The 114,207-nt window shown below is 64.2% G+C and carries 102 protein-coding genes, 6 tRNA genes and 1 riboswitch (1 of these 109 running past the window's edge); of the genes, 37 read left to right on the plus strand and 71 right to left on the minus strand.

What is annotated here, in order from left to right:
* The first annotated feature begins 58 nt into the window (after positions 1-58).
* On the plus strand, positions 59-1,126 hold the full coding sequence (locus tag LFT47_RS13300) for a D-2-hydroxyacid dehydrogenase (protein ID WP_236811483.1): 1,068 nt from the start codon (positions 59-61) through the stop codon (positions 1,124-1,126).
* A gap of 167 nt (positions 1,127-1,293) precedes the next feature.
* Here the strand turns inward: LFT47_RS13300 and LFT47_RS13305 are convergent, their stop codons facing one another.
* The 4 genes from LFT47_RS13305 to LFT47_RS13320 all read right to left on the minus strand — a co-directional run bounded on the left by LFT47_RS13305 (position 1,294) and on the right by LFT47_RS13320 (position 5,378).
* Positions 1,294-2,649, minus strand: coding sequence for an MFS transporter (locus LFT47_RS13305; protein ID WP_236811485.1), 1,356 nt, complete (start codon positions 2,647-2,649; stop codon positions 1,294-1,296).
* A 153-nt stretch (positions 2,650-2,802) separates the two neighbouring features.
* The gene (locus tag LFT47_RS13310; protein ID WP_236811486.1) at positions 2,803-3,600 is read right to left on the minus strand and encodes an IclR family transcriptional regulator; all 798 of its coding nucleotides are present in this window, start codon (positions 3,598-3,600) and stop codon (positions 2,803-2,805) included.
* 288 nt (positions 3,601-3,888) lie between these two features.
* Positions 3,889-4,416, minus strand: coding sequence for a methyltransferase family protein (locus tag LFT47_RS13315; protein ID WP_236811487.1), 528 nt, complete (start codon positions 4,414-4,416; stop codon positions 3,889-3,891).
* Between the two features lie 176 nt (positions 4,417-4,592).
* A complete protein-coding gene (locus tag LFT47_RS13320; RefSeq protein ID WP_236811488.1) occupies positions 4,593-5,378 on the minus strand; it encodes a GntR family transcriptional regulator in 786 nt (261 codons plus the stop codon).
* A 165-nt stretch (positions 5,379-5,543) separates the two neighbouring features.
* On the opposite strand from LFT47_RS13320, the gene LFT47_RS13325 reads away from it, so the two are divergent.
* From LFT47_RS13325 to LFT47_RS13350, 6 genes are read left to right on the plus strand one after another with little or no spacing between them, the layout of a single operon-like run.
* The gene (locus tag LFT47_RS13325) at positions 5,544-6,701 is read left to right on the plus strand and encodes an ABC transporter substrate-binding protein (RefSeq protein WP_236811489.1); all 1,158 of its coding nucleotides are present in this window, start codon (positions 5,544-5,546) and stop codon (positions 6,699-6,701) included.
* Positions 6,701-7,645, plus strand: coding sequence for an ABC transporter permease (locus tag LFT47_RS13330; protein WP_236811490.1), 945 nt, complete (start codon positions 6,701-6,703; stop codon positions 7,643-7,645). Before LFT47_RS13325 ends, LFT47_RS13330 begins: the two co-directional genes overlap by 1 nt.
* Positions 7,633-8,496 carry an ABC transporter permease subunit gene (locus tag LFT47_RS13335; protein ID WP_236811491.1) on the plus strand — a complete coding sequence of 288 codons (864 nt, stop codon included), beginning with the start codon at positions 7,633-7,635 and terminating at the stop codon, positions 8,494-8,496. The genes LFT47_RS13330 and LFT47_RS13335 overlap by 13 nt, the downstream gene beginning before the upstream one ends.
* Entirely contained in the window at positions 8,493-9,608 is a 1,116-nt protein-coding gene (locus LFT47_RS13340) for an ABC transporter ATP-binding protein (RefSeq protein WP_236811492.1), read from the plus strand. The genes LFT47_RS13335 and LFT47_RS13340 overlap by 4 nt, the downstream gene beginning before the upstream one ends.
* Positions 9,605-10,267 (plus strand): HAD family hydrolase, encoded by a 663-nt coding sequence (locus tag LFT47_RS13345; protein ID WP_236811494.1) that lies wholly within the window; start codon positions 9,605-9,607, stop codon positions 10,265-10,267. The genes LFT47_RS13340 and LFT47_RS13345 overlap by 4 nt, the downstream gene beginning before the upstream one ends.
* The gene (locus LFT47_RS13350) at positions 10,264-11,094 is read left to right on the plus strand and encodes an alkaline phosphatase family protein (RefSeq protein ID WP_236811497.1); all 831 of its coding nucleotides are present in this window, start codon (positions 10,264-10,266) and stop codon (positions 11,092-11,094) included. Before LFT47_RS13345 ends, LFT47_RS13350 begins: the two co-directional genes overlap by 4 nt.
* Positions 11,095-11,480: 386 nt before the next feature.
* Here the strand turns inward: LFT47_RS13350 and LFT47_RS13355 are convergent.
* The 4 genes from LFT47_RS13355 to LFT47_RS13370 form a co-directional block, all read right to left on the minus strand.
* Positions 11,481-11,553, minus strand: a tRNA-Val gene (locus tag LFT47_RS13355).
* 56 nt (positions 11,554-11,609) lie between these two features.
* Positions 11,610-12,566 (minus strand): NAD-dependent protein deacetylase, encoded by a 957-nt coding sequence (locus LFT47_RS13360; RefSeq protein ID WP_236811499.1) that lies wholly within the window; start codon positions 12,564-12,566, stop codon positions 11,610-11,612.
* Positions 12,567-12,571: 5 nt separating this feature from the next.
* Positions 12,572-13,075, minus strand: coding sequence for a peroxiredoxin (locus LFT47_RS13365; RefSeq protein ID WP_442863394.1), 504 nt, complete (start codon positions 13,073-13,075; stop codon positions 12,572-12,574).
* Positions 13,072-13,494, minus strand: a complete 423-nt coding sequence (locus tag LFT47_RS13370) for a DUF3052 domain-containing protein (protein ID WP_059387755.1) — start codon at positions 13,492-13,494, stop codon at positions 13,072-13,074. Before LFT47_RS13370 ends, LFT47_RS13365 begins: the two co-directional genes overlap by 4 nt.
* A 399-nt stretch (positions 13,495-13,893) precedes the next feature.
* Between LFT47_RS13370 and aceE the strand changes: the two genes are divergently transcribed.
* The 6 genes from aceE to fabF all read left to right on the plus strand — a co-directional run bounded on the left by aceE (position 13,894) and on the right by fabF (position 21,920).
* Positions 13,894-16,662: a pyruvate dehydrogenase (acetyl-transferring), homodimeric type gene (aceE, locus tag LFT47_RS13375; protein WP_236811501.1), complete on the plus strand. Its 2,769-nt coding sequence runs from the start codon at positions 13,894-13,896 to the stop codon at positions 16,660-16,662.
* A gap of 205 nt (positions 16,663-16,867) precedes the next feature.
* On the plus strand, positions 16,868-18,112 hold the full coding sequence (locus LFT47_RS13380) for a PucR family transcriptional regulator (protein ID WP_236811503.1): 1,245 nt from the start codon (positions 16,868-16,870) through the stop codon (positions 18,110-18,112).
* A gap of 88 nt (positions 18,113-18,200) precedes the next feature.
* Complete coding sequence (locus LFT47_RS13385; protein ID WP_236811505.1) at positions 18,201-19,130, plus strand: ACP S-malonyltransferase; 930 nt, start codon at positions 18,201-18,203, stop codon at positions 19,128-19,130.
* The gene (locus LFT47_RS13390; protein ID WP_236811507.1) at positions 19,127-20,188 is read left to right on the plus strand and encodes a beta-ketoacyl-ACP synthase III; all 1,062 of its coding nucleotides are present in this window, start codon (positions 19,127-19,129) and stop codon (positions 20,186-20,188) included. The genes LFT47_RS13385 and LFT47_RS13390 overlap by 4 nt, the downstream gene beginning before the upstream one ends.
* A gap of 110 nt (positions 20,189-20,298) precedes the next feature.
* Positions 20,299-20,544, plus strand: coding sequence for an acyl carrier protein (locus LFT47_RS13395; RefSeq protein WP_028267518.1), 246 nt, complete (start codon positions 20,299-20,301; stop codon positions 20,542-20,544).
* Positions 20,545-20,684: 140 nt separating this feature from the next.
* Positions 20,685-21,920 (plus strand): beta-ketoacyl-ACP synthase II, encoded by a 1,236-nt coding sequence (gene fabF / locus LFT47_RS13400; RefSeq protein WP_236811509.1) that lies wholly within the window; start codon positions 20,685-20,687, stop codon positions 21,918-21,920.
* A gap of 129 nt (positions 21,921-22,049) precedes the next feature.
* Here the strand turns inward: fabF and LFT47_RS13405 are convergent, their stop codons facing one another.
* From LFT47_RS13405 to LFT47_RS13485, 17 genes are all read right to left on the minus strand, one after another.
* On the minus strand, positions 22,050-22,553 hold the full coding sequence (locus tag LFT47_RS13405; RefSeq protein WP_078108617.1) for a DUF3145 domain-containing protein: 504 nt from the start codon (positions 22,551-22,553) through the stop codon (positions 22,050-22,052).
* Between the two features lie 261 nt (positions 22,554-22,814).
* Positions 22,815-23,780, minus strand: coding sequence for a tyrosine recombinase XerC (locus LFT47_RS13410; RefSeq protein ID WP_442863470.1), 966 nt, complete (start codon positions 23,778-23,780; stop codon positions 22,815-22,817).
* A 274-nt stretch (positions 23,781-24,054) separates the two neighbouring features.
* Positions 24,055-25,281: a DNA-processing protein DprA gene (gene dprA, locus LFT47_RS13415; protein WP_236811512.1), complete on the minus strand. Its 1,227-nt coding sequence runs from the start codon at positions 25,279-25,281 to the stop codon at positions 24,055-24,057.
* A gap of 11 nt (positions 25,282-25,292) precedes the next feature.
* The gene (locus tag LFT47_RS13420) at positions 25,293-26,834 is read right to left on the minus strand and encodes a YifB family Mg chelatase-like AAA ATPase (protein ID WP_236811514.1); all 1,542 of its coding nucleotides are present in this window, start codon (positions 26,832-26,834) and stop codon (positions 25,293-25,295) included.
* Positions 26,835-27,191, minus strand: a complete 357-nt coding sequence (locus tag LFT47_RS13425) for a YraN family protein (protein ID WP_236811520.1) — start codon at positions 27,189-27,191, stop codon at positions 26,835-26,837.
* Between the two features lie 130 nt (positions 27,192-27,321).
* Positions 27,322-27,666 carry a DUF2469 domain-containing protein gene (locus LFT47_RS13430; protein ID WP_059387678.1) on the minus strand — a complete coding sequence of 115 codons (345 nt, stop codon included), beginning with the start codon at positions 27,664-27,666 and terminating at the stop codon, positions 27,322-27,324.
* Between the two features lie 78 nt (positions 27,667-27,744).
* Positions 27,745-28,482: a ribonuclease HII gene (locus LFT47_RS13435; protein WP_236818569.1), complete on the minus strand. Its 738-nt coding sequence runs from the start codon at positions 28,480-28,482 to the stop codon at positions 27,745-27,747.
* The gene (gene lepB / locus LFT47_RS13440; RefSeq protein ID WP_236811521.1) at positions 28,482-29,429 is read right to left on the minus strand and encodes a signal peptidase I; all 948 of its coding nucleotides are present in this window, start codon (positions 29,427-29,429) and stop codon (positions 28,482-28,484) included. Before lepB (LFT47_RS13440) ends, LFT47_RS13435 begins: the two co-directional genes overlap by 1 nt.
* A complete protein-coding gene (gene lepB, locus LFT47_RS13445) occupies positions 29,430-30,107 on the minus strand; it encodes a signal peptidase I (RefSeq protein ID WP_236811522.1) in 678 nt (225 codons plus the stop codon).
* 78 nt (positions 30,108-30,185) lie between these two features.
* Positions 30,186-30,545 (minus strand): 50S ribosomal protein L19, encoded by a 360-nt coding sequence (rplS, locus tag LFT47_RS13450; protein ID WP_234752061.1) that lies wholly within the window; start codon positions 30,543-30,545, stop codon positions 30,186-30,188.
* Positions 30,546-30,832: 287 nt separating this feature from the next.
* Positions 30,833-31,663, minus strand: a complete 831-nt coding sequence (gene trmD / locus LFT47_RS13455) for a tRNA (guanosine(37)-N1)-methyltransferase TrmD (protein WP_236811523.1) — start codon at positions 31,661-31,663, stop codon at positions 30,833-30,835.
* Complete coding sequence (rimM, locus tag LFT47_RS13460) at positions 31,664-32,227, minus strand: ribosome maturation factor RimM (protein WP_236811524.1); 564 nt, start codon at positions 32,225-32,227, stop codon at positions 31,664-31,666.
* Positions 32,228-32,357: 130 nt separating this feature from the next.
* Positions 32,358-32,600 (minus strand): RNA-binding protein, encoded by a 243-nt coding sequence (locus LFT47_RS13465; protein ID WP_028267532.1) that lies wholly within the window; start codon positions 32,598-32,600, stop codon positions 32,358-32,360.
* 1 nt (position 32,601) lies between these two features.
* Positions 32,602-33,024, minus strand: a complete 423-nt coding sequence (gene rpsP / locus LFT47_RS13470) for a 30S ribosomal protein S16 (protein ID WP_059387673.1) — start codon at positions 33,022-33,024, stop codon at positions 32,602-32,604.
* Between the two features lie 195 nt (positions 33,025-33,219).
* Positions 33,220-33,663, minus strand: a complete 444-nt coding sequence (locus tag LFT47_RS13475) for a hypothetical protein (RefSeq protein WP_236811526.1) — start codon at positions 33,661-33,663, stop codon at positions 33,220-33,222.
* Positions 33,664-33,739: 76 nt separating this feature from the next.
* Complete coding sequence (locus LFT47_RS13480; RefSeq protein WP_236811528.1) at positions 33,740-34,612, minus strand: VOC family protein; 873 nt, start codon at positions 34,610-34,612, stop codon at positions 33,740-33,742.
* A 78-nt stretch (positions 34,613-34,690) separates the two neighbouring features.
* Positions 34,691-35,785 (minus strand): amidohydrolase family protein, encoded by a 1,095-nt coding sequence (locus tag LFT47_RS13485; RefSeq protein ID WP_236811530.1) that lies wholly within the window; start codon positions 35,783-35,785, stop codon positions 34,691-34,693.
* A 109-nt stretch (positions 35,786-35,894) separates the two neighbouring features.
* A riboswitch (TPP riboswitch) is annotated at positions 35,895-36,002 on the plus strand.
* On the opposite strand from LFT47_RS13485, the gene thiC reads away from it, so the two are divergent.
* Positions 35,971-37,803 (plus strand): phosphomethylpyrimidine synthase ThiC, encoded by a 1,833-nt coding sequence (gene thiC / locus LFT47_RS13490; protein WP_236811532.1) that lies wholly within the window; start codon positions 35,971-35,973, stop codon positions 37,801-37,803. Its footprint overlaps the riboswitch before it by 32 nt.
* 24 nt (positions 37,804-37,827) lie before the next feature.
* Here thiC and LFT47_RS13495 read toward each other — a convergent pair whose 3' ends face one another.
* Together LFT47_RS13495 and ffh are read right to left on the minus strand one after the other, a co-directional pair.
* The gene (locus tag LFT47_RS13495; RefSeq protein WP_236811534.1) at positions 37,828-38,577 is read right to left on the minus strand and encodes an alpha/beta fold hydrolase; all 750 of its coding nucleotides are present in this window, start codon (positions 38,575-38,577) and stop codon (positions 37,828-37,830) included.
* Between the two features lie 103 nt (positions 38,578-38,680).
* Positions 38,681-40,252: a signal recognition particle protein gene (gene ffh, locus LFT47_RS13500; protein ID WP_236811536.1), complete on the minus strand. Its 1,572-nt coding sequence runs from the start codon at positions 40,250-40,252 to the stop codon at positions 38,681-38,683.
* A 151-nt stretch (positions 40,253-40,403) separates the two neighbouring features.
* On the opposite strand from ffh, the gene LFT47_RS13505 reads away from it, so the two are divergent.
* Positions 40,404-41,804 (plus strand): glucose-6-phosphate dehydrogenase, encoded by a 1,401-nt coding sequence (locus tag LFT47_RS13505; RefSeq protein ID WP_236811538.1) that lies wholly within the window; start codon positions 40,404-40,406, stop codon positions 41,802-41,804.
* Positions 41,805-41,890: 86 nt separating this feature from the next.
* On the opposite strand, the gene LFT47_RS13510 is transcribed toward LFT47_RS13505, so the two are convergent.
* Together LFT47_RS13510 and LFT47_RS13515 are read right to left on the minus strand one after the other, a co-directional pair.
* Positions 41,891-42,229 carry a P-II family nitrogen regulator gene (locus LFT47_RS13510; RefSeq protein WP_028264639.1) on the minus strand — a complete coding sequence of 113 codons (339 nt, stop codon included), beginning with the start codon at positions 42,227-42,229 and terminating at the stop codon, positions 41,891-41,893.
* On the minus strand, positions 42,226-43,560 hold the full coding sequence (locus LFT47_RS13515) for an ammonium transporter (protein WP_236811540.1): 1,335 nt from the start codon (positions 43,558-43,560) through the stop codon (positions 42,226-42,228). Before LFT47_RS13515 ends, LFT47_RS13510 begins: the two co-directional genes overlap by 4 nt.
* Before the next feature lie 225 nt (positions 43,561-43,785).
* On the opposite strand from LFT47_RS13515, the gene LFT47_RS13520 reads away from it, so the two are divergent.
* The gene (locus LFT47_RS13520) at positions 43,786-45,030 is read left to right on the plus strand and encodes an MFS transporter (protein WP_236811543.1); all 1,245 of its coding nucleotides are present in this window, start codon (positions 43,786-43,788) and stop codon (positions 45,028-45,030) included.
* 67 nt (positions 45,031-45,097) lie between these two features.
* Here LFT47_RS13520 and ftsY read toward each other — a convergent pair whose 3' ends face one another.
* The 7 genes from ftsY to coaD form a co-directional block, all read right to left on the minus strand.
* Positions 45,098-46,321, minus strand: a complete 1,224-nt coding sequence (gene ftsY / locus LFT47_RS13525; RefSeq protein WP_236811544.1) for a signal recognition particle-docking protein FtsY — start codon at positions 46,319-46,321, stop codon at positions 45,098-45,100.
* A gap of 20 nt (positions 46,322-46,341) precedes the next feature.
* Positions 46,342-49,935, minus strand: a complete 3,594-nt coding sequence (gene smc, locus LFT47_RS13530) for a chromosome segregation protein SMC (protein ID WP_236811546.1) — start codon at positions 49,933-49,935, stop codon at positions 46,342-46,344.
* 107 nt (positions 49,936-50,042) lie between these two features.
* On the minus strand, positions 50,043-51,008 hold the full coding sequence (gene mutM / locus LFT47_RS13535; protein WP_236811548.1) for a bifunctional DNA-formamidopyrimidine glycosylase/DNA-(apurinic or apyrimidinic site) lyase: 966 nt from the start codon (positions 51,006-51,008) through the stop codon (positions 50,043-50,045).
* Positions 51,009-51,014: 6 nt separating this feature from the next.
* On the minus strand, positions 51,015-51,746 hold the full coding sequence (gene rnc, locus LFT47_RS13540) for a ribonuclease III (protein WP_236811550.1): 732 nt from the start codon (positions 51,744-51,746) through the stop codon (positions 51,015-51,017).
* A 22-nt stretch (positions 51,747-51,768) separates the two neighbouring features.
* Positions 51,769-51,972, minus strand: a complete 204-nt coding sequence (gene rpmF / locus LFT47_RS13545; protein ID WP_028264646.1) for a 50S ribosomal protein L32 — start codon at positions 51,970-51,972, stop codon at positions 51,769-51,771.
* A 32-nt stretch (positions 51,973-52,004) separates the two neighbouring features.
* Positions 52,005-52,532 (minus strand): YceD family protein, encoded by a 528-nt coding sequence (locus LFT47_RS13550; protein WP_059387665.1) that lies wholly within the window; start codon positions 52,530-52,532, stop codon positions 52,005-52,007.
* 146 nt (positions 52,533-52,678) lie between these two features.
* Positions 52,679-53,164 carry a pantetheine-phosphate adenylyltransferase gene (coaD, locus tag LFT47_RS13555; RefSeq protein WP_236811552.1) on the minus strand — a complete coding sequence of 162 codons (486 nt, stop codon included), beginning with the start codon at positions 53,162-53,164 and terminating at the stop codon, positions 52,679-52,681.
* Positions 53,165-53,269: 105 nt separating this feature from the next.
* Here coaD and LFT47_RS13560 point away from each other — a divergent pair, with 105 nt between their 5' ends.
* Together LFT47_RS13560 and LFT47_RS13565 are read left to right on the plus strand one after the other, a co-directional pair.
* Positions 53,270-54,499, plus strand: a complete 1,230-nt coding sequence (locus LFT47_RS13560) for an aminotransferase class I/II-fold pyridoxal phosphate-dependent enzyme (protein ID WP_236811556.1) — start codon at positions 53,270-53,272, stop codon at positions 54,497-54,499.
* Positions 54,500-54,501: 2 nt separating this feature from the next.
* Positions 54,502-55,290, plus strand: a complete 789-nt coding sequence (locus LFT47_RS13565; RefSeq protein ID WP_236811557.1) for a spermidine synthase — start codon at positions 54,502-54,504, stop codon at positions 55,288-55,290.
* A 25-nt stretch (positions 55,291-55,315) separates the two neighbouring features.
* Here LFT47_RS13565 and rsmD read toward each other — a convergent pair whose 3' ends face one another.
* The 4 genes from rsmD to thiL are packed head-to-tail and all read right to left on the minus strand — an operon-like array spanning position 55,316 to position 60,285.
* Positions 55,316-55,882: a 16S rRNA (guanine(966)-N(2))-methyltransferase RsmD gene (gene rsmD, locus LFT47_RS13570; protein WP_078108596.1), complete on the minus strand. Its 567-nt coding sequence runs from the start codon at positions 55,880-55,882 to the stop codon at positions 55,316-55,318.
* 51 nt (positions 55,883-55,933) lie between these two features.
* Positions 55,934-58,213 carry an ATP-dependent DNA helicase RecG gene (locus LFT47_RS13575; protein ID WP_236811558.1) on the minus strand — a complete coding sequence of 760 codons (2,280 nt, stop codon included), beginning with the start codon at positions 58,211-58,213 and terminating at the stop codon, positions 55,934-55,936.
* Positions 58,203-59,249, minus strand: coding sequence for a DAK2 domain-containing protein (locus LFT47_RS13580; protein ID WP_236818571.1), 1,047 nt, complete (start codon positions 59,247-59,249; stop codon positions 58,203-58,205). Before LFT47_RS13580 ends, LFT47_RS13575 begins: the two co-directional genes overlap by 11 nt.
* A gap of 22 nt (positions 59,250-59,271) precedes the next feature.
* The gene (thiL, locus tag LFT47_RS13585) at positions 59,272-60,285 is read right to left on the minus strand and encodes a thiamine-phosphate kinase (RefSeq protein ID WP_236811559.1); all 1,014 of its coding nucleotides are present in this window, start codon (positions 60,283-60,285) and stop codon (positions 59,272-59,274) included.
* Positions 60,286-60,382: 97 nt separating this feature from the next.
* On the opposite strand from thiL, the gene LFT47_RS13590 reads away from it, so the two are divergent.
* Complete coding sequence (locus LFT47_RS13590) at positions 60,383-60,898, plus strand: DUF3515 family protein (RefSeq protein ID WP_236811561.1); 516 nt, start codon at positions 60,383-60,385, stop codon at positions 60,896-60,898.
* Between the two features lie 18 nt (positions 60,899-60,916).
* Here LFT47_RS13590 and LFT47_RS13595 read toward each other — a convergent pair whose 3' ends face one another.
* The 6 genes from LFT47_RS13595 to leuC form a co-directional block, all read right to left on the minus strand.
* Entirely contained in the window at positions 60,917-62,083 is a 1,167-nt protein-coding gene (locus LFT47_RS13595) for a D-alanine--D-alanine ligase family protein (RefSeq protein ID WP_236818573.1), read from the minus strand.
* Between the two features lie 17 nt (positions 62,084-62,100).
* Positions 62,101-63,153 (minus strand): NAD(P)H-dependent glycerol-3-phosphate dehydrogenase, encoded by a 1,053-nt coding sequence (locus LFT47_RS13600; protein WP_236811563.1) that lies wholly within the window; start codon positions 63,151-63,153, stop codon positions 62,101-62,103.
* Positions 63,150-63,926, minus strand: coding sequence for a lysophospholipid acyltransferase family protein (locus tag LFT47_RS13605; protein WP_236811565.1), 777 nt, complete (start codon positions 63,924-63,926; stop codon positions 63,150-63,152). Before LFT47_RS13605 ends, LFT47_RS13600 begins: the two co-directional genes overlap by 4 nt.
* 11 nt (positions 63,927-63,937) lie before the next feature.
* Complete coding sequence (gene murA / locus LFT47_RS13610; protein ID WP_059387657.1) at positions 63,938-65,263, minus strand: UDP-N-acetylglucosamine 1-carboxyvinyltransferase; 1,326 nt, start codon at positions 65,261-65,263, stop codon at positions 63,938-63,940.
* Positions 65,264-65,515: 252 nt separating this feature from the next.
* Positions 65,516-66,118 (minus strand): 3-isopropylmalate dehydratase small subunit, encoded by a 603-nt coding sequence (gene leuD, locus LFT47_RS13615; RefSeq protein WP_078108589.1) that lies wholly within the window; start codon positions 66,116-66,118, stop codon positions 65,516-65,518.
* 9 nt (positions 66,119-66,127) lie between these two features.
* Positions 66,128-67,582: a 3-isopropylmalate dehydratase large subunit gene (gene leuC, locus LFT47_RS13620; RefSeq protein ID WP_236811567.1), complete on the minus strand. Its 1,455-nt coding sequence runs from the start codon at positions 67,580-67,582 to the stop codon at positions 66,128-66,130.
* Between the two features lie 112 nt (positions 67,583-67,694).
* Between leuC and LFT47_RS13625 the strand changes: the two genes are divergently transcribed.
* Both LFT47_RS13625 and LFT47_RS13630 read left to right on the plus strand, forming a co-directional pair.
* Positions 67,695-68,414, plus strand: a complete 720-nt coding sequence (locus tag LFT47_RS13625) for an IclR family transcriptional regulator (protein WP_028264661.1) — start codon at positions 67,695-67,697, stop codon at positions 68,412-68,414.
* Positions 68,415-68,480: 66 nt separating this feature from the next.
* The gene (locus tag LFT47_RS13630; RefSeq protein WP_236811569.1) at positions 68,481-69,038 is read left to right on the plus strand and encodes a DUF1697 domain-containing protein; all 558 of its coding nucleotides are present in this window, start codon (positions 68,481-68,483) and stop codon (positions 69,036-69,038) included.
* A gap of 194 nt (positions 69,039-69,232) precedes the next feature.
* Here LFT47_RS13630 and LFT47_RS13635 read toward each other — a convergent pair.
* Positions 69,233-69,305: transfer RNA gene (locus tag LFT47_RS13635), tRNA-Glu, on the minus strand.
* A gap of 139 nt (positions 69,306-69,444) precedes the next feature.
* Positions 69,445-69,516 (minus strand) — tRNA-Gln (locus tag LFT47_RS13640).
* Between the two features lie 341 nt (positions 69,517-69,857).
* On the opposite strand from LFT47_RS13640, the gene LFT47_RS13645 reads away from it, so the two are divergent.
* A complete protein-coding gene (locus LFT47_RS13645) occupies positions 69,858-71,321 on the plus strand; it encodes a hypothetical protein (protein WP_236811571.1) in 1,464 nt (487 codons plus the stop codon).
* 11 nt (positions 71,322-71,332) lie between these two features.
* Here the strand turns inward: LFT47_RS13645 and LFT47_RS13650 are convergent, their stop codons facing one another.
* The 4 genes from LFT47_RS13650 to LFT47_RS13665 all read right to left on the minus strand — a co-directional run bounded on the left by LFT47_RS13650 (position 71,333) and on the right by LFT47_RS13665 (position 75,316).
* Positions 71,333-72,046, minus strand: coding sequence for an HAD family hydrolase (locus tag LFT47_RS13650; protein WP_236811573.1), 714 nt, complete (start codon positions 72,044-72,046; stop codon positions 71,333-71,335).
* Between the two features lie 12 nt (positions 72,047-72,058).
* On the minus strand, positions 72,059-73,573 hold the full coding sequence (gene gltX / locus LFT47_RS13655) for a glutamate--tRNA ligase (RefSeq protein WP_236811579.1): 1,515 nt from the start codon (positions 73,571-73,573) through the stop codon (positions 72,059-72,061).
* 111 nt (positions 73,574-73,684) lie between these two features.
* Entirely contained in the window at positions 73,685-74,461 is a 777-nt protein-coding gene (locus tag LFT47_RS13660) for a fumarylacetoacetate hydrolase family protein (RefSeq protein WP_236811581.1), read from the minus strand.
* 72 nt (positions 74,462-74,533) lie between these two features.
* Positions 74,534-75,316 (minus strand): MBL fold metallo-hydrolase, encoded by a 783-nt coding sequence (locus LFT47_RS13665; RefSeq protein ID WP_236811583.1) that lies wholly within the window; start codon positions 75,314-75,316, stop codon positions 74,534-74,536.
* A gap of 139 nt (positions 75,317-75,455) precedes the next feature.
* Between LFT47_RS13665 and LFT47_RS13670 the strand changes: the two genes are divergently transcribed.
* On the plus strand, positions 75,456-76,187 hold the full coding sequence (locus tag LFT47_RS13670; protein WP_236811592.1) for an SGNH/GDSL hydrolase family protein: 732 nt from the start codon (positions 75,456-75,458) through the stop codon (positions 76,185-76,187).
* 59 nt (positions 76,188-76,246) lie between these two features.
* Here the strand turns inward: LFT47_RS13670 and LFT47_RS13675 are convergent, their stop codons facing one another.
* The 13 genes from LFT47_RS13675 to ilvD all read right to left on the minus strand — a co-directional run bounded on the left by LFT47_RS13675 (position 76,247) and on the right by ilvD (position 94,039).
* Positions 76,247-77,359, minus strand: coding sequence for a branched-chain amino acid aminotransferase (locus LFT47_RS13675; protein ID WP_236811593.1), 1,113 nt, complete (start codon positions 77,357-77,359; stop codon positions 76,247-76,249).
* Positions 77,360-77,495: 136 nt separating this feature from the next.
* Positions 77,496-78,560 (minus strand): 3-isopropylmalate dehydrogenase, encoded by a 1,065-nt coding sequence (locus tag LFT47_RS13680; RefSeq protein ID WP_442863395.1) that lies wholly within the window; start codon positions 78,558-78,560, stop codon positions 77,496-77,498.
* Positions 78,561-78,667: 107 nt separating this feature from the next.
* The gene (locus LFT47_RS13685; protein ID WP_236811594.1) at positions 78,668-79,372 is read right to left on the minus strand and encodes a class F sortase; all 705 of its coding nucleotides are present in this window, start codon (positions 79,370-79,372) and stop codon (positions 78,668-78,670) included.
* Positions 79,373-79,443: 71 nt separating this feature from the next.
* Complete coding sequence (locus tag LFT47_RS13690) at positions 79,444-80,280, minus strand: hypothetical protein (RefSeq protein WP_236811596.1); 837 nt, start codon at positions 80,278-80,280, stop codon at positions 79,444-79,446.
* A 373-nt stretch (positions 80,281-80,653) separates the two neighbouring features.
* Complete coding sequence (locus tag LFT47_RS21525; protein WP_442863396.1) at positions 80,654-81,070, minus strand: hypothetical protein; 417 nt, start codon at positions 81,068-81,070, stop codon at positions 80,654-80,656.
* A 130-nt stretch (positions 81,071-81,200) separates the two neighbouring features.
* A complete protein-coding gene (metG, locus tag LFT47_RS13695) occupies positions 81,201-82,760 on the minus strand; it encodes a methionine--tRNA ligase (protein ID WP_236811598.1) in 1,560 nt (519 codons plus the stop codon).
* A 77-nt stretch (positions 82,761-82,837) separates the two neighbouring features.
* Entirely contained in the window at positions 82,838-83,593 is a 756-nt protein-coding gene (locus tag LFT47_RS13700; RefSeq protein WP_078108578.1) for an ABC transporter ATP-binding protein, read from the minus strand.
* Positions 83,590-86,394: an ABC transporter permease gene (locus LFT47_RS13705; RefSeq protein ID WP_236811600.1), complete on the minus strand. Its 2,805-nt coding sequence runs from the start codon at positions 86,392-86,394 to the stop codon at positions 83,590-83,592. Before LFT47_RS13705 ends, LFT47_RS13700 begins: the two co-directional genes overlap by 4 nt.
* A 210-nt stretch (positions 86,395-86,604) precedes the next feature.
* The gene (gene serA, locus LFT47_RS13710; RefSeq protein ID WP_236811602.1) at positions 86,605-88,200 is read right to left on the minus strand and encodes a phosphoglycerate dehydrogenase; all 1,596 of its coding nucleotides are present in this window, start codon (positions 88,198-88,200) and stop codon (positions 86,605-86,607) included.
* A gap of 184 nt (positions 88,201-88,384) precedes the next feature.
* Positions 88,385-89,410: a ketol-acid reductoisomerase gene (ilvC, locus tag LFT47_RS13715; RefSeq protein ID WP_078108575.1), complete on the minus strand. Its 1,026-nt coding sequence runs from the start codon at positions 89,408-89,410 to the stop codon at positions 88,385-88,387.
* An 81-nt stretch (positions 89,411-89,491) separates the two neighbouring features.
* Positions 89,492-90,004 carry an acetolactate synthase small subunit gene (ilvN, locus tag LFT47_RS13720; RefSeq protein ID WP_236811607.1) on the minus strand — a complete coding sequence of 171 codons (513 nt, stop codon included), beginning with the start codon at positions 90,002-90,004 and terminating at the stop codon, positions 89,492-89,494.
* A gap of 2 nt (positions 90,005-90,006) precedes the next feature.
* Positions 90,007-91,908, minus strand: coding sequence for an acetolactate synthase large subunit (locus LFT47_RS13725; protein ID WP_236811608.1), 1,902 nt, complete (start codon positions 91,906-91,908; stop codon positions 90,007-90,009).
* Positions 91,909-92,317: 409 nt separating this feature from the next.
* Complete coding sequence (gene ilvD, locus LFT47_RS13730) at positions 92,318-94,039, minus strand: dihydroxy-acid dehydratase (protein ID WP_236811614.1); 1,722 nt, start codon at positions 94,037-94,039, stop codon at positions 92,318-92,320.
* Between the two features lie 295 nt (positions 94,040-94,334).
* Here ilvD and LFT47_RS13735 point away from each other — a divergent pair, with 295 nt between their 5' ends.
* The 4 genes from LFT47_RS13735 (at position 94,335) to LFT47_RS13750 (ending at position 96,922) form a co-directional block, all read left to right on the plus strand.
* Complete coding sequence (locus LFT47_RS13735; protein ID WP_236811617.1) at positions 94,335-95,423, plus strand: sunset domain-containing protein; 1,089 nt, start codon at positions 94,335-94,337, stop codon at positions 95,421-95,423.
* Between the two features lie 57 nt (positions 95,424-95,480).
* The gene (locus LFT47_RS13740; RefSeq protein WP_236811619.1) at positions 95,481-96,584 is read left to right on the plus strand and encodes a PQQ-dependent sugar dehydrogenase; all 1,104 of its coding nucleotides are present in this window, start codon (positions 95,481-95,483) and stop codon (positions 96,582-96,584) included.
* Between the two features lie 116 nt (positions 96,585-96,700).
* A tRNA-Lys gene (locus tag LFT47_RS13745) sits at positions 96,701-96,776 on the plus strand.
* A 70-nt stretch (positions 96,777-96,846) separates the two neighbouring features.
* Positions 96,847-96,922: transfer RNA gene (locus LFT47_RS13750), tRNA-Lys, on the plus strand.
* A gap of 114 nt (positions 96,923-97,036) precedes the next feature.
* Here LFT47_RS13750 and LFT47_RS13755 read toward each other — a convergent pair.
* The gene (locus tag LFT47_RS13755) at positions 97,037-97,525 is read right to left on the minus strand and encodes a MarR family winged helix-turn-helix transcriptional regulator (RefSeq protein WP_236811621.1); all 489 of its coding nucleotides are present in this window, start codon (positions 97,523-97,525) and stop codon (positions 97,037-97,039) included.
* 109 nt (positions 97,526-97,634) lie between these two features.
* On the opposite strand from LFT47_RS13755, the gene bcp reads away from it, so the two are divergent.
* From bcp to LFT47_RS13790, 7 genes are all read left to right on the plus strand, one after another.
* Positions 97,635-98,108, plus strand: a complete 474-nt coding sequence (gene bcp / locus LFT47_RS13760; RefSeq protein WP_236811623.1) for a thioredoxin-dependent thiol peroxidase — start codon at positions 97,635-97,637, stop codon at positions 98,106-98,108.
* Between the two features lie 133 nt (positions 98,109-98,241).
* A tRNA-Leu gene (locus LFT47_RS13765) sits at positions 98,242-98,323 on the plus strand.
* A 133-nt stretch (positions 98,324-98,456) separates the two neighbouring features.
* Positions 98,457-100,124: an ABC transporter substrate-binding protein gene (locus LFT47_RS13770; protein ID WP_236811625.1), complete on the plus strand. Its 1,668-nt coding sequence runs from the start codon at positions 98,457-98,459 to the stop codon at positions 100,122-100,124.
* Positions 100,125-100,203: 79 nt separating this feature from the next.
* Entirely contained in the window at positions 100,204-101,709 is a 1,506-nt protein-coding gene (locus LFT47_RS13775; protein WP_236811627.1) for a malate:quinone oxidoreductase, read from the plus strand.
* Positions 101,710-101,773: 64 nt separating this feature from the next.
* The gene (locus LFT47_RS13780) at positions 101,774-104,989 is read left to right on the plus strand and encodes an efflux RND transporter permease subunit (protein WP_236811629.1); all 3,216 of its coding nucleotides are present in this window, start codon (positions 101,774-101,776) and stop codon (positions 104,987-104,989) included.
* A 126-nt stretch (positions 104,990-105,115) separates the two neighbouring features.
* On the plus strand, positions 105,116-106,249 hold the full coding sequence (locus LFT47_RS13785; protein ID WP_236811631.1) for an LLM class flavin-dependent oxidoreductase: 1,134 nt from the start codon (positions 105,116-105,118) through the stop codon (positions 106,247-106,249).
* Entirely contained in the window at positions 106,246-106,725 is a 480-nt protein-coding gene (locus LFT47_RS13790; RefSeq protein WP_236811633.1) for a MarR family winged helix-turn-helix transcriptional regulator, read from the plus strand. The genes LFT47_RS13785 and LFT47_RS13790 overlap by 4 nt, the downstream gene beginning before the upstream one ends.
* On the opposite strand, the gene LFT47_RS13795 is transcribed toward LFT47_RS13790, so the two are convergent.
* Both LFT47_RS13795 and LFT47_RS13800 read right to left on the minus strand, forming a co-directional pair.
* Positions 106,722-107,528, minus strand: coding sequence for a transglutaminase-like domain-containing protein (locus LFT47_RS13795; protein WP_236811635.1), 807 nt, complete (start codon positions 107,526-107,528; stop codon positions 106,722-106,724). The genes LFT47_RS13790 and LFT47_RS13795 overlap by 4 nt on opposite strands.
* A gap of 80 nt (positions 107,529-107,608) precedes the next feature.
* Positions 107,609-108,418 carry a hypothetical protein gene (locus tag LFT47_RS13800; protein ID WP_236811636.1) on the minus strand — a complete coding sequence of 270 codons (810 nt, stop codon included), beginning with the start codon at positions 108,416-108,418 and terminating at the stop codon, positions 107,609-107,611.
* Between the two features lie 123 nt (positions 108,419-108,541).
* Between LFT47_RS13800 and LFT47_RS13805 the strand changes: the two genes are divergently transcribed.
* The 3 genes from LFT47_RS13805 to LFT47_RS13815 are packed head-to-tail and all read left to right on the plus strand — an operon-like array spanning position 108,542 to position 110,610.
* Complete coding sequence (locus LFT47_RS13805) at positions 108,542-109,210, plus strand: DUF1684 domain-containing protein (protein ID WP_236811637.1); 669 nt, start codon at positions 108,542-108,544, stop codon at positions 109,208-109,210.
* A gap of 41 nt (positions 109,211-109,251) precedes the next feature.
* Positions 109,252-110,100 carry a fumarylacetoacetate hydrolase family protein gene (locus tag LFT47_RS13810; RefSeq protein WP_236811638.1) on the plus strand — a complete coding sequence of 283 codons (849 nt, stop codon included), beginning with the start codon at positions 109,252-109,254 and terminating at the stop codon, positions 110,098-110,100.
* Positions 110,101-110,118: 18 nt separating this feature from the next.
* The gene (locus LFT47_RS13815) at positions 110,119-110,610 is read left to right on the plus strand and encodes a GtrA family protein (RefSeq protein WP_236811639.1); all 492 of its coding nucleotides are present in this window, start codon (positions 110,119-110,121) and stop codon (positions 110,608-110,610) included.
* 78 nt (positions 110,611-110,688) lie between these two features.
* Here the strand turns inward: LFT47_RS13815 and LFT47_RS13820 are convergent, their stop codons facing one another.
* The 3 genes in view from LFT47_RS13820 to nadB are tightly spaced (at most 4 nt apart) and all read right to left on the minus strand, a layout consistent with a single transcriptional unit that may run on beyond the window.
* On the minus strand, positions 110,689-111,846 hold the full coding sequence (locus LFT47_RS13820; RefSeq protein WP_236811640.1) for a cysteine desulfurase family protein: 1,158 nt from the start codon (positions 111,844-111,846) through the stop codon (positions 110,689-110,691).
* Positions 111,847-111,850: 4 nt separating this feature from the next.
* Entirely contained in the window at positions 111,851-112,747 is an 897-nt protein-coding gene (gene nadC / locus LFT47_RS13825) for a carboxylating nicotinate-nucleotide diphosphorylase (RefSeq protein ID WP_236811642.1), read from the minus strand.
* Positions 112,740-114,207: the 3' portion of an L-aspartate oxidase gene (nadB, locus tag LFT47_RS13830; RefSeq protein ID WP_236811644.1), read on the minus strand. The gene runs 299 nt beyond the window's last position; only the last 1,468 of its 1,767 coding nucleotides appear in the window; its start codon lies beyond the right edge, outside the window — the gene reads right to left on this strand; it ends in the stop codon at positions 112,740-112,742. Before nadB ends, nadC begins: the two co-directional genes overlap by 8 nt.

Raw genomic sequence — 114,207 nt, forward strand, 5'->3', positions numbered from 1 at the left:
CTCACTTCTTTGTGGTTCATCTTTCAAAAACTGTTCAATATCCTAGCCTCAATTCAGTATGATGAACACCATGACGACTGATGAACTCACCATCGCGATCGCAGTCCCGCTCGAAGTCGAGCATGTGGAGCGTATCCGCGCCGTAGATCCGAGCATTACGGTGCTCTACGAACCCGAGCTGCTTCCTCCGGAACGTTTCCCGGCCGACCACTCCGGCGATCCCGACTTCAAGCGGACTCCCGAACAAGAGGAACGCTACTGGTCGATGTTGAACAAGGCCCAGATCCTCTACGGTTTTCCCAACGAGAATCCGGCCGGCCTGGCCCGCATTGCCCAGAGCAACCCGCACCTGCAGTGGATCCACGCCATGGCCGCAGGTGCCGGTGGCGCCGTGAAGGCCTCCGGCCTCGACAGCGAGACGTTGCAGAAGTTCAAGGTCACCACCTCCGCGGGCGTGCACGCCCTTCCGCTGGCCGAGTTCGCGGCCCTGGGGATCCTCAACGGCTTCAAGCGCAGCGCGGAACTTGCACAGGACCAGGCCGCCAAGGTCTGGCCTGAGCTGCGGACCCCTACCAAGCTTGTGAACGGCTCCAAGCTAGTCGTCACGGGTCTCGGCGAAATTGGCCTTGAGACGGCCCGCATCGCCCGCGCACTCGGGATGAAGGTGAGCGGAACCAAGCGGAACGTCGAAGCGATCGAAGGGATCGACCAGGTCGCGGACAACGATGGCCTGGCCGGACTCCTGGCGACGGCCGACGCCGTCGTCAACACCCTCCCCGGCACGCCGTACACGGAGAGACTCTTCAGCCGTGAAGTCTTCTCGGCAATGAAGCCCGGCACGGTTTTTGTCAACGTTGGCCGCGGAACCGTGGTTGATGAAGAGGCCCTTCTGGAAGCCCTGGACAACGGCCAGGTGTCCTACGCCTGCCTGGACGTCTTCGCCGTCGAGCCGCTCCCCCAGGACAGCCCACTGTGGAACCATCCCAAGGTCATGGTCTCTCCGCACACCTCGGCACTCAGCGCGGCCGAGAACCGCCTCATTGCCGAGCGCTTCGCCAGCAACCTGCGCACCTTCCTCGACGGCGGGGAACTCCCCCACCTCGTGGACACGGTGCACTTCTACTAAACCGCCGACAACCCAGCGCCATCCAAGCGGCCCCTCCGGTTTCCGGAGGGGCCGCTTTGCTGTGTGTGGCGGGTGTGTTGCGCCAGTGCGGGCTTACGAAAAAGCGGCGGCCCCTCCGAATTTCGGAAGGGGCCGCCGCTGCTTGCGTACGTCGTGGTACGGGGAGACTACTTCGCGTCCTCCAGGGAAAGGAGGTCGCGGCCGGCTGTTTCCGGAGTGAAGAAGGTGGTGACGTATGAAATCAGCGCGAGGACCAGCGAGTAGACCGCCAGGACCACCCAGGAGTTGCCCGTCGCGGCAAGGAGTGCGACGCCGACCAGGGGCACGAGTCCGCCGGCCAGGACAGCAGAGAGTTCGCGGCTCAAGGCCACACCGGTGAACCGGTACTGCGAGCCGAAGAGCTCGGGCAGCAGCGGGCACTGCGGGCCAAGCATGGACTGCACGCCAAGGGCGATGCCGACAACCATGACGGCCCACACAAGGGTCACGTTGCCGAGGGTCACCAGGTAGAAGGCGGGAATCGCGAAGATTGCCTGGAACAGGGCCCCATAGCGGTAAACCTTCACTCGACCAATACGGTCAGACAAGGCACCGAAGGTGACCACCATGACGGCGGCAAATCCGGCGGCGATCAGCAGGCCGACCGGTCCGATGAACTTGTCGCCCGGGAAGACGCCTTCCTTGACGGACATAAAGGAGATGAGCAATGCCGAGTAGATCGAAGAGTTGCCGTTTTCGCCCATGCGGAGACCGATGCCCACCAGCACATTCTTTTTGGAGTGCTTCCAAAGCTCGCCAACAGGGTTCTTCACCACGTTCTTGTGCTTCTCAAGCTCCTGGAACACCGGAGTTTCCTTCAGCTTGAGACGGATGAAGACTGCGACGACGATCAGAACGATGCTGGCGAGGAAAGGCACACGCCACAGCCAGCCTTCGAGCACGCTTTTGTTGGCCATGCCAATGAGCGCAAAGGTGCCGGCGCCGAGGAGGGTTCCAAGCTGGATGCCTACGAACGGCAGCGAAGCGAAGTAGCCGCGGCGCTTGGGCGGAGCGACTTCGGAGATCAGCGTGGTTGCGCCCGCTTGTTCGGCTCCAGCGCCCAGGCCCTGGACAATGCGGAGCGTCACCAGCAGGACAGCCCCGAGCATGCCCGCCTGGTCGAAAGTAGGCAGCAAGCCGATCGCGAAGCTGGCAAGGCCCATCATGCCGATGGTCATGAGAAGAACCATCTTGCGGCCGAAGCGGTCTCCGATGAATCCGAAGAAGATCCCACCGAAGGGCCGCGCCGCGAATCCAACGCCATAGGTGGCGAACGACGCGATCAATGCGCCGCTTTCACCCAAAGGCTTGAAGAACAGCGGTCCGAAGATCAGGGCCGAAGCCAGGCCATAAATGTAGAAGTCGTAGTACTCCAGGGCGGATCCTACGGAACTGGCAAGCGTTGCCCTTCGCAGCTGTTCCGGCTCAACGACCGCGCCGTCCATCTCAGCAAGCTTTGTCTTAGTACGAGTTGTCACAAGCACTCCCTCAAGAACACTCCAGACCCCCGTTGGCCTGGCGAGATAGTGTCAGCCGCCATGGCGTGAATCACTATAGTGAACAGAGTACAGCACGTTGTACGAGTTTCAAGTGGTGTAATCAGATTTAATTATGACCCTGCCGGGCGGCGAGATCAGCTACCCCATCGGGTTGCCCAGCGAGTGGGCGAGCTCCTTGAGTTCCTTCACCATGAGGGCAGCCTGTTCCTCGGAAAAAGTGGCCTTCAGGGCTGTCACCGACAGACCGAGACTGGGGCCGTGTGCCCCGTGGGTCGGCACAGGCACGGCAAGGCAGACTACGCCAAGCGTGGATTCCTCGTCCTCCAAGGCATAGCCCTGCCTGCGGATCGCGGCCACCTGGGCCTTGAGCTCAGCGGCACTCCGGAGGGACTTCGGGGTCATGACAGGGAGCTCCACGTCGTCCGGGAACATTGCCTCGATGTCATGGTCGTGAAGCTGGGCCAGGAGAACCTTCCCGACGGCGCTCAGGGAAAGCGGCATTTTGTCGCCGATGTTCGACGTAAGCCGGACAGCCGGGTGCCCTTCGTAGCGCGCCAGGTAAATGATGTGATCGCCGTCGATCATCGCAATCCGCACTGTTTCGCCGGAGAGCGTTGGTGCCTGCTCGCAGAACTTGTAGAACTCCTGGACTTCATCGAGGCGGCTGAGATAGGCGGCGCCAAGTTCAACCAGCTTCCTGCCAAGTGAGAAGTCGGCACCTTCGCGCGTAATGAGCCGGGCTTCCTCAAGAGCCATCAACAGGTTTGACGTGGAAGACTTCGGAATCCCGAGCTCCCTCGCAAGATCGCTGAGCGTCAGGCGACCCGAAGGTGCCTCGGCCAAGGCATCCAGGACCGCGGCCGCGCGGGTCACCGCAGGCGCCGGCGAGGAGCTCCCCAGTCCTTCGGCGGAACGGGGGGTGCGGGAATCGGCCATGATTCTCCTTCGCAATCGTGCGTCTGGCGCAGAGTGGGCGCGTGCCGGGCAGAAACGCTACCCTGGGGCAGCGGAACTCCGATCCAAGGCAATCACGCTTGTTCAATCCACTGAACAACCACCATCATAGTGGCTTGGTTCTGGGATGCGACGCGCCGGACGGAGAACTGCTTCCTTTCCATATCCAAATATTCTCTGTATATTCATCTATGAGCTCTCCACCGCGGCATCCCCCAATAGTCGCGGTGGAGAGCTTTTCCAATTTCCGCGAGCGGATCAGGCTCGACGCTAGCCCTGCTGCTGCCAAGGAGTGAGCCGAGGCAGCCAGGGCGGGACGTTGGCACGGTAGTCCTCATACTCGGCGCCGAACTTGCGTGCCAGCGTAGGCTCCTCATGCAACCTGACGAAGGCCACCACGGGAACTGCGCCCAAAGCCGCCAGGCCGAACAGCTTCGGCTGTCCCAGCAGGAGGCCCTGTCCGGTGATCGCGGCGCCAATGCCCACGTAGATGGGGTTCCTGACGAACCTGTAGAAACCGCTGACCACGAGGTTCTGAGGTGGCGCAAAGGGTGCCGGCGTTCCCAGTCCCTCAAGAGCGAACCGTGCAAACGAGTTGGTGATCACCGCCGCCCCGACGCCGATCAGGAGAACACCTGCGCTCTGGGCCGCCAGTCCGCCTGGCACGGGCTGTTTCACTTTCCAGCGGGTCACCACCCACGGCAACAGACCGGCGACGGTCGCCGGGGCGGCTGCGAACAGCGCCGTTCCGATTTTCGCCAGCCTCTTGTCACGTGCCGCATCTCCGGATGCCGTCATGCTGCCATTCTGAACCGCAGAACGATTGGCGGCAACCAGTCCGAACACATCCTGGAGCGACGTTTGCGGCCCTCAAACCCGGTTGAGCGCCTCGAATCCACCTGACGGTCAATCCGATCGCTGTTTTCAATTCCGTTCTTCGAACGTCCCACGCAGGAACTATTGGAACTCCTGATTCAGCGGATTCCGCGTCGGCGGGCAAGCGAACTGACCGCCGCAGAATTGTGCACCGCGAAGGACACCGTTCCCGGTAGGAATCTGTCCTCTGACCACAGCAGGGGCACGCCCGCAGGATCGGTGGCCCGGCGGATCTCCCGAAGCAGGCCCGTACCTTCGACGCAGCCCAGGGCCTCGACGTCGGTCTGATCGGCGGCCACGACGTCGATGGTGTGCTCACTGTCTGCGAACACGACGCCGGAGGCGTCGAAGACCTCGGTATGAGAGAGGGAGTCCGCGGCTAGCCGCTCGATCACCGCGCCGACCCTGGACGGATAGACAGTGCGCTCCAGCATCACGGGGACCCGGCCGAGGAGCCTCAGCCGGAGGACCTCGGTGACCTCATCCCCGGCGTCGAGCTGGAGGACCTCCCTTTCGGCGACGGTTGCTGGGCGGACGCGGCTGTGCATGGTGCGGGCGCCGGGCTCCTCCCCCTGCGCCCGGGCCCAGGCCGTGAAACTCAGGAGCTCCTGGAAGCTCTGGGTCCGCGCCGTTCCCAGGACCACGCGCCGGGTCCCGCGCCGGGAGGTCACTAGGCCGTTGGCCCGCAGCAGGGCAAGAGCGTTGCGCACGGTACCCCGGGACACCCCGTACTGCTGAGCCAGGCTCTCCTCGCTGGGGAGCCGTCCGTTGGTCCCAAACTCGCCCGCCTCGATCTCGCGGCGCATATTGGCTGCCAACTTCCTGTACTGAGCGTCCTCGGTCTTCATCCGCCCGCCACCCCATTCCGATGCCTCGTCACCCATCCCTCCACAGTACGGCGTGACCTCAAAATCACCGGCAGGACAGAGGTTCAATTCTCAAAATGCTCCGGCAGTTCGCTCACCCACTCCCCCTTGTTCACCCGATGTACACCTGCCGCCCTAACAGTGGTTCAGGCAAGTTGTATAGCCAACTTCTTAGGAGACTTCATGAACACCACCCTTCGCCGTGCTGGCGCCGCCGCCGGTGCCGCCGCCTTACTGCTGGCAGGACTGGCCGCCTGCTCATCCGGGACCACCAGCACCTCCATGTCCAGGGACGGCGCCACCGACTGGAAGATCGCCCCCTCCGCCGAGGCCGGAGGCGGCATGGAGGCCCTGATCGCCGCCGCCAAGAAGGAAGGCAAGCTCAACGCAATCGCTCTCCCGAACGACTGGGCCAACTACGGCGAGGTCATCTCCGCCTTCGAGAAGAAGTACGGCATCAAGGTGGAGGTGGAGAACCCGGACGCCTCCAGCGCAGACGAACTCAACGCCGTGTCCTCCCGGAAGGGCCAGGACCGCTCTCCGGACGTCATCGACGTCGGGCATGACTTCGATGTCCAGGCCGCTAAGCAGGGCCTGCTCACCCCGTACCGGGTGGCTTCCTTCGGCAAGATCCAGGACTCCCAGAAAGATGCCGCAGGTCTCTGGTACAACGACATGGGGGGCTACGTCTCCATCGGCTGCGACGCAAGCCGGGTGGCCAAGTGCCCCACTAAGTTTTCCGAACTGACCGACCCGCAGTACAAGGGTAAGGTGGCCCTGACCGGCAATCCCGCCAAGTCGTCCTCGGCCTACAGCGCCGTGTTCGCGGCCGCACTCGCCAATGGCGGGTCCTTCGACGACGTCCAGCCCGGCCTCGACTTCTTCACCAAGCTGAAGCAGACCGGCAACTTCAACCCTGTCGAGGCCACTCCCGCCACCATGGAGAAGGGCGAGACGCCCATCGCCGTCGTTTGGGACTACCGGAACGCCGCCTACGCCGATGAGCTGAAGGCAAAGGGCATCGAGTGGAAGGTCGCCATCCCGGAGGACGGCGTGTTCTCCCTCTACTACTCCCAGGCCATCGTGAAATGGGCTCCGCACCCGGCCGCCGCCCGCCTCTGGCAGGAATTCCTCTACAGCACCGAGGGCCAGAACCTCTGGCTTAAGGGCTACGCCCGCCCGGTCCTCCTGCCAGCCATGATCGCCGACGGCACCGTGGACAAGACCGCCCTGACGCGGCTGCCCAAGATCCCCCAGGACAAGGCCAGCTACCCCTCGGAGGAGCAGGGCAAGAAGGCCAAGTCCATCGTGTCCGATGGCTGGACGAAGGCCGTCTCCTAATGACCTCCGCCGCACCCGACGTCGTCGCGCAGCGCGCCGTCGTCGTCGCCGATGCGGGTGCCCAGACCCTGCGCAGGGAGCCCCAAGCTCCCGGTCGCCGGGCTGCCCGCCCCTACGCCGGCTGGCTCGGGGTCATCCCGCTGCTTGCCTTCGCCGCGGTGGTGCTTGGTCTCCCCGTGGCCGCCATGGCCGCCGGGTCAATCACCACGACCGACGACGCCGGTGCCACTGAATTCACTGGGGCCAACTTTGCAGCGACGTTCGACGGCCCCTATCTGGAAAGCCTCATGGGCAGCGTCCGCCTCTCCGCTCTCACCGCCTTCGTCGCCACGGTGGCCAGCCTTCCGCTCGCCCATGCGATCGTCCGCTCGCGTTTCCGCGGCCTGAGGGAAGCCGTACTGTCCGCCTCCGGCGTGATCGCCAACTTCGGCGGCGTACCCCTCGCCTTCGCCTTTGTCTCCACCCTTGGCAACGCCGGTGTCCTCACCGGGTTCTTCGGGCTCGCGGACAAGGGCTGGAGCCTTTACACCTTCTGGGGCATGGCCATCGTCTACTTGTACTTCCTGGTGCCCCTCATGGTGCTCACGCTGACCCCTGCATTGGACGGTCTCAAGCCTCAGTGGCGGGAAGCGGCGCAGAACAACCGAGCCACCGGCTTCCAGTACTGGCGACATGTGGGCTTCCCAATTCTGTTCCCCACCCTGCTCAGCGGCTTCGTCCTCCTGTTCGGCAGCGCTTTCAGCGCCTACGCCACAGCGGCCGCCATGGTGGGCAGTTCCATCCCGCTGGTGACCGTGAAGATCGCCTCCGCACTGACGGGCGATGTCCTGGTGGGGCAGGCCGGCATTGCCCTCGCTCTAGGAATGGACATGATCGTCGTGGCTGCCTTGGTGATGGGCATCCAGCTCCTGCTGCAGCGAAGGACCTCCCGATGGCTCTCCTGACCGCCGCCCGCGGGCCCCGGGTCCGCCGCATCGCCCCCGAACCGCGGCTGGGGCGCACTATCGCCCTCGCCGCGGCGGGCGTCTACTTCCTGGTCCCCCTGCTCTGTGCCCTGGCCTTCACCGTTGGCCTCGGCGACCCCCGGCAGAAGCCGGGCCTGGACGCCTACACCGCCATCTTCACCGCGGACGGCCTAGCCCGGAGCCTAGGCCTGACCCTGCTTCTGGCCGGCGCCACTATCATTCTGGTCTTCGGCCTCCTGCTTCCCGCTCTCCTGGCCGTGCGCCTGGCCGCGCCTCGCGCGAAAGCCCTGGTCGCCGTCGTCTGCATGCTCCCACTGGTGGTGCCCGCGGTGGCCCTGGGCGCCGGAATCACCACCGTGCTGCGCTGGGCCACCGACTGGCTCTACGACACCCCGGGCTTCCCGCTGCTCGCTGCCCTGCAGCAACCCGCTTTCCCGATCATCCTGGTACTCCCCTACACCCTCATGGCCCTCCCTCTGGCCTACACCACCCTGGAGGCAGGCCTGAACGCCATCCAGGTGAAGGTCCTGGTGGAAGCGGCACGGTCCTGCAGGGCGTCATGGTTCCGGACCCTGTTCCTGGTGATTCTGCCCAACCTCCGGGAGGCGCTGCTGAACACAGCCTTCCTGACCATCGCCATGGTGCTCGGCGAGTACGCCGTGTCCGCACTGCTCGGCTTCCAGCCCTTCGCCGTCTGGACCGTCGCCATCAGCGGATCCCACGCCCAGCTTTCCGTCGCCGTCTCCATGGTCGGCCTGATCGGAACCTGGCTCATCCTTCTCGCGGTCGCGAAACTCGGCCGTTCCAACGCCTCCAAGGAGACCCCATGACCGTGTCCGCCCTTGATCCGCGCCCAGCCGCCACTGGAACCGCCGGCGCCACCCTGGAATTCCGCGGACTGCGCCGCTCCTTCGGCGCCACCACGGCCCTGGACGGGCTGGACCTGACACTGAACCCCGGTGAGATGCTGGCCCTGCTGGGCCCCTCCGGCTGTGGCAAGACCACCGCTCTGCGCATGGTGGCCGGCTTCGAGACCCCGGATTCCGGGGAAGTCCTGGTGGACGGCGTAGACGTGACCGGCACACCGTCGCACCGCCGCGACATCGGCATGGTGTTCCAGTCCTACAGCCTCTTCCCGCATCTCAGCGCCGCTGACAACGTGGCGTTCGGGATGCGCATGCAGGGAAGCCCGAGGGCCAAGCGCCGCGCGCGCGCCCAGGAACTCCTGCAACTGGTGGGCCTGCCCAGCCAGGGCGGCCGTTACCCCGGCCAGCTCTCCGGAGGCCAGCAGCAGCGCGTGGCCCTCGCTCGGGCACTGGCCCTGGAACCGCGGGTACTCCTCTTGGACGAGCCACTGTCCGCCCTGGACGCCAAGGTCCGCCAGTCCCTGCGTGAGGAGATTCGCCGCCTCCAGCTGGAACTGGGCATCACCGCCCTCTTCGTCACCCACGACCAGGAGGAAGCCCTATCCATAGCGGACCGCGTTGCGGTCATGCGGGCCGGGCGCCTGGAACAGTGCGCCACACCGGCGGAGCTGTACAACTCCCCCGCTACCCCCTTCGTCGCAGGATTCGTGGGCACGATGAACCGGCTCCCGGGCCGGCTCAGCGGTGACGGCGCCCTAGTGGACGTCCTCGGCCTCAGGCGCCCCATCCAGGGGAGCCTGCCCGGCCGGGACGGTACAGCCGACGTCGAAGTCCTGATCCGTCCCGAAGCCCTCACCGTCAGCGCGGACCCGGACGGCCCGGCGCAGCTGGTGGCGGCATCATTCCTCGGCGCGACAACGCGGCTCACCATCCGACTGCACGGCGGCCGCGACGTGGTCGCGGACGTCCCCACAACCCACGCATCCACCCTCCCCACCGGGGCGCGCATCCGGCTCGGCCTGCCAGAACGCCCCGTCCTGATCGACCAGGCCCGGAACGAGGAAACCACCGCATGATGCCCGCAGCCGTACTCTTCGACATGGACGGGACCCTCGTGGACACCGAACGCCTCTGGTGGGACACTGTGGCGGAGGTGGCGTCCGGACTAGGCCGCACGCTGGGACTCGAAGACGGGCCCGACGTCCTGGGCCGCCCGTCCGGGCACACAGCCACCCACCTCCTGGCCACCATGCCCTCCGCGGGCGCCCCGAGCGCGGAGGAGCTCTCTGTCCGGCTCGATGAGGCCTTCACCGAGCTGGTGGCACAGGAGATGGTAGCCCGTCCCGGGGCCATGGACCTCCTCCGGCTCCTAGCCGAGGAGCGGATCCCCGCGGCCATCGTCTCCGCCTCGCCGCGCCGCGTCGTGGAACTGGTCCGGGATCGGTTGGGCCGTGAACTGTTCACGCTGGTGGTGGCCGTCGAGGATACTTCCGCGTCCAAGCCGGCCCCTGACCCCTATCTGGAAGCGGCCCGGCGGCTGGGAGCCGAGCCCGCCGACTGTGTGGTGGTAGAGGACTCCCCCGTCGGCGTCGCCGCGGCGGAAGCGGCGGGGTGCCCCGTCGTCGTCGTGCCCTCCACCGTCCCGATAGACGCGGCTCCAGGCCGCACGCTCCTCGGCTCACTCGCAGACGTCACGCTCGCCGTCCTGGCGGAAGCCCGGGAGGGAGCCCGATGAGCCCCGCCGCCCGGCCCCGCATCATCCTGCTGGGCATCGACGGGCTCCGCTGGGACCTGGCCTCGGAATCGCCCTCCGCCTCCACCCTGAGGTCCCTGGCCGCTGAAGGCGACCACCGGGACATGACCATGGACGTCCCCACGCTGTCCGGCCCGGGCTGGTCCTCCCTCCTGACCGGGACTGATCACGCACAGCACGGCGTCCGGGACAACACCTTCGTGGGGCACCGCCTCTTCGGCCACCCCGACTTGCTGTCCCGGGCCTTCTACCAGGACACCTCCACCCGGACGTTCGCCGCGGCGGGCTGGCCACCGCTGGTCTCCCCGGAAGGGCTGGGTCCCGTCATCCATCAACGGCTGGAGCAGCAGAAGGCCGGGCTGCACACGGTGGTCTCACGCGACGGCGAGACGCACGGCTTCATCCGGATCGATGCCGAGATCGCCGACTTCACCCTCGCCGCACTGAACTCCCGCAAAGTGCCGGACGTCGCCTTCGTGTACTTCTGCGATGTGGACGACGCCGGGCACGTCTATGGCGCTCTCAGCCCGCAGTACCAGGAGGCGCTGGCCCGGGTGGACGGTCACGTGGCCCGCATTTGGAACGCAGTCGGGAACCGCGCGGCCGATCATGGCGAAGAATGGCTGCTCGTGGTGGTCGCGGATCACGGACACGTGGACGCCGGCGGACACGGCGGGGACTCCCCGGAGGAACGGGCATCGTTCATCCTCCGCTGGGCGAGCGGCGGGGACCTCAGCCCCTGGCCCGCAGTCGTGGCACCGCATCAACTGGCCGGCCTGCTGCTCGCCGAGAGGGCTGCGGACCGCTGATCGACCGTAACGAAGAGAGCCCTGGCCTTCAGACCGGATCGCAATCACGCGGCTGCGCCCGGGCGGTTGGGCTCAAGCCGCGTCGAGGGCTTCCTCATAGGTCGCGGCCGCCTCGGTGACATGGCTGAAGGTGCCGTCCGGAGCTTCGATGGTAAAGGGAAACTTCCTCCCGGACACTCTATTGCGGACGGGACGGAGATCCCGCGGGCTGGGAGGTCGCCCGTTGTAATCGACGCCCCGAATACGCCGCCCTTTTCGTCCCGGCGGGTCGACCCGGTGGGTTCGTTGCAAAGGTTGCGGTGCGTTTGCGGTACGGATGGACCGCCTGATCAAAAGAAAAGAGTCCCTGAGCTGCGTTTCCGCAGCTCAGGGACTCTTTTTGCTTGTGGGTCCTACCGGGATCGAACCGATGACATCCACGGTGTAAACGTGGCGCTCTACCAGCTGAGCTAAAGACCCAAACACTGATTTCGGCGCCCTCAGCGCTTCAACCAACGAACATGTACTCTACCGGATCATTCGCCTGGAACACCAATCGACTGACCTGGAGGCGGCAAATCGGGAAGCTCGGCGGCAAGCCAGGCCAGCGCGCCGCTGACTCCGGCTTCCACTTTGAGGTTCGCGAACCCGTCGCCGCGGGTCAGCCCGCGGTTGATGATCACTACCGGTTTGCCGAGTTTGGCTGCGTGCCGCACGAACCTCAGCCCGCTCATTACCGTCAGCGAAGAACCTGCCACTAGCAACGCGCCGGCTTCGTCCACCATGGAATAGGCGCGCTGCACCCGGTCCCTGGGCACGTTTTCTCCGAAGTACACGAAGTCGGGCTTGAGCGTTCCCCCGCACACGGGACAAACAGCGACGACGAACGATCGGATGAGCTCGGGATCCTCCACCGAGGCGTCGGCGTCAGGCGCCATTTCCACGACGCCGGAAGCCTGCGCGGCTTCGAGGAAGCCGGGATTGATTTCCTCAAGAATCGACGCCACGAGCCGCCGGGTGAAGACGTGTCCCTGGTCAAGGCAGATCACGCGATCGTAGCGGCCGTGCAGGTCCACCACATTGATGCTGCCCGCGTCCTCGTGCAGACGGTCGACGTTCTGCGTAATGAGCCCCGTGATCAGCCCGCGCCGCTCGAGGAGTGCGACGGCGGCGTGCCCGGTGTTGGGGTCCGCATGCCGGAGGTGCGACCATCCAAGGTGGTTCCTCGCCCAGTACCGGCGCCGGTTCGCGGGGCTGCCGATGAACTCCTGGAAGGTCATCGGATTCCGCGGCGCAGCCCCCGGGCCCCGGTAGTCAGGGATCCCGGAATCAGTGCTGAGGCCGGCTCCCGTCAAGACAGCAAACCTCTTGCCGCCGAGAATCCCTGCGGCCTGGCGGAGAAGGTCAAGCTCGTCTGGATCCAACTCAGCCGTGGGGGCCGGCGGAAGTATGGCGAAACCAGTCATTCCGACGCCGGGCCGCTGGGCGCTCATCGCCGTTAGGCCTGGCCAAGTGCGGACAGTGCCTCGCGGTATTCCGCCAGGTCGCGTGCCTGGCCGCGCGGATTGACGACGACATAGCGGATGATGCCCGTGGCATCGATGATGAAAGTGCCCCTCAAGGACATGCCGGTAGCCGGATCAAACACGCCATACTTCTCGGCAACTTCCCCGTGCGGCCAGAAGTCGGCCAAGAGATCGAACTCGTAGCCTTCCTTTTCCGCATAAGCCCGCAAAGCGAACTTGCTGTCCACCGACACCCCGAGGACTGTGGCATTGGCATGTTCGAAAATACCCAGGTTGTCGCGGATCTCGCACAGCTCCCCGGTGCAGATTCCAGAGAAGGCGAACGGATAGAAGACCACCACCACGTTGCGGCCGCGAAGATCGGACAGGCGAACCGGCTCCCCGAACTGGTTCACAAGCTCAAAATCCGGGGCTTCCTGGCCCACAACGGGAACTCCCGGACGCAGTCCGGGAGGGGTCAACCTCGTGTGTGTCACTTGTTCTTCTTGCGCGCTACAAGCCGCGTGGCGCTCCAGTCCTTGGAGACGCCTGCGGAAGTAGTGCAATGCAGGCCAGCGGTGGGAGCGGCGTCCTGGATATCCGACGGCGAGACGTAGTTGTCGCGACCCGACTTGGGGGTCAGCACCCAGACCACGCCGCCTTCACCCAAGGTGGTGAGTGAATCAACTAGTGCGTCGACCAGGTCTCCATCACCATCGCGCCACCAGAAAATGACCGCATCCACTACCTCGTGATCGTCTTCGTCAAGCAGCTCGGAACCCGTGAGTTCCTCAATGTCATCACGCAAATCGAAATCGACATCATCGTCGTAACCGAGTTCCTGAATTAGATCCCCATCTTTGAAACCCAATCTTTCCGCCACATTTACCGATGTGGCGGCGTCGGCCTCGCTCACGTTTCCTCCTCTTGAAGTGATTTCGATTACTACAAGCCAACACCCTTTGGGCGTGTGCTTCAAGCCATTGTCCCGCGTTCCACCATAATCCGCGCCCCAGCCACGGCTAAAGCATGGCTACATTCGGGGCCATCGCCAAGACTGCAGCTACAACTGCCTACGATGTAACAGCTTGAGTGTGACATACAACGCCTTCACGACCGCGCGGCTACGCATCCCGGCTCGTACAAAGCTACAGTGGCCAGTGAAGACTTTGGCTGCAGGGCAACCGCCCGCCGCGAATAGCGCAGCTTGAGCTCAAGAGAACCTGCCCGGCGCACATGACCGGGCTGTTGTAACCGATATGTCGCACACGCCGCGTTCACGACGGGCAGTTACCCTGCCGGACCTGAGGCGACGATGAATGCGCCAAAAGAGAGGTTGGACGTGGCTGCAGGAGAAGAGACCTCACACATCCTTAGCGGGTTGACTTCCCAGCTGCCTGATCGTGATCCGGAAGAGACTGCCGAGTGGGTTGAGTCTTTGGATGCGTTGATCAGGGAGCAGGGCACGGAGCGGGCGCAGTTCATCATGCGCAGCCTGCTTCAGCGGGCGGGGTCCCAGTCGGTGGGGGTGCCGATGGTGACGACCACCGATTACGTGAACACGATCCCGGCGGACCAGGAAGCGCCGTTCCCGGGCAACGAGGAATTCGAGCGCCGGTACCGGGCGTACATGCGCTGGAACGCGGCCGTGATGGTGCACCGGGCCCAGCGCTCCGACATCGGGGTGGGCGGGCACATCTCCACCTATGCCGGGGCCGCGACCTTGTACGAGGTCGGCTTCAACCATTTCTTCCGCGGCAAGGACCACGCCTCGGGCGGGGACCAGGTCTTCTTCCAGGGACACGCGTCCCCGGGCATGTACGCCAGGGCGTTCATGGAGGGCCGGCTCTCGGAGGAGGACCTGGACGGGTTCCGGCAGGAAAAGTCCAAGCAGGGCCACGCCCTGTCCTCCTACCCGCACCCGCGCCTGATGCCCTCGTTCTGGGAATTCCCCACCGTGTCCATGGGCATCGGCCCGATGAACGCGATCTACCAGGCCCAGTCCAACCGCTACCTGCACGACCGCGGCCTCAAAGACACCTCCGGGCAGCAGGTCTGGGCGTTCCTGGGCGACGGGGAAATGGACGAGCCCGAGTCCCGCGGCCTGCTCCAGCTCGCCGCGAACGAGAACCTGGACAACCTGAACTTCGTGATCAACTGCAACCTCCAGCGACTGGACGGGCCGGTCCGGGGCAACGGGAAGATCATGCAGGAACTGGAAGCGTTCTTCCGCGGCGCGGGCTGGAACGTCATCAAGGTCGTCTGGGGCCGGGAATGGGATGAGCTGCTGGCCCGCGACACCGACGGGTCCCTGGTGAAGATCATGAACGAAACCGTCGACGGGGACTACCAGACCTACAAGGCCGAATCCGGCGGGTTCGTCCGGGAACACTTCTTCGGGAAAACCCCGGCCACCAAGGACATGGTCGCGGACCTGGACGACGAGCAGATCTGGAACCTCAAACGCGGCGGCCACGACTACCGCAAGGTCTACGCCGCGTACAAGGCCGCGACCGAGTTCAAGGGCAAACCCACCGTGATCCTGGCCAAGACCGTCAAGGGCTACGGACTCGGACCCCACTTCGAGGGCCGCAACGCGACCCACCAAATGAAGAAACTCACCATGGAAGACCTCAAGGCCTTCCGCGACCACCTGCGCATCCCCATCACCGACGAGCAGCTCGACACCGACCTGTACCGGCCCCCGTACTACCACCCCGGCATGGACGCCCCGGAAATCCAGTACATGATGGACCGCCGCGCAGCCCTGGGCGGCTCCGTGCCCGAACGCCGCTCCACCCACACCCCCGTGGTGTTGCCGGACGCGAAGTCCTACGAGGTCGCCAAGCGCGGCTCCGGCAAGCAGCAGGCCGCCACCACCATGGCCTTCGTGAGGCTCCTGAAGGACCTCATGCGGGACAAGAACTTCGGCAAACGCTTCGTCCCCGTCGTCCCGGACGAGTCGCGGACCTTCGGCATGGACGCGTTCTTCCCGACCGCGAAGATCTACAACCCCAAGGGCCAGAACTACCTCTCCGTGGACCGGGACCTCGTCCTGGCCTACAAGGAATCCCCCATGGGCCAGCTCATCCACCCCGGCATCAACGAAGCCGGCGCCGTCGCGGCCTTCACCGCCGCCGGCACCGCCTACGCCACCCACGGCGAACCCCTCGTGCCGATCTACGTCTTCTACTCCATGTTCGGCTTCCAACGCACCGGCGACGCCTTCTGGGCCGCCGCGGACCAAATGACCCGCGGCTTCATCATCGGCGCCACCGCAGGACGGACCACCCTCACCGGCGAAGGACTCCAACACGCCGACGGCCACTCCCCCATCCTGGCCTCCACCAACCCCGCAGTCCTCACCTACGACCCCGCCTACGGCTACGAAATCGGCCACATCATCCGCGACGGACTCGAACGCATGTACGGCGAGAACTCCGCCGACCGGAACCTGATGTACTACCTCACCGTGTACAACGAGCCCATCAGCCAGCCCGCGGAACCGGAAAACCTCGACACCGAAGGCCTCCTGAAGGGCATCTACCTGCTCGCCCCGGCGAAAACCGACGGACCCCGCGCGCAGATCCTGGCCTCCGGCGTCTCGGTCCCCTGGGCCCTGGAAGCCCAGAAAGTCCTCGCCCAGGACTGGGGAGTCTCCGCCGACGTCTGGTCCGTGACCTCCTGGAACGAACTCCGACGCGACGGACTCGCCGCCGAAGAACACGCCTTCCTGAACCCCGGCGAAGAACCCCGCACCCCGTTCGTCGCCCAGCAACTCGCCGGCGCCACCGGACCGGTCATCGCCGTCACCGACTACATGAAGGCCGTCCCGGACCAGATCCGCCAATTCATCCCCAACGAATTCGCCTCCCTCGGCGCCGACGGATTCGGATTCTCCGACACCCGCCAAGCCGCACGCCGCTTCTTCAAAAACGACACCCACTCCATCGTCGTGAAGACCCTACAACTCCTCGCCCGCCGAGGAGAAGTCGACGCACAGGCGGCGGCCCAGGCAATCGAGAAGTACAGCCTCCTCGATGTCAACGCCGGCACCACCGGCGGGGCCGGCGGCGAAAGCTAAGCCTCCGGCGAAGCAAAACGAAGCCAAGCAACATCTCGACGGCGGTCCGCACCGAAAGGCGCGGGCCGCCGTCGGGCTTTAAGATCCGGGCTTCAACGATCAACGCACAGCACCAATTGGCGCAGCAAGCGCGTGACGCCCACCAACCGCAGTTGTAGCCTTCGCACAAATGGAGCTTGTGGATAATGCGCCGTATGCTCAAGGCATGGCAGAGCCGATTCAAACCCCCGCGAAACGCAAAGCGGCCGCGCGGACAGTAACACCGGAAAAGGCGGAGACCCTCAAGCGCCTCCGCGCCAATGTGGGGCAACTGTCCACCACCACCATGCGGAAGCTCGAGAAGTCCCTGCCTTGGTACAGCCGGCTGAGCTCCGACGAACGCTCAGCCTTGGGCCTGGTAGCCCAAAACGGAATCGCCGCTTTCGTGACGTGGTACGAACGGCCGAGCTCGCCGTCATGGATCCTGACGGACGTCTTCGGGAACGCCCCCACCGAGCTGACCCGCTCCATCAGCCTGCAAAAGGCCCTCCAGCTGATCCGGATCGTCGTCGAGGTGGTGGAGGACCAGGTCCCTGTGATCGCACCCGAAGCCGACCAACCCTCCTTGCGCGAAGCAGTCCTGCGTTATTCGCGCGAAGTGGCATTCGCCGCGGCGGACGTCTATGCCCGCGCTGCAGAGTCCCGCGGTTCCTGGGACACGAGGCTCGAAGCCCTGATTGTGGACGCCATCCTCCGTGGCGAGAATACCGATGCCCTTCGTTCCCGCATCGCGGCCCTCGGCTGGAAGGCCCAGGAGCGGTTCACGGTGATGGTGGGAAACTCGCCGTCGGAGCCAAGCGCAAGCTATGTGAGCGAGTTGCGCCGGACCGCCGGGCGCTATGCGGAGGACGCCCTGGTTGGAATCCAAGGCGACCGCCTCATCCTGATTCTGGGTGGCGTTCAAGACCGCGACACCGCGTATCTGAAACTCAGCGAACTTTTCGCCCCGGGCGCGGTGGTCTACGGACCCGAGGCCAGTTCCCTGTTGGAGGCAAGCAGCTCTGCCCAGGCAGCCTTTGCAGGGCTCACCGCCGCCAAGGCGTGGCCTTCGGCTCCGCGACCGGTAGCCGCGGACGACCTCCTCCCGGAGCGGGTGGTCTCAGGTGACGACGCCGCCCGCCGCTCCCTCATCAAGAACATTTACCGGCCGCTGCTGGCCGCTTCCAACGGCCTTGTCGAAACCCTCGGCACCTATCTGGAACTCGGCCATTCCCTCGAAGCGACTGCCCGCGAACTGTTCGTCCACGCGAACACCGTGCGGTATCGTCTCAAGCGCGTCTGCGACGTCACAGGGTGGGACCCGCTCCTCCCTCGCGAGGCGTTCGTGCTTCAAACTGCGTTGGTTGTGGGCAGGCTTTCGGCCCAGCCAAAGGCGACGTCGGAGCGTCACGGTACCCGATCCGCGGGTTGAACCGTTGTAGACTTCCTACAAACTGACCCAGTGAGCTTGGTGTACGCAAACACCAGTAGTTCACGCGGCAATTTGGAAAGCTGGTTACGTGCTTGCAATCGTCTGCCCTGGACAGGGCTCCCAGACCCCTGGATTTTTGGCCCCTTGGCTGGAGCTCCCTTCCGTAGAAGGCCATTTGGCCTCCCTGAGCGAAATCGCAGGCATCGACCTCAAGGCCCACGGCACCACCTCCGATGAAGAAACCATCAAGGACACCGCCGTCGCGCAGCCCTTGATTGTCGCCGCAGGGCTCGTGGCAGCGAAATCGCTGTTCGACGTCGAACTCAGTACCCTCCCGATCGTCCTTGCCGGCCACTCGGTCGGGGAGATCACGGCCTCGGCGCTTGCGGGTGTCCTGAGCGAGGCCGAAGCCATGACGTTTGTGCGCGAGCGTGCCAACAGCATGGCCGCTGCCGCTGCGGTCACCCCTACCGGCATGAGTGCCGTCGTCGGCGGCGATCCTGCCGAGGTGCTGTCCGCAATTGAGGCGGCCGGCGCCACTCCCGCGAACGTCAATGGAGCCGGCCAGACCGTTGCCGCAGGCACGTTCGAACAGCTCCAGGCACTGGCGAACAACCCTCCGGCCAAAGCCAGGGTCATCCCGCTGAAGGTCGCCGGTGCGTTCCACACATCCCACATGGCTCCGGCAGCTAGCGCGCTTGAAGCACTTCGGCCGTCCCTCAAGCCGCAGGCTCCCACGGTTCCCCTGCTCTCGAACTTCGACGGCCAGGAGGTCACGGACGGCGGCGCCGCCGTCGAAAGCCTGATCGCCCAGGTCTCGCGACCGGTGCGTTGGGACCTGTGCATGGAGAACCTGGTCCAGCGTGGAGTCACCGGACTCATCGAGCTGGCACCGGCCGGCACCCTGGCCGGCCTCGCCAAGCGCGGCATGCCAGGCGTGAAGACCGTTGCCGTCAAGACCCCGGATGATTTGTCCGCCGCACTTGCACTCTTCGCGGAATTGGAGGGAGACGCATGAGCGCCCCAGTACTCAAGCAAGCACCGACGAGGGAATATTCACGCATTGTCGGCATCGGGGCTTACCGCCCGGACATCATCGTCACCAACGACGACGTGTGCCAGTGGATTGACTCCTCGGACGAATGGATCCGCCAGCGCACCGGGATCGTGACCCGCCACCGCGCCGCAGCCAATGTCAGCGTCATCGACATGGCCGAGGGGGCTGCCCGCGAGGCACTCAAGCAGGCCGGCATCGAGGCTTCCCAGCTGGGTGCCGTCATCATCTCCACCGTCACGCACCCGTATGCCACGCCGTCCGCGGCTGCCGCCCTTGCCGACCGTTTGGGAGCCACCCCGGCACCGGCCTTCGACATTTCCGCGGCGTGTGCAGGCTACTGCTACGGCATTGCCCAGGGCGATGCCTTGGTCCGATCGGGCGCGGCCGAATACGTCCTGGTGGTCGGCGCTGAAAAGCTCTCAGACGTTATCGACAACCATGAACGAACCATTTCCTTCCTTCTTGGCGATGGTGCCGGCGCAGTGATTATCGGCCCGTCCGATACACCCGGCATTGCCCCGTCCGTCTGGGGATCCGATGGCAGCAAGTGGAATGCGATCGGCATGACGCATTCCCTTGACGAAGTCCGCAACCTTGGTGAGACTGCCCGCCATTCGGATGAATCCGACGATCAGGCCATTATTTCCGCAGCGCAGGATGTTTGGCCGACGCTGCGGCAGGACGGCCAGACGGTTTTCCGTTGGGCCGTTTGGGAAATGGCGAAGGTTGCCCAGCAAGCCCTCGACGCCGCAGGAATTGAAGCCTCGGATCTGGCAGCGTTTGTCCCCCACCAGGCGAACATGCGGATCATCGATGAAATGGTCAAGAAGCTCAAACTTCCCGAAACCGTGGTGGTTGCCCGGGACATCGCTGATGCGGGAAACACTTCTGCCGCCTCCATTCCGCTGGCCACGCACCGACTCCTCCAGGAAAACCCTGCCCTCAGCGGTGGCCTTGCCTTGCAGATCGGCTTCGGTGCCGGTCTTGTGTTTGGTGCCCAGGTAATCGTTCTTCCGTAGTTTCGGACCACGCCTACCGTCCAATTGAATAGTGCTTTGAAACCCAAGCCGTAACCGCGGTTTGCCCCCATTTCCGGCAATAGCCGGCACAACAAGAAAAGGAGCCAACAATGGCTAGCAACGAAGAAATCCTGGCCGGCCTGGCTGAAATCGTGAACGAAGAGACCGGCCTCGCCACCGAAGCCGTGGAGCTGGACAAGTCCTTCACCGAGGACCTGGACATCGACTCCATCTCCATGATGACGATCGTCGTCAACGCAGAAGAGAAGTTCGGCGTCCGCATCCCGGACGAAGAGGTCAAGAACCTCAAGACCGTCGGCGACGCCGTCAACTTCATCTCGAACGCACAGGCCTAGCCTGGCCTCAACTGTGCCGGACTTCGGGTGCGCCCTGTTGCATCCGAAGCCCGGCACAGCTGCTATATCTCCCAAAGTTTTTTCCCGCCTCCCCAGTGAGAACAGCACATGGGTTGGCTGATCCGACAGAGAGTGATCGCATGGCACGCAAAGTAGTCATAACCGGTCTGGGCGCTACAACGCCCATCGGCGGCGACGTCCCCACGATGTGGAAGAACGCGCTCAAAGGGGTCTCCGGTGCCCACACACTCGAGGACGAGTGGGTTGCCAAGTATGACCTTCCGGTCCACTTTGCCGCCCGGTGCTCGACGCCGGCCCTCGAGGTTCTGAGCCGCGTTGAAGCCAAGCGCATGGACCCGTCCACGCAATTCGGTGTCATCGCCGCCCGCGAAGCCTGGGCGGATTCCGGCATCACCGAAATCGACCACGACCGCCTTGCCGTGGCTTTCGCCACGGGCATCGGCGGCGTCTGGACGCTCCTGGACGCTTGGGACACGCTGAGGGAAAAAGGCCCCCGCCGGGTCCTGCCCATGACGGTCCCCATGCTCATGCCGAACGGCGTCGCCGCTGCGGTCAGCCTTGACCTCGGCGCCCGCGCCGGTGCGCACACCCCCGTTTCTGCCTGTGCTTCCGGCACCGAAGCGATGCACCTCGGCCTGGATCTCATCCGCTCGGGCAAGGCCGACGTCGTCGTGTGCGGTGGTGCCGAAGCCGCCATCCACCCGATGCCCCTCGCCGCGTTTTCCTCGATGCAGGCCCTCTCCCGCCGCAATGACGATCCCGAGCACGCTTCGCGGCCGTATGACCGCGACCGCGACGGCTTCGTCATGGGTGAAGGCGCCGGCGCCCTGGTCCTGGAAGCCGAAGAGCACGCGATCGCCCGCGGTGCGCGCATCTACGCTGAGCTCGCCGGTACTTCGGTGACAGCCGACGCCTACCACATCACGGCACCGGACCCGGAAGGCCTGGGCGCTACCCGCGCTTTGAAGGCTGCCATGTTCGATGGCCGCATCCAGGCCGAGGACGTCGTGCACGTCAACGCCCACGCCACCTCGACGCCAGTCGGTGACAAGCCCGAGTACACGGCGCTCCGTGCCGCACTGGGCGCCCACGTCGACAATGTGGCAGTCTCTGCCACCAAGTCGCAGATGGGCCACCTGTTGGGCGCTTCAGGGGCCGTAGAAGCAGTGCTCACTGTTCTTGCCGTCTACGAACGCCAGGCTCCGTTGACCATCAACCTTGAGAACCAGGATCCGGAGATCCCGCTCGACGTCGTCACTTCGGCACGCGCTCTGCCCGCCGGTGACATCGTCGCTTTGAGCAACTCCTTCGGTTTCGGCGGCCACAACGCCGTCATCGCCATCCGCAACGTCTGACAGTCGCTGCAACTTCGAGGCACAAGAGGAGGGCCCCACCGTGGTGGGGCCCTCCTCTTTGCTATGGAAAACTGTCTCGGTACTTTGTTCCCTCACCGATCTGGTGTTGCCTAACCGACTTGGTGGAGCCTAACCGACTTGGTGGAGCCAGCGCACAGGGGCTCCTTCAGCGGCGTGGCGGAACGGCTCGAGCTCTTCGTCCCAGGCTTCACCGAGTGCCAAGGAAAGTTCGTGGTAGACGGCGGCAGGATCTCCCGCCCCCGACTCGTAGGCGTAGCGGATCCGATCCTCAGTCACCATGATATTGCCGTGGACATCGGTCACGGCATGGAAAATGCCCAGCTCCGGCGTGTGCGACCAACGCGCGCCGTCCACACCCTGGCTCGGCTCCTCGGTGACTTCGTAGCGAAGGTGTGCCCACCCGCGCAACGCCGAAGCCAACTGGGCACCCGTACCAGGGACTCCTGCCCAAGAGAGTTCGGCGCGGAACATTCCGGGCGCGGCAGGCTGAGGGGTCCACTCAAGATCGGTCCGCTTGTCAACGACCGATCCGATGGCCCACTCAACGTGAGGGCACAACGCGGTAGGGGCCGAATGCACAAACAAGACACCGCGGGTTATTGCAACAGACATTCCATCCTCCATAGCTGTAGGTACGTCTTCCCCAACGACCTCTGCTTGGATGAAATTTTTGCTGCGCGGGTGCTGCGCTGTTCCGGTTTCCCTACCTATCTATGATTTTTTCCACACCGGAAGAACATTCAAGTTTTGGTTGAAAGTTTCCCCACAGTGCTTTCATTTTGCCGTACGGACAAGAATTACGCCAGTGCGATTCCTGGACAGACGGATTTCCTTCGTTGGGACTCATCGAAGTGTCGCACGGTTTCCGGGTCTTCATGCGCGGGGATGGGCTTGCTGATAGCTCTTGCGAAGCCGGTCCACCGACACGTGGGTGTAAATCTGGGTTGTTGCGAGGCTGCTGTGTCCCAGAATTTCCTGCACGGCACGCAGGTCCGCCCCGCCGTCGAGCAAATGGGTGGCGGCAGTGTGGCGCAGGGCGTGGGGTCCGGTTGCCGCGGTATCCCCCAGGGCCGTTAGGAGGTCGTTGACGACGCTGCGGGCCTGGCGCTGATCGATCCGGTTGCCCCTGGAACTGAGAAAGAGCGCCGGTCCGCTACGCTCGGTTGCGAGCCGCGGGCGGCCGCGGCGGAGCCAGTCGTCGACGGCGAGCGCAGCAGGGGCCCCGTAGGGCACCGTCCGTTCCTTGTTGCCCTTGCCGAGAACGCGAAGAGTTCGGCGCTCCGTATCGAGATCATCGATGTCCAGGCCGGCGAGCTCGCCTACGCGGACCCCCGTGGCGTAGAGCAATTCGACGACGGCGCGGTTTCTCAACGGCATTGGAGAGCCATCCGCAGCCGCCTCCGACAGGTTTTCGAAGATCCTGAAGACCTGCTGCTGGTGAAGGACACCGGGGAGCGTGTGGTCCCGTTTGGGAGCTTGGAGGCGAATCGCCGGGTCCGAGGCGATGAGTTCTTCGCGCAGGGCCCAGGAGGTGAATGCGCGGGCTGTCGCGGCGTGCCGGGCGAGTGTTGACCTGGATCTGCCGGATTCGCTTTGTGCCCCCAGCCAGCGCCGGAGGGTGCCCAGTTCCAGGGCTGCGAGCTCCCCCACGCCCTCCGCGGCAGCAAAGCGCAGCAGGCTCTCGACGTCTGCGATGTACGCCCTCACTGTGTGGGCGGACCTGGCACGTTCGCCCTCGAGGTAACGCCGGAAGTCCCGAACGGGGCCGGCGAGTGCTTCGGGGAGCGGATTCTCTTGCACCCTTCCACTGTGCCAGCCGCGGGGCCCGGTTGTTGGCATCGCCACGTTCGACCATCTTCACCTATGAGCGACGGACCTGTAAATCTTGTAGTACTGCCACAGGAGCAACCCCTGCCAGACCACGAAAAGAACCCAAGGCCATACCGGGCCAGTGCCGCCTTGGATGAACCAGGCTGCTCCCACGATCAGAAAGAGACCGATTTGCTGTCCAATCACGAACCTCGCGGGCTGCGCCCCTGACTTCATCATGTCCACATCATCCCCACCGAAGCTACGCCAACCTCCAGCTAACCGATAGTCGACTATCCATAGCTTAGCCCTGCTTTCCCGACCTCTTCCACGCCCCGCTCATTGATACCGCCAAGCCCAACAGGCCTAGGCGTCCAAGACCGGCCCTGACCGACTCCGGGCTGAGTCCTGACACGACCGCGAGCTTCTCTACCGAGCTCGTCGAGCGGACGGGCAGGGCATCCAGCAGTATCAGGTCCTCCAGGGTGAGCCCGTCGTGGTCCGAGGCCGTCGCTTCCTTGTCCGCGGCGAGCGCTTCACCGCTCAACCCCGCCAGTTCAGCGATCTCCCCGACATCCGTGACGCAGACAGCTCCGCCATCCCGGAGGAGTCGATGGCAGCCCGCAGAGTTCGCGCTGTGGATGGACCCCGGGATCGCGGCGACCGACCTGCCAATGGACTCAGCATGATGGGCTGTATTCAAGGCGCCCGAACGCCATCGCGCTTCTACTACCACTGTCACGGCGGCCAAGGCGGCGATAATCCTGTTCCGCTGGAGGAACCGGTAACGGGTGGGCGCCGAGCCCGGAGGAACCTCCGCGATGACCGCCCCTTGGTTCGCCACGGCACGCAGTAGATCCCCATTGCCGGACGGATAGTATCGATCCACGCCCCCGGCCATCACCGCGATGGTCGGCATGTCGTTTGTCCCCCCGGCCAAAGCCCCGCGGTGCGCATGCGCGTCGATCCCATAGGCTCCTCCAGACACGACGGTGCAGCCGCGCTGGCCGAGCCCATAAGCGAAATCACCCGTCACGGAGGCCCCGTAGCTTGTGCTGTCCCGTGAGCCGACAATGGCGACGACCCGACGAACGGGTGGGAACTCCACTTCGTGTCCCCGCCACCACAAGCACAACGGCTCATGAAGGCCCAGATCCGCCAACTGCGAGGGCCACAGCGGGTCGCCGGGAATGATCATGCGGCCCCCAAGGCGTTGCATCGTGGCGAGGTCCCGCTCCGGGGCAAGGTCCGGGATCCGTGGCGCCCACCGTCGCAGGGCAGCGGCCAATCCCGCCGCGGCAGAAGAAACCCCGCTCTCACCCAACAAGGAAGCCACTTCCTGCTCAAGCCCGGGCCCGGGCTTGAGCTCGCCGCTCGCTATCTTGAGACCGTCAACGGCCCCCGCCGCCTGCACCAGCGCGATCCCTGCCGCATCTTGTGGTTCCATCAGCCGTGAAAGGGCTGCGCGGGCAAGTCGCTCCCGGCTTCGGTCCGGAGCGTCAGCGCTTAGCTGCTGGCCGTGTTCAGTCATGGCATGTCCTTTCATGCGGCCGCAACCGCCTGCCGCAAGCCGAGGGCCTGCCCGATGTCGTCGCTGTGGGGTTGGTCCCGGTGGCCGAGATCCGCAAGTGTCCATGCGAGGCGCAGGACGCGGTCGTAGCCTCTCGCCGTGAGGATTCCACGTTCGAGGGAAGTATCCAGAATCTTGGTGGTCGCGGAAGGAAGGCGTAGTTCCCCGCGCAGTACACGCCCGGGAACCTGGGAGTTGGTTTCCATCCCGAAACTCCCCAGGCGCTCGCGTTGCCTCGAACGGGCGGCATGGACCCTCCCGGCCACCGTAGCCGTGTCCTCCTCCGCGCCGGATTGCCCAAAGTCCGCGAGGGATACACGTTCCACCTGGAGCTGGATGTCCACCCTGTCCAGCAGCGGTCCGGACATGCGCCCGAAGTAGCGGCGCCGCATCACCGGGGTACAAGTGCAATCGACTCCCTTGCCGGTGGCCTTCCCGCAAGGGCAAGGATTCGCAGCCAGGACCAGCTGGAAACGGGCCGGATACGCGGCGGTACCGGCGGAACGATGGATGACCAGCTCTCCGCTTTCCAGAGGCTGCCGCAGGGCGTCCAGGACCCGGCGTTCGTACTCCGGCGCCTCGTCCAGGAACAACACGCCGCGGTGCGCCCGTGATGCCGCCCCGGGCCGCGGCAGGCCGGAACCACCGCCGATGATTGCGGCGGCGGTCGCGCTGTGATGGGGATTCTCAAAGGGCGGTCGGCGCAACAGCTGTACCGAGTCAACATGGACGGCAGAAAGCGAATGGATGGCCGTGACTTCCATGGCTTCCCGGTCCCCTAAATCCGGCAAGAGCCCCGGGAGCCGCTCGGCAAGCATCGTCTTGCCCGCACCGGGAAGACCGCAAAGCAGCACATGATGTGCCCCGGCCGCGGCAACCTCCAAGGCACGGCGGGCATCGCCCTGCCCCGAGACATCACGAAGATCCGGAACAACGGCGGCTCCGACGTCCTGATCCCCCGCAACGTCACCGTCGGCGGGGTCATAATCCAGGGCCAGGTCCTGCGGATCGGCCCCGAAATCGAATGCAAGTCGAGCCAAGGTCTTATAGCCACGAACCAGTGCCCCTGGAACCAACTCTGCCTCGGCGACGTTTGCCTGGGCCACCACAATCTCGGGGTGGCCGGCCTGAACAGCCGCCATGACCGCCGGCAAAATGCCGCGGACCGGCCTCAACCTGCCATCCAGTCCCAACTCGGAGATGAAGACCGTGCCTTCGGTGGAACGGATATCACCAGCAGCGCGCAACACTGCCATGGTGATCGCGAGGTCGAACCCCGAGCCACGCTTCGGCAGCGAGGCCGGAATCAGGTTTGCCGTGATCTTTCGACGACTCAGCGGAATGCCGGAATTCTGTGCCGCGGAGCGAATGCGTTCCTTGGCTTCGTTCAGGGCGGCATCGGGCAGACCCAGGATCACGAAACTGGGGAGGGTTTGGCCGATATCTGCTTCGACCTCCACGATGTAGCCGTTCAGGCCCAGCAGCGCAACAGAGTAGCTTCGGCCCACGCCCATCTAGCCCACACCCCTGAGGTGTTCGAGCTGGGGCTCGCCCACGCCGTCGTCGATGATTCCCACGACATCCACCCGGCGGCGCGAGGAGCGCAGCTCGTGATCACGGCACCAGGACACAGCCAGGCGATGGAGCCGGGCGAGTTTGGCGGCGTCAACCGCTTCGAAAGGATGCCCGTAGGCGAGGTTCTTCCGGGTCTTGACCTCGGCAATCACCAAGGTGTCGCCGTCGAGCGCCACGATGTCGATCTCGCCCTCGGAGCACCTCCAATTGCGGTCCACGATCCGCATTCCCTGGGTTTCCAGGAAAGCTACGGCCAGCGTTTCACCGTGCCGGCCCAGCAAGTCTTTGGCTTTCATGCCCACCTCCGTTACCAGCGTGGAGGCACGGAGAGGCCAAAGACAGGGAGCAGTTCGGCTATGTGGGAAACTCCGTCATTCAGACGGTGTGGAGGAGCAGTCGGCGGGCTTCCCCAGTTGCAGGGCTTTTTTAGTTGCCCAGGTTGCCCAGATCGCCTAGGTCGCCGTCCTTCGGCAGGGAAAGTTCCTCGCTGCGAGGCAGTTCTTCGACGTTGACGTCCTTGAACGTAATAACCCGGACGTTCTTCACGAAACGCGCCGAACGGTAGACGTCCCAAACCCAGGCATCCTGGAGCGTGAGGTCGAAATAGACTTCGCCGTCGGCACTGCGTGCCTGCAGGTCAACGTGGTTTGCCAGATAGAACCGCCGTTCGGTCTCGACAACGTAGCTGAACAAACCAACGACATCGCGGTATTCGCGGTAGAGCTGCAGCTCCATGTCGGTTTCGTAGTTCTCAAGATCCTCGGCACTCATAGATCCATCTTGCACCATAGAGGCCGCACACGCCGCCACGGTTGGGCGCACGGCAGCCAGGACGAGGAAAAGCGGAGGCTAGACCAGGTTCCAGCTGGTCCGGTGGTAGGGCGTGGGACCCAACGATCTGATGGCATCGCGGTGGAAAGACGTGGCGTAACCCTTGTTCTCGTTCCAGCCGAAAGCTGGATATTCCTCGTGCAGCTCAATCATGATGCGGTCCCTGGCCACCTTGGCCAGTACGCTGGCGGCCGCCACGCTGAGGCAGCTCATGTCCGCCTTCACCCGGGTGTGCACAGGCGCCTCACAAGCAGGACCGGATGGCTCGGCGTCGAACAAGGAACCCTGGGTCTGGGGCGAGAGCCAGTTGTGGCTCCCGTCCAGCAGGACAAGGTCCGGATGCACGCCCGAGGCGAGAATCTCGAACCAGGCGCGTGTTCCGGCAAGGCGCAGGGCGCCCACAATGCCCAGCGCATCGATCTCCACCGAACTTGCGTGGCCAACTGCGGAGCCAACCGCCCATTCGCGTACCAGCGGTTCCAACCGCTCGCGGTCCTCCGGCTTGAGAAGCTTGCTGTCGCGGACATCGGCGAGCAGGCCATGGTCACGGAGATCGACGACGGCGATTCCCACCGATACCGGTCCGGCGAGGGCTCCGCGGCCTACTTCGTCGACACCGGCCAGAAGCGCGACCCCCGGAGACAGGAAACCCCGTTCGACCTCCAGGGTCGGAAAATCAGGAGCATGCTTGGTCCGCGCGGCGGGTTTTCGCTGCGTTCGAACCGGAGTTACCGCTCGTGTCCCCGCCGGAACCATCATTTGCCCGCTGGGGCCGTAGGTGAAGCCGTGTTCTGGGGCGACGGCGAAGGAACGTTGCGGAAGACCTCGGAGTGGTTGTCAAGGATCTGCCAACGGTTGATGGGCCAGGCAATAACCGTCGCTTTGCCCTCGACGTCGGAGATGTCGATGAAACCGCCATTGACTGATTGGTGTTCACGGGAGTCGGCGGAGTTGTTACGGTTGTCGCCCATAACCCAAATTTTGCCCGCAGGGACCACCACATCGAAAGACTTGGCCATGGGAACCTGGGCAGGATTGATGTAGCTCTCGCTGAGGACCGTGCCATTGACGCTGACCCGCGCTGAACTGTCGCAGCAGGAGACCTTGTCCCCCGGCAGGCCGATGACGCGCTTGACGAGGTGCTGGTTGGTCTCGTCCGGAAGCAGTCCGACGAAGACGAGACCGTCCTGGAACCATTTGAAGGGCCCGGGCGTCGCCTTCTGCGTGGGCGGAAGCCATCCTTGAGCGTCCTTGAAGACCACGATGTCGCCGCGCTCCAGTGCGAACGGTTGCGGGACCAGCAGATTAACGAAGATCCGGTCGTCAACGTCAAGGGTATTGACCATTGACTCCGAGGGAATGAAGAAGGCGCGGAACAGGAAGGTCTTGATAAGGAAGGACAAGACGATGGCGATGACCACCACGGTGCCGATCTCCCTGAGCCAGCCGAGGAACGGACTGCCGTGGGTTTTGCCGGCAGTTTCGGACCGATCACTTTGGCCCGATTCCAGCCGCGAATCCCGCCGTGCAGCGCGGCGCGGAGACTCTTGCTCCTCAGGCTGAACAGCCGCCGGGCCGGTCGAGCTCCCCGGTGCCGGAACGGCGTCGTCCGCTGTGAGATCCATGGCGGGAGCGGACGGTCCGTCCAAGGGCCGGGCGTCGCCGTCGTGCCGTTCCGGCTTCCCGGGAGTTGTCTCGGGCATCTATTGTCCGTTCTTCGAGGTTGTACCGGCCTGCGCAGGGCGAGGCAGTTCTGCAAATCTATCAAGCGGCCAGATAATCCGGACCGGACGCCCGATGACACGCTCCAGCGGCACCATTCCTCCGCCTGGTGCACCCAGAAGACTGCGGGAATCGGCCGATCGTGAACGGTGGTCCCCCATGAGCCACAATCGGTCACTCGGAACGATGGCGTCGAACCTCTGTTCGCTCGGCGTATCGCCGGGATACAGATAGGGTTCCTCAAGCGGCTGACCGTTGACTGTGAGCTTGCCATCCGCGCCACAACAAGCGACGTGGTCTCCGGGAAGCCCGATGACGCGCTTGACGTATGTCGTGTCGCTTCCCGTCAGGCCCAGCCAGTGGCCGGTGGCGGCCACGGCGTCGGCAAGCGGCCCTTTGCCGCTGTTCAGCGGGGCAAAGGTTCCCCTGCCGTCGAAGACCACGATGTCTCCACGGCGAATAGGGCCAGCGGCGAAATCAGTGCGGGACACAAGGATGCGGTCTCCGGTGCCCAGGATCGGCTCCATGGACTCGGAGGGGATGAAGTAGACGTCGAGCCACAGCGACCGGACAAGCCCGCTGATGGCCACGGCCAGGACAAGTGCGAGCAAAACAAAACGCCAGCCCTGTTTCCGGGGCTGGCGTTTTGCGTGGTCCATGATTCGTTTCCTGTTGCGTTGCGGATTTCTCCGGCGCAGGCCGGACACGAATCCAGGACGCGCTGTTCGTCGAAAGACCTACTTGCCGGTGGCGAAGTCGCGCTTTTCCTTGATCTTCGCAGCCTTGCCGCGCAGTGCGCGCATGTAGTAGAGCTTGGCGCGACGGACGTCACCCTTGGTGACGACCTCGATCTTGTCGATGATCGGCGAGTGCACCGGGAAGGTACGCTCTACACCGACACCGAAGGAGACCTTGCGGACCGTGAAGGTTTCGCGAACGCCGTCACCCTGGCGGCCCAGGACGAAGCCCTGGAAGACCTGGACGCGGGAGTTCTTGCCTTCGATGATGTTCACGTGAACCTTGATGGTGTCACCCGCGCGGAACTCGGGAACATCGTTGCGCAGCGAAGCTGCATCTACGTTATCGAGGATATGCATTAATCCACTCCTGGTGAACGCCACAGGTCATCCACTTTGGGTCACGGCGGGCAAGCCCGGGGCACAAGGCCGTCCGGAAATTACCGCCGAAGATTTTCAAGTCCGGTGCCGCCACTGATTGGCGGTTCCGGGTTGTCAGGCTGTTGGTGACGCTCCCCCTGTGGCAGGCGCGAACCCAGTAGACACAAGGGTTAATTCTGCCACACCCCGGGAGTTCCGGCCAATCCCGCGAATGCGGGCCGGTTGTTGCGCTCGGGCGGTGGACAAACCGCCCGACGGCGGCGGGCTCAGTCCGGGAGGTCTGCGTCCGGGCGGCGACGCAACCGACCGTCGACGATGTCATACCCGAGGTCGCCGAAAGCCGTCCGGTCCGCACGTGTCAGGCGGCCGGCGTCGAACTCTTCGAGCAAGTCCGGGCGGCGTTCCGCGGTGCGCCGGAACTGTTCGTGGCGCCGCCACTGGGCGATCCGGCCGTGGTTGCCGCTCAGAAGGACCGCGGGCACGTCACGATCGCGCCATGACGAGGGTTTCGTGTAGACGGGGTACTCCAGCAAGCCGTCCGAATGGGATTCCTCCACCAACGATTCGGGATTGCCGACGACGCCGGGAAGCAACCGCCCAATGGCTTCGACCATGGCCAGGACAGCAACCTCGCCGCCGTTCAAGACATAGTCGCCCAAACTGACCGGGCGGACGGTGAAGTGTCCTGCCGCCCATTCCATGACGCGTTCGTCAATGCCTTCATAGCGGCCGCAGGCGAAAACGAGCCGATCTTCCTCGGCGAGCTCATAGGCAAGGGCCTGGTTGAAGCGCTCCCCCGCGGGCGACGGGACGATCAGGACCGGCTTCGCCGTCGGTCCGTCCGATGAGCCTTCAGTCACGGCACTTGATTCGGAGGCAATTGATTCCAGGGCCTGGGCCCAGGGCTCGGGTTTCATGACCATGCCCGCACCGCCACCGTACGGAGTGTCGTCCACGGTGCGGTGCTTGTCCGTCGTGAAGGTCCTCAAGTCATGGACCTTGAGCTCCAGGAGGCCATCCTGACGGGCCTTGCCTATGAGGGAAAGTTCGAGGGGCGCCAGGTACTCGGGAAAGATGCTGACGACATCGATACGCATTTAGGCGTCATCCTTGGTTTCAGCGTCGTCCTCTTCCGTATCGGAGGTGGAAGCGTCGGTGTTCAGTTCGAAGAGGCCCGGCGGAGGGGTGAGCAGAACGTAGCCGCCCTCGACATTGACTTCGGGCACGATCTCCTCGACGAAAGGCACGAGGATTTCCTTGCCGTCCGCGTCTTCAATGACCAGCAGATCCTGGACGGGCATGGTGTTCAGTGCAGTCACCTTACCTACGACCTGCGAGCCAACACGGACCTCAAGGCCCACGAGCTCGTGCTCGTACCAGCCTTCGTCGTCGTCCTCTTCCAACTCTTCGGTCTCGATGAACAGCTTCGCGCCGCGGATTTCCTCCGCCTGGTTGCGCGTGGAGATCTCTTCGAAACCGAGCAACAGGATGTCCTTGTTCCACCGGGCGCTGGTGATGGTCAAGGGACCGGCCTTTGCGGGCTCCACCACAAATTCGGTCCCCGGGACGAAACGATCACCGGGGGCATCGGTGAGCACCTGGACGGTGACTTCGCCGCGGATTCCGTGGGGCTTGCCGATTCGGGCAACCTGGAGCTGCATGGGGTTCCTCTGATTTCTTCGCTGGACCGGTTTGGGGACCAAGGCTGGGGGTTTGCTCGTAAAACAATCCGGCCCCTCCACCATAATCTGGTGAAGGGGCCGGATTTTAAGACAAGTATTGCTGAGCGCGTTACCGGCGACGGTCGGTGTCGACGACGTCGACCCGGACCTGCTCGCCGCCCGCCAATGCCGCAATCACAGTGCGCAAAGCGCGTGCGGTGCGACCCTGGCGGCCGATCACCCGTCCGAGGTCGTCCTGGTGAACACGCACCTCGAGGGATTCCCCGCGGCGGTTGTTCTTGGCACTGACCTTGACGTCCTCAGGGCTGTCAACGATCCCACGGACCAAGTGCTCGAGCGCTTCTGCCAGCAATTTACTCAGCCTCGGTGGTCTCTGCTTCAGCGTCAGCGGGAGCTTCAGTTGCTTCCGACTGCTTGGCCTTCTTGGTGATGGCTTCCGGGATGATGACGGAACCCTTCTCCGGTGCAACGAAAGCAGGCTTGGCGACCTTGGTCTTCAGCGTGCCTTCCTGGCCCGGGAGACCCTTGAACTTCTGCCAGTCACCGGTGATCTTGAGGATCGCGGCAACCTGCTCGGTCGGCTGGGCGCCGACGGACAGCCAGTACTGTGCACGCTCGGAGACAACCTCGATGTACGAGGGCTCTTCGGTGGGGTGGTACTTGCCGATTTCTTCAATCGCACGGCCATCGCGCTTGGCGCGGGAGTCCATGACGACGATGCGGTAGTACGGTGCGCGCATCTTACCGAAGCGCTTAAGGCGAATCTTTACGGCCACTTTTGTGGTCACTCCTGTTTCTGAAACGGGGTTGAGCCCGTCGTTCTGCACCCGTGGGGCGGGCCATACTTGAGGGTTCCAAGGACAAGATGCACACACGGAGAGAGGGGCCGCGCGGATCGAGTACCTGTCCATTGTGCCAGAAGGCGGACAGTATTTCGAACGCATGGTCCGTGCGGCGGGTTTACTGCAGGGTTACTCCCCTGCGGACCAGACGTAGAGACCGGCCCTCTCGGCCTTTTCGACGTCGCTCGCGAGGGCCGCCAACTGCTGGACGTACAGGCGGGACTGCTGGGCATCAAAGGGCATGTCCTCTTGGGCCGCCCAGCTTTCGGCGACGTCGTCGAGGACGTTTCCTTCCCCTTCGGTCTCGTAGCTGAGGAGCTCGGACAGGGCGCGCACCATCGCATCGGGGACGCCCAGCAAGGCATCGCTCGTCACGTCAACCAAAGAAAGCTCATAGTCGGCCCCGCCTGCATGCACGGCGGTCCCGGCCAGGTCGCCGAGCTGTTCTACTTCGAAATCGCTGATTCCCGGGATCCGTACTGCGGCGCCGGATACGTCACTGCCCTTCTCCAGGGCAGCGGCCCTCTTGAGTGCTTCATCGTGGGTGGCAATAAAGATTTCAGCAAAGCCCATGGAAAGTACTCTCATTCGTTCGTGCCAACGGAGCTGCGGCGCGGCGGCCGAAATGCGCCACGCTGCAAACTCAAGCCTAGCGGACGGCGACCCGCAGCCGGTTTCGCCACGGGTCCTCGAAGCGCAACTCCCGGCCCGTGTGGTGGGACGCAATACCGGCAACCTTGAGGCGGTCGGCGAGCGCGCCGACGTCGTCGCCTGACGGCACTTCGATGACCACCTCGCCGAGACCGAGCGTGTCCTTGCGCGGACCTGCACCGCGGCTGTTCCAGACATTCATGGCCATGTGGTGGTGGTAGCCGCCCGCGGAGACGAACAGGGCCTGCCCGTGCCAGCCTGCGGTCTGCTCGAAACCCAGGGTGTCGACGTAGAAATCATGGGCGGTCCGGACGTCGCCCACCTGGAGGTGGACATGCCCGACGCCGGCGCCCGCCTCATGCTGGCCCGTCACCGCTGCTTCGCTCAGGTATTGCTGGAGGTAGCGCTGCGGCGGGAGCGGCAGGCTGTCCATGACGACCGAGCTGCCATTCCACTCCCAGCCCTCGCGGGGCTTGTCGTAGTAGAGCTCAATGCCGTTGCCCTCGGGGTCGGTGAAGTAGAAGGCCTCGCTGACCAGGTGGTCCGCACTTCCGACGAAAGCGTGGGGCTCGTATTGCGCGGCCGAGGCAACAGTTGCGGCGAGCGAGGATTGGTCTTCGAAGAGCAAAGCCGTGTGGAACAGTCCGGCCTCCCCGCGACCCGGAATCTGGAGCCCGGAGGCCGGAGCGAGGTGCACCAACGGCTTGCCGAGCCTGCCGAAGTAGAGCCCGCCATCCTGTTCGGCGACCACGTCCAGCCCCAGAGCCCGCTGGTAATAGTCGCCCATGAGCTTCATGTCCCCCACTTTGAGCATGACAGTGCCCATGGTGAGTTCGGCAGGAAGGAGATCCTGGCTGGATGCGATGGTCATGTGAAACTCCCGGCTTTTCGTGGCGCCGCCCTTCGGCTACCTCTATCTATCTAAATTACTTGAAGCTTCAATTTATTCCTAATGCCCAACGTTCCCTGAAATATGTCCCCTCAGCACGGTGCATCCCGGATTCAGCACCACCTCAAGGGACGCGCGGGGATCGTGTGCGTAGAGCACGACGTCGGCACTGGCACCTTCGCTGATGCCGTCGGCACCCAGCCACTCGCGTGCGGACCAGCAGGCGGCATCGAGGGCGGCGGCCGCCGGAAGGCCCGCGCGGTGCAATTCCAGGATTTCCTCGCCGATCCGGCCGTGCTTGATGACGCTGCCGGCGTCGGTCCCGGCGTACACCGGCACTCCGGCGTCGAATGCCTCGGCGACGCGTGCATGCCTGCGCTCCCACAGCCTGGTCATGTGGGCGGAATATCGCGGGAACTTCGCTTCCGCCTGCCTCGCGATGTCCGGAAAGGTCGCAATGTTGATGAGGGTGGGGACAATCGGCACACCCTGGTCCAACAGCCGGGGAATATGGTGCGGCAGGAGGCCTGTGGCGTGCTCGATGCAGTCGATGCCGGCGTCGAGCATGTCGTCGATAGTCCCTTCGGCGAAGCAATGGGCGGTCACCCTGGCTCCCTCGGCATGTGCTGCCGCGACCGCGTCCTTGACGATGGCGGCCGGAAAGGACGGGCCGAGATCCCCGGCGGAACGGTCGATCCAGTCCCCGACGATCTTGACCCAGCCGTCTCCGGACCGCGCCTGTTTGCGCACCGCCTCGACCAGATCCTCCGGCTCGACTTCTTCGGCCAGTCCGGGGATGTACCGGCGTTGCCTGGCAATGTGCCTGCCTGCGCGGATGATCCTGGGCATGTCCGTCCGGCGCTGCAGCCAGCGAGTGTCGCTTGCGGATCCGGCGTCGCGGATCAAGAGCGTTCCGGCGTTCCGGTCCGCCGTCGCCTGCAGGCGCGCAGTCTCGTCGTCGACGGCCCCGCCCTTGCCCAAGCCAACATGGCAGTGCGCGTCGACAAGGCCGGGCAGCACCCATCCGGCCAGGACGACGTCCGGTGCGGCAGCAGGCCGCAGAAAGGTCAGCCGTCCGTCGACCGACCAGAGGCCGCGCCGTTCCTCCTCCGGCCCGGTAAGGACGGCGCCGCTGAACTCGATGATTTCCGCCATGATTCCACCTTAAGCTCCGCCACCGTTCCCGGCTCGGTCGCATCTGTCCTCCGTCACAGCTGTCCTCCGTCACATCTCTCCCAGGCACCAATAGCTGTGGTAGCTTCATCTACGACCACACGGGGGCCCTTGCAAGGGCTGAGATCGGGCTGACGCAGCCTGCGACCGTTGAACCTGTCCGGGTAATGCCGGCGAAGGAAGTGAGTAATCCTTTGAGCACCAAAGAAACACAGCTGAGCCCTACCCAAAACGGATCGGCTCAAGAAGTGACCCAGTCCCTCAAGTCGCATTCCCTCGTGTTCCTGGAAGACACTGAGACGGGAATCCGGGTTCCGGTCACGGAAATCACCCTGGAACCATCCCCCAACGGCGAGGCCAACGCGCCTTTCCAGGTGTACCGCACCGCGGGACCGGGAAGTGATCCTGTGGTTGGCCTCGAGCCGTTCCGCAGCGAGTGGATCGAAGCCCGCGGCGACACCGAGGCCTACAGCGGCCGCGAACGGAACCTGCTCGACGACGGCAAGTCGGCCGTGCGCCGCGGCGCCGCCTCCGCCGAGTGGAAGGGCGCACAGCCGGTGCCCCGCCGCGCCGTCGACGGCAAGACCGTGACACAGATGCACTATGCCAAGCAGGGCATCGTGACGCCCGAAATGCAGTTCGTTGCACTTCGCGAAAACTGCGACGTGGAACTCGTCCGCAGCGAGGTCGCCGCCGGCCGGGCCATCATCCCCAACAACATCAACCACCCCGAATCCGAACCGATGATCATCGGCAAGGCGTTCCTCGTGAAGATCAACGCCAACATCGGCAACTCGGCTGTCACCAGTTCCATCGCCGAAGAAGTGGACAAGCTGCAGTGGGCAACGCAATGGGGCGCAGACACTGTGATGGACCTGTCCACGGGCGACGACATCCACACCACCCGCGAATGGATCATCCGCAACTCCCCCGTGCCGATCGGCACCGTGCCCATTTACCAGGCCCTCGAGAAGGTCAACGGTGAAGCCAACAAGCTCAACTGGGAGATCTTCCGCGACACCGTCATTGAACAGTGCGAGCAGGGCGTGGACTACATGACCATCCACGCCGGCGTGTTGCTGCGGTACGTGCCACTCACCGCGAACCGCGTGACGGGCATCGTTTCCCGTGGCGGCTCCATCATGGCCGGTTGGTGCCTGGCGCACCACGAAGAAAACTTCCTATACACCCACTTCGACGAACTCTGCGAAATCTTCGCCAAGTACGACGTCGCGTTCTCGCTCGGCGACGGTTTGCGCCCGGGAGCGACGGCGGACGCCAACGACGCCGCGCAGTTCGCCGAGCTCGACACGCTCGCGGAGCTCACGAAGCGGGCGTGGAAGTACGACGTGCAGGTCATGGTGGAAGGCCCCGGGCACATCCCGTTCCACCTCGTCCGCGAGAACGTCGAGCGGCAGCAGGAGCTGTGCGACGGCGCCCCGTTCTACACGCTCGGCCCGCTCGTGACCGACGTCGCTCCGGGCTACGACCACATCACCTCGGCCATTGGCGCCACGGAGATCGCACGCTATGGAACCGCGATGCTCTGCTACGTCACCCCGAAGGAACACCTGGGCCTGCCCAACAAGGACGATGTCAAGACAGGCGTGATCACCTACAAAATCGCCGCCCACGCAGCTGACCTTGCGAAGGGACACCCCGGCGCCCACGAACGGGACGATGCCCTGTCCAAGGCCCGCTTCGAGTTCCGCTGGCGTGACCAGTTTGCGCTGTCATTGGATCCGGTCACGGCCGAATCGTTCCACGACGAGACTCTCCCGGCGGAACCGGCCAAGACGGCGCATTTCTGCTCCATGTGCGGACCGAAATTCTGCTCCATGCGCATCAGCCAGGACATCCGCGACGAATACGGCTCGGCGGATTCCCAAGCGGCCATCGCGGAGATGTACAGCGGGATGCGCGAAAAGAGCGAGGAATTCCTGGCATCCGGCGGCAAGGTCTACTTGCCCGAGCTCGAGGTTCCCGCAGGAAAACGTTGAGCGATGTCGGGAAGCCTGAACTGATCAGGAAGCTTGCACTGATCCGGTGCGGCTGACGTCCGCGATGAAGGACCGGATCATCCGGTCTCCTTCAGCTGAATCATGAGGCCGGTGTCCTCCAGCCGCAACGCGGTGGAGGGCGCCGGTTTCCTGCAAGTAGCCGGCGATCTCTTCGTAAAGGGGTTCCCAACCACCGGTCAGGACAAGCGTGGGGACTCCGGGCACGATGTGCAGGGGCGCTTCCCACGGCGGAGCCTGGAGCCGCAGGCGCCGGGCGGTACGCCGGGCCTCCGGGGTACTGAGAACGGCCGCCTCAGAGGAAAACGCCCTGCGGACGAATTCGCGTTGGTAATCGTCATCGCTGAGTTCGTGCCGGACCCGGAACAACGGCTCCATGAGTGCCCGGTAAGCCGCAGTGGCGGGCAGCTCAGCCGTCAAGGAAAGACAGGCCGGTTCCACCAGCACGAGGGACCGGACCAGGTCCGGCCGCTCCACCGCGGCCAACATTGCTGAAATCGCCCCTTGGGAGTGCGCTACGACATGGCCTCCACGTGCGGGGCTGGAACCTGACACGACCTCCCGCCCTCCGAGGCACTCCAGGATAATGTCCACGTCGGCCGCAACATCGGATTCCAAAGGCTCGGCCTGCGCGTCAAACCCGTGGCGTTTCAGGAACAGTGCATCGTAGGCCAGCGCCATGCCGTGCTGCTTCGGCCAAGCGGCAGCGCCGAATGTGCCTGCTCCATGGACGAACACAACGCGCTGCTTTTGCATTCCCCCAGCCTATGGCACGGGGCTGACAACCCAACTAACTAGCAATAGATGCCGTTCTGAGCCCTCAAAACGACATGTATTGCCAGTCAGTTGGGAGGAATGGCTACTTGCCGCCGAGGAACTTGTCGAAGCCCTTGGGCAGGTTCAGCTGGGACGGGTCGAAGTCGCCGGAAGGCTGGCCGAATGACGCGCCGGTGCGAACGGCTTTCGCCCGCTTGTTCTCCGCGTCGCGCAATTCCTGGGCCGCCTTGGCGGGGTTTCCGGAACGGGCCTTCTTCTTGGGTGCGTTCTTGCTCGCCTTGCGGGAACCGCCGCCACCGAGGCCGGGAATGCCCGGCATTCCGGGCATGCCGCCGCCCTGGGCCAGCTTCTTCATCATCTTCTGAGCCTGCGCGAAACGCTCGAGGAGGCCGTTGACCTCGGAGACGTGGACACCGGAACCACGGGCGATGCGCGCGCGGCGGGAACCGTTGATGATCTTCGGAGCCAAACGCTCGTGCGGGGTCATGGAGCGGACAATCGCCTCCACGCGGTCGATTTCGCGCTCGTCGAACTGCTCCAGTTGCTGGCGGATGTTCTGCGCACCCGGCATCATCATGAGCATCTTCTTCATGGAGCCCATGTTGCGGATCTGCTGCATCTGGGCGAGGAAGTCGTCCAGGGTGAAGTCTTCCTGGTCGGCGAACTTCTTCGCCATCCGGGCCGCTTCATCCTTGTCCCAGTTCTTCTCCGCCTGCTCGATCAGGGTGAGAACGTCACCCATATCGAGGATGCGGGAAGCCATGCGGTCCGGGTGGAACAGTTCGAAATCGTCGAGGCCTTCGCCGGTGGACGCGAACATGACCGGTTTTCCGGTGACCGACGCTACCGAGAGGGCGGCACCACCGCGCGCGTCGCCGTCGAGCTTTGACAGCACGACGCCCGTGAAGTTGACGCCTTCATCGAAGGCAACCGCCGTGTTGACGGCGTCCTGGCCGATCATGGAGTCGATCACGAACAGCACTTCGTTCGGGATGATCGCCTGGCGGATGCGGCGCGCCTGGTCCATCATTTCGGCGTCGACGCCGAGGCGGCCCGCGGTGTCCACGATCACGACGTCGTGCAGCTTCTGCCGGGCTTCGTCGACGCCGGCGCGTGCGACGGCGACCGGGTCGCCGGTGGGAACATCCAGATCCGAGGTGGTGCCCGGGTGCGGAGCGAAGACGGGAACACCGGCGCGTTCGCCGACAATCTGGAGCTGCGTCACGGCGTTGGGACGCTGGAGGTCGGCGGCAACCAGCACGGGGCTGTGGCCTTGGGCCTTGAGCCACTTGGCAAGCTTGCCCGCAAGGGTGGTCTTACCCGCACCCTGCAAGCCGGCGAGCATGATGATGGTGGGGCCGGTCTTCGCCAAGCGGATGCGACGGGTCTCGCCGCCCAGGATCTCCTGGAGCTCCTCGTTGACGATCTTGACGATCTGCTGGCTCGGGTTCAGGGCCGCGGAAACCTCGGCGCCCAGGGCGCGTTCACGGATGCGGGCTGTGAACTCGCGGACCACGGGCACGGCAACGTCGGCGTCCAAAAGGGCACGCCGGATCTCCCGGACGGTGGCGTCGACGTCGGCCTCAGTGAGGCGGCCTTTGCCACGGAGATTCTTGAAGGTTGCTGTCAACCGGTCAGAGAGTGAATTGAACACGCGCCGTGCACTTCTTTCAATGGTCTACGAATGGCGGCCGTTCCGACGCACCAATATCTTGACGATTCCTGCCCCAAACAAATCTGACTCAACTGAGGGACTCGACTATCTAGGGTACCAAGACGCGCCTGCAAGATGGCATGCTGGCACAGTGACCAGCAAAACAACAGTAAATACGTTGCTCATCCTAGGCGCCTCCGGAGATCTGACGGGCCGATTGCTGTTGCCGGGCCTTGCCAGGCTCGTGGCCGGCGGCTTCGCAGATGGGCTGAAGCTTGTCGGAGCCGGATCCGATGCGTGGACGCCCCAGCAATGGAGCAAACGCGTCAGTGGTGCGTTCGAGGAGGCCGCCCATGGCGCAGGCGCCGAGGGCAGGAAAGCAATCGCTGCCCTGGAGAAAAGCACTGAGTACCATCAACTGGATGTCACGGCGGACGGCCAGCTCGCGACGCTCCTGGCCGGGCTTGAAGCACCAATCGCCGTCTATTTCGCTTTGCCCCCGCACATCAGCCAGAAGGCCTGCGAGGTCCTCACCGCGCAGGAGCTTCCTCCCGAAACAAGCTTGGTGCTGGAGAAACCCTTCGGATCCAGCTCCGAATCCGCCCGGGACCTCAACAAGACGCTCGCCGCTTTGGTCCCGGAGGACCACATCCACCGCGTGGACCACTTCCTGGGCAAGGCCACCGTTTTCAACATCCTGGGCCTGCGCTTCGCCAACAGGTTCCTGGAGCCTGTGTGGAACCGGGACCACATCGAGAAGGTGGAGATCATCTTCGACGAAGACCTCGCCCTCGAAGGGCGTGCGCGCTACTACGACGGAGCCGGCGCCCTCAAGGACATGATCCAGAGCCATTTGCTCCACATCATGGCTTTGCTGGCCATCGATGCCCCTTCAAGCATCGGCGAGCGCGATCTCCGCGACTCGATTTCAGCGGTGCTGCGTGCGAGCAGCATCACTGCGCCCTACAAGAAGTCCACCCGTCGGGCGCGCTACACAGCCGGCCGGATCGGCGACCGGGACGTGCCGGACTATGTCGCGGAGGAGGGCGTGGACCCTGCCCGGGAAACCGAGACGCTCGCCGAAGTCGAAGTGGGAATCGATAACTGGCGCTGGAAAGGCGTCCCCTTCATCCTGCGCTCTGGAAAGGCGTTGGGTGCCGCGCGGAAAGAGGCGATCGTCACCTTCCGGCCCGTTCCACATCTGCCGACCGGATTCGAGGGCGTGGACTCCCCTAACCAGCTGCGCATCGGCTTCGGTCCGGACACCCTGCAGCTCGATGTCGAAGTCAATGGTCCCGGAAACATCTTCACGCTGGATCGTGTGACCCTCAACGCGGAATTGAATGCGTCCGATCTGTTGCCCTACGGAGAAGTGCTCGAGGGCGTCATTACCGGCGATCCCCTGCTCTCAGTCCGCGGCGACACCGCCGTTGACTGCTGGCGGATCATCGAGCCCGTGATCAAGGCCTGGGCCAAGGATTCCGTGCCGCTCGAAGAGTACGACGCCGGCGGGCCCGGTCCCGTGGACTGGCCCACCGCCGTCGAGGGCTAAGCAAGCGGCCGCGCTCCTTCGGAAGCGCACATGCCAGAAGGGCCGGGTACCTTTCCAGGTACCCGGCCCCTCTTTGCTTTGGTGCCTTAGATGGCTGCTGCGCCTCGCTCGCCCGTGCGGACACGGACAGCTTCGTAGACGTCTACGGTCCAGACTTTGCCGTCACCGGCACGGCCGGTGTTGGAGGAGGCAATCAGGACGTCGAGGATGTCGTCTGCCTGCTCGTCCGTGGCAAGGACCTCCACGCGGATCTTGGGAAGCAGGTCCACGTTGTACTCAGCCCCGCGGTACACCTCGGTGTAGCCGCGCTGCCGGCCGTAGCCACTGGCGGCGCTAACCGTCAGTCCCTGTACCCCGTATGCTTCGAGCCCCTCGCGGATGGCGTCGAGCTTCTCCGGTCGGACGATCGCCGTAATGAGTTTCATGCCTGGACACTCTCCTTGCCTGATACGGATGCTTCGTCAGCTGCTTCGGACGATACCTTGCCCGTGATGAGGTCGTGAAGGGGCTGGAAGCTTCCGCCGTGGCCTCCGACGCCGAACTCGTATGCCGTTTCGGCGTGCAGGCTGAGGTCCGCACCGGCGATCTCCTGGCGTTCGGAGATGCGGAAGCCCATGAGCTTGTGGATCGGGTAGGCGATGATGAAGGTCATGACGCCTGTGAAGACGATCGAGCAGAGTGCCGCAAGCGACTGTGCGACCAGCTGGGTCGTACCTCCCCCATAGAACAGGCCGGCTGCACCCTGGGTCGGGGTGGCGAGGAAGCCGATGGCCACCGTGCCGATGATGCCGGACACGAGGTGGACGCCGACGACATCCAGGGAGTCGTCGTAGCCGAGCTTGAACTTCAGGCCGACGGCGAGGGCCGAGGCAACGCCGGCCGCAACACCGAGGGCGATGGCGCCGAGCGGGGAAACGTTGGCACAAGCCGGGGTGATGGCGACCAGACCGGCGACGACACCTGAAGCAGCGCCGAGCGAGGTGGGGTGGCCGTCACGGATGCGCTCCACGATAAGCCAGCCGAGCATGGCGGCTGCCGGAGCGGTCAGGGTGTTGATCCAGATGAGGCCCGCCTGCTCCACGGTTGCTGCTGCACCGGCGTTGAAGCCGAACCAGCCGAACCAGAGGATGGCAGCACCGAGCATGACCAGGGGCACGTTGTGCGGGCGGTGGTTCGGGTCCTTGCCGAAGCCCTTGCGATTGCCGATGATCAGGACGAGGATCAGGCCGGCCACACCGGCGTTGATGTGCACCACGGTGCCACCGGCAAAGTCGATGACCGGGGCGAAAGTCTGGCCGAACCAGCCGTCCTTGGAGAAGAGCCCGCCGCCCCACACCATGTAAGCCATGGGTGCGTAGACCAGGGTGGCCCAGATCGGGGTGAAGAGCGTCCAAGCCGAGAACTTGGCACGGTCCGCGATGGCACCGGAGATCAGGGCCACGGTGATGATCGCGAAGGTGGCCGCATAGCCCACCTTGAGGAGGTCAGCGGGATCCGTGAAGTTGTGCAGACCGAAGTGGCTGAACGGGTTTGCGAAGAGCTGGAAGAAGTTGTCCGTGTTGCTCGTGGACATCGAGGCGCCCCATAGAACCCATACAAGGGTCACTGTGCCGATGGCGATGAAGCTCATCATCATCATGTTCAAGGCGGCCTTGGCACGGGTCATGCCGCCATAGAAGAATGCCAGGCCCGGGGTCATGAACAGCACGAAGGCTGATGCGACCAGGAGCCAAACGAGACCGGCGGTGAAGTCCATGTCTGCGTCCTCTCTGCTTTTAGATGCGGGCTGAGCCGCCTGTCCCAACGCATTTGCGTTCTATGTAAGAGTTTTGCGGGGCAGTGTTTCACCTGCGAAGGTTTTAGATTGCGGGGCTGTTACAAGAACTTCTCGAACGTAAATGGTGCATATCACCGTTGTTACGGATATGTTTCGTCAGTTCCACTTTCCCCGCGTTCCCACTACCCAGAGGACCCCGACACCATGACCGCAAGCCCCGAATCCCCCGCCAATCAAGGAGCGAGGGCCGCGAAGGCTGCAATGCCGCGGGACATCAAGGTGATGTTGGCGGCGGCGTTCCTGATTGCGCTGGGTTTTGGCCTCGTGGCGCCAGTGCTCCCCCAGTTCGCCACGACTTTCGACGTCGGGGCGACGGCAGCCGCGGTGATCGTGAGTATTTTCGCCTTCATGCGCTTGGTGTTCGCTCCGGCCGGGGGTGCCCTGATGGGCCGCTTCGGCGAACGTCCGGTGTACATTGCAGGGCTGCTGATTGTGGCGGCGTCGACGGCGGCCTGCGCCTTCGCCCAGAACTATTGGCAACTGCTGGTCTTCCGGGGCCTTGGCGGAGCCGGGTCCGTGATGTTCACCGTTGCCGCGATGGGCCTGTTGATCATGCTCGCCCCTCCGGAAAGCCGTGGACGGGTCTCCGGCGCGTACGCCTCCGCCTTCCTGATCGGCAGCGTCCTGGGGCCCGTGGTTGGCGGGTTGCTGGCCGGCTTCGGCCTGCGCGTCCCGTTCCTCGCCTACGCGGCGGCCCTGGTCCTTGCGGCCCTGGTTGTACGCACGCAGCTGACGGGCAGTTCAGGTGCAGCGAAGCAAGGCGGCGCGGCGGGACCGGCGATGCGCATGAAGGAGGCCTTGGGCGATTCTGCCTACCGGGCCGCCCTGTTCTCCAGTTTCAGCAACGGCTGGGCGACCTTCGGCGTACGCATGGCTACGGTGCCATTGTTCGCCGTGGTTGTGCTGGCCGGAGGATCGGCCTCGGCGGGGTGGGCCCTGGCGGTGTTTGCAGGGGGAAACGCGCTGGCGCTGACCTTCTCCGGCCGGATGGCTGACAGTTTCGGCCGCAAGCCCATGATGCTGCTGGGCTTGGTCGTCACCGGCCTGGCCACGGCCACCATCGGCTTGTCCGGCAATCTTCCCGCGTTTTTCGCGGCGTCTGCCGCGGCCGGCTTCGGCTCCGGCTTGCTGAACCCGGCCCAGCAGGCCGCCGTCGGGGACATCATCGGTCGTGGCCGCTCCGGCGGCAAAGTGCTGGCGGCCTTTCAGATGGCCTCCGACGCCGGAGCCATCGTGGGTCCGGTCCTGGTCGGCCTCCTGGCCGATGGGCTTGGCTATGGTTGGGCCTTCGGCGCAACGGGCGGCATCCTCCTGCTCGCCGCCGTCGGCTGGTCCGCGGCACGCGAGCCGATGCAGCGCGGCCCGGAAAGCGTCGCCTCACCCAACTGACTCGCAGTTGTTGTCGTTATGAGCCTTCAAAACGACAACAACTGCGAGCTAGTTGGGCAGTAAGCGGTTAGTTCAGCAGGGCGTCGACGAAGGCTTCGGCCTCGAATGGCGCGAGGTCGTCGGGTCCTTCGCCGAGGCCGACGAGCTTGACCGGCACGCCAAGGGCCTTTTGGATGGCGACGACGATCCCGCCCTTGGCGGTGCCGTCCAGCTTCGTGAGCACGATTCCCGTGATGTTGACTACTTCGGAGAAGACCTTGGCCTGGTTCAGGCCGTTCTGGCCGGTGGTCGCGTCCAGTACCAGAAGGACTTCGTCCACTTCGGCCAGCTTCTCGATGACGCGCTTGACCTTGCTGAGCTCGTCCATGAGGCCCACCTTGTTTTGCAGGCGACCCGCAGTGTCGATCATGACGACATCCACTTCCTGCTCAATGCCGGCCTTGACTGCTTCATAGGCGACAGAGGCGGGGTCCGCGCCGACGACGTGCGACCTGACGGTCGCGACGCCGACACGCTGGCCCCACGTGGCGAGCTGCTCAGCCGCCGCCGCACGGAAAGTGTCGGCCGCGCCCAGCAGGACGTCCTTGTCTTCGGCGACGAGAACCCGCGCGAGCTTGCCGACGGTGGTGGTCTTACCGACCCCGTTGACGCCGACGACGATCATGATGGCCGGGTGGGCTCCCTTGCGTTCCACATTCAGGCTGCGGTCCATGGTCGGGTCCACGAGCTTGATGAGTTCCTCGCGCAGGAGTGCCTTGACGTCCTCCGGGCTGCGGGTGCCTTGCACTTTTACCCGTGCACGCAGGGCATCGACCAGCTGCATGGTGGGCTCGGTGCCGAGGTCGGCAAGGAGCAGTGTTTCTTCTACTTCGTCCCAGACGTTTTCGTCGATCTTGTCGCTCGAAAGCAGGGCCAGGAGCCCCTTTCCGAGAATGCTGTTGGATTTGACCAGTCGCGCCCGAAGCCGGTTGAGGCGGCCCTCGACAGGCGCGGGGGTCTCCACCTGGATGAGTTCCAGTCCCGCGGCGTCATCCGGAACGTCGGTCTCCGGCACGGCAAGGTCGGCGGGCTCGACGACGGGTCCGGGCGCCGTGCTGTCCGGCGCGGTCCCCGGGGCGTCGTCGACGATCGTTCCGCCGCCTGCCGGCGTCTTGTCAACAGGATCGTTGGCGTCGCGCGTTCCAGCGTAAGTCGAGGCAGACTTCCGCGCCTTGAGCAGGACAGGAATCAGCCCTCCGACCACCACGATGGCAGCGACAATGGACAAAATAATGGGGAGGAGATCGTTCACTCCCCTAGCTTCTCACAAAGCTAGACCTCGGCACCGAGCCTCTGGCTGATGACGGTGGACACGCCGTCGCCCCGCATAGTCACTCCGTAGAGGGCATCCGCGACCTCCATGGTCCGCTTCTGGTGCGTAATGACAATCAGCTGGCTGGACTCGCGCAGCTCTTCGAAAATCGTGATGAGCCTGCCCAGGTTCGTATCGTCGAGAGCGGCTTCCACTTCATCCATGACGTAGAACGGCGAAGGCCGCGCCTTGAAAATCGCCACGAGCAACGCGACAGCCGTCAGCGATCGTTCGCCACCGGAAAGCAAGGACAACCGCTTGATCTTCTTGCCGGCCGGCCTTGCCTCCACCTCGATGCCGGTGGTCAGCATGTCATCGGGATCCGTCAGCACCAATTTGCCTTCCCCGCCGGGGAAGAGCCGCGCAAAGACATGGTCAAACTGCTTGGATGTATCGGCGAAGGCTTCAGCAAAGACCTGCTGGACGCGGTTGTCCACTTCCTTGATGATGTCCAAAAGGTCTTTGCGGCTGGATTTGAGGTCTTCCAATTGCGTGCTCAGGAATTGGTGGCGTTCCTCGAGTGCGGCAAATTCCTCCAGCGCCAAGGGGTTCACTTTGCCAAGGGCGGAGAGGTCCCGTTCAGCCTTGCGGAGCCGCTTCTCCTGCTCGGCGCGGACAAAGGGAACACCCTCGACGATGGCGTTCCCGTCTTCGTCCACGGGTGCGCGGAGTTCGGCCCACTTGTCCACGGTAGCGGCGGGCACGGGAACGGGCTGCTCCGGACCGAAGTCGGCCACGAGTTGTTCCGCCGACAGGCCCAGCTCCTCGATGGACCGCGTTTCCAACGCTTCAATCCTGAGCCGTTGCTGGGCTCGTGCGAGTTCGTCGCGGTGCACAGAATCAGTCAGTCCCGCCAGCTCCTGGGCCAACTTCTCGTTGCTGCTCCGGACGTCAGCAAGCTCCTTCTCGCGCTGCTCCCGCACTGCCTCGGCGAGATCGCGGGCGCGGGCGGCGAGGTCCACTGAAACGTCAACGAAACGTACGGTCTGTTCGACGGCGGAAGCAACGGCCGAGGCCCGCTCGGCTTGGGCTTTGCGTCGCAAAGCCCGGCGCGCGGCTTCCTCACGTGCCCGCCGTTCGCTCGCGGCGGCCCGCTCCAGGGAAGCGGCCCGGTTGCTGGTCGCGGCGAGCTGTTCCTCGGCGCTCCGCAAGCCCAGCCTGACCTCCATCTCACGGGAGCGGGCTTCGCTGGCAGCCCTGGCCAAGGCGTCGCGTTGCTCTGTGGAAGGCTCCTCCTCCTGGGGGGCTTCCTCTGCCGCGGCCAGCCGTTCCGCCGCAAGCTCAAGGGATTCCTCGGCCACGGCGATGTTCAGTTCGGCCTTGGCCAGGGACTCCGCCATTCGATCGCGTTCCGCGACGGCGCTGCGCAACTGGGAATTCAGGTGACCAAGCCGTTCCGCGACGGCGGCCAAGCGGGCATCCGAGTCGTGGAGTTTGTCCAGGGCCGCGTTCGCCCGCTCCCGGGCATCGGCCCGGCGGGCTTCGGCTCCAGCCAGGGCGAACTTTCCCCGCTCGAGACGGGTGGTGAGCTCCAGGAGCCGGGTGTCGGCGTCGTCCACTGCGGCTTGGACCTCAAGAAGCGACGGCGCCGTCGCCGATCCGCCGTCCACCGTCAGGGCCCTGAAGACATCGCCTTCGCGGGTCACCGCGGTAAGCTCCGGGTTGCCGGCAATAAGGCTTGCCGCCGCGTACAAGTCGTCGACGACGGCGGTGGACGCCAGAAGGGTCCTTGCGCCACTCGCTTCGGGGGCGTCAGTCGCCACCAACGCGGCGGCCCAGCGCGCACCGTCAGGCAGCATCGGCAATTCCCGCAGGCCAGGCTCGGGATCCGCTGAGGGTCCAGCGCCTGCCACCAAAAGCGAGGCGCGTCCGGCGTCGGCGTCCTTCAACAGTTGCATCGCGGCGACGGCCCCCGCACTGTCTGCCACCACGACGGCGTTCGAAGCAGTGCCGAGTGCTGCGGCAACGGCCGTCTCGTACCCGGGCTCCACCGTCAGGAGGGAAGCAAGCGAACCCAGGACTCCAGGGTGGTCCGAGGACAGAAGCCGCGAAGAACCGTCCTTGCGGTTGAGTCCAAGCTGCAAAGCATCGCGGCGGGCGGTGAGCGCATCGCGTTCGCGGACTTCATCGCGTTCGGCAGTTTTCAACGCTTCGATTTCGGCGTTGATCTCGTCAAGAAGGGCGCTGGCGTCCTCATATTCGGCGTCGAGGCTTTCTTCTCCCTCTTCGACGCCGGCCACCTGCGACTCGAGGGCCGCAAACTCACTTTGTGCGTGCCGACGGCGTTCCTCACCGGCTGCCAGCGAGTCCCTGAGCCTGCCCCGCTCAGCCTCGGCCGCCTCGGCCCTGGAGCGTGCGGCAGCCAATTGGCCTACGAGTTTCGCGAGGCCCTCACGGCGATCGGCTGCCGCACGCAATACGGCCGTCAGGCGTTTGTCCTCGGCCGCGGCCAGGTTCTCGGCTTCCTGTCTGGCCGCCGTGGCTTCGAGCAGGCCTGCCTGCTTCGCCAAGATGTCATGCTCCAGCTCCGCCTGTTCCTGCCGGACCCGGGCGGCCTGGCGGTCCAGGTGGTCCGGGTCGCGGCCAGAATCCGGGGCGGCATCGGAGGCACCGAGGAGGCGGCGGCGCTCGGTCGCAAGCGATCCCAGGGCGCGGAGCCGGTCCCGGGTTGCCGACAACCGGTACCAGTTGTCCCTGGCGGCATTGAGTCTGGGAGTGGCCTCAGCCGCGAGTTGCTCCAGTCGGATCTGGCGCTGACGGCCTGCGCCGAGCTCCGCTTCGACCACCTCGCGGCGCTCCTTCAACGCGGCTTCGTCGGCGACGTCCTTCTCCAACGTCCGGGTGAGCTGGACGAGATCATCGGCCAAGAGCCTGGACTTGGCGTCGCGGACGTCGAACTGCACGGTTTGGGCGCGGCGGGCGACTTCGGCCTGTTTGCCGAGCGGCGTGAGTTGACGGCGGATTTCCGCCGTGAGGTCACCAAGGCGTTGCAGGTTCGCCTGCATGGCTTCCAGCTTGCGGACGGTCTTTTCCTTGCGACGCCGGTGTTTGAGGATGCCTGCGGCTTCTTCAATGAATCCCCTGCGGTCCTCGGGGGTGGCGTGCAGGACACGGTCCAACTGCCCCTGCCCCACGATCACGTGCATCTCCCGGCCAAGACCTGAATCCGAGAGCAGCTCCTGGATGTCCAGGAGGCGGCATGGCGAGCCGTTGATGGCGTACTCGGATCCTCCGGTCCGGAACAGTGTGCGGGAAATGGTGACTTCGCTGTATTCGATCGGCAGGGCGCCGTCGGCATTGTCGATCGTCAGCGCAACGTGCGCGCGGCCCAGGGGCGGCCGACCCGACGTGCCGGCGAAAATGACGTCCTCCATTTTGCCGCCGCGCAGGGTCTTCGCACCTTGTTCGCCCATGACCCAGGCCAGCGCGTCAACCACATTGGACTTGCCCGAACCGTTGGGGCCGACAACGGCCGTGACGCCCGGCTCGAAGTCGAACGTCGTGGCCGACGCGAACGACTTGAATCCCCGGACAGTCAAACTTTTCAGATGCAAGGTGTTTCGGATCACTTTCAATGGCGGCAGTGGCTGAATTCCCGCTCTCAATCTACTGCCCGACGGCGGAATTCCCCGGATTTGCGGGGCAAACCGGCGGATCCGTCCTACCAGCGGCCGTTGCGCGGCTTCGGCTGGCAAACGGGGCACGTGTACGAGGAGCGGTTCATGAATTGCTCCCGTTTAATCACACCGGGAAGTCCAACGGCGGAACAACGCCTGCACGGCTCCCCCTCCCGGCCGTAGGCATCCAGGGACCGGGCGAAGTATCCCGAAGCTCCGTTGACATTGACGTAGAGCGAATCAAAGCTCGTCCCACCGGCGGCGAGCGCGTCGCTCATGACTTCCTTCGAGGCGTCGACGAGCCTCACGGCATCGGCCCGCTTGAGGGTGTCTGTGGGTTTGGCATAGTGGAGCCTGGCCCGCCAGAGGGCTTCATCGGCGTAGATGTTGCCTATCCCCGAGATGACACCCTGATCCAGCAGTGCGCGCTTGAGCCCGGTCTTGCGGGCTTTGACCTTGCGGTAGAACTCGTCAAAGGAAAAGCGCGGATCCAGCGGATCGCGCGCGATGTGCGAGGCTTCTTCGGCAATTTCAGGAAGTGGCGTCTCACCCTGGCCGCCGGGACCGCCGTCGGAGGTCGGTACAAGGGACGTGACAAACAGTCCGCCGAAGATCCGCTGGTCCACAAACCGCAACTCCTCGGGCATGCCGTCGGAGCGGCTGAGACGGAGACGGACTTTGAGGTGCTTCTCATCGGGGACCTCAGGGTCCTGCATGAGGAGCTGCCCGCTCATACCGAGGTGCGCCATCAGCGCGACGCCGGGCATCGTTTCGACGGTACCGCCCGTCCTATGGGGTTCCTCGGTCCTCAACGGCATCCACAGGAACTTACCGCGGCGGACGACATCCAAAACCGTGGAGTTCTCAAGGTTGCCGATGAAGTCTTCCGTGCCCAACGCGTGGCGGCGGATGGAACGGGGGTCGAGGACCTCCACGGCCCTGATGGTCCGGCCGCGCACCCAACGTGCCAGGCCGCGGCGGACCACTTCGACTTCGGGCAGTTCCGGCATGTGGAATCAGGCGCTGTGCGCAGGATCAGCCGGAGAGTCGGCTTTGCTGTTGAGCGTGACCTTGCTGTTGAGGGTGCGCCACGCATCCGCGGCGGCTTCCTGCTCGGCTTCCTTTTTGGAGTGGCCCGTGCCTTTGCCGTAGGCGGTGCCACCGATCTGGAGCACTGCCTCAAAGCTGCGCGCGTGGTCCGGGCCGGAGCCTTCGACTGCATAGTAGATGGACCCGAGCTGGCGGCTCGCGGCAAGCTCCTGCATGCTGGTCTTCCAATCGGTGCCTGCACCCAGGGCTGCGGCGTCCTTGAGCAAGGGTCCAACGAGCCGCATGACGAGCTGCCGGGCGGTCTCAATGTCGTTGGAAAGATACGTGGCGCCGATAAGCGCTTCCATGGTGTCCGCAAGAATTGAGGACTTGTTCTTACCGTCGGTGAGCCTTTCGCCCTGCCCGAGGTAGATGAATTCGCCGATGCCGAGGTCCCGGCCGATACCCGCCAACGCGCGGGTGCTGACGACGGCGGAGCGTCGCTTCGCGAGTTCGCCTTCCGGCAGCGCCGGGTTGTCGCGGTACAGCGAATCGGTCACGGAGAAGCCCAGGATGGAGTCGCCCAGGAACTCGAGGCGCTCGTTGGTGGGAATCCCGCCATTTTCATACGCGTATGAACGATGTGTCAGAGCAAGACGAAGCGTCTCGGCGTCAATGGAGACACCGAGACGCTTCAGAAGCTCTTCAGTTGAAGACATCCTTGTCAGCCTAGTGGCGGATTTAGACGTCAGCGACCTTGCGGCCCTTGTATTCAAGGAACAGCGCAGTCCCGGCAGAGTCGGTGACGACCTTTGCCTGGTGCGGCAGGCTGTAAACAACCTGGCCGTTTTCGATGGTCTTGACCAAGTTGGGGGCAGTTGCCTTCCACTGGGCACGGCGGGCGCGTGTATTTGCGCGAGACATTTTCCGCTTGGGAACAGCCACGGCTATCTCATTTCTCTTTTAGTCAGCACTTACTAATCAGTTTGCCGGTCGGTCTTAGCCAGTTCAGCTAGGGCAGCCCAGCGAGGATCCAGGTCCTCGTGGTGGTGCCCCGGCTCGTCTTCCAGACGCACTCCGCATATTGAGCAGAGGCCCTGGCAGTCTTCCCGGCACACCGGCTGGAACGGCAGCATGGTTACAACCGCGTCCCGCAACACCGGTTCAAGATCGATTAGATCGTGCTCGACTCGACGTTGCTCTTCATCGTCTTCTTCGTCCGAGAGCTCCACGCCCTCATAGAAGAAAAGTTCTTGCACATTGACCTCAAGGTCATACGCAAGGGGATCCAGGCATCGTCCGCATTCGCCCTTGACTTCAGCGAACACGGTTCCAGATACCAGAATTCCTTCGTGTACGGCCTCAAGCCTCAGGTCGAGCTCGATATCCGAGCCTTCCTGAACGCCAATGAGTGCCACGCCAAGGTCACTTGGCGCGGGTACATGTTCCGTGAGCGTCCGCATGCTTCCTGGACTACGTCCGAGGTCCTTGACGTCCAGCGTCAAAGGCGAACTTGCATCTCGCTTAATGAGAACTCCTGTAGAACATATGACCGACGTACCATCTTAGCCTGAACGCGTGAGCGGACTCAAACCGGGTCAATTACAACGCGTTCTGCCCGAGGTACCGATCCAGCTTACCCGCTGCGGGGCTACTCCGCTGCCGACCCGCCAGCGAGGAGCCTCTTGAGTACCGATTTAGGCACGAAATCGGAGACATCTCCGCCCAGAAGGGAGATTTCCTTGATGAGAGTGGAAGACAAATGGAGGTAGTGGGCCTCCGCCGGAAGAAAGACAGTCTCGACGCCGGACAATTGGCGGTTCATGGTGGCCATGGGAAGTTCGTAGTCGAAATCCGAGGACGAGCGCAGGCCCTTGACGATCGCCGAAATTCCCCGGTGCCTGCAGTACTCCGCCAGCAATCCCTCACCCATGGGCTCCACGATGATGCCCCGCAAGGAAGCGAGGGTCTCCCTAGCCATGTCCATGCGTTCTTCCAAGCTGAAGCGGTACTTCTTCGCATAGTTGGTGGACACGGCGACGACGACTTCATCGAACAGGCCGGCGGCCCTCGCAATGACTTCCAGATGTCCGTTGTGGATGGGGTCGAAGGAGCCAGGGCACACTGCGCGTCTCATGGTTCGAACCTACCGCATCCGGGGCCGCAGGCACTATGGCGATACCATGGCTGAAACGGCGGGCCGGAGGAGCCGGAAGCCAGCACCCAGGAAGGCATCCCCACAGTGACGAGCCCGGCCTCTCTCAGCCAGAACACGTCCGCCGCCCCTTGGCAACGTGCCGCAAGCGGCGCCAACCTGCTTTCGGCCGACGGCAGCCTCGGAGTGACCATCTTCGAAGAGATGACCACCCTGGCAATGTCCACCGGAGCCATCAACCTGGGCCAAGGATTCCCGGACGAGGACGGGCCGGCGGAAATCAAGGCAGCAGCGCAAGCAGCCATCACGGCGGGAGCCAACCAATACGCGCCAGGCAAAGGGATCCCCGAACTTCGCGAGGCCATCGCCGCACACCAGGAACGCTTCTACGGACTGACCCCGGACCCGCAGACCGAGGTCATTGTGACCACGGGGGCTACTGAAGCCATCGCCGCCGCATTGCTCGCATTCATCGAACCGGGCGACGAAGTCCTGACCTTCGAGCCCTTCTATGACTCCTATGGCGCCATCATCGGACTCGCCGGCGCCAAGCATGTGACCGCTCCCTTGCTGGCGCCGGACTTCCTTCCGGACCTGGACGCTCTGGAATCGGCATTCAGTGAACGCACCAAGGTTGTCCTCCTCAACAACCCGCACAACCCCACGGGCGCGGTCTTCCCGCGCGAGGTGCTGGAACGCGTCGTCGAGCTCGCCCGGAAATACGACGCCGTGATCCTCAGCGACGAAGTCTACGAGCACCTCACCTTCGGTGTGCAGCACCTTCCGGTCGCCGGCATCCCGGGAGCGGCCGAGCGAAGTGTCACGATTTCCTCGGCCGGCAAGACGTTTTCGTTCACCGGCTGGAAGATCGGCTGGCTCAGTGGACCGGCCCACCTTGTGGCGGCGATCCGCACCGTCAAACAATTCCTCAGCTACAGTTCCGGGACCCCGTTCCAAAGCGCGATCTCGGTAGGCCTTGCCCTGCCTGATGAGTTCTACACCGGCATCGCGTCCACTCTCCAGCACAAGCGGGACATCCTGGCCGAGGGACTGCGGGCCGCGGGCTTCGGCGTCTACACACCGCAGGGAACCTACTTCATCAACGTTGACACCGAGCCTCTCGGCATCAACGACTCGGTGGACTTGGCACGAAGGCTGCCGGGGCTCGTAGGAGTGGCCGCCATCCCCGTTCCCGTGTTTTGCCACCCGGAAGGCGCGGAAAGGACGCGCAGCCTTCTCCGATTCGCGTTCTGCAAGAAGACGGAAATACTGGAAGAAGCGGCCGCCCGGCTGGCCACCCTGCGGGACAAGCTCTGACTGTGTCAACTGCGCAAAGCCACGAGGGACGGCGTTTCCTGCGGGCCACCGGCCAACATGCCGCGATCGAAGCCGACACATTGATCGACGGCGCGTACATCCTGCGCATCGGCGACGCAGAGCAATCCCATGTCAATCTCGCGGAACCCTCGGAAATCTTCTACGAGTACCTGCGCAGGATCGGCCATGTGGTGGATCTGGTGGCGCCAGGCGGGCAAGCGATCACTGCCCTTCATCTCGGCGCCGGGGCCTTGACCCTGGCCCGCTACATCGAGGCGACGAGGCCCGGTTCGGAACAGCACGCCGTCGAGCTCGAACGTGAATTGCTCGACTTCGTGCTGCAGAAGTTGCCCATGCCGGACGGCACCCGCCTGGAGACGCATATTGGCGACGCACGCGAAACCCTCGCCGAACTGCCCGCGGAACTCGAGTTCGACGTCGTGATCCTGGACATCTTCTCCGGTCCCGAGGCACCGGCACATATTGCGTGCCAGGAGTTCTACGAAGAGGCCGCGGGGCGGCTCCGGCCCGATGGGGTGCTCATCGTCAATGTCGGCGACGAAGCGGCCCTGACCTTGGTGAGCAGCCAGGCCGCCGCGATGCGACGGGCGATGCCCGACGTTGCGGCCTTCGCCGAGGCCGGCATGTTCGCCGGCCGGTACCCCGGCAACATCATCCTGGTGGGGACGCGCCGGCCGTGGCCGCCCGATTGGACGGCGGAACTCCTCGCCCGTGGGCCGCACCCGGCGGCGGTGCTGAGCGGAGTGGAGCTGGACCGGCTTTCCGGCTAGCGCCGCCTTTCGGGCCAGGGACCCGTTAGACGGGTTCGGCGAACCAGAGCTTGGTTTCGCCGTACTTCTTGTCGGCAAACCGCTCGAGGGTGTCCGGCCAGTCCGGTTCCGGGGACCGTGAGGAACGCTCGACGACCACCACGGCACCTTCATCGAGGTGGAAGGCGAGCTTGGCGAGGACAGCCTTCAGGGAAGGCTCATCCAAGGGATAGGGCGGATCCAGGAACACGAGGTCCCAGAGAACGTCATCCGCCGCGCGTTCCAGGAAGGACTCCACTTTGGAACGAGTGACGGAGACAATCCTCCGTCCCAGCACCTGGTTGGCCATGTCGGCATTTCGCTGGCAGACCTCGGAGGCGCGTGCATCAGACTCCACGAGTTCGGCCGAGCGCGCGCCCCGGCTGGCACTTTCGATGCCGAGGGACCCCGAACCCGCATAAAGATCCAGCACCCGGGCATCGTCGATCGCATCTAGAGCCTCGAGCCGCGAGAACAACGCCTCCTTGACACGGTCCGTCGTCGGCCTGGTGGCGTTTCCAGGGACGCTGACCAGCGGATTGCCGCCGACCACGCCGGCAATGATCCGGCTCACCGGCCACTTCCCGGGACGGAGCACACAGGCGTGCCTTCAAGCGTGGATTCCTTAGCCGCGTTCAAGGAACGCCTCCTTTTCGGGGTTAAGATATTCGTCGATCGCGGCTGCCAGGGCCTGTTGGCCGTCCAGCCCGGGATCGTCCGCGACGAGCCGCTGTGCATCGGTGCGGGCGCGGGCGATCACGTCCTCATGCTCCAGGACACGCAACAGCTTCAGGGTGGAGCGCCCACCGGACTGCGAGGCGCCCAGGATATCGCCTTCGCGGCGCAGCTTGAGGTCTTCCTGGGAAAGTTCGAAACCGTCGGTAGTCGAAGCAACGGCGTCAAGGCGCCTGCGGCTTGGATGGCCAGGCTCGAGCGTCGTGACCAGCAGGCACGTGCCGGGAAGGCCGCCGCGGCCCACCCTCCCGCGCAGCTGGTGGAGTTGCGAAATGCCGAAACGGTCAGCATCAAGGATCACCATCAGCGTGGCGTTATGGACATCCACCCCCACCTCGATCACTGTCGTGGACACCAGCAGCTGGGTCTGGTTGGCAGTGAACGAGGCCATGGTTTCGGACTTGAGTACCGGATCCTGCCGGCCGTGGAGTGGCTCCACCCGCACGCCGCGCAGGGCCGGCTCCTGGCTGAGCGTTTCGACGACGGCGTTCACCGAAGCGAGCTCGCGCGCGGGGCCCTCCTCCGAAAGTTCGGCGTCGCTTGGTTCCGCTTCGCCCGGGCTGAAGTCGCCGTCGTCGTCGTCTCCGATCTTGGGACACACGACGTACACCTGATGGCCGGCGTCGATCTCTTCCCGCGAGCGTTTCCAGATCCTGGCCGCCCACCCCGGGTTTTCCGCGAGCCCGACAACGTGGGTGGAGATGGGCGCGCGGCCTGCAGGGAGTTCGTCCAGCACGGACGTTTCCAGGTCGCCGAAGACTGTCATGGCCACAGTGCGTGGAATCGGAGTAGCGGTCATCACCAGCAGGTGGGGCGGGCGGTTGGCCTTGGCACGCAGGGCGTCACGCTGCTCCACCCCAAAGCGGTGCTGCTCGTCCACCACGATCAGCCCTAGGTCCTGGAACGAGGTTTTGTCACTCAGCAGCGCATGGGTGCCGATCACAATGCCGGCATTGCCCGAGGCCGCGTCCAGCATGGCTTGCTTGCGGGCAGCCGTCGGCATGGAGCCTGTGAGCAAGGCGACCTGGACCGACCCGGGGCCGTTCCCGGGGTCGGTGTCCAACAACCCGGCCCCGCCCAGCATTCCGGCGCCTCCGAACAAACCGTCCCGGGCCAGCGGGCCCAGGGTCCTCCGGATGGAGTCGAAGTGCTGTGCCGCGAGGACCTCCGTGGGGGCGAGAAGTGCGGCCTGCCCGCCGGCATCCACCACTTGCAGCATGGCCCTCAAGGCCACAATCGTTTTTCCGGAACCAACTTCGCCCTGCAGCAAGCGGTTCATCGGCGAGTCCTGTGCCAGCTCGTGGGAAAGCGTCTTTCCGACGGCGGCCTGGCCGGCAGTCAGCGTGAACGGCAGCTGCCGGTCGAAGGCAGCAAGGAGCCCTTCGGGCACGGGCCGACGGGCGGTGGCCTCTTCTGCAGCCAACTGGGCCCGGCGCCGCGCCAGGGCAGTCTGCAGAACCAGTGCTTCCTGGTAGCGGAACCGGTCACGGGCGCGCTGCCAATCCGCCGCCGTTTCCGGCGAATGGATCAGCCGGTACGCTTCCCCTACCCCCAGGAATTTCTCCCGGGACGCAATGTCGACAGGCAGCGGATCCTCGATGCTGTCCACATCGATGGTGTCCAGGAGCGTGGTGATGACCTTGTGGATGGACCAACTGGTGAGCTTGGCTGTGGCCGGGTAAACGGGAATGGGCATGGCCGCCAGCTTTTCCGGATCGACGGAACCGGCAAGCTCCGGGTCCTCGTCGAGCAGCATGAAGTCCGGGTTGGTCATGCCCAAGGAGCCACCGTAGCGGCTGACCTTGCCGGAAAACATCACGCGGCGCCCTGGCTGAAGCTCAGCGCGGGCACGGAAGCCGTTGAAGAAACTGATTTTAAGGGTTCCAGGAATCTGCTCGCCGCTGGCCTCGTCCGTGACCACGACGTCCGTCAACGATCCCCGCCTTGCGCGCATTTGCCGGGTGGAATTGGACAGGACCCTGGCAATGAGGGTGGCCTCTTCATCCAACGGCAGTTTGCTGATGGGCGTGAGCTCCCCACGGCTCAGGTAGCGCCGGGGAAAGTAGTTGAGCAGCTCCCCGACAGTGTCCAGGCCAAGGTGCTTCTCGATGACGGACGAGGAGCGTTTGCCGATCCTCCGCTCGAGGGGAAGGTGAAGCTCAGTATTCATGCCCGTGCTGGCCTGCCGGGAGGCCTGGATCGCGCGGCATCGAGAGCTGGCTGATGGAGATGTCGGTGGGCTCGCCGAGTGAGCGGATGACGGCCACGGCGGGTTCAGCGTCCGGAACGTGGACATGGACGCGCCACCGGTAGCTGGCTTCCGCCGCGTCCTCGTCGTCATCGTCGTCGTCCCGTGAATCATTCGGTCCAGACGGGCTGCCCACCGGGTTCGCGCTGCCCACCTGGCTCATGATGACGGAGTCGCCGAGTTCGTCCAATCGCTGACGGAGCGTGGCGGCGGCGAGCGGTGACAGGCTGATGGTGCACATGACCTCGACGCCGTCGTCGTCAGGCATTCCCGCATGGATGTGCGGATCCTGCAGGTCATAGCCGTGCAGGCCGTCCAGGAGTTCATCTTGGAGTTCTTCGCCGAGCACAGCCGAACGGAGGCAATCCAGGATCAACAACATGCCCACACCACCCGCATCCACTACATGGGCCGCATGCAGCGGGGCCAGTTGGTCCTCGGTTCGCACTACTGCATCCAGCGCTGCATTGACTGCGGCATCGAGGGCCAGGCCCAACGCCTGGTTGCTGTCGTCGCCGTTGTGGGCACTATCGCATTCGCCCGCTGCCCTGGCGGCAGCTTCGAGAACGGAGAGCATGGTGCCCGGTACAGGCTCGCTCAAGGCAGACCAAGCACGGATCTGGGCCCGGTTCAGTGCGGCGGCAAGCAAGGGCGCGCTGAGGCGCGTGTGCCCGGCCAGCGGCTCAGCCATTGCGCACAAGAAGACAGCGAAGAGTGTTCCTGAGTTACCCCGGGCCTGCTCCATGGCCGCGCGTCCTGCCGTTGCCAGAACGGCCCCGACGTCGTTCACCGGTTCGTCCGCGGTGGACCGATCGGCGAACGCCGCAGCAGCAGCGCGGACTGTGAGGTAGAGGTTGGTGCCCGTGTCGCCATCTGCCACCGGGAAGATGTTGATGGCGTTGAGACGGTCGCTGTGGTTCCCGAGCGTCGTCTCCGCTTTGCCCAGCCACCGCTTCATGGCGTGCGTATTGGCGGCAATCTTAGTCTGCAAAGTGATCCCATCCCACGGTGTCAGCGGGGATTCCCGCTATCCGGACGCCGCTGTGCTGTCCTTCGGCAACGGCCTGGATCGAGCCTATCGCAGTGAAGCCGGAAGGTAGCTGAACATTTGCTGGAAATGTCGCCAACAGGCCGTGGTCCTCTCCGCCCCCCAGGATCCAGTCCATGGGATCCTGGCCAAGAGGAGCCGAGGCAGCTTCCAAGGGAGTGGCGAGGGCCTTGAGTGCGATGGGGTCGAGGTCGAGTGCCACGCCACTGGCTTCGGCGAGACGGGCGCCGTCGCGCAAAAGCCCGTCCGAGACATCCATCATGGCCGTGGCTCCTGCCTTGGCACCCAGCGGTCCTGCGGCAAGAGGCGGCAGCGGCCGGCACTGGCTATCCATGAGTCCGCGCTGGGCAGCGTTCAGCTCGCCTACGGGTATGGTGCTTTCGAGCAGGGCCAGCCCGGCTGCAGCGCGTCCAACAGTTCCGGCAAGGGCCACAGTGTCTCCCGGACGTGCCCCGGAGCGCAGGACAGCAGGGAACCCGTGCATTGTTCCGACGACGGCGACCGTCACCGCGATTTCGCGGCCACGGCCCAGGTCTCCCCCGGCAACCGAACAATCGGCAGCCCCCAAGCCGACCATGCCCGCCGTCAGGCCATCCGCGAAGTCCTCGACCCACCGCACCGGAGTGCCGGGCGGCATGGTCAAGCTGACGACGAGGGACACTGCGGTACCACCCATCGCGTTGATGTCGCTGAGATTCTGCGCTGCCGATTTCCAGCCGACGTCATACCCCGTGGTCAGGTATCCGTTGTTCCATTCCAGGCGGAAGTCCTGGTCCTGGGTCTGGGTGTCGATGGAAATGAGGGTCCGGCCATCCGGCGCGGCGACGACGGCGGCGTCGTCCCCCGGCCCGAGCAGCACGCTGCTGCTGTGGTTCAGGCGCGGAAAGATGCGCGCGAGGAGCTCGCCTTCGGACAGCTCGCCGACAGTCTGTTGTTCTATGGACACAGCTCTACGCTATCGCGAACCGCCGACAACCAAGGGCTGTCCTTTGGCGCCCGTTGCTCCGATCCTCGGTTTGCCGCAGCCGCGATAGGCTTGATCAATGCAACAAACGAAAGCCGCTGCGCACGTCCGCGCCCTGTGTTCCCTGGCAGCCGCGGCGGTTTCGGTCCTCACGCTTGCAGCCTGCTCTCCCGTCGCCGACGTGAAGCCTGCGGCAGATGCCGCGAATGCGGCTTGTGCGCCCATGATGGTGTCGCTCCCGGACACCATCGGCGACGCCGCCCTGCGGAAGACCAACAGCCAGGGCACGGCGGCATGGGGCGACCCGTCTGTGTTGATTCTGCGTTGCGGCGTCAATGTGCCCGGCCCCACGACGGACCGTTGCGTCACCGTCAACGACGTCGACTGGGTCATCAAGGAAGGCGACCCGGTATGGACCCTGACTACCTACGGGCGCGAGCCCGCAACTGAAATCCTCATGGACCCGAACAAAATCAGCTCCGCCACGGTCCTTGCCGATTTGGCACCCGCCGCGGCGAAAATCAAGGCCGTTCGCAAGTGCGTAGGTCAGCCGGAGCTGCTGCAGAACCTGCCCACGACTACTCCCGGCAAGTAGCCGGCGCCCTGCCGGCTACTAGCGCAGGCCGGTCTTCCGGTTGAGAGCCAGGTAGATGAGTTCGTCGATCAACTCGGCGTAGCCCAGGCCGGAAGCCGCCCACATTTGCGGATACATGCTCTTCGGGGTGAAGCCGGGCATCGTGTTGATCTCGTTGATGATGAGTTCGCCGTCCGGAGTGTAGAAGAAGTCCACGCGGCTCAGGCCTTCTGCGCCCACAGCATCGAACGCAGCCGCCGCAAGCTCGCGGACGCGCGCAATGGCCTCGTCCGGAATATCGGCCGGGCAGCTAAGGGCCGCGGCCCCGTCCTCCACATACTTGGCGTTGAAGTCGTAGAATTCGTGTTCGCCGGGAGCGACGGCGATTTCCCCCGGCATGGAGGTTCGAGGAGCCGCCGTGCCACGTCCTTCAAGGACGGCGCACTCGATCTCACGGCCGACAATGCCGGCCTCGATCACCAGCTTGAGGTCGTGCCGCCGTGCTTCTTCAATGGCTGCGTCCAGTTCATCCATAGAATCCACTTTGGAAATTCCCATCGAGGAACCCGCGCGTGCGGGCTTCACGAAAACCGGGAACCCGAGGCGGTCCACGCGCTTGCGCACCGCTTCGGCGTCGTTGATCCATTCACGGTCAGTGACGGCGACATACGGCCCCACCGTCAGTCCGGCGGCTTCGAAAACGACCTTCATGAAATGCTTGTCCATGCCGACGGCGGATGCGAGGACCCCGGCTCCCACGTAACGGGTGTCGGACAGCTCCAAGAGGCCCTGGATGGTGCCATCCTCGCCCCAAGGGCCGTGCAGGAGCGGAAACACGACATCCACAGAGCCCAGTTCCTCAGGCACCGCATTCGGTGCCGTGACGATCAATTGGTGGGCTCCACCTACCTCGGCGAGGGTTACGGTCCTCCCCGAGGGCAGCACCTCAGGCAGGGCCGACGCGCTCAACGACCACTGGCTGATGTCAGCGGATGGGATGACCCACTGCCCCGACTTGGCTATCCCGATGGGGACGACGTCGTACTTGCTCCTGTCGATAGCGCCCATGACACCGGCCGCCGTCACACAACTGACGGCGTGCTCGCTGGATCGGCCGCCAAAGAGTACGGCGACGCGGGCCCGCCTGTGTTCGGCTGGCTTCGCGGACCCGGCAGCTCCAGCAGGAGCGGCAGTTCCGGCAGACATGGATTCTTCGGTCACAGTCAGTAATCGCCTTCGGACTTCAGGGAGCGGGCCAGGAGTCTGGGCCCAAGTTCATCAACGGACAGTTTGCCTTCGAGGACGGCTACCACGGCCGCGGTGATCGGCATGTCGACACCGAGTTTTCCGGCTAGTTCGTAGACAGCGTACCCGGATTTAATGCCTTCCGCCGTCTGCGTCATACGTTCGGTAACCTGGTCCAGGGTCAAACCTTCGCCGAGCAACCGTCCCGCCGTGTGGTTCCGGGACAGTGGCGAAGAGCAGGTAGCCACGAGGTCCCCCAGGCCGGCTAGGCCTGCCATAGTGCGGGCCTCGCCGCCCAAGGCAAGGGCCAGCCGGGAGGTCTCCGCAAGACCCCGCGTGATCACCGAGGCCTTGGTGTTGTCACCCATTTGCTTGCCTTCGCAGATACCGACGGCCAAGGCGATCACGTTCTTCACGATCCCCCCGATTTCGACGCCGACCACGTCATTGCTCGTGTAGGGGCGGAAATATGGTGCGGTGCAATAGAGCGCGAACGATGCAGCCGTAGCTTCGTCGCTGCAGGCCACCACGGAAGCCGTCGGTTCCTGGCGAGCGATCTCCATTGCCAGGTTGGGCCCCGAAACAACGGCTACCCTTTCCTGCGGAATGTCGAGTTCCTCGGAAATGACCTGGCTCATGCGGGAATCCGTACCGAGTTCAAGGCCCTTCATGAGGGAAACGACCACGGCGCCAGGGGCAACGAGCGGTTTCCACTTGCGCAGTTGAAGCCGCAGCGACTGCGCCGGCACGGCCAAAATCACGATTCCGGCACCCGCGAGTACCTCTGCCACATCTGTTGAAGCCGTAATGGAATCGGGCAGCGCAATGTCCTTCAAGTACTGGACGTTGCGGTGCTCCGCATTGATTTGCGCTACCACTTCGTCCCGGCGGCCCCAAATGCGGATACTGCGCTCCGCGCCGGTGGCAATTGCGGCATCCGCCAGGACCTTTGCGAACGTTGTACCCCAGGATCCCGCGCCAAGCACGGCGACAACACCTTTGTCGCCTATGAGTTCTTCCCCTGAGGTCACTTCTGTCCGTCCGTGCCGTCGGCGCCCGAGGTTCCTTCAGTCGCTTGGAAGCGGCCGTGCTTCGACTGGTTGTGGGCAGCAGGGTCCCAGCGTCCCTTGGGCGGTTCTTCCCCGCGCAGGGTTGCAAGGAGCTCCGTGATGGCGTCCATGATGACGTCGGTAGCCTCCACCAGGGTGGCCCGGTCGAGAGGCCGGCCTTGGAAAGCACTGAGATCCACGGGATCGCCGACCAAGATGCGGGAAGTCTTCCGCGGGAAGACATGCAGGCGCTTGGCGTACCGGGGGAACACCTCTTGGGCACCCCAATGGGCAATGGGAACCACGGGAGCACCGGTCTGGAGTGCGAGGCGCGCCGCTCCGGTGTGACCCTTCATCGGCCACAAATCCGGATCGCGCGTCAAGGTGCCCTCCGGATAGATGATGATCGCGCCGCCGGCATCCACCATTTCCTGGGCGGCTTGCAACGAGCGGTTCGCCCCCGTCGTCGAACGCTCTACAGGAATCTGGTTCGCGGCGCGCAACAGGCTACCGAGGACGGGGGCCTTGAAGAGGCCCGCTTTCGCGAGGAAATGCGGTGGACGCTTCATGTTGTAGAGCATGTGCCCCACGACAATAGGGTCGATCTCGGTGCAGTGGTTCGGTGCAGCGATGAAGCCACCCGCGGGGAGCTTTTCGGTCCCTTCCCACTTCTTTGCCATGAGGATGTTCATGATCGGTCGCGCAATTCCCGCAAGAACAGCGAACATGGCACGGCTCTGGGCCGATTCCTTCAAGGTGTCCCCCGTTACTTGGATTCGGTGAGGTCGAAATCGGCGCCCAGCCCGGCGAGCTTTTCAGTGAAGCGCTCGTAGCCGCGGTTGATGATGTCGATCCCGGTCACCCTGGATGTGCCGGTCGCGGCGAGCGCCGCAATAAGGTGGCTGAATCCACCACGGAGATCGGGGATGTCGATGTCGGTGCCCCTCAGCGGAGTGGGTCCTGAGACGACGGCGGAATGCAGGAAATTGCGCTGGCCGAAGCGGCATGGCACACTCCCGAGGCATTCGCGGTGGACCTGGATGGTTGCGCCCATGCGGGTCAGTGCATCAGTGAAGCCGAACCGGTTTTCGTACACGGTTTCGTGGACAATTGAGACGCCTTCTGCCTGGGTCAGGGCGACCACGAGTGGCTGTTGCCAATCGGTCATGAAGCCCGGGTGCACATCGGTTTCAAGGACGAGCGGGCTCAGCTTTCCGCCGGGGTGGTAGAAACGGATGCCGTCCTCGCGGATATCCATGCCGCCGCCCACCTTGCGGTAGGTGTTGAGGAAGGTCATCATGTCTCTCTGGGAAGCACCCTCAACGAAGATGTCTCCGCGGGTCACCAGGGCAGCGGAAGCCCAGGACGCCGATTCATTGCGGTCTGCCAGTGCGCGGTGGTCGTAGCCACCCAGGTCCCGAACACCCTCGATCCTGATGGTGCGATCGGTCTGGACGCTGATGATGGCACCCATCTTCTGCAGCACGGCGATGAGGTCGATGATTTCCGGTTCGGTAGCGGCACCGCTCAGTTCGGTGATGCCCTCGGCGCGTGTGGCACTCAGCAGGACTTGTTCCGTCGCTCCCACCGACGGGTACGGGAGCGAGATCTTGGCGCCGTGGAGTCCCTTGGGAGCGGAAATGTGGATACCGCCCGGGCGCTTTTCGACGACGGCGCCAAACTGTCGGAGCACGTTCAAGTGGTAATCGATGGGCCGGTCGCCGATTTTGCAGCCGCCGAGATCGGGAATGAATGCTTCGCCGATGGCATGGATCAAAGGACCGCACAGCAGGATCGGGATACGTGAGTCCCCGGCGTGGGCGTCGATCGCGGTGCTGGACGCGGTCTTGGCATTCTTGGGATCCAGGGTGAGATCGCCGGTGACGGGATCCTTCTGAACAGTCACGCCATGGAGCTGCAACAGGCTGGTGACAACCTCTACGTCCTTGATTTCCGGGACGTTCCGCAACACCGAGGGTTCGTTGCCGAGGAGGGAGGCCACCATGGCCTTGGGAACAAGGTTCTTGGCACCTCTGACGGTGACACGGCCGGTCAAAGGGACGCCACCGCGGATTGTCAGAACACTACTCATCTATACCGGTTTCCTCACGAGTTGATGCCCCCACACTTACGAAGGCTCCAGCTAAGCATAAAAGCTGACGTTACCGATTCGAAATGGAGGGGCCGGCCTTTCAGCGACGCGGGGTCACTTACGGCCCATGTTGCCGCACGGCATGGGCCGTAAGTGACCCCGCGTTCGTGCCCGGCGAACCGAAAAGGACCGGCGCACCCGTTCTTTCGGGTGCGCCGGTCCTTTCAAGGTGCGGCAGCCAGTTGATGCGAGCTACTGGATTCGTGCCGGCAGGGTTTTCGGCTTGAAGGAAGGCCTCGTGGCCTCGTAGGCCGTGATGTCTTCCTCGTGCTGGAGCGTCAGTCCGATGTCATCCAGGCCTTCCAGGAGGCGCCAACGGGTGTAGTCATCGATCTCGAACGGTGCCACGACGTTTCCGCACTCGACGGTCTTGGACACGAGGTCCACCTTGACTTCGGTGCCGGGCGCGTTTTCGAGCACCTTCCAGATGAGCTCGATGTCGTCCTGGGCAAGCTCGGCCGCCAGGAGGCCTTGCTTTCCCGAGTTGCCGCGGAAAATATCCGCGAACCGGGAGGAGAGTACGGCTTTGAACCCGTAATCCTTCAGTGCCCAGACTGCGTGCTCCCGGGACGAACCGGTACCGAAATCGGGTCCAGCCACAAGTACGGAGCCGGCGTTGAACGGTTCCTGGTTCAGGATGAAGGACGGGTCCTTGCGCCACGCTGAGAACAGCGCGTCTTCGAAACCGGTACGGGTAATCCGCTTCAGGTAAACCGCTGGGATGATCTGGTCCGTGTCCACATTGCTCTGGCGCAGCGGGACACCGATGCCGGTGTGGGTGGTGAACTTTTCCATGGGGCCCTCCTAGGCGGCGTCGGTGGTGGTGGATGCGGAAACAGAGGCGGGCTCCAGGTCCGAAGGCGAGCTCAGCGTTCCGCGTACTGCCGTGGCTGCAGCGACGACCGGCGAAACCAAGTGGGTGCGGCCGCCCTTGCCTTGTCGCCCCTCGAAGTTACGGTTCGAGGTGGATGCGCAGCGCTCCCCCGGTTCCAGCTGGTCCGGATTCATGCCCAGGCACATGGAGCAGCCGGCAAAGCGCCATTCAGCGCCGAATTCCTTGAACACCTTGTCCAGGCCCTCTGCTTCGGCTTCCAGGCGAACGCGTGCCGAGCCGGGGACCACGAGCATCCGGACCTGCGGGTCCTTTTCCCGCCCGCGGATGACATCGGCGGCGGCGCGGAGGTCCTCGATGCGGGAGTTGGTGCAGGATCCGAGGAAGACCGTGTCCACCCGGATGTCCTTCATGGGTGTCCCGGCTTCGAGGCCCATGTACTGCAGCGCGCGCTCGGCCGCCAGCTTGGCGTTCTCGTCACCGAAGTCGCCGGGGAACGGTACCGCTTCGTTGAGTGAAATGCCCTGGCCCGGGTTGGTTCCCCAGGTCACGAACGGTTCCAAGGTATCGGCGTCGAGGTCCACCTCGACATCGAAAGTGGCGTCGTCGTCGGTGTGCAGCGTGTTCCAGTATTCGACGGCGGCATCCCACTCCTCGCCCTGCGGGGCGTGCGGGCGGCCGTACATGTAGTCGTAGGTCGTCTGGTCCGGAGCCACCAAGCCAGCGCGGGCTCCGGCTTCGATGGACATGTTGCAGATGGTCATGCGGGCATCCATGGAGAGCGCCCGGATGGCCGAGCCACGGTACTCCAGCACGTAGCCCTGGCCGCCGCCTGTGCCGATCTTGGCGATGACTGCGAGGATGATGTCCTTCGCCGAGACGCCAGGGCGCAGGGTGCCTTCAACGTTGATGGCCATGGTCTTGAATGGCTTGAGGGACAGCGTCTGGGTGGCCATGACATGTTCCACCTCGGAGGTGCCGATGCCCATGGCGAGCGCTCCGAAGGCGCCGTGGGTCGAGGTGTGCGAATCGCCGCAAACTACTGTCATGCCGGGCTGGGTGAGGCCCAGCTGCGGGCCGACGACGTGCACAATGCCTTGTTCGGCGTCGCCGAGCGAGTGCAGGCGGACTCCGAACTCCTTGCAGTTGTTGCGCAGGGTCTGGATCTGGGTGCGGCTGGTCAGGTCGGCGATCGGCTTGTCGATGTCCAGCGTCGGTGTGTTGTGGTCTTCAGTGGCGATGGTGAGGTCGGGGCGGCGCAGGGGGCGTCCGGCCAGGCGCAAGCCCTCGAAGGCCTGCGGTGAGGTCACCTCATGCACGAGGTGCAGGTCGATGAACAGAAGATCGGGCTGGGCGTTGGCTCCTTCGCCTTCGCCCTTGCGCACCACGTGCGCATCCCAAACTTTCTCGGCCAGTGTCTTTCCCACGGCCTGCTCCCTTCACTGCGGTTGGCTTGACTACTTCCACTGAACATCAGCGATCCGAACTGCGCCAGCGAAACAACTTGCATCTCAGATATTGAGACGGCAATATCATTACATGGACAATTCTAGTGGAGTCGGCGTCATCGATAAAGCGGCCCAGGTGCTCGACGCTCTTGAGGCGGGGCCAACCACCTTGGCCCAACTTGTGGCAGCAACAGGGCTGGCCCGCCCCACCGTGCACCGGCTGGCGCTCGCCCTCGTCCACCACCGCCTCGTGAGCCGCGACATCCAGGGCCGTTTTGTCCTCGGCAGCCGCCTTGTTGAGCTTGCTTCGGCGGCTGGCGAAGACCGGCTCATCGCTTCTGCGGGCCCGGTCTTGATCCAATTGCGCGACGCCACGGGAGAGAGCGCCCAAATCTTCCGACGTCAGGGCGACTGGCGCGTCTGCGTTGCCTCGGCCGAACGCCCCATCGGGCTGCGCGACACCATTCCCGTGGGCACCCAACTCTCCATGAAGGCCGGCTCCGCCGCCCAGATCCTGCTGGCGTGGGAAGACCACGACCGCCTCCTGGACGGACTTCAGAACGCCCGGTTCACTCCGACCGTCCTGGCAGGAGTACGACGCCGGGGCTGGGCCCAGAGCCTCGGCGAACGCGAACCTGGAGTCGCCTCGGTCTCCGCACCCGTGCGCGGCCCTTCCGGCCGCGTCATTGCCGCAGTGTCCATCTCCGGCCCCATCGAGCGCCTGACCCGCCAGCCGGGACGTCTGCATGCCGAAGTCGTCTGCAACGCCGCCCGGGTATTGACTGAAGCCCTGCGCAAGAACAACGACTAAGCGCTTCCCGTTTCCAGCCGATTCCCACCGGCGCCCCTGCTTGATGGGCGAAGGTAGGGTAGGCGCATGAACAGCTTTGCCGTGTTCCTGCGTGGAATCAACGTGGGCGGGATCAACATCAAGATGGCCGACCTCAAAGCAGCCCTCAAGGCGTACCCTTTCGCCGACGTCAAGACCCTGCTGGCCAGTGGCAACGTCGTGCTCCAGAGCGAGCTCGACGCCTCGGCAGTCAAGGATGAGTTTGAAAAGTGCTTGAGGGAAGCATTCGGTTATGACGCCTGGGTGGTGGTCCTGACTGCCGAACGGGTTGCCGAATTGGTGGAAGCCTGCCCCTATCCGGCCGACGACAAAACGACGCACAGCTACATCACCCTCGCCTCGGACGCGGCAATGTTGGACGAACTATTCGACGCCGGCACAGCCCTCGGCTCCGCCGGGGAGGGCGGCGTCGATCAAGTCCGGCTGGGTCCCGAGGCCTCGGCCTGGCTTGCCCCGGCGGGAGGGACCCTGGACAGCCCGTTCAGCAAGCTCTCCGCAAAGGCCCGCTACAAAGCGAGCACCACCACCCGGAACCTGCGCACGCTCATCAAGGTCAGGGACGCCGTAAAGGCCCTCCAGAAGTAAGAATGAGCTGCCACCAGTACCGTTCTCCCCTCTTTTGAGATGGGAAAGCGTTTGCGACACGGCGAGTCGCGTCATTCCCGGGCTTTCGCGCCGCAAACAAGGGGAGGAAGGTACGGCGCACGAGGGTTCTGAGGGTCCTCCTTGAGGCAAAGAAAAATCCCCCGGAACCTGTTGGTTCCGGGGGATTCGATTTGTGACCCCAGCGGGATTCGAACCCGCGTTACCGCCGTGAGAGGGCAGCGTACTAGGCCGCTATACGATGGGGCCCTGCACTCCAATTACTGCATTTTGAATGCCGCTTCCGGCATTCAAGCTGAATGAGTATTTCATACATCCAACTTTGTTTCAAATCGGCGAACCGTTTCGAAATCCCGAATTACCGCACTAATGTGTGGATTATCAGGAGCTGGGATACCAGGACTCGAACCTAGAATGACGGTACCAGAAACCGTAGTGTTGCCAATTACACCATATCCCATTGGCACTTTTAGGCCGGATTCGAAGGCGTAAACCTTCGCTCCGTGCCCCTCAGCACGAGTAATTACTTTACCCGAGACTTTCGATGCGCACAAATCGAGAACACGCGCCCGCGTCCACGTCGGTGCACACCTCAGCGATCCGCCCACCTGGATCCCGGCGTGAAAAACCCTTGCAATCCACGGGATCTTAGGTTTACTCTCGGTAAGTTACCAATCGGTAACCAACGTCACACACTTGTTTCGTGGCACAGCTGCAGGCCGAATCGCCTGTTAGCTGCGTCACATGGGGGGATCCTCGGCAGCAGCGCCGCTGTCGGGAAGTCATCGAGAGGAACTGCCCATGACACCGAACCCTGCAATTGCCACCAGAACACGAAGCCGTGCCCAGATAATTGCTATTGCCGTGCTCGCACTCCTGCTCATCGCGCTCCTTGGCTTCTATACCTTGGTCATGGGGAAGATCGCGACGGGGTCGGCGCAGCTCAATGACGGCGCTGGCCAGGCGTCTGCCGGTGCCGGCCAACTGAAGGACGGCGCGGCAAGGCTCGCAGGCGGCGCCGCGGAAGCCGGGACAGGTGCGGCCAAGCTGGCGGATGGCGCGTCGAAAGTCCAGAACGGAATCCAGGCCAAGCTGGCTCCTGGAGCCCAGCAGCTGAAGGATGGAGCCGACAAACTCGCCACGGGGGCCGTGAAGATCCAGAATGACGTCAACGCCAAGCTTGCACCGGGAGTCTACAAGGTGGACGACGGCGCGCAGCAGCTCGCAGCCGGTGCCGTACAGCTTTCCGCGGCGCTGACCCCGACGCCGGGCGGCAACGCTGAAAACAATCTCGGCGACGGCGCCACTCAACTAAACACCGGTGCGAACCAGCTCAACAACGGAGCCGCCCAGCTCAACGCCGGTGCTGCCCAACTCGACGCGGGCGCTTCGAGGCTCGCGGCGGGCACCGATCAGCTCAAAGGTTACCCGGGGGCGGGAGACGATCCCACCAAGGGAACAGGCTCGGCCGCGTTGGCCCAAGGACTCCAGCAGCTCGCCGACGCCGCCAACGGCATCCAGGGTGTGGTGCCCCTGGCAACGCTGAAGGCGCAAATCAATGCGCTCAACGACGGTGCGCATCGCCTTGACGCCGGAGCCTCGCAATTGCAGGCCGGAGCGGGCCAGCTTTCGGCTGGGGCGGCGCAACTGCACGACGGCACCGGGCGGCTCGCAGACGGCACCGGGAAGCTCGCGGCAGGGACCGGCAAGCTGACGGCCGGTTTCGCCACGCTCGCCCAGAAGCTCAACAGCCAGGATCCAGCGTCCCCGGGCGTGGTTCTGGGAACCCAAATGCTCGCCGATGGAACCGCAAAGATCCGCGTGGGCATGGATGGCGTACCTGGCGACCCTGAGCACCCGGGTCTCCTCAAGGCCACGGCCAGCATGACGGACGGAACTTCCCGCTTGGCTGCAGGCACGGACTCGTTGATGACGGGCATCAAGGGCAGCCCTGCCGATCCCTCCTCCCCCGGTCTCCTGGACGGTTCCACCGCGTTGGCGGCGGGCGCCTCCAAGTTGTCCGATGGAAATGCCAAACTGGCCGCGGGCTCAGCCCAGTTGTCCACCGGTGCCGAAAAACTCGCGGACGGAAATGCGCGAATCGCGGCGGGCACAGCGGAACTGCATCAGGGAGCGGCGGCGGTGTCGCCGTCGAGCATGGCCGAAAAGTCCGATACCGGCACGGCGCTCGGACTTGTGGGCGTCCTGGGGGCGGGTTCCGTCGGAACGTTCGTTTTCCTGCGGAAGTTCCGGCTGGGCGCGTAGCTGCAGAAGCCTTAGGCGAGCAGTCGCGTCAAGGCGTCTATTTCCCGGCCGGAAAAGTCGGAGGCGAGCTCACCTGTGCGGTTCAACCAGATGCCCAGCAATCCGGCGGCAGTGGCGCCTTCGGCGTCGAGAAGGCGGTTGTCGCCCACAAAAAGGGTCTCGGCCGGGTTGGTGCCCAAGCGACGGACCCCTTCCAGGTAAATGGCGGGGTCGGGCTTGGGCACGCCTACGGTGTCGGTTCCGACAAGGACCGACACCCGGGCGAGTCCCGCACTGTCGAGCTTGACCCGCTGGTAGTCGTGGACGTTGTTGCTCACGGCGCCATAGGGGATGCCCACGGCGTCGAGTGCGTCGAGGACGGGCAGGACATCGCTGAAGGCCCTGACATAACTGGGCTGCAGGCGGGAGTAGTCATTGAGCCACGTATGGGAGTCCTCGCCGCCGAGTTCCACGCCGAAATGCCCCAGGGCCGCACGGCCGCGCAGGAGGCGCTGCTCGTTGAACGTCAACTCGCCGGCGAGGTACCGGTCATAGAAGTGCGTGGTTTCGTGCGTGAAGATCCGTCCGAACTTCTCCCACCCGGCCTGGTCCAGGCCGGGCAGGAGGTGTTCGCTCACGTCACGGAGGGCCGTGGTCATGGCGTACTCGAGATCCACCAAGGTGTCGTCGATGTCGAACAGGACACCCCGGACCGTGCCGAATGACTCATGAAGTGCGCTGATCACGGAGTGCCTGATCTAGCCGCGGAACGCGCGCAAGCGGGTGAGCGAGGAATCCTTGCCCAGGATGACCATCGATTCGAACAGCGGCGGCGAGATGCGGCGGCCGGAGATTGCCGAGCGCACCGGGCCGAACGCGAGGCGCGGCTTGATGCCCAGGTCCTCCACCAAGGCCTGCTTGAGCGCTGCCTGGATGCTCTCTGCGGTCCAGTCGGCGAGGGGTTCGAGCGCAGCCAACGCGGCGTCCAGCACCTCACCCAGGTTCTCGGGGAGTCCCTTGCGGGCGTCGTCGGCGACGTCGATCGCGTCGTCGTTCTTGAAAAGGAAGGCGAGCATCTCGGGAGCCTCGCCCAGCAGGGTGATCCGTTCCTGGATCAGCGGCGCGGACTCGGCAAGTATCTCTTCCTGGCGCGGAGTCAGGATCTCCCCCACGAAGCCTGCGGCGCGCAGGTACGGCACGAGCCGCTGACGGAAATCCTCCGGAGTGAGCATGCGCACGTGCGTTCCGTTAATGGCTTCGGCCTTCTTGATATCGAAGCGCGCCGGGTTGCCCAGGACGTCGTGGATGTCGAAGTTGGCCACGAGCTGCTCGACGGTGAAGATGTCCTCGTCGGCGCTCAGGGACCAGCCCAGGAGGGACAAGTAGTTGAGCAATCCTTCGCGGATGAAGCCGCGTTCACGGTGCAGGAAGAGGCTGGATTCCGGATCACGCTTGGATAGCTTCTTGTTGCCCTGGCCCATGACGTAGGGAAGGTGGCCGAACTCGGGCATGTACTCGGCCACACCGATGGCGTAGAGCGCCCGGTAGAGGGCGATCTGCCGCGGAGTGGAGCTGAGCAGGTCTTCGCCGCGCAGGACGTGCGTGATCCCCATGAGTGCGTCGTCAACGGGGTTCACGAGCGTGTACAGCGGGGCGCCGTTGGCGCGCACCACGGCGAAGTCGGGCACGGATCCGGCCTTGAACGTGATCTCCCCGCGCACAAGGTCGTTGAAGGTCAGGTCTTCGTCCGGCATGCGCAGGCGCAACACGGCATTACGGCCCTCGGCCTTGTACTGGGCGAGCTGTTCCTCGGTGACGTGGCGGTCAAAGCCGTCGTACCCGAGCTTCGGATCCCGGCCCGCGGCCCGGTGCCGTGCTTCGATCTCCTCGGGAGTGGAGTACGACTCATAGATATGACCGCCGGCTTTGAGTTTGGCGATGACGTCCTGGTACATGTCGCTGCGCTGCGACTGGCGGTACGGTTCGTGCGGCCCGCCAACCTCGACGCCCTCGTCCCAATCGATGCCGAGCCACTTCAACGCGTCAAGCAGTTGGTGATAGCTTTCCTCGCTGTCGCGGGCCGAGTCCGTGTCCTCGATCCGGAAAATCAGTTTGCCACCGGTGTGCCGTGCGTAGGCCCAGTTGAAGAGGGCCGTACGGATCAACCCAACGTGCGGAGTTCCCGTGGGTGAGGGGCAGAACCGGACGCGGACCGGGGTTTCAGCGTTCACGGCAGGAATGGCGGCAGAGTTCGACGCAGCAACAGTAGTCATAATGGTTCCAACTTTACCCCGTGGAACCAGCCCGTCTTCCCGCTTTAACGCCCGACGGCGGCCGCCCGCCCAAGAGGCGGGTGCCGCCGTCGAACACGCCTCGTTGGTTGCCTACCGGCGGACTACCGGGTTGGACAAGCGGCCGATGCCTTCGATCTCGATCTCATAGCGGTCGCCCTCCTGGACCAGGCCGACGCCGGCCGGAGTCCCGGTCATGATGACATCGCCCGGAAGCAGGGTGAAAGCCTGCGAAACGATGGACACCAGCTCCCGAACGCTGCGAATCATCTGGTTCGTGCTGCCGTCCTGGCGGAGCTCACCATTGAGCCACCCCTTGATGGCCAGGTCCTCGGGGTCGAGTTCCGTCTCGATCCACGGGCCGAGCGGCGCGGACGTGTCGAAGCCCTTGGCACGCGCCCACTGCAGGTCCGTCTTCTGGACGTCGCGGGCCGTGAGGTCGTTTCCGCAGGTGTAACCGAAAATGACATCCTCCACGCGATCTTCGGGCACATCCTTGCAGATGCGGCCAATGACAACGCAGAGTTCCGCCTCAAAGGAGACTTCCTCCGAGAACTCAGGCAACACGATCGGATCGTTGGGGCCAACGACGGCGGTGTTCGGCTTCAGGAACAACAAGGGGTGCTGCGGAACTTCGTTACCGAGTTCCCGGGCGTGCTCTGCGAAGTTCCGTCCGACGCCGATCACCTTGCTGCGCGGAATGATCGGTGCCAGCAGGCGCACGTCTTCCAGCTTGTGGCGGACCGAGGTCCGCTCGACGCCGTTGAAGAAGGGGTCGCCGTGGATAACAGTGATGACTTCACTGCCGGGCTCACCTTCGACGACGCCGTAGACGGGATCAGAATCAACAACAAACCGGGCGATACGCATGGTTTCTAGCGTACCTTCCGTACGCGGTCGGTGAGCGCGGCCGGTACGCGCGCCGGCTGCGGACAGTGTCCGCTAGCCTCGCAGATAGTCCAATTGCGCCGCCACCGACGTTTCAGCGGCCCACCGCACGGAAGGATCGACGTCGGGATACACCGCGTCGGTGACGGCCGGGACCCCGGCTTGGGCCCCGAGCCGCGCGAGTGCTTCGCGGATCTGGTCCAGTCGCATCTCCCTATGGGCCCGGTACTCGCGGCATACGACGTCGACGGCCGGCAGCACGGGACCGTGAGCCGGCAACAGTGTTGCGGGGCCGAGGCTTTCGAGTGTGTCGAGGCTGGCGAGGTAATCCGCCAGCCTTCCATCGGGATAGTCCAGGACCGTGGTTCCGCGTCCCAGGATGGTGTCGCCCGTCAGCACGGAGCCATCGGGTCCGTCGCCGGGAAGGTGGAAGCAGACTGAATCCGAAGTATGGCCCGGCGTGGCAAGCACGCGGATCTCAACACCCGCAGCCTCGATGACCTCGCCACCCCGCAACGGTTCGCCTCCGTGGCAGTGCGCCGGATCCGCCGCGCGGACGGGTGCGCCGGTGGTTTCGTGGAAGCGCGCAGAGGCCTCGGTATGGTCCTTGTGGCGATGGGTGATGAGAACGAGTTCCACGGATCCTGCGGCCGCCAAGGCCGAGAGGTGCGGTTCGTCGAGGGGCCCGGGATCGACGACGACGACTCCGGCAGCGTCCGGCGCGGCAATGACGTACGAGTTGGTGCCGTCGAGGCTCATCGGACCCGGATTGGGCGCGAGCAGCGAACGGGTGAGGGGGCTGCTGTTCTGGAAAGTGGCGTCATTGACCGGATTCACTTCTCCATCTTGGCACACGCCAATGGGCCGGACCCGGCAACGGGAAACCCGGTTCCAAGAGGCAGGAACGGCACACGACGTAGCATGGTTCCAAGGAACTGGGACGGATACATGTGGACAGTTGCGGAGGAGGAGTCGGATGCGGAGTCAAACCCGACGGAGAGAATTTCTCTGGACGACGACGGCGATCGCCGCCGTCTGCCTCTCCGTCCTCGCAGTCCTCAGCGCTTGTTCCTCCGACACCGGACCCCGATCCGCCGTGGGCCAGCCCACCGTGGTGATCATCGGAGACTCCCTCAGCACAGGTCACGGCACCTCCCCTGACGATGCCTGGCCTCATCTGGTGGAGAACGATCCCGGCTTTCAACAGTTCCAAGCGACCATCGTCAATGCCGCGCATGATGGCAGCGGCTATGTCAGCGTCGGCGAGGACGGATCGACCTTCGGTTCCCAGGTGGACACAGCGGTGACCGACGGGACCCGATTGGTGTTGTTCTTTGGTTCGGAAAATGACATGGGCACCTCCCCCGGTGAAACCGAGGCTGCGGCCGCACGGGCGTTCGCCTCAGTCAAGGCCCGAGCTCCGCAAGCCGACATCCTGGTGGTCGGACCGCCGTCGTATACGCGCACGCCCGAGGCGGAAAGGCTCGACATCCGCGACCAGGACAAAGCCGCTGCCCTGAAAGCCGGGGCCGAATTCGTCGATCCGATCGCCCTCGGCTGGATCATGGACGATGCCTCGGACCTCATTGGTCCCGACGGCGATCACCCGTCCGCGGCCGGCCAGCAATATCTGCAGGCCAAAATGGAAGCGCTCATCGGACCGAGGATCCAGCAAACCAGCCCCGGGAGCGCCCCGTTCGCTGGTTAAACGGCGACGGCGACCCGCCCACCAAAGTGGGAGGCCGCCGTCGGGCGTTCTGCCGGACCTTAGGCCAGGCGGGTGAGCCAGCCGTGCTTGTCCTCGACCGTTCCGGTCTGGATGCCGAGCAACTGCTGGCGGATGGCCATGGTGGTTTCGCCCGCCTTGGCATCCTCGGAGCCGATGAACTCGGTCTTGTCCTTGAGCACGCCGATGGGCGTGATGACGGCCGCGGTTCCGCAAGCGAAGACCTCGGCGATTTCGCCGGAGGCCACACCGTCGCGCCATTCAGCGAGGGTGATCTTGCGCTCGGAAACCTCGCGGCCCATGTCCTTCGCCACCTGGATGACGGAAGAACGGGTCACACCTTCGAGGATGGTTCCGGTGAGTGCCGGGGTGACGAGTGAGCCGTCCTTCATGACGAAGAAGACGTTCATGCCCCCGAGTTCCTCGACGGCGTCGTCGTTGAAGTGGTCCAGGAAGAGGACCTGCTTGCAGCCGTTCTCTTCGGCTTCCATCTGGGCAATCAGGGATGCCGCGTAGTTTCCGCCACATTTGGCTGCACCGGTTCCGCCACGGCCGGCACGCGCGTATTCGCGGGAGATCCAGATGGATACCGGCTTGAGCTCGCCGCCGAAGTAATTGCCGGCCGGAGAAGCGATGACCCGGAAGGAGACCTCGCGGGCAGCGCGGACACCCAGGAACGCCTCAGTCGCGATCATGAACGGGCGCAAGTACAAGGCTTCGCCGTCGCCGGACGGAACCCATTCCTTGTCCGCCTGAACGAGTTCGCGGATGGCGCCAAGGAAGTATTCCTCGGGCAGTTCCGGGAGGGCCAAGCGACGGGCCGACTTGTTCAATCGGGCGGCATTGGCCTCGGGACGGAACGTCCAAACGGAACCGTCAGCATGGCGGTAAGCCTTGAGCCCTTCAAAGATCTCCTGGCCGTAGTGCAGCACTGCCGCCGAAGGATCAAGGGAAATCGGCCCGTAGGCCTCGACGCGGGCACTGTGCCAGCCGCCCTTGCCCTCGGTGTCAACGCTGTAGTCGACAATGACGGTGTTGTCGGTGAAGTAGTCGCCAAATCCCGGGTTTGCCAGGATAGCTGCACGCTCCTCAGCAGACTTCGGGGTCTCCGAGAGCTGCTGGCTGAATTCGACGCCGTGGGCAGTCTGAGTCATGTTTCCTCCAGTCGGCTACCAGGCAGAGCTGAACCATCTCTTGGAGGATATGGTTCAGCGACGGACCACGGCAGCAGGTAAATAATTCAAGTAAAGCTTACGCCCGGGTACAGACCCTAAAGTGCCAGTACAGGCCCTAAAGAGCGGCCGCGATGGCGTCGCCGATGGCCGCGGTACTGCGGCTCCCGCCATTGCGGCTTTCGATGTCAGCGACGACGGCGGCCTCGATCCTGCGGGCGGCGGTCGTGTAGCCGAGGTGGTCCAGCAACAAGGCCGCGGACAGGATGGCGGCGGTCGGATCCGCTTTTTGCTGTCCGGCGATGTCCGGGGCGGAGCCGTGGACGGGTTCGAACATGGAGGGCGCGGTGCGGTCCATGTTGATGTTGCCCGAGGCTGCCAGACCGATGCCGCCGGTGATGGCCGCTGCAAGGTCTGTGATGATGTCTCCGAAGAGGTTGTCAGTGACGATCACGTCGAAGCGGGAGGGGTCGGTCACCATGAAGATCGTCGCCGCGTCGATGTGCAGGTAGTCGTGGGTGACCTCGGGGAATTCCTTGGCCACGGCCTCGACGGTGCGCTTCCACAAGTGGCCTGCGAAGACCAGGACGTTGTGCTTGTGGACGAGGGTGACGTGCTTGCGGGGACGCTCGCTGGCGCGGCGGAAGGCGTCCCGGACGACGCGCTCGACGCCGTGGGCCGTGTTGAGCGACACTTCGGTGGCAACCTCATGGGGGGTCCCGCCGCGAAGCGTGCCGCCGTTGCCGACGTACGGACCTTCGGTGCCTTCGCGGACCACGATGAAATCGATGTTGCCGGGGTTGGCCAGCGGGCTGCCCACCGTGCCATAGAGCCGCGAGGGGCGCAGGTTCACAAAGTGGTCCAGGCTGAAGCGGAGCTTCAGCAGCATCTCGCGTTCAATGATCCCGGAAGGAATGCGGGTGTCCCCCGGGGCCGCACCGACAGCGCCGAAGAGGATGGCATCGCGGGTGCGCAGATCGGCCAGGACCTCATCCGGGAGCGTTTCGCCGGTTTCAAGCCAGTGCTGGGCTCCGAGCTTGTATTCGGTCTGTTCCAAGGTGACGCCCTCTTCGGCGACAACTTTTTCCAGGACCTTGAGGGCTTCGGCAATAACTTCGGGGCCAATGCCGTCGCCGGGAATGACAGCCAGGTTGATCGTTGCGGCGGGTTGCGTTGCGCTCATGTTTTCAGACTGCCAACGCATCCACATGTTGGTCAAAATCGTCTCACCATTTGAGCGTTCGAAAGTCGATGAATTCGGGGGGCGATGCGGAGCGCCGCCGCGAGAAGCTACCGTCCTGGAACAGGTGAAGCGACCACTGCGACGTTCTTGCCCCAGAGATCCTGCGTGTAGCAACTGATCAGAACCAGGCGGTTGGGCACCGCTGTCCAGACCGTACTGTCTTTCAAAGTCGATTTTGTGTAGGTCGTGACGGATTCGACTTTGTATGTCATCGTTCCCGTTGCCGTGACGACTTTGAGTTCATCCCCAGGGGCTGCCGCATAGCTGAGATGGTTGAACGGCGCGTCGAGGCCTTCCCAACTGTGCCCGATCACGTAGGTGGTATTCGTCGAGCCCGCTCCGGGGGTTCCGAACGGACTGAGCCAATATCCATCCATCGTTTCCGGCGGCTCAATGCTCTGCCCGCGAGCGGGGTCCGGTCGCAGCGGGTGAACCACCACATCCAGGCCAACCGCCGGGTAGGTAATGTGCAATGGGGCCGACGCCACAGGGAGGGGCGTTCCCGACGCAGTGGCAGGAGCGCCGACTGCCGCGCGGTTCACCGCGGGCTTGTCCGCAGCGGCTGGCGACGAAAGCGCCGACTGCCCTGCGTCGGACGCGGCTGGATTCGCTGAGCCGGATGCACCGTAGACCAGCCAGGACGCAAGCAGCCCCCCGACGCAAATCGCCAACAGGAGAAGATCTTTGGACCTGGTCAGCAAGCCACGGATGCCGGTTGCGCGAGGCTGCCGGGCGTAACGGTGACTTGCCATGATCACTCCCGAAGACGGAGAAGTAGGTGGATGGGTGCCGCCCTCGCATGGCGGCACCCACCGTGGTTTGCCTAGCGGTGGGCCCCTCTGGCCCGCACACCGATCCTCACGGCTGCAAACGCGGCCACTGGACTAAAGAGGCCAGTCAAGCCGACAAGCCACCCGGGGATACCCGCTTCCGTCTTCCCGCCAACGGCCGTCTGGACGTTGTAGCCCACGTTGGTGATGGGGGCGTCCGGCGCGGCTGCGGCACCGGCCGGAGTTCCGCCCGCTGCGGGGGTGGCGGCGGGAGCGGGCGCTGCCACCGGAGCTGGCGGCGCGACGACGGGTGGAACCATAGGCGTGACGGCCGGTGGCACCACTGGCTCCAGCTGCTCCACAGGACCGGCCGGACTCGACGGCGGACTCGTCGTCACCGGCGGGTTGACCACCGGATCCACCGGCGGACTCGACGGCGGACTCGTCGTCACCGGCGGGTTGACCACCGGATCCACCGGCGGACTCGTCGTCACCGGCGGGCTGACCACCGGATCCACCGGCGGACTCGTCGTCACCGGCGGGCTGACCACCGGATCCACCGGCGGACTCGTCGTCACCGGCGGGCTGACCACCGGATCCACCGGCGGCTTGACCACCAGGCAGCCGGCGTTAAGGATGGCGACGTTTTCCGTGGTGAGGTTTTGCCCGTGAGGCATGAAGTCACCCGAGTTCGCAGGAACGATGTCGTTGGTGTCAAGGACATGCTTGGACAGCGCCGACAAGCTGATGGTCACTTCTACATACGGGTTCGACGCCGAATGCGTGGCGTGGCAGATAGTGATCTTGTCTGAGGGAGCAGCATTCGCCGACACCGTGGCACCCAACAATCCCAGGCCCACGACCCCCAGAGTCGCAATAGTTCGTTTCATTTCGGTCCCTCCAACCACATCAGGTTCGAGCTGACCAAACTTTGCGGAGTAACCGTCTTCGAGACCCAGGAAAGACAAGTACATGAGACCTCACCAAGCGAGATGAATCTTGACAGTTACTCCCCAGAAAGTGTCATCAGTTCGCTTGCTTTCAGGCTAGGTTTCCGTCGACTGATTAACGCGAGTGGCGGGTACGCGTTTACCGGCAGGAAACAGCGCGCCTTGTCCCGGCCACTACCTGCGCCCGGCGGATCACCACTCGCCGGCGCACTGGCACCACTTGGAATTCCAGCGACCTGCCGCATCCGCCGCAGGGCCTCGCCCTCCGCGGTGAAATCTTCGGCGACATCCTGCAGTAGCACGTGGCACCGCGTCACGTCAGGCACCTTTTTGGCGCCCACACTGCTCCGAACCCCGGAATCCCGGGCTCGCAGTCCGTTGGGGCCGCCAAAAGCCTGCTCGGCGTGACGCGGCACGGAGGTGTCGAGAGGTTCGGACTCGGTGATGAGCCCCGAGCCCGGCGACTCGATGACGTGCTACCCGTCCGAATTTCGATGAGTCTGCCAAGACATACGAAACGGCGGAGTTTGAATGATGACTTTCCGGGCCGCTGCTTCTCGGAGCCGGCCCCGGCCACGTGGACCACCACGTCCGGATGGTTCGAAAGTTCGATGGCTACACGCAGCGAATTGGTCGCCACCGTGCCACGAAAATCACCGGCGATTGCCCTCGCCACGCTCAGCGCGGTTGTTCCGACATCCAGGACTACGAACTGCCCCGGCTCCAGCAACGAGGCAGGACATCGACCGGTGATGCGACCAGGAATAGGAACACCCCCTCACCCGGTGGGGTGAAGGGGTGTCACGCGCAGCGAAAGTGAGCGGGCGTCCGCCCAAAAGCCAGCGTAAGTGAGCGGGCGTCTAGGACTCGGCCGGCTCCTCATAACGCGGGAAGACCGGGGCCGGGGCCGGGAGTTCCGTGCCGGGGACGATCGGCGTCGCGATGGCCGCGAACTGGCGGGCCTCCCCTTCCGGCTGTCCCAGGACCTCAAGCAGCTTGGCCGCCGACGTCGGCATCACCGGCTGGGCGAGGATCGCCACGATGCGGACAACCTCCAGGGTGACGTACAGGACGGTGTTCATGCGCTCGACGTCGGTCTTGCGCAGCACCCACGGGGCCTGCTCGGCGAAGTACGCGTTGGTGTCACCCAGCACCGCCCAGATTGCCTCGAGGGCACGGCTGAATTCCTGTTTCTCGAAAGCGGCACGGGCCACGTCCAACAGTCCGCCGGCCTGGGCCAGCAGCGCGGTGTCCTCGGCCGAGAAATCGCCCGGAACCGGAACCTTGCCTTCGCAGTTCTTCGCCACCATGGACAGCGAACGCTGTGCCAGGTTGCCGAAGTTGTTGGCGAGGTCCGCGTTCATGCGGCCCACGATCGCCTCGTGGTTGTAGCTGCCGTCGGCACCGAAAGGCACTTCGCGGAGGAAGAAGAAGCGCACCTGGTCCAGGCCGTACTGCTCCACGAAGTCCTTGGGGGCCACCACGTTGCCGAGGGACTTGGACATCTTGACGCCATTGTTGGTCAGGAAGCCATGGATCATGACGCGCTTCGGTAGTTCCAGGCCTGCGCTCATCAGGAAGGCGGGCCAGAAGATCGCATGGAACCGTGAGATGTCCTTGCCAATGACGTGGACGTCCGCGGGCCAGAACTTGCGGAATGTGTCCGATTCGGCGTCCGGGTAACCGACCCCCGTCAGATAATTGGTCAGGGCATCGACCCACACGTACATGACGTGTTTGTCGTTCCCCGGCACCGGGACGCCCCAGTCGAAAGTCGTGCGGCTGATGGACAAGTCCTGAAGGCCCTGCTTGACGAAGCTGATGACCTCGTTGAAGCGGTACTGGGGAGCGCCGAATTCCGGTTGCCCCTCGTACAACGCCAGCAACCTGTCCTGGTAGGCGGACAAGCGGAAGAAGTAGCTCTCCTCCGCGGTCCACGTCACCTCGGTGTCGGTACCGCGCGAGTAGCGGACGCCGTCGTCCTTCAGTACGGTTTCGTCCTCAGTGTAGTAAGCCTCGTCGCGGACCGAATACCAGCCCTCGTACTTGGACAGGTAAATGTCCCCTTTGGCTTCCATCTTCTTCCAGATGGCCTGGGATGCGGCGTAGTGGTCGGCGTCCGTGGTGCGGATGAACCGGTCGTAGGAGATGCCCAAGGCAGCATGGGCGGCCTTGTAGATTTCGGCATTCCGGTCCACGAGTTCCTTGGGCGAGATGCCTTCCTTCTCCGCCGCCTGGGCAATCTTCATGCCGTGCTCGTCCGTACCGGTCAGGAACATCACGTCGTAGCCATCGAGGCGCTTGAACCGGGCCATCGCGTCGGTGGCGATGTACTCGTAGGCATGCCCGATATGCGGCTCGCCGTTCGGGTATGTAATGGCGGTGGTGATGTAGAACGGGGGTTTATCTGGAGACGTCACTCTACGAAGTTACCTTCTCTTGGAGATGGAAAGACCGGACCGGCCGCATGTGACGGCCGGTCCGGAAGCATCGGCTACTAGTTCAATTCAGTCAGCGTATCGCTGAGCCTGACAAGCTCGTGGTCGTGCGACGCCACCAGCACGGCAATGCCGTCGCTGGTGGTGTCCTTCAGGATGCTGATGATGCGGTTTGCCGAAGTGCGGTCCAGGCTGGCCGTTGGCTCGTCCACCACCAGGACACGGGTGCCGAGGATCAGTGCCCGGGCGATCGCGACACGCTGGCGCTCACCGCCGGACAGCTGCGCCGGACGGTGGCGCATACGCCGGCCCAGCCCCACCAGGTCCAGCAGGTCCTTCGCCATTTCGGTGCGCTGCTCCACTTCGCCGTCGGGAACGGCCGGCAACAACACATTCTCCAAAGCGCTCATGCCGTCGATCAAAGCGCCACCCTGGTCCACGTACCCGATCAGGGCGCGGCGGCGGTCGGCGATTTCGTCATCGCCCATCTTCTCCAGGGAATCGCCCTCCCAGAGGACACGGCCCGACGTCGGAAGCGTGAGTCCCGCTCCCACCGTCAGGATGCTGGTCTTGCCTGAGCCGCTTCGCCCGGCGACGCAGTGCATCTCACCGGCGTGCAGGGTCAGGTTGAAGTCCTCGACTACGGTGACCGGCTCCGCGCCGCCCTTGTCACCGCCGTAGCGGATGGTGATGTTGCTCAACTGCAGGGGCATGCCGTGGTCCGCGGCCCGCACGATGGTGTTGGCGCGGGTCTGGAACGACTCGTCGGTGGATTCCGTGGTCGCGGTCAGATCGGGTTCGAGGTTGTCAGTCATTTGACCACTTTCGTTGCAATGGGAATCCAGCAAATTACGGCCACCACTCCGGCCAAAGCGGCCCAAAGTGCGGCATAAGGAGCGAGCAGCAGGCCCAGGCCCAGCGCTCCCACGACGCCCAGGATCAGGGCCAAGGCTCCGACCAGGGCATTTTCGAAGAACCGGACCTGCCCCAGCATGTCGGGGTTCCAGCCCATGGCCCGGAGAGTGCCGAGCTGTTCGCGCCTGGCCTGGAGTTCGAAGCGACCGGTGACCAGGGTCAGTACGAGGCCCACGAGCACTCCGCTGACTGCCAGGATGACGCTCGGCAACGCGATGGTGGCGGAGGCGAGCCCGCTGAGGGCGCTGGCTCCGGCTGCGCGCGGGATGTCAATGAGCAAGGCGATCAGGGCACCGACGGCCGCTCCGAAGACGCCCACGGCTACGGCCAGCGCCACTGAACTGAAACGGTGGGTGACCAGTTGGCGGTACGCGAACGTGAGCGGCGAATCCACCGGGATCAGGCGTTCATCGTGTTGGGGTTCCTGGTCAACGACGTCCCGGTGCCGCAATTGCTGGGCCGCGATGAAGGCCGCAGCGCAGTAAATGAACAGCACCGAACCGGAAACAATGACCGTCGCCAGGTTCCAGCTCAGGAGGCTCAGCGCAATACCTGCCACGGCAACAATCGCGGCACCGATGCCGAACTCCTCAAGGACCCAACTGCGGATCTTCCTTTGGGTCCAGCCCATGGCGCGGAGGATCCCCGCCTCGCTGCGTCGCTGGCGGATATAGCTGACGGTGGAAGCGCCGGTCAGGAGAGTGGCCCCGCACAACGCAAGGAAGAGCAGGGTGATGTTGGTGCCCGTCAGGGAACCGGAAACGGCGTTTGCGGCATCCTGGCGGACCCACGACTGCTGGACGGTGCCCAGCGCGGATTCCTTGCCGGCGTCGTCCTTGGAGTATCCCGGGACGAAGATGTTGGCGTCTTCACGCGCGGAGCCGGCCACCACTGTGGCTTGTAGACCCATGTCGCGGATCTGGGCTGCGAGCTTGTCGACCTCCGGTTGGGCCTGCTTCCAGTTGCCCGGTGCGCTGGCGCGGACCCGGACGGCATCGATCACGTTGGCGTTGGAATCGTAACCGCGGGCTGCGGCAAGGCCGTAGTAGTCGGTAATGGCACCGGCGGACTGGCTGACGAGGCCAGTGTCGCTCAGCGAGGGCTTGAGGCCCTTGGCGGCGGTGTCATTGCCCGAAGCGTCCTTTTGGAGCGTCATCGGGGCCGGGTCGTAGCCACCCAAGGGCAGCTTGTTGACGTCGCCGGCCGCCTTCTGGATCGAGGCAGGATCAAACGTCCCGTAGACCATCGGCAGCGGGGTAGCGGGCTTAGATCCCGTTGCCAGGTTCTCCCGGTACGAGCGTTCGTCGACAGGCTTGCGCTGGCTCTGGTCCACGATCGCGCCGAAGGCCGACTTCTCGGGCAGCTTGTTGACAGTAACCCAGTCCCCCGGTGTGGCGGATTTGGCGACAGCTCCATTCGCAGAGGTTTCGCCGTCCTTGTACTTGGGTGCGGCTGCGAAGTCCGTGCTCCACTGGGCCGGCTGGTAAAGGCCTTGGCTGAAGTTGCCCATGTTTCCGAGCAACTGGCTGTGGTCGGTGGACCCGGGCCATGACAGGGCGAACGGCGACTTTGACACGAACGGCAGGTAGTCCTTGTCCAAGGAACGCGAGACAGTGCCGACGTCATTGACGACCTTGCCCGAATCATCGATTTCCTGGATTTTGACCGAGTACTTCAGATCCAGGGAGGTTCCCTGCCGGACGATCAAAGGAATGGCCTGCGAGGCATCCGTGATCTGGCCGGACAGTTTTGCCTGCTGGTACTGGGTCATGAGGGGCGCCCAGTATTTGAGCTTGACGCCCATGAAATCCGGGCCCTGTTCGAGTTCCTGCTGCGTGGGGCTCTTGGCGAAGAGCTGTTCGAAGTAGCGGCCGATGGCACCCGCGTTGCGGGTGTCGGCCGGCGGTGCCTTTTGCAGCGGTGCGAGGAAGTCTCCGGCCGAGCCCAGGAGGGCGCGTTCAGCTGTCGGATCGACGGCGACGACAGACTCGGTGACCTGTGGAGCCATGGGCAGCGCCACAGAAAGGTTGAAGAGGTTGTGTTCCGAGCCACCGGCAGGAGCAGGGAACTTGATGCCGGTCTCCCCCGCAGGGCCGGCGATGCGGATGCTCTTGCCTCCGGCAGTCTGCTGCTCCACGACCTGCCCCTTGCCGAGCGTGCCTTCAGCACTGGTCTGGAAGAGGGTTTGCTGGGACACTCCGTCGGAGCTCACGGCAGTGGCGGTGAGCCGGTACTTCTTGGGCTGCGCGGGGAGGACGGACTCCGGCGCGGGCCAGCTCTTGGAGTCCGTTCCGGTCGGATCTCCCGCGGTGGCTCCGCCAGCCAGCCCTGCGTTGTAGCCAAGGTAATCCATGGCATCAAGCCGCGGAGTTTCCAGGTTCTGCGTCACACGGGACACGAGGCTGATGGGCGCCGCGACCGACGCACCGCTCAGGCCGCGGATCTTCTCGAGTTGCGGGAAGCTGATACCGCCCTGGCCGTTCGCGATGTCCGGCTGGAGGAGTGCCCCGCCGTCCTTGGTATTCGCGGACTTGGCCTGGACCAGGATGTCGTACAGGCCGCGTGAGTTCTCATCCACTGTCCGGTTCAGCGCGGCCTGCGACTGGCTCTGGATGAATACGGACAAACACATGGCGACGATCAAAATGGCCGCGGTCAAAAGAAGCACACGGCTTCTGATGAACCTCTGGACGGCGTTCATAGGGCTCCCTGAGTCCTGGATTGCGGGTGTGCACACTGCTGTCCCTGGAACCATGCCGAGGCAAGAGGAATCCACCGGGTGCGTGCAAAAGTTATTGGCCGGCCTGCCGCCGGTTCCGAATTTCGGACCAAGCCATTGTAGGCAGACCGGCCAATGATATGTGTCCGATGTGAAGTGCGGCACACTTTTCTAGCTCAAACGGTGAGGATGCTAGTCCTCCAGATCCACCTCGCGAACCATGTCGGCGCCGATGCCGGCCTTGATTGCTTCGAGGACCTGCTGCGGCACCGAAGTGTCGATCGTCAGCAGCGCCAAGACCTGGCCGCCTTCGCTTTGGCGTGCCACCTGCATGCCACCGATATTGATGTTGTTCATGCCCAGGATGTGGCCGATGGTGCCGATGACACCGGGACGGTCCGCGTAGGAAACAACCACCAAGTGTTCGCTGATCGGGATTTCGACGTCGTAGCCGTTGACGCCCACGAGCTTCTGGACCTGCTTGGGTCCGGTGAGCGTGCCGGCCACGGAAATCTGTGAGCCGTCACTGAGTGCCCCGCGGATGGTCAGGACGTTGCGGTAGTCCTCGGCTTCCGGCGTCGTGATCAGGCGGGTGTTGATGCCGCGCTGCTCGGCGATGACGGGCGCGTTGACGTAGGACACTTGCTCGGTCACGACGTCGGCGAACACGCCCTTGAGTGCCGCCAGTTCGAGGACCTTCACGTCCAGGCTCGCGATTTCGCCCGCGACCTCGACGTCGATCTGCGTCAGGGATGCGTGGGTCAGGGCCGTGAAGATCCGGCCGAGCTTTTCGATCAGCGGGATTCCGGGGCGGACGTCGGAAGCGATCACTCCACCGGCAACGTTGACCGCATCCGGCACGAGTTCACCGGCGAGGGCGAGGCGCACGGACTTCGCCACGGAGACGCCGGCCTTTTCCTGGGCTTCGTCCGTGGAGGCACCCAAGTGGGGCGTCACGATGACGTTGTCCATGCCGAAGAAGGGAAGGTCGGTGCTCGGCTCCTTGACGAAAACGTCAATGCCGGCGCCGGCGATCTGGCCGTCTTCCAAAGCCTCGTGGAGGGCCTCTTCGTCGATCAGGCCACCACGGGCGACATTGACAACGTAGGCCGTTTCCTTCATCTTCTTGAAGGCGTCGGCGCCCAGCATGCCCACGGTTTCCGGGGTTTTGGGCATGTGGATAGTGATGAAGTCCGACTTCTCGAGCAGCTCGTCCAGGGTGACGAGCTTGACGCCGAGCTGGGCCGCGCGTGCCGAGGTGATGTAGGGGTCATAGGCGAGGATCTCGGTCTCGAAGCCTTGCAGCCGGGCAGCCACGAGCGCTCCGATGCGTCCGAGGCCGATGATGCCGATCTTCTTCTCGAAGAGTTCGATGCCGGTGTACTTGGAGCGCTTCCACTCGCCGCCCTTCAAGGCGGAGCTGGCCTGCGGGATGTGGCGGGCGAGGCTGAGGATGTGGCCGACCGTCAGCTCGGCAGCGGACACAATGTTCGACGTCGGGGCGTTGACCACCATGACGCCGGCCTGGGTGGCGGCCTTGATGTCCACGTTGTCGAGGCCGACACCGGCACGCGCGATGATCTTGAGGTTCTTGGCTGCGGCAATTGCCTCGGCGTCCACCTGGGTGGCTGAACGCACGAGGATGGCGTCGACGTCGACGATTGCGGAGAGCAGCTGGGAGCGGTCCGCGCCGTCGGTTTGGCGGATCTCGAAGTCCGGACCAAGGGCCTCGATCGTGGCGGGCGAAAGTTCCTCAGCGAGGAGTACTACTGGCTTGGTGCTAGTCACCGGTGACCTCTTTAGCTCTCTTTTTCAGGTGGGGTTTTGGTGAAACGATTCTTTGACGACGAAGGCCGGACCCGGTATACCGGGTCCGGCCTCCATGCCGGGCGGCTTCTTTTCGAGCCTATCCCGAACGGCGTTCTGTGTTGAATTGCTACGGCTCCTGCCGCGGCTTCAACGGGTGCCTTGACTAGCGGGCTGCGGAGCCTTCGACGTAGTCCTCGTCCTGCTGCTGCCAGGAGAACAGGGAACGCAGCTCGCGGCCGACACCCTCGATGGGGTGCTGCTCTGCCTTGGCCCGCAGTTCCTTGAACTCGACGGCGCCGTTGTCCTGGTCATCGATGAAACGCTTGGCGAAGGCACCGGACTGGATGTCGGCGAGGACGCCGGCCATGTTTTCCTTGACCCGGGGGTCGATGACGCGCGGGCCGGAGACGTAGTCGCCGTACTCTGCGGTGTCGGAAACGCTCCAGCGCTGCTTGGCGATGCCGCCCTCCCACATGAGGTCAACGATGAGCTTGAGCTCGTGAAGAACCTCGAAGTAGGCGATCTGCGGCTGGTAGCCGGCTTCGGTCAGGGTCTCGAAGCCGTACTGGATCAGCTGGGAGACGCCGCCGCACAGGACAGCCTGCTCGCCGAAGAGGTCGGTTTCGGTCTCTTCGGTGAAGGTGGTCTTGATGACGCCGGCGCGGGTGCCCCCGATTGCCTTCGCGTAGGACTTGGCCAGTTCCCAAGCCGAACCGGATGCGTCCTGCTCGACGGCGATGATGTCCGGAATACCGCGGCCGGCTTCGAATTCGCGGCGCACGGTGTGTCCGGGAGCTTTCGGAGCGATCAGGATGACGTCGACGCCCTCGGGCGCCTCGATGTAGCCGAAGCGGATGTTGAAGCCGTGGGCGAAGGCAAGGGCCTTGCCGGCGGTCAGCTTGTCCTTGATGGAGTCGTTGTAGATCGCACGCTGGTGCTGGTCCGGCGCCAGGATCATGATGACGTCGGCCCATTCGGCGGCGTCGGCAACGTTCTTGACCGTGAACCCCGCGTCCTCGGCCTTGGCGATCGACTTCGAGCCTTCCTTGAGCGCGATGACAACCTCGACGCCCGAGTCGCGCAGGTTCAGCGCGTGGGCGTGGCCCTGGGAACCATAGCCGACAATGGCAACCTTGCGACCCTGGATGATCGACAGGTCTGCGTCGTCGTCGTAGAACATTTCAGTCACTTGCGTAACTCCTCTTGAGTGGTTTTGTAGATATTGTCTGTGGTTCGGTATCGGGCTGCTACGCAGTACCTAGGACAGTGCCTAGGCGCTGCGCAACGCCCTGTCACTCATGGAGCGGGATCCCCGCCCAACGGCCAAGGTGCCGGACTGCACTATTTCGCGGATGCCGAACGGCTCGAGCACTGAAAGCAGCGCCGCGAGCTTTTCCGGGGTACCGGTTGCCTCAATGACCACCGAGTCTGTGGAAACGTCAACCACTGAGGCACGGAACAAGTCTGCAGCTTGGGTGACCTGCAGGCGTGTCGCGGCATCCGCACGTACCTTGACCAGGATGTGGTCACGCTGCACGGAAGATTCTGGAGTCAGCTCGACAATCTTGATCACGTTGATCAGTTTGTTGAGCTGCTTGGTGACCTGCTCGATGAGGTCGCCATCGGCGTCGACGACGACGGTCATCCGGGAAATCCCGGAGACCTCGGTGGGGCCGACGGCCAGGGAGTTGATGTTGAAGGCCCGCCGGGCGAAGAGGCTGGCCACGCGGGTCAGCACGCCGGGCTTGTCTTCGACCAGAACGGACAATGTGTGGCGGCTCATGGCTAGTCCTCCTCTTCCCATTCCGGGGTCATGTTGCGGGCAACCTGGATCTGGTCATTCGAGACTCCGGAGGGGACCATCGGCCACACCATGGAGTTCGGGCTGACCACGAAGTCGATGACCACGGGACGGTCATTGATTTCCAGGGCCTTCTGGATGGTCGCGTCGATATCCTCGTCCCGCTCGCAGCGGAAGGCTGCGCAGCCGTAGGCGTCTGCCAGCTTGACGAAGTCCGGGATACGGACGGTGTCGTGGCCGGTGTTCAGGTCGGTGTTGGAGTAGCGGCCTTCATAGAAGAGGGTCTGCCACTGGCGCACCATGCCCAGCGAGGAGTTGTTGATGATGGCAACCTTGATGGGGATCTTGTTGATGGCGCAGGTGGCCAGTTCCTGGTTGGTCATCTGGAAGCAGCCGTCGCCGTCGATCGCCCAGACCACGCGGTCGGGTTCGCCGACCTTGGCGCCCATGGCTGCCGGCACGGCATAGCCCATGGTGCCGGCACCGCCGGAGTTCAGCCAGGCGTGGGGTCGCTCGTACTTGATGAACTGTGCGGCCCACATCTGGTGCTGGCCAACGCCTGCAACGTAGATGCCTTCCGGGCCCGTGAGCGCACCAATGCGTTCGATGACCCGTTGGGGGGCACTGAGTCCGTCGTCCGGCTCGGTCCAACCCAGAGGGTAGGTATCACGGAGGTTGTTGAGGAACGCCCACCAACCGTCGAGGTCCGGGGTGCCGGATTGCTCGAAAGCGTTGCGGACAGCCTCGCTCAGTTCCGGAATGATCTCCTTGACAGAGCCCACGATCGGAACGTCGGCCGTGCGGTTCTTGGAGATCTCCGCAGGGTCAATGTCCGCGTGGATGATCTTTGCGTGCGGAGCGAAGGTGCTGAGGACACCCGTCACCCGGTCATCGAAGCGCGCACCAAGGGTGATCAACAAATCAGACTGCTGCAGCGCGGTAACCGCGGAAACCGTGCCGTGCATGCCGGGCATGCCGACGTGCTGGGGGTGGGAATCCGGGAACGCGCCACGGGCCATGAGTGTGGTCACCACCGGAGCGCCGGTGAGTTCGGCGAGCTCACGCAGTTCGGCCGACGCGTGGGCCTTGACCACACCGCCGCCGACATACAGGACGGGCTTGCTTGCCGCCGCGATCAGCCGGGCAGCCTCGCGCACCTGCTTGTTGTGACCGCGGACCACCGGACGATAGCCCGGCAAATCGATCTTGGGCGGCCAGGAGAAGGTCATGGTGCCCTGCTGGGCGTTCTTGGCGATGTCCACCAATACGGGACCGGGACGCCCGGTGCTCGCAAGGTAGAAAGCCTCGGCCATGACATGCGGAATGTCGTTGGGATCCGTCACCAGGAAGGAATGCTTGGTGATCGGCATGGTGATGCCGACGATGTCTGCTTCCTGGAAGGCATCAGTGCCAATGACAGAAGCCGATACCTGGCCGGTAATCGCAACGAGGGGCACGGAGTCCATATGGGCATCCATGATGGCGGTAACGAGGTTGGTGGCACCGGGGCCCGAGGTGGCGATGCAGACGCCAACCCGTCCGGTAACCATGGCGTAGCCTTGCGCTGCGTGGCCGGCTCCCTGTTCGTGACGGACCAGGACGTGATTCATCTTGGAGGCCATCAAAGGGTCATAGGTGGGGAGGATCGCGCCACCGGGCAAACCAAAAATATCGTCCACGCCGAGTTCTTCGAGCGAGCGGACAATAGCTTCCGAGCCGGTCATCACCGTTGGGGGTACAACGTTGTTCGGCCCGAGTACAGGAGAGAGAGTTGCAGCATTGTCGACGACGGCGTCAGCCGTACGGTCGACCTTTTCCGGAGCCTTGGGGGCTCCAGCGGACTTTGCAGCCATCAGCGAGGGGCTGATCGGCGATCCTTTGCTCATCGGACTCTTCCTTTGGGGATCTTCAATTAGTGAAAGTTACTGCTTGGGTACTGCGTTCATGCGGGTTCTTGCTCAATGCGCCGTCCCCTGCGGGAAATAAAAAAACCCCTCAGCCTTGCGGCTCTTCGAGGGGTTGCGCGTGACGGTTCGTTACCAGTCGGGCTAGGAGGCCACGCGCTTGGTAAGTACGACAGTGCCCACGGTGGCGCCGACAGTAACGAATGCGATCATGCGTTCAGTGTTCCCTCTTAGTGAGATGGGTGTCAAACGATAAAGATGCCATCTCACTATGTGGACCGCATTGTCCACAGGCTGGTCATTCCCCGGCCACCCAACTGACTAGCAGTTGTTGTCGTTATGAGGCGTCAAAACGACAACAACTGCGAGTCAGTTGGGCCGGAACCCGGAACTAGCCGCAATAGGCGCCGGTGGAGGCGCTGTGCACCAGCTTGGCGTACTTCGCGAGGACGCCCTTGGTGAACTTGGCCGGGAGGGGCTCCCAGCCGACCTTGCGGGACTCGAGTTCGGCTTCGTCCACCAGGAGGTCGAACGAACGGGCGGCGATGTCCACGCGGATCTTGTCGCCGTCCTTGACGAAGGCGATGGGTCCGCCGTCGACGGCTTCAGGCGCAACGTGCCCGATGCAGAGACCCGTGGTTCCGCCCGAGAAGCGGCCGTCGGTCAGCAGGAGAACGTCCTTGCCGAGGCCCGCGCCCTTGATGGCGCCGGTGATGGCGAGCATCTCACGCATGCCCGGGCCACCCTTGGGTCCTTCGTAACGGATCACGACGACGTCCCCGGCCTTGATCTCGCCCTTGTCCAAAGCGTCGAGAGCGCCCTGCTCGCGCTCGAACACGCGGGCGGTTCCTTCGAAGACATCGGCATCGAAGCCGGCGCTCTTCACGACGGCACCTTCCGGCGCCATCGAACCGTGCAGGATGGTGATGCCGCCGGTCTTGTGGATCGGGTTGTCCAGCGCGCGCAGGATCTTTCCGTCGAGGTCCGGCGGGTTGATGGAGGCCAGGTTCTCGGCAAGGGTCTTGCCCGTGACCGTCAGGCAGTCGCCGTGCAGCAGGCCGGCGTCGAGCAGCGCCTTCATGATGACCGGCACGCCGCCGATCTTGTCGACGTCGGTCATGACGTAGCGGCCGAAGGGCTTGAGGTCGCCCAGGTGCGGAATCTTGTCGCCGATGCGGTTGAAGTCGTCCAGGGTCAGCTCGACCTCGGCTTCCCGGGCGATCGCGAGCAGGTGCAGGACGGCGTTGGTGGAACCGCCGAACGCCATGGTGACGGCGATGGCGTTCTCGAACGCCTTCTTGGTCATGATGTCCCGCGCGGTGATGCCGAGGCGCAGCAGGTTGACCACTGCCTCGCCGGACTTGCGGGCAAAGTCATCACGACGGCGGTCTGCCGAGGGCGGGGCAGCCGAGCCCGGAAGGGACATGCCGAGGGCTTCGCCGATGCACGCCATGGTGTTGGCCGTGTACATACCGCCACAGGCGCCTTCACCGGGACAGATCGCGCGTTCGATGCGGTCCAGGTCGCCCCTGCTCATCTTACCGGCAGCGCATGCGCCAACGGCTTCGAAGGCGTCAATGAGGGTGACTTCCTTCTCCGAGCCGTCCTCGAGCTTGACCCAGCCCGGCATGATGGAGCCGGCGTAAAGGAAGACGCTGGCGAGGTCCAGGCGGGCGGCTGCCATGAGCATGCCCGGGAGGGACTTGTCGCAACCGGCCAGCAACACGGAGCCGTCGATGCGCTCGGCCTGCATGACCGTTTCAACGGAGTCGGCAATGACTTCACGCGAGACAAGGGAGAAGTGCATGCCCTCGTGGCCCATGGAAATACCGTCCGAAACGGAAATGGTGCCGAACTGCATGGGGAAGCCACCGCCGGAGTGAACGCCCTCCTTGGCACCCTGGGCAAGTCGGTTCAGCGAAAGGTTGCAGGGGGTAATTTCGTTCCACGAGCTCGCGACGCCGATTTGGGGCTTGGCGAAGTCGTCATCGCCCATGCCTACGGCCCGGAACATGCCTCGCGCGGGGGCGGCATGGATGCCGTCCGTTACGACCCGGCTGCGTGGCTTGATGTCCGGCTGGTTGTCTGTCGCAATTGGGGTGTGGTCACTCATGGGCACGAGTCTATGACTCTTGGGCTGTGGCCAACGAACATGTTTGGAGGGTTAAGGCGAATTTCGCGCTATTTCATTCAATATTTCATTCAAATACTGGACAGTTGTCTCAATATGTGAGACATCAATCTCATTGCCGACCGCAGTTCCACCCGACAGGACTACGGGAGCACTGATGGCCGCGAATCGATTGACTAACCTAGACAGCCCCGTGACACGGACGTAACGTCAAATCACGACCACTGCGCCACTCGAACAGACATGCGCCAATCGAACAGACAGAAGGGCTCCTCCCATGGAATGGTTGATCACGGTCATCGTCATCGTGTTGATCGTCGCGATTGTCTGGTGGCTCCTGAGCCGCAATAGAGCGAAGTCTTCCCCGGGCGCCATGGCCCCGGCCTCGCCGTCACCGACCGCTTCCTCTCCACAAATGGACGTCACAGCCGCCGCCCTGACAGGCTCCGCCCCTTTGGTCGCCGCAACTGCGACCGCCGATCATGACTTGGCCGGGTCGCCGGCGGCCGCACCCGAAGCCGAGCCGGAGCCGGAGCCGGAAGCGGAACCTGAAGCGGGGGGCGTCGACGTCGACGATTGGGAGCGGCTTTCCCCTCCCCTCGACACCGGAATGGCCGCCCCGGAAGGGTCCCCCGCGGCGGGAACCTCGCCGGAGGAGCCCATGTTCGAGGAGCCCACGCTCTCGGAACCCGTGCTGTCCGAGGACGCGGTCTCGGAGGCCGCGGTTTCCGCGGATGCACTTTCCGAGGCCACCGGGCCGATTGCTGCCGAGCCCGAACTTGAAGGGGGCGTGACGGCCGACGACGTGACGGCCGCCGACGCCGGACCCTCCGTTGCCGCGGTTGCCGGCGTTCCGGCCTCGTCGACTACGGAACCGGCAACCCGCGAACAGTTGGCCGACAGCGCCGAGTGGGAAGCTACCTGGAGCGAAGGCGGCGCACCCGTACCCCCCGCTCCGACCCACCACCGCGAATACACGGACGCCCATGCACCGACGCTTCCCGGTGCGGAATCCGCCGCCGCGGAGGCAGTCGGCCCTGCCGCGGAAATGCAAGAAGACGGCGCCGAAGCTCCCGACGCGGCTCCGGCGGCTGTTGAGTCGACCACGCAGGCCGAGGATTCCACCGGCGCGCCGCCGCTGGGCGGGCATCTTGCCGCTGAGCAGCCGTACGGTGAAGGCTCGGCTGCGGCCGGCGCTGACGGGAGCGGCCCCAACGGCTATACAGTCAAGGGCAACGCGGACACCATGACCTACCACGATGAAGACAGCCCGTCCTACGACGAGGTCAAGGCCGAGGTCTGGTTTATTTCGAGCGCCCACGCCGAGGCAGCCGGTTTCCGTCCGCCTCGCAGGAACCGCCGCTGAGGGCCCCAAGGACCTGAGGATCCGCGGCGGCGAGCGGCCCTGCAACCAGGACAAGAAATGAACCACGCAAAGGCGGGATCGGGGAGCGTTTTCCGGTCCCGCCTTGCGCTTGCCCGGACTCTGATGGCGGCGGCCTTCCTCGTGGCTTTGCTGCTAGCCGCCTGCACAGGGAGTGCTCCCGGGCCGGGGCCCACCCAAGGCAACGGACCGGAGCTGCTTCGGAAGCTTGACCTGAATCTGACACTCCCGTGGTCAATCGTGTTCCTCGGCGACGGAACTGCCATCATCTCCGAACGCGACACCAAGCTGATCAAATCGGTCCGGAACGACCGGTCCACGACGGTGGGCGAGTTTCCCGGCGTCGTGCCCGGCGGCGAAGGCGGGCTGCTGGGACTCGCGCTCTCCCCCAAGTTCGCCAGCGACCGCCTGCTTTACGCCTATTTCACCGCCGAATCGGACAACAGAATTTCGCGCACCCGCCTGGAGCAGGCCGCGGACGGGCGGCTGAGCCTCGGCACACCGGAAGTCATCTTCTCAGGCATCCCCAAAGCCTCGACCCACAACGGCGGCCGCATCCGCTTCGGCCCCGACGGGTTCCTCTATGTCGGCACCGGAGATGCGCAGCACCCGGAGCGGGCGCAGGACCGCAATGCGCTTGGCGGGAAGATCCTGCGGCTTACCCCCGAGGGGAAAGCCGCGCCGGGCAACCCGTTTGGCAACCCCGTTTACAGCTACGGGCACCGCAATGTGCAAGGGCTCGCTTGGGACAGCTCCGGCAGGCTGTGGGCGAGCGAATTCGGCCCTGACGTCAACGACGAACTCAACCTCATCGAGGCGGGCGGCAACTACGGCTGGCCGGAAGTGACCGGGGCGCCCGGCCGCGCTGGCTACATCGACGCCAAAGTGGTCTGGCCGTCGACGGCGGATGCCTCGCCGAGCGGGCTGGAGATCGTGAACGGAACGGCGTTCACGTGCGCGCTGCGCGGGCAGCGTTTGTGGACGGTACCGCTCAACGGAGAAACAGCGGGGAAGGCCGTGGCATACCTCACGACGGACTACGGCCGACTCAGGGACATTTCGCTTGCGCCGGACGGCACACTTTGGGTCCTTAGCAACAACCAAAACCCTGACTTTGCGCTGGTCCTGAAGCCTCCCCGCTAGTGACGCGCAGGAGGTTCGGGCCGATTTCACACTTCGGCAACTGTCGTGTAGAGTTACATGTCGTTGCGGAGATCAACGAGGGAAGAAAAGCCTTCCGTTGATCGAAATCGACAAATGCACCTCTAGCTCAATTGGCAGAGCAATTGACTCTTAATCAATGGGTTCCGGGTTCAAGTCCCGGGGGGTGCACCAAAGGGAAGGACCCTTGAGCGGCAGCAGCCGCTCAAGGGTTATTTCTTTGCGTTGCGAGCAACAAACAATTGCACCTCTAGCTCAATTGGCAGAGCAATTGACTCTTAATCAATGGGTTCCGGGTTCAAGTCCCGGGGGGTGCACCAAAGGGAAGATCCCTGGATGGCTGAATGGCCGTCCAGGGATCTTTTTGCTTTTCCGCCGGCCCGCTGCGAGCCGGCCGTTACCGGACCAGCTTCAACGGACCGGACTGCGGACGCTTAGTTGGAGGCTTCGCCCGGCGCCGCGCCTGAATCCGCTGCGGCCACAATGTCGTTTACGACTGCCGAGGAATGATTGTTCGCCAGTTCGCGTACCAGCGACTGGAGCTCCCGCCGCAGTTTGGCGGTGTCAACGGGCACAGGTGCAAGCACTTCGCGTTCCAATTGCGTGGCGAGCCCGAGGGTGTGCTCCCCCGCCTCGGTCAAACTGACCACTTGGCTCCGGCGGTCGGACACGCTGCGCGCGCGGCTGACGTGGCCGTGGGCCTCCAGCCTGGTGAGCGTCTTTCCCATTGTCTGAGCCTGAACCCGGACGATCTGTGCGAGCATCGACTGCGTGGTCGGTCCGTTGGCGGCAAGTACTTCCATGACAATGACCCCGGCATGGGTCAGGTCCATACCGCGCAGTTTCTCGTTCCAGGCATGCTCCACGAGTCGCGCGGCCGTGGAGAGCAGGCGCCCGGTGGGCCACCGTTCCATATCAGGCATAAGGGCCAGTATATAGACCGCTGCGCGCGGATCAGGACCGGGTTCGATTCGTGAAGCGGCTGGCCCGTCACTAAGCTGAGTGATCGCGAACGCTAGCAAGGAGCTCAACATGGCCGAACGACTCATTCCAGGCGACACTGCCCCGGACTTCACGCTCAAGGACCACACGGGTCGCGAGGTCAGCCTGGCCTCGCACCGCGGCCGCAAAACAGTCATCTACTTCTACCCTGCGGCTTCCACGCCGGCATGTGCCAAGCAAGCCTGCGACTTCCGCGATTCCCTCGCAACCCTCCAGGCTGCCGGTTACGACGTCCTTGGGATCTCTCCGGACACGGTGAAGGACCTGGAAAAGTTCGTGTCCGAGGAATCACTGACCTTTCCCCTGCTGTCCGACGAAGGGCACCATGTGGCTGACGCGTATGCGGCTTGGGGCGAAAAGAAGAACTACGGGCGCACCTACCAAGGGCTGATCCGCTCGACGATCGTGGTGGACCCCGACGGCAAGGTGGCCCTGGCCCAGTACAACGTGCGGGCCACCGGCCATGTCGCCAAACTCCGCAGGGACCTCAAACTCGACAAGTAGCCTCCAGCTGGCCATATGGGCTCGGGGCCGTAGGGGCGAGGCTGGAACAGCTGGCGCAAAACCGCGGGTACAATGGAGGCCGGTATGTGACCGGAGCGGGAATCCCTGGATCCCGGTCCGGGTACCAACACCAGCGCGAGTGGTGAAATTGGCAGACACGCAGGATTTAGGTTCCTGTGCCTTCGGGCGTGGGGGTTCAAGTCCCCCCTTGCGCACATTCAGGAAGTGCCCCGGTCCTTGGCCGGGGCACTTCCCGTTTCCAGCCGGGACTCAGGGCCCTGAACTAGACTGGACTGCGGTCCGGCTGCCGCGGGCCCCAGCCCGTCCAACTGCCTTGAGGGGACAAGAGTGGTAAGCAGCAAGCTTCGCCGAGTCACGCTACAAATCGGCGCAGGCCTTCTGGCCGTGGCCTTGACCTCGTGCACGGTAAGTCCTGGACCGGCGCCGTCGACATCGGCCGCGGACGGCGCTTCGGCAGAGCCGAGCAAGACCTTCAACTTTGGCACCCCGTCGATGCCGCTGGGGCTCGATCCGGCCGTGGTGAACGACTCCGAGTCGTATCGCGTCACCCGGCAAGTGATGGAGGGCCTCGTGGGAGTCGACGCGTCCACAGGCCAACCAACTCCCCTGCTGGCCACCTCTTGGTCGCAAGGGAATGACGGACTCAGCTACGACTTCAAGTTGCGGTCGAAAGTCACCTTCCACGATGGAACCGCCTTTGACGCAGCCGCGGTCTGCAGCAACTTCAACCGCTGGTTCAACTTCCCGGCGACCGTGCGTCAGCAGGCACCGGGCATCGCCTTCAAGAGCGTGTTCAAATCCTTCTCGGATGACGCTTCGCTTTCGCTCTTCAAGAACTGCAAGGTTGTCTCCGCGGACCACGTGCAAATCAACCTGGCCAAGCCCTTCACCGGCTTCCTGCAGGCGTTGACGCTGCCGGCGTTCGCGATGTCATCACCGAAAGCGATGGCAGACGACAAGGCCGACGTCCTGGACAAGAAACTGTCCGGTCAGCCGGCGTCCGCCTACGCCTCGCACCCCGTGGGCACAGGCCCTTACGTTTTCTCCTCATGGAGCCAGAACCGCATCACACTCACCAGCTACAAGGGCTACTGGGGCGACCGCGGAGAGATAGCCACGGTCAACTTCATTCCGTTCGACTACCCGCAGGCCCGGCTCCAGGCCCTGCTCGCAGGAACCATCGACGGATACGACCTTGTTACCGCCGGCACCTTCGACCAACTGGTCAAGAAGGGGATGCAAATCGTGCAACGGGATCCGTTCTCCGTGATGTACCTGGGCATGAACGAGTCCGTGGCGCCGCTCCAGAATCTCGGGGTGCGCCAGGCAATCGAGATGGCCATCGACAAAGACACCCTCATCCACAAGTTCTTCATCGACAACACCTCACCGGCGACCCAGTTCGTTCCCCCCAAACTGAGCGGCTTCAACAACAACGCGCCGTCGCTGGGATACGACCCGGACAAAGCCAAGCAACTGCTCGCCAAGTCCGGCTACAAAGGCGAGGAACTCAAGTTCTACTACCCGCTCAACGTCACGCGCGCCTACCTTCCCACTCCGGAGAAGATCTACGCGGAGATCAGCGCGGAGCTCACCGCGATCGGGCTGAACATCAAGCCGGTACCCGTGAACTGGGACGACGGCTACCTCCAGAAGGTCCAGTCCCCTGGTGACCATGCGCTCCATTTGCTCGGCTGGAATGGCGCCTACTCGGACCCGGACAACTTCGTGGGCACGCTCTTCGGCGAAAACAACGGCGAGTTCGGCTACAGCGATCCACAGGTGTTCTCAAAGATCGACCGGGCCCGGGGACTGCCCGACGGCGCTGACCGCAACTCCCAGTACCAGACCATCAATGCTCAGATCGCTGCGACCGTCCCGGCAGTACCCGTCGCCTTCCCTATCTCGGCTTTGGCCCTTTCCGACCGCGTCGAGAAGTACCCGTCGTCACCTGTCTTAAACGAAGTTTTTACAAACGTTCGCCTGAAGTCTTGACGTCCCGCCGCAATTTCAGTTATGCGGCCACGCGGGGATATTCTGTGACAGCCAGTGCCGCCGCTATCGGAGATTGATCGTGACCTTCATTTCCAAGACACACCACGCTGACGTCGTCCTTATTGGGGGCGGGATCATGAGCGCAACCCTGGGTGCGTTCATCAAGCAACTCGAACCCAGCTGGACCATCTCCCTCTTTGAGCGACTCGACGAAGCCGGCCTGGAAAGCTCCGGACCGTGGAACAACGCGGGAACCGGGCACGCAGCGCTGTGTGAGCTTAATTACTCACCTGCAGGGAAGGACGGCTCCGTTGACCCGTCCAAGGCCCTCCACATCAACGAGCAATTCCAACTCTCGCGGCAGTTCTGGTCCCACCTTGTGGACAACAAGTTGATCGGCTCACCCAAGGGCTTCATCAACACCGTTCCGCACATGAGCTTCGTCATCGGCGACAAGCACGCAGACTTCCTCAGGACCCGCTACGAGGCACTCAAGCCCAACACGCTCTTCCGCAGCATGGAATACACGGAAGACCAGGCACAGATCGCCAAGTGGGCTCCGCTCATCGTCAAGGGCCGCGACGCCAAGCAGCGCGTGGCCGCCACCCGCGCGGCAGAAGGCACCGACGTCGACTTCGGCGCCTTGACCCGCGAACTGACCGGCTACCTCGCAGCCAACGGCGTTGAAGTCAACTATGGCCACGACGTCACCAATGTGAGCAAAGCCTCCGACGGCGGCTGGGACCTTTCGCTCAAGCACCCCGCTTCCGGGGAACACGGCCAGATCCACGCCAAGTTCGTCTTTGTCGGCGCCGGCGGCGGCGCGCTCCACTTGCTCCAGGCATCAGGCATCCCGGAAAGCAAGGGCTACGGTGGTTTCCCGGTTTCCGGGCAGTTCTTCCGCTGCACCGACGAGGCCATTGCCGGCCAGCACAGCGCCAAGGTATACGGCCAGGCCTCCGTGGGTGCTCCGCCCATGTCCGTGCCGCACCTGGATACCCGCTACGTTGGCGGCAAGCGCTCACTCCTTTTCGGCCCGTACGCCGGCTTCTCCACCAACTTCCTCAAGACGAGCAGCTACCTTGACCTGCCGCTGTCCATCCGTCCGGGCAACATCATCCCGATGCTGGCCGTTGCCAAGGACAACATGGACCTGACTGCGTACCTCATCAAGGAAGTCGCCAAGCGCCACGACGCCAAGGTGGAGTCTCTCCGCGAGTACTACCCCCAGGCCGACGGCAGCAACTGGGAGCTCATCACCGCGGGCCAGCGGGTGCAGATTATCAAGAAGGACTCCAAAAAGGGCGGCGTGCTGCAGTTCGGCACCGAAGTCATCACGGCCCGCGACGGCTCCATCGGGGCTCTGCTCGGCGCCTCACCCGGAGCCTCCACCGCAGTCCCGATCATGATCGAGATGCTCCAGCGGTCCTTCCCGAAGAACTTCAAGGGCTGGCAGTCCAAGCTCAAGGAAATGATGCCGGGCTACGGCGTCAAATTGAACGACAATCCGGACCTTGCCGCCGAGCTGGAATCGAGCACTGCCCGTTCGCTCCAGCTTGAGCCCGCCGACGCCGTTCAGCACTAGCAACCGTCCGGGCTGCGGCCGGTTCGAGACAAGAAACAGACCGTAAATCCCAGGAGACAGTGCAATGTTCCGTCTGGCAAAGCTTTCACTGGCGAACAGGGCATTGATTGCGCTGATCACCGTCTTCGCGGCGGTGTTCGGCGTGATCACCATGTCTTCCCTCAAGCAGGAGCTCATCCCCTCGATCGAGTTCCCGCAGATCTCGGTGATCACGGCGATGCCGGGCGCGTCGCCGGAAGTAGTCGACAAGCAACTGAGCCGTCCGCTCGAAGCGGCACTGAACAGCGTCGAGGGCCTGGAATCGACCACGTCGACGTCGCGGAACGGTGTTTCGCAGATCTCCATGGTGTTTACCTACGGTTCGAACCTGGACCGCGCACGCAACCAGATCGATCGCGCCATCTCCAACGCCAAGCGCGTCCTGCCGGCCGACGTCGAGCCCCGGTCTTTTGCCGGAAGCATCAGCGACTTCCCGATCGTGTACCTGGCGGTCTCTTCGGACAAGTCCCTCAGCGAGCTGAACACGGACCTGCAGCGCTTGAGCGTCCCCCGGCTCCAGAAACTGGACGGGGTCCGGAGCGCCGACGTGACGGGCGGGGCCACCCAGCACATCCTGATCCAACCCAAAGCCCAGGCCATGGCCGCCAGCGGCGCCACGGTTCAGTCCCTGACGAATGCCCTCAAGAACAACGGCACGCTGGTCCCGGCCGGAACCATCGAGGACCAAGGCAAGACGCTTTCCTTGCAGATCGGCAGCCCGGTGGACTCCATCGACGTCATCAAGGGCTTGCCGCTCGCCGGAGCGAAGGCCGGAACCACGATCGGCTCGGTTGCCGACGTGAGCATCAAGGACGACGCCGCAACCTCGATTACCCGGACTAACGGGAAACCCACGCTGGCCCTGTCCATCACGAAGAAGCCCGACGGCGATACAGTCGCCATTTCGCACGCCGTCAAGGATTCCATTCCCCGGATGGAAGCCGAACTCGGCTCGAATGCGCACTTCACGCCGGTGTTCGACCAGGCCCCGTACATCGAAAAATCCATCAAGGACCTCACCACGGAAGGCCTTCTTGGACTTGGCTTCGCGGTGGCAATCATCCTCGTGTTCCTGATGTCCGTACGCTCCACGCTCGTGACGGCGGTATCCATTCCGCTGTCGCTCCTGATCACGTTCATCGGCATATCGGCAACCCACTACTCGCTCAACATCCTCACGCTTGGCGCACTGACCATCGCAATCGGCCGCGTTGTGGACGACTCGATCGTGGTGATCGAGAACATCAAACGGCACCTCAGCTACGGCGAGTACAAGCTCGGGGCCATCCTCAATTCGATCCGGGAAGTCGCCGGTGCCATCACGGCGTCGACCCTCACCACGGTTGCCGTCTTCCTGCCGATCGCCTTTGTGGGCAACCTGGCGGGCGAATTGTTCCGGCCCTTCGCCCTGACGGTGACCATCGCCCTGTTGTCCTCGTTGCTCGTGTCCCTCACCATCGTTCCGGTGCTGGCGTACTGGTTCCTCAAGTCGCCGGCCGCGGCCGGGGACGCCCTTGCCGCCGAGCGCGCCGTTGCCGCGGCGCATGAGGCAGAGCAGCGGAGCCTGCTGCAGCGCGGCTATCTGCCCATCCTGTCCAAGACGCAGAAGCACCCGGTCATGACGATCGTCGCAGCGGTCCTGGTATTGGGTGGAACAGCTGCCATGTCCCCTCTGCTCGCCACGGACCTGCTCGGCAACTCCGGCCAGAACAGCATGACCGTGCGCCAGGTCCTTCCTGCCGGCACCAGCCTGGAGCAGACCGGGGCCGCCGCCGCGCAGGTGGAATCGGTCCTCCGCGGGATCGACGGAATCAAGGACGTCCAGGTCACCTCGGGCAACGCCCAAACGGGATTCGCAGCCCTCACCTCAAGTGGTGCTTCCAACTCGACGTTCACGGTGGTAACGGACGATAAGGCCGACCAGCAGAAACTGCAGGACACAGTCCGGTCCCGCCTCGCGAGCGCCTCGGCTCCCGGGAAGGTCACTGTTGGTGCGCAGCAAGGCGGCCTGGGCACGTCCTCCAGCGTCGACATCACCATCAACGCCGCCAACTCGGCGGATCTCAAGACGGCAAGCGACGCGGTGGCCAAGGCCATGGACGGCGTGCCCGGGAGTGCCGAGGTAGCCACAAACCTGGATGCCAGCCAGTCGGTGGTGCAGGTGAAGGTTGATCGCGCCAAGGCCGTCGCCGCCGGGCTGAACGAAGAACAAGTTGCCGGCGTCCTGGCGTCCACCGTCAGCCCCGTCCCTGCAGGCACCGTCCGTATCGACACCACGGACTTCCCGGTACAGATCGGCGAAGGCACGCACTTCAGCAGCATCGCCGATGTCAGGGCCATCAATCTCCCGACGCCGGCAGGGCCGGTTCCGCTGTCGAGTATCGCGTCCGTAGACCAAGTGGACACTCCGGTCTCCATCACCAGCAGCAACGGCCAGCGGAGCGCGAAGGTGACCGTGACGCCGTCGGGCTCCAACCTTGGCGCCGTCAGCACGGCAGTCAGCGACCGGCTGGCCTCGGTGCACCTGCCGGCGGGCGTTACCGCCGCCATCGGCGGCGCCACGACTCAGCAGGCGGACTCCTTCCGCCAGCTCGGCCTCGCGCTCCTGGCCGCCGTCGCCATCGTCTATGTCATCATGGTGGCCGCGTTCAAGTCCCTCATCCAGCCACTCATCCTGTTGGTCTCCGTGCCTTTCGCGGCGACTGGCGCCATCGCCTTGCTCCTGGTCACGGGTGTTCCTCTCGGACTGCCTTCCCTGATCGGGATGCTGATGTTGGTGGGAATCGTCGTGACCAATGCGATCGTCCTGATCGACCTCATCAACCAGTACCGTAAACCTCATGATGGCAGCCCCGGAATGAGCGTGGCGGACGCCATCACCCATGGCGCCAGGCAGCGGCTGCGCCCGATCCTCATGACGGCGCTTGCTACTGTATTCGCCCTGACGCCCATGGCTTTGGGCCTCACGGGAGGCGGCGGGTTCATTTCCCGGCCGCTCGCGGTTGTGGTCATCGGCGGCCTTGTTTCGTCCACGGCTTTGACGCTCGTCCTTGTGCCCGTCCTCTACAAACTGGTCGAAGGCCGGCGCGAGAAGAAGGCGCTGCTCAAGGCGCTCACGCAACGCCCCGACGTCGCGAAGGACGGTGTCGCCGGGCACGGTGAAGGCGATTACGCGGACTGGACCACCGGAATGATTCCGAAAGTCACCGGCCGCCGGTCTGCCTCCAGCCCCGCCGAGTAGGGCGATCCACCGGGAACAAAATGATGCCGTACCCTGTTGCAGCCAGTGATACATGCAAATGCATCTATTTTGGGATAAGCTATTGGCAGGGCCCGCACACCAATCGGGCAGGCAGAAAGGCACATCATGGAGATCGGCGTATTCAGCGTCAGCGACATCACCACTGACCCCACCACGGGCCAGACCCCCACGGAGAACGAACGCATCAAGGCCGCCGTGGCCATCGCCAAGAAGGTCGAAGAGATCGGCATGGACGTCTACGCGATCGGCGAGCACCACAACCGCCCCTTCTTCTCATCGTCACCCACCACTACACTCGCGTACATCGCAGCGCAGACCGAACGCATCACGCTGTCAACGTCCACCACGCTGATCACCACGAACGATCCCGTCAAGATCGCCGAAGACTTCGCGATGCTCCAGCACCTGGCGGATGGCCGCGTAGACCTCATCATGGGCCGCGGCAACACCGCCCCCGTCTACCCTTGGTTCGGCAAGAACATCCAGGACGGCATCGAACTCGCGGTGGAGAACTATTCCCTGCTCCGCCGGCTCTGGGATGAGGACACCGTCAATTGGAGCGGCAAGTACCGCACGCCGCTGCAGAACTTCACCTCCACGCCCCGTCCGCTTGACGGCGTCGCGCCCTTCGTCTGGCACGGCTCCATCCGCAGCCCGCAGATCGCGGAACTCGCCGCGTACTACGGCGACGGCTTCTTCGCCAACAACATCTTCTGGCCCAAGGAGCACTACCAGCAGCTGATCGGCCTGTACCGCGAGCGCTATGAGCACTACGGCCACGGCAACGCTGACCAGGCCATCGTGGGCCTCGGCGGGCAGTTCTTCATGCGCAAGAACTCCCAGGACGCCGTGAAGGAATTCCGCCCGTACTTCGACAACGCACCGGTGTACGGCCACGGACCCTCGCTCGAGGACTTCACGTCCCAGACGCCGCTGACCGTCGGCAGTCCGCAGGAAGTCATCGAAAAGACCCTGACTTTCCGCGAGTACTTCGGCGACTACCAGCGTCAACTGTTCCTGGTGGACCATGCCGGCCTGCCCCTCAAGACCGTCCTGGAGCAACTGGACCTCTTCGGCGAAGAAGTCTTGCCGGTCCTGCGCAAGGAATTCGAGGACCGCAAGCCGGCCCATGTACCTGACGCACCCACCCATGCATCCCGGGTGGCGGCGTCCGTGATCGCCTCGGCCAGCGATGCGGTTGCAAATTCCGTCAGTGACGGTGCCGGGCGGACCCCGTGACCACCGCGGCACCCACCTCGTCCGCCGTGCGCCTCGCCGCCGAAACCTGGGAGTCCTTGTTCCGCTCCCAGGTGGCGGTGATGCGCCGCCTCCAGTCCGGGCAGGCGTTCAAGAAGCTGCCCATCAAGGAGTACGACGTCCTGTTCACTCTTTCCCGCTGCCCCACGGGCAAGCTGAGGCTGAACGAGATCAATGATCACGTCCTGCTCAGCCAATCCAGCCTGAGCCGGCTGGTTGACAGGCTGGAGAAGCGCGGGCTCGTCGAGCGCAGCATCGCCCCCGACGACGGCCGCGGGATCCTGCTGGGGCTTACCGCGGCAGGGCAGGAACTACAGAAAGAGATCGGGCGCGAGCACATCCGCGACATCGCCGAACTTGTGGCTCCTGCCCTGACGGCCGAGGAGCAGCGTGAGCTTCTGCGCCTGACGGAGAAACTGCAAGCGTTCGTCGCACACAAGCAGCCGCGCGAAAGCTAACGGAGGACGACGAGCTTCGCCGGATCCTCATCCGGCAGCTCGTCGGCCACCACCGCGGTGACCTTCAAGCTCTTCAACGACAGGCTGCCGCCCACCGTGGACAGGAACGCGGTGTCGGAGGAATCGCGTCCGGCCGTGATGCGCAGCATGGATTCGCGCGGAGCCAGCCCGGTGGGGTCGATCACGTACCAGGTTCCGTCGATGTGGGCCTCGGCCACGGCATGGAAGTCCATAGGGCTCAACCCGGGCGCATACACCGCGGCGAGACGGGCGGGGATGTCCTTGGAGCGCAGGAGGGCAATGGCGAGGTGGGCGAAGTCCCGGCAAACACCCTTGCGGTGCAGGAGCGTTTCCACTGCGCCGTCCGTGCCCCGCGAGGAGCCACTGACGTACCGGAGCTCGTTGTGGACCCAGTTCCGGACTGCGTGCAACAGCTCCTCGCCGTGCAGGCCGCCGAACTCGGCGTACGACGTCGGAAGGAGACGGTCGGACTCGGCGTAGCGGCTGGGCCGCACATAGCGGATGAGCTCCATCCGGGAGGACTCATCGGGGACACCAAAGCCCTCCACCGAGGCGCGGTAATCAACAGTTACCTCGCTGGGTTCGGCGAACTCCATGTACTGGAAACGCCCGCCGTGATGATCCGTCAGCTCGGTGAGCGGAACAGCTTCGCCTTCCACCGTGACTGACAGCTCTTCGGTCAACGACTCATAGCCGGGATTGCTGGCCACGGCTATTGCCATGGCCACTTTGGTGTTGGCGACGGTCTTGAAAACGAGCTGGGCAGCAACGTTGCGTTCCATGGATCTCCGGAGTGTTGCGGCTGGACAACCCAATGAATATGCGGGGTTGGCGCCGACGAGCGTGTGCGTCAACCTTGGTTCTACAGATTGACCTTCAGAGACAATAGCATCCGCTGGACGTTGGCGAATTCCGAACTCTGGTCAACGTACTTCGCGGCCTGGTCCAAGGTGTCAAAGGACTTCGCGGGAGCAACCACTTCGTCCGTGGCGAAGGCATGCACGGCTTGCATGTCGCCGAAATAGTAGTTGCCCTTTCCCGTGGGTCCCACCACAAGGTTCCGCAGCTGGCAGGCCTGGCCATCGGATCCGGCCACCAAGTTGGTGATTCCGTATGAACCGAAGAATTTGTAGCCTTGGATGACCCGGAACACCACGTGCGGGGGAATCATGGAATCGCCGTCCGCATGGGGCAGGTCTATGGGCACGCTGCTGACGACCGTGTAGGGGCGTTTGGCGGCCGGATTGCAGTCTGCCGGACTCGCCGAGGGCAGTCCCGTGTGCAGGGTCGCAAGATACCCGCCCTTGGCGTCTTTGACCTCGATCTTCAGGGCGCCCGGCATGGAACCGGCGTCGGGCGTGACCGATTGCGCAATCCAGTCACTCGGAAGATCGAAGCTGACCTTCTTCGCCGCATCCGAGTATGTCTTCCACGCCGAGGCGGTCGCCCCCGCCGTCGCGGTGCTTCCGGGAGAAGGGCTCCCCGTGGAACTGCCCGACGGCGGTGCCGTACCCGAGCCCGACGGCGTCGCACTCCCTGGTGCCGCACTATTGGACCCGGCCGTCCATACGGGTCCGCCCTTCCCCTCGGAACTACAGCCTGCCGCGGCGACCACGATGAGGGCACCGAGGGCGGCGACTGAAAACTTCAACGGGATCCGCTTTGCTCTCATGCGCAACAGCCTAGCGGCGCCGAGCCGCCGCCTGCCTGTCTCGATCGGCGTTTCGCACGTGCAAACCCAGCCGATGCACTTGCGGCGCCGCTTCGGCCTGCATCGTAGGGCTAGGCTGGACGCATGGCTCCCGATCAGCTTGATGAGGACGAAAACAATGTGGCGGACATCTCCGCCGTGGACATCGCGGACTGGCGCTTGCGCACCTTTGCCCTGTACGACGACGTCCGCAAGATCGCGATGGACGATCCTTTCCAGGCCCATGTGTACTGGCGCCAGGAACGGGACCGCATGTTCGGAACCCACCCGGCCTCGGCACTGACTCCCGCCAGCAAGCAGGCTTTCTCGGGCCTGCGCACCGCGGACTACGATTCCCGGTTCCGCCGCTATGCCGCCCTTTCGCCGGAAGGCGCTGGCCAGGAGATGAACGTCCAGACCGGAACCGACGGCGTGGTGCCGTTCGTCCGCCTCGGCACGTTCGACCTCGACGAGCTTGGCTCGCTGGCCGTGTGGCGCCTGCGCAGCTACGGCGGCGGCATCTTCGTGCCCTTCCGTGACGCCACGGCCGGCAAACCCGGAGGAAGCTACGGCGCCGGCCGCTACTTGCTGGACACCATCAAGGGAGCCTTCCACGGCCTTCGCGGATCCGGGCAACAAGAGTTCGTGCTCGACTTCAATTTCGCCTACAACCCGTCCTGCGCATACAACGAGGCCTGGGCCTGCCCCTTGGCCGGTCCGGCGAATCGCCTGGCCGCGGACATCCCCGTGGGGGAACTCTACCTGCCCGTCTAATCCTGCCCGTCTCATGAGGCCGAAGGACATAGGATGTCTTCATGACTTCCACACGTGCTCACCGGATCGCCCGGGTCCGCCCGCTCTCCCCCGCCTCACCGGACGAACACTTCTTCGTCGCGAACGACGCCGTCGACTTCGCCTCCGCAGAAGGCCGGAGCTGGACGGTAGTGGACAGCCCGTTCCCCGGCTCGTCGGCAAACAGCAGCAGTGCCGGGCGTCCGGGTTGGGCGAGAGGCTCTGAGGTTTCCGAGAACGCGTTCACGTTCCTGGCACCGTCCGTTCCAGCCAACGTTCTCGGCATGGCGCACAACACGGGCCAGCCGGGCCGCGACCTGCCCGCGCAGGCGTTCCACAAAGCCGCCACAAGTGTCATCGGACCGGGCGACGCCATCGAACTCGCCTCCGATGTCGGCCACGTAGACCCCGAAGCGGAACTGACCGTCGTCGTCGGACACAAAGTCCGCGGGCTCACACTCGACAACGCGCGCGCCGCCATCCTCGGTTTCACGATCGGCAACGACGTCTCGGCCCGGGACCTGCAAAAAACCGACGAACTGTGGCTCAGCGCGAAAAGCCAGGACACGTTCACCCCTGCGGGACCATGGATCGTCACCGACCTCACTGAGGGCGACCTTTCGATCGGTATCGTGCACAACGGCAAGGAATTGCGGACGGCCAGCACCGCCGACCTCGGATGGAAAGTGGACGAGATCCTTGTCTACCTCACGTCGTTCATGACCTTGCACCCTGGAGACCTGGTCCTCACAGGCTTCCCGGCCGAGTGCGCCAGGATCGAGCCCGGAGACCTTGTGACCTGCCGGGTTGAGGGCATTGGAGAGCTCAGCAACCCCGTCATCGCAGCATCTTGGGAGAAATTTCCCAGCTAGATATGAAAGGCTTGAGCCATGGAGCCTCCTGCCGTGCCGGCACTTGAGACGCGGCAGACGTCCCTTTCCAGGCCAAATACACGCAAGCGCCGCAAAGGCGTGCTGCGCTATCCGGTGGTCAGGCAGCTCATCCGTTTCACCGGCGTCGGGATCATCTGTACCGTCACCTCGCTGGCGCTGTACGCTCTGTTCCGGCCGTGGATGGGACCCCAGCCTGCCAACGCCGCAGCGCTGATCATCACCTCGCTCATGAACACGGCCCTGAACCGGCGGCTGACCTTCAAGATCAGCGGCAACCGGAAGAGAGCCCGGGACCACCTGAACGGGCTGATCGTGATCGCCGTGGCGCTGGTCATCACGGGCGGGAGCCTGGGCGTGCTGCATGCGTTCCGGCCCGAAGCCACCCTCGAAGAGGATCTCTGGACCACCACGCTGTCCGGATTCGTCGCGACGGCCGTGCGGTTCACGATGCTGCGGCACTGGATTTTCCGCCGGGCCCGCCACGTTTGATTCCCAACTAGCTCGCATTTGTTGTCGTTTAGAGCCGTCTAAACGACAACAAATGCGAGCTAGTTGGGGTGGGGACGGTCAGCGGCGACCGAGCCCCTGCACGCCCCCGACGGCGGCAGCCACGGCTTCCGCGGCTTGCTCCAGTTCCGCTGACGTCACCGTGGAGTCGAAGCTGAAACGGACAGCAGTGTGGGCCACCTCGGGCTCGATTCCCAAGGCCAGCAGGACCGGCGAGGGAGCGTCGGATCCAGCAGCGCAGGCCGATCCACTCGAGCACACCACGCCAAGCCGCTCAAGCTCAAGCAAGACCGACTCGCCGCTCGTGCCGGGGAAGCAGAAGGACGCGACCGAAGGCAAGCGCTGCGAGGGGTGGCCGGTCAGCACAGCACCGGGCACGGCCTCAAGGACAGCGCGGATGAAGGCATCCCTCAATTCCGAGACACGCCCGGCCAATTCCGACTGCCCTGCATGGGCAAGAGTCAGTGCCGTGGCCAGCGCAACGGCACCCGCCACGTTTTCAGTCCCGGAGCGCCTGCCCCGCTCCTGGCCGCCGCCATGGACGAGCGGTTCGAGGCGCAGCCTGCCCTTGGCATAGAGCACCCCGCTGCCCTTCGGCGCGCCAAGCTTGTGGCCCGAGATGCTCAGGGCGTCCACTCCGAGTTCCCTGACGGCAAGGGGCATCCAGCCCGCGGCCTGGACGGCGTCCGTGTGAAACGGCACGCCCTTTTCCGCAGCCACCTCCGCGAGTTGCCGCACGGGCTGCACGGTCCCGATCTCGTTATTCGCATACATGATGCTGACGAGGGCTGTCCCCGGACCCAGCACAGCCCGGAGCGCCTCGGCCGTCACCACGCCGTGCCGGTCCACGGGGACCACGTCCACCTCGAACCCATGGACGCGTTGCAGGTAGAGCGCGGATTCTTCGACGGCGGGGTGCTCGATGGCGCTGATGACAACGCGGTTCAGGGCGGGGTCCGCCGCACGCCTCGCGAGGGCGATTCCTTTCACTGCCAGGTTGTCCGCCTCGGTGCCGCCGGAAGTGAAGGTGATCTCGCCGGGCCGGCAACCCAAGGCTTTCGCCACCGCTGCCCGGGCACCCGACAACGCGTTCGCAGCAGCTTCACCGAGGCTGTGATGGCTTGAGGGATTGCCGAACTCCCCCGTCAGATACGGCCACATCGCTTCGAGGACTTCCCTGCGGACGGGTGTGGTCGCCGCGGCGTCGAGGAAGATCATGGCGTCAGCCGAGAGCCAGGGATCGGTCCGGCGTCACGTCGAGCGTCACGTCCAGGCCCAGGTCCAGCGCGTTGACGCTGTGCGTGAGTCCGCCGATGGAAATGACATCGACTCCCGCGGCGGCGATGTCCGCCACAGTGTTGACATTGACGTTGCCGCTCGCCTCGACGACGGCGCGTCCAGCCACCTGCTTCACGCCGGCACGGAGCTCCTCAAGGGAAAAGTTGTCCAGCATGATCGTGTCCACCCCGGCCGCCAGCACGGGTTCGATCTGCTCGGCACGGTCCACTTCCACTTCGAAATGAGTGGTGTGGCCCAGCTGGGCTTTGGCGGCCTTGAGCAATGCGGTGAGCTTGGCGGAGTCACCACCGGTCATGACGGCCAAGTGGTTGTCCTTGGCCAGAACGGCATCGGACAGGCTGTAACGGTGGTTGGCTCCTCCGCCGCAACGCACGGCGTAGCGTTCGAGCACCCGCAGCCCGGGGGTTGTCTTCCTCGTGTCTGTAATACGGGCTTTGGTGCCGTCGACCAGCTTCACGAACTCGGCGGTCTTCGTGGCAATGGCGCTCATGCGCTGGGCGAGGTTGAGCCCGACGCGTTCGGCGAGCAGTACCGAGCGGGCGCGGCCGCTGACCCGCGCGAGGTGGGTTCCGGCGTCGAACGCTTCACCGTCCGCGAGCAGCAGCTCCACTTCGGTGTCCGGGTCGACGAGCAGCATGGCGTCACGGAACACCGTACCGCCGCTGAAGACCCCCGCAACCCGGGCATTGAGCACGGCGGTGGCGCGGGCCTCGGCGGGAATGAGCAACTGCGAGGTGATATCGCCACTTGGCGCGTCCTCCGCGAAAGCCCGCTCCAGAATGTCCCGGACGGGTGCAGCAGGGAGGGTCAGGCTAGTCATGGACGAGGCTCGCTTTCCGGCGGATCGTGTATCGCTGAACAATTTCTTCGCGCTGGGTTTCGACGGCGTCACTCCGATAATGCGCCCCGAGCGACCCCTGCCGCGCCCCCGCAGCCCGCACCAACAACTGCGCAGCGAGGAGCAAATTGGCATCCTCGTGCACGCGCGGATCCGCAGAATCAGGAATCGCTTCAGGGCGTACGACGTCGGCCCAAGCGTCGAGTGCCTCGGCAGCCTCCCGGAGCAACCCACCAGTCCGCAGAACCCCCGCCTTGGCAGTCATAAGCCGCCTAAGGGCGGTGCGCGAGAAGGGCTCGGGAACCAGCTCAGGCTGCCAAGCGAGCGCCCCGGCCGGCTCGGTGGTTCCCGAAAGCGCCGTTGTTGCGTGGAGGTCCACGCCGGCCGCCGAGCTTGCGAGGCGTTCGCCGGCGAGAGACCGGAGCGCAGGCGCCGAGGGAACTAGCGAGTCGGTCACCCCACCGTTGGGCGACTCCTCGCGAAGGAACCCCTGAACAGCCCGCCGCCCGAACACCAGCCCTTCGAGCAAGGAGTTGCTAGCCAAGCGGTTCGCGCCCTGCACCCCGGTACACGCTACTTCACCGGCCGCGAGCAACCCGGGAACGGAAGTTCGGCCGAACAGATCGGTGACGACGCCTCCCATCCAGTAGTGGGCGGCAGGGGCAACCGGAACGGGCTCGAGGGTCCAGTCGAGGCCGGCCTCGCGGGTCCGTGCGCTGAGCGTGGGGAAGCGCTTCTCAAGGAAGCCGTCCCCCTTGTTCGCTTCCACGACCCGCGCGTCAAGGAAGACGTGACCGTTGGGATCACCAAGTGAAGCAAGGTGGAGGGCGATGCTGCGGGAGACGACGTCGCGCGGCGCCAGTTCGGCGTCCGGGTGGTATCCAGGCATGAATCGCTCGCCGTTGGCATCCACCAGGATGGCGCCCTCGCCACGGACGGCCTCGGAAATGAGGAGCGGATCGGCGCCGAAGGGAGCTGGTTTTCCGGTAGCGGAGAGGACCATGCTCGTGGGGTGGAACTGGAAGAACTCCAGGTCTGCGAGCTCGGCACCCGCCCGCCACGCGAGCGCGAGTCCGTCAGCAGTTGCCACCGAGGGATTGGTGGTCTGGGCAAACAACTGCCCCGCCCCACCGGTGGCCAGCAGCACCGCATCGCCGAACACACTCGCAAGGCGGCCGTTGCGCAGGAATTCAACGCCTGTCACACGCCCCTCGGACTGGATCAGGGACGTCGCCTGGGCATGCCCCAGCACCTGGATCTTCCCGGCCTCCTGCGCGTCAAGGACCGAAAGGATGAGTGCGTTCGCGACCCCGGCACCGGTGGCGTCTCCGCCGGTGTGCAGGATCCTCGGCGCGGAGTGGGCGGCTTCGAGCCCCAAGGCGGGATCGCCGTCGTCGTCCGCGTCGAATCGGACACCGAAACGCTCCAGCCCCTTGATGTCG

This window comes from Arthrobacter sp. FW306-2-2C-D06B, assembly GCF_021789175.1.
Lineage (GTDB): Bacteria > Actinomycetota > Actinomycetes > Actinomycetales > Micrococcaceae > Arthrobacter.

What these genes read in the sequence shown, in the direction of transcription:
- LFT47_RS13315 (WP_236811487.1), bottom strand. Translation starts at nt 4,416, where the DNA reads ATGACGGCATCCGGAGATGCGGCACGTGACAAGAGGCTGGCGAAAATC.
- LFT47_RS13410 (WP_442863470.1), bottom strand. Translation starts at nt 23,780, where the DNA reads ATGCCAACAACCGGGCCCCGCGGCTGGCACAGTGGAAGGGTGCAAGAG.
- LFT47_RS13700 (WP_078108578.1), bottom strand. Translation starts at nt 83,593, where the DNA reads ATGACTGACAACCTCGAACCCGATCTGACCGCGACCACGGAATCCACC.
- LFT47_RS13685 (WP_236811594.1), bottom strand. Translation starts at nt 79,372, where the DNA reads ATGGCAAGTCACCGTTACGCCCGGCAGCCTCGCGCAACCGGCATCCGT.
- LFT47_RS13485 (WP_236811530.1), bottom strand. Translation starts at nt 35,785, where the DNA reads ATGGCGGAAATCATCGAGTTCAGCGGCGCCGTCCTTACCGGGCCGGAG.
- LFT47_RS13575 (WP_236811558.1), bottom strand. Translation starts at nt 58,213, where the DNA reads ATGAATACTGAGCTTCACCTTCCCCTCGAGCGGAGGATCGGCAAACGC.
- LFT47_RS13680 (WP_442863395.1), bottom strand. Translation starts at nt 78,560, where the DNA reads ATGAGCGCAACGCAACCCGCCGCAACGATCAACCTGGCTGTCATTCCC.
- LFT47_RS13820 (WP_236811640.1), bottom strand. Translation starts at nt 111,846, where the DNA reads ATGATCTTCCTCGACGCCGCGGCGACCACACCCGTCCGCAGGGAAGTC.
- lepB (WP_236811521.1), bottom strand. Translation starts at nt 29,429, where the DNA reads ATGCCCGAGACAACTCCCGGGAAGCCGGAACGGCACGACGGCGACGCC.
- LFT47_RS13645 (WP_236811571.1), top strand. Translation starts at nt 69,858, where the DNA reads ATGACACCGAACCCTGCAATTGCCACCAGAACACGAAGCCGTGCCCAG.
- LFT47_RS13780 (WP_236811629.1), top strand. Translation starts at nt 101,774, where the DNA reads ATGTTCCGTCTGGCAAAGCTTTCACTGGCGAACAGGGCATTGATTGCG.
- LFT47_RS13630 (WP_236811569.1), top strand. Translation starts at nt 68,481, where the DNA reads ATGAACAGCTTTGCCGTGTTCCTGCGTGGAATCAACGTGGGCGGGATC.
- thiC (WP_236811532.1), top strand. Translation starts at nt 35,971, where the DNA reads ATGCCGGCGAAGGAAGTGAGTAATCCTTTGAGCACCAAAGAAACACAG.
- LFT47_RS13350 (WP_236811497.1), top strand. Translation starts at nt 10,264, where the DNA reads ATGAGCCCCGCCGCCCGGCCCCGCATCATCCTGCTGGGCATCGACGGG.
- LFT47_RS13815 (WP_236811639.1), top strand. Translation starts at nt 110,119, where the DNA reads ATGGAGCCTCCTGCCGTGCCGGCACTTGAGACGCGGCAGACGTCCCTT.
- nadC (WP_236811642.1), bottom strand. Translation starts at nt 112,747, where the DNA reads ATGACTAGCCTGACCCTCCCTGCTGCACCCGTCCGGGACATTCTGGAG.
- LFT47_RS13360 (WP_236811499.1), bottom strand. Translation starts at nt 12,566, where the DNA reads ATGAGCGCCCAGCGGCCCGGCGTCGGAATGACTGGTTTCGCCATACTT.
- LFT47_RS13420 (WP_236811514.1), bottom strand. Translation starts at nt 26,834, where the DNA reads ATGGGCGTGGGCCGAAGCTACTCTGTTGCGCTGCTGGGCCTGAACGGC.
- LFT47_RS13625 (WP_028264661.1), top strand. Translation starts at nt 67,695, where the DNA reads ATGGACAATTCTAGTGGAGTCGGCGTCATCGATAAAGCGGCCCAGGTG.
- LFT47_RS13435 (WP_236818569.1), bottom strand. Translation starts at nt 28,482, where the DNA reads ATGGTTCCGGCGGGGACACGAGCGGTAACTCCGGTTCGAACGCAGCGA.
- LFT47_RS13795 (WP_236811635.1), bottom strand. Translation starts at nt 107,528, where the DNA reads ATGGAACGCAACGTTGCTGCCCAGCTCGTTTTCAAGACCGTCGCCAAC.
- dprA (WP_236811512.1), bottom strand. Translation starts at nt 25,281, where the DNA reads ATGACTGAACACGGCCAGCAGCTAAGCGCTGACGCTCCGGACCGAAGC.
- rimM (WP_236811524.1), bottom strand. Translation starts at nt 32,227, where the DNA reads ATGCAGCTCCAGGTTGCCCGAATCGGCAAGCCCCACGGAATCCGCGGC.
- trmD (WP_236811523.1), bottom strand. Translation starts at nt 31,663, where the DNA reads ATGCGTATCGATGTCGTCAGCATCTTTCCCGAGTACCTGGCGCCCCTC.
- ilvD (WP_236811614.1), bottom strand. Translation starts at nt 94,039, where the DNA reads ATGAGTGACCACACCCCAATTGCGACAGACAACCAGCCGGACATCAAG.
- coaD (WP_236811552.1), bottom strand. Translation starts at nt 53,164, where the DNA reads ATGAGACGCGCAGTGTGCCCTGGCTCCTTCGACCCCATCCACAACGGA.
- LFT47_RS13380 (WP_236811503.1), top strand. Translation starts at nt 16,868, where the DNA reads ATGGCAGAGCCGATTCAAACCCCCGCGAAACGCAAAGCGGCCGCGCGG.
- LFT47_RS13320 (WP_236811488.1), bottom strand. Translation starts at nt 5,378, where the DNA reads ATGGGTGACGAGGCATCGGAATGGGGTGGCGGGCGGATGAAGACCGAG.
- LFT47_RS13810 (WP_236811638.1), top strand. Translation starts at nt 109,252, where the DNA reads ATGACTTCCACACGTGCTCACCGGATCGCCCGGGTCCGCCCGCTCTCC.
- LFT47_RS13390 (WP_236811507.1), top strand. Translation starts at nt 19,127, where the DNA reads ATGAGCGCCCCAGTACTCAAGCAAGCACCGACGAGGGAATATTCACGC.
- LFT47_RS13330 (WP_236811490.1), top strand. Translation starts at nt 6,701, where the DNA reads ATGACCTCCGCCGCACCCGACGTCGTCGCGCAGCGCGCCGTCGTCGTC.
- murA (WP_059387657.1), bottom strand. Translation starts at nt 65,263, where the DNA reads ATGAGTAGTGTTCTGACAATCCGCGGTGGCGTCCCTTTGACCGGCCGT.
- LFT47_RS13310 (WP_236811486.1), bottom strand. Translation starts at nt 3,600, where the DNA reads ATGGCCGATTCCCGCACCCCCCGTTCCGCCGAAGGACTGGGGAGCTCC.
- LFT47_RS13510 (WP_028264639.1), bottom strand. Translation starts at nt 42,229, where the DNA reads ATGAAACTCATTACGGCGATCGTCCGACCGGAGAAGCTCGACGCCATC.
- LFT47_RS13595 (WP_236818573.1), bottom strand. Translation starts at nt 62,083, where the DNA reads ATGTCTGCCGGAACTGCCGCTCCTGCTGGAGCTGCCGGGTCCGCGAAG.
- LFT47_RS13520 (WP_236811543.1), top strand. Translation starts at nt 43,786, where the DNA reads ATGACCGCAAGCCCCGAATCCCCCGCCAATCAAGGAGCGAGGGCCGCG.
- LFT47_RS13785 (WP_236811631.1), top strand. Translation starts at nt 105,116, where the DNA reads ATGGAGATCGGCGTATTCAGCGTCAGCGACATCACCACTGACCCCACC.
- LFT47_RS13580 (WP_236818571.1), bottom strand. Translation starts at nt 59,249, where the DNA reads ATGAAGCGGTGGCTGGGCAAAGCGGAGACGACGCTCGGGAACCACAGC.
- lepB (WP_236811522.1), bottom strand. Translation starts at nt 30,107, where the DNA reads ATGGACCACGCAAAACGCCAGCCCCGGAAACAGGGCTGGCGTTTTGTT.
- LFT47_RS13725 (WP_236811608.1), bottom strand. Translation starts at nt 91,908, where the DNA reads ATGAGCAAAGGATCGCCGATCAGCCCCTCGCTGATGGCTGCAAAGTCC.
- LFT47_RS13480 (WP_236811528.1), bottom strand. Translation starts at nt 34,612, where the DNA reads ATGACCATCGCATCCAGCCAGGATCTCCTTCCTGCCGAACTCACCATG.
- rplS (WP_234752061.1), bottom strand. Translation starts at nt 30,545, where the DNA reads ATGCATATCCTCGATAACGTAGATGCAGCTTCGCTGCGCAACGATGTT.
- LFT47_RS13805 (WP_236811637.1), top strand. Translation starts at nt 108,542, where the DNA reads ATGGCTCCCGATCAGCTTGATGAGGACGAAAACAATGTGGCGGACATC.
- LFT47_RS13670 (WP_236811592.1), top strand. Translation starts at nt 75,456, where the DNA reads ATGCGGAGTCAAACCCGACGGAGAGAATTTCTCTGGACGACGACGGCG.
- bcp (WP_236811623.1), top strand. Translation starts at nt 97,635, where the DNA reads ATGGCCGAACGACTCATTCCAGGCGACACTGCCCCGGACTTCACGCTC.
- LFT47_RS13335 (WP_236811491.1), top strand. Translation starts at nt 7,633, where the DNA reads ATGGCTCTCCTGACCGCCGCCCGCGGGCCCCGGGTCCGCCGCATCGCC.
- LFT47_RS13430 (WP_059387678.1), bottom strand. Translation starts at nt 27,666, where the DNA reads ATGAGTGCCGAGGATCTTGAGAACTACGAAACCGACATGGAGCTGCAG.
- rnc (WP_236811550.1), bottom strand. Translation starts at nt 51,746, where the DNA reads ATGTCTTCAACTGAAGAGCTTCTGAAGCGTCTCGGTGTCTCCATTGAC.
- LFT47_RS13735 (WP_236811617.1), top strand. Translation starts at nt 94,335, where the DNA reads ATGGAATGGTTGATCACGGTCATCGTCATCGTGTTGATCGTCGCGATT.
- LFT47_RS13340 (WP_236811492.1), top strand. Translation starts at nt 8,493, where the DNA reads ATGACCGTGTCCGCCCTTGATCCGCGCCCAGCCGCCACTGGAACCGCC.
- LFT47_RS13475 (WP_236811526.1), bottom strand. Translation starts at nt 33,663, where the DNA reads ATGGGCTTTGCTGAAATCTTTATTGCCACCCACGATGAAGCACTCAAG.
- LFT47_RS13755 (WP_236811621.1), bottom strand. Translation starts at nt 97,525, where the DNA reads ATGCCTGATATGGAACGGTGGCCCACCGGGCGCCTGCTCTCCACGGCC.
- fabF (WP_236811509.1), top strand. Translation starts at nt 20,685, where the DNA reads ATGGCACGCAAAGTAGTCATAACCGGTCTGGGCGCTACAACGCCCATC.
- LFT47_RS13590 (WP_236811561.1), top strand. Translation starts at nt 60,383, where the DNA reads ATGCAACAAACGAAAGCCGCTGCGCACGTCCGCGCCCTGTGTTCCCTG.
- leuD (WP_078108589.1), bottom strand. Translation starts at nt 66,118, where the DNA reads ATGGAAAAGTTCACCACCCACACCGGCATCGGTGTCCCGCTGCGCCAG.
- LFT47_RS13515 (WP_236811540.1), bottom strand. Translation starts at nt 43,560, where the DNA reads ATGGACTTCACCGCCGGTCTCGTTTGGCTCCTGGTCGCATCAGCCTTC.
- LFT47_RS13325 (WP_236811489.1), top strand. Translation starts at nt 5,544, where the DNA reads ATGAACACCACCCTTCGCCGTGCTGGCGCCGCCGCCGGTGCCGCCGCC.
- LFT47_RS13345 (WP_236811494.1), top strand. Translation starts at nt 9,605, where the DNA reads ATGATGCCCGCAGCCGTACTCTTCGACATGGACGGGACCCTCGTGGAC.
- LFT47_RS13495 (WP_236811534.1), bottom strand. Translation starts at nt 38,577, where the DNA reads ATGCAAAAGCAGCGCGTTGTGTTCGTCCATGGAGCAGGCACATTCGGC.
- LFT47_RS13395 (WP_028267518.1), top strand. Translation starts at nt 20,299, where the DNA reads ATGGCTAGCAACGAAGAAATCCTGGCCGGCCTGGCTGAAATCGTGAAC.
- ilvN (WP_236811607.1), bottom strand. Translation starts at nt 90,004, where the DNA reads ATGAGCCGCCACACATTGTCCGTTCTGGTCGAAGACAAGCCCGGCGTG.
- LFT47_RS13405 (WP_078108617.1), bottom strand. Translation starts at nt 22,553, where the DNA reads ATGTCTGTTGCAATAACCCGCGGTGTCTTGTTTGTGCATTCGGCCCCT.
- LFT47_RS13740 (WP_236811619.1), top strand. Translation starts at nt 95,481, where the DNA reads ATGAACCACGCAAAGGCGGGATCGGGGAGCGTTTTCCGGTCCCGCCTT.
- LFT47_RS13690 (WP_236811596.1), bottom strand. Translation starts at nt 80,280, where the DNA reads ATGAAACGAACTATTGCGACTCTGGGGGTCGTGGGCCTGGGATTGTTG.
- LFT47_RS13800 (WP_236811636.1), bottom strand. Translation starts at nt 108,418, where the DNA reads ATGAGAGCAAAGCGGATCCCGTTGAAGTTTTCAGTCGCCGCCCTCGGT.
- gltX (WP_236811579.1), bottom strand. Translation starts at nt 73,573, where the DNA reads ATGACTACTGTTGCTGCGTCGAACTCTGCCGCCATTCCTGCCGTGAAC.
- LFT47_RS13660 (WP_236811581.1), bottom strand. Translation starts at nt 74,461, where the DNA reads ATGCGTATCGCCCGGTTTGTTGTTGATTCTGATCCCGTCTACGGCGTC.
- aceE (WP_236811501.1), top strand. Translation starts at nt 13,894, where the DNA reads ATGAATGCGCCAAAAGAGAGGTTGGACGTGGCTGCAGGAGAAGAGACC.
- LFT47_RS13300 (WP_236811483.1), top strand. Translation starts at nt 59, where the DNA reads ATGATGAACACCATGACGACTGATGAACTCACCATCGCGATCGCAGTC.
- LFT47_RS13705 (WP_236811600.1), bottom strand. Translation starts at nt 86,394, where the DNA reads ATGAACGCCGTCCAGAGGTTCATCAGAAGCCGTGTGCTTCTTTTGACC.
- LFT47_RS13675 (WP_236811593.1), bottom strand. Translation starts at nt 77,359, where the DNA reads ATGACTCAGACTGCCCACGGCGTCGAATTCAGCCAGCAGCTCTCGGAG.
- mutM (WP_236811548.1), bottom strand. Translation starts at nt 51,008, where the DNA reads ATGCCGGAACTGCCCGAAGTCGAAGTGGTCCGCCGCGGCCTGGCACGT.
- LFT47_RS13425 (WP_236811520.1), bottom strand. Translation starts at nt 27,191, where the DNA reads ATGAAAGCCAAAGACTTGCTGGGCCGGCACGGTGAAACGCTGGCCGTA.